Source organism: Flavobacterium sp. (genome assembly GCF_044341265.1).
GTDB lineage: Bacteria > Bacteroidota > Bacteroidia > Flavobacteriales > Flavobacteriaceae > Flavobacterium.
Map to the genome: position 1 here is coordinate 57672 of NZ_JBIISA010000006.1, position 91653 is coordinate 149324.

Here is a 91653-nt window from a genome sequence, read left to right on the forward strand (position 1 = left end):
CACAAGAATGAAAACGCAAGAGGAATTGGTTTGTTTATTACAAAAAACCAAATAGAATCAATGGGTGGAAGTATAGAGGTTGAAAGTAAAGTAAATGTTGGAACCACTTTTAAAATAAATTTTAATGAAGAAATTTAATACTATTTTTGTTGTAGATGATGATATGGTTTATCATTTTATTATAAAAAAGTTATTTTCTAAATGCAATATTGATGTTGATACAAAATATTTTTTCAATGGTCTCGAAGCTATTGATGAATTAAAAGATAAAGTAGAAACAGATAATATTCCTGATTTAATTCTATTAGATATTAATATGCCAGTTTACGATGGATGGCAGTTTTTAGAAGAGTTTAAAAAAATTAAGCAAAAACTTACGAAAGAAATTACAGTTTATTTGGTGAGTTCTTCCAATGATGTTACAGATTTAAATAAGTCGAAAGAATATCAAGATGAGGTTAAAAAGTACTATTACAAACCTATGACTCAAGAAGATTTTGAAACTATATTCGCATAAAAAAAGGTATCCAAACGGATACCTTTTTTTTGTTTTATATTTATTAACTTACCTTATTTAGCAATATTAACTGCACGAGTTTCTCTAATTACAGTAATTTTTACTTGACCAGGATAAGTCATTTCTGTTTGAATTTTTTGTGATATTTCAAATGATAGATTCGACGCCATGTCGTCACTAACTTTTTCACTTTCAACAATAACACGTAGTTCACGTCCGGCTTGAATAGCGTAGGCATTTTTAACACCATTAAATCCAAAAGCAATTTCTTCTAAGTCTTTCAAACGTTGAATGTAAGAATCCAATACTTGACGACGTGCTCCCGGTCTTGCACCAGAAATAGCATCACAAACTTGAATGATTGGTGAAATTAGATATTTCATTTCAATTTCATCGTGGTGAGCACCGATTGCGTTGCAAACTTCTTCTTTTTCACCAAATTTTTCAGCCCATTGCATACCAAGTAATGCGTGAGGTAAATCACTTTCTGCATCTGGTACTTTACCAATATCGTGAAGTAAACCAGCACGTTTAGCTAATTTTACATTCAATCCTAATTCTGCTGCCATGATACCACATAGTTTGGCAACTTCTCTCGAGTGTTGTAATAAATTTTGACCATAAGAAGAACGGTATTTCATTCTACCAACAATCTTAATCAATTCAGGATGTAATCCATGAATTCCTAAATCAATAACGGTACGTTTTCCAACTTCAATGATTTCATCATCAATTTGTTTAGTTGTTTTAGCAACAACCTCTTCAATTCTAGCTGGGTGAATACGTCCGTCAGTAACAAGTTTGTGTAAAGACAAACGAGCAATTTCTCTTCTAACTGGGTCAAAACAAGAAAGGATGATTGCTTCTGGAGTATCATCAACAATGATTTCTACACCAGTTGCAGCTTCTAAAGCTCTAATGTTTCTACCTTCACGACCAATAATTCTTCCTTTTACATCATCAGATTCAATGTTGAAAACAGATACACAATTTTCTACTGCTTCTTCTGTTCCTACACGTTGAATTGTGTTGATGATTACTTTTTTAGCTTCTTGAGCAGCTGTAAGTTTGGCTTCTTCAATAGTTTCTTGAATGTGCGCCATTGCTTTAGTTTTAGCTTCAGCTTTCAAGCTTTCTACTAATTGTTCTTTTGCATCGTCAGCAGAAAGTCCTGAAATTACTTCCAATTGTTCTACTTGACTTTTGTGCATTTTCTCTACTTCTTGATACTTTTTATCAAGCATTTCTATTTTAGAGTTGTATTCAAGAGTTTTGGTTTCATAATCGTCGTTCACTTTCTTAGCTTTAGCTAATTCACTTGAAACTTGCGATTCTTTATCACGAATTCTCTTTTCAACTTCAGCCATTTTTTTATCTTTCGATAAAATTTCCTTTTCGTGTTCCGATTTTAATTCAAGAAATTTCTCTTTAGCTTGTAATAATTTGTCTTTCTTGATGTTTTCTGCTTCTTGGTTGGCATCTTTCAAAATAGAAGATGCTTCTTTTTTTGCGTTTTTTATAAGGTTAGAAACATTGCTTTTTTCGAGCATTTTTGCTATTGCAAAACCTCCAGCTATTCCAACGACTACGCCGATAATTATAGATACTATGTCCATGGTTGTGTAAAAAATTTATATATAAAAAAAACCTACATTAATTGCTTGTATAAACTCGTAAGGACAAGTTTTGAGTTAACTCGCTGTTCAAGTTTCCCAACTTAATGGGCTTACTATAGTAGCGACGATTTACTCATTTTAATTTGTTAGTGTTGAGTTTACCAAAAATGAACTAATGTAGGCAGTATTTTTAGTTTATTTAAAAGAACGTTTTTTCTTGTAACTTATTATTTATTAAGATAGTCGTCTAAAAGGCTATTTAGGTTTGTTAATCGTTCAATTGATTCTGTTCCATCTATAGCATTATCCACTTTTTTCTGTTCCAACTGTGATGCAAATTGTAATGCACACATAGCTAAAACATCTTGCTTATCTCTTACAGCATAATTCTCTTCAAATTGCTTTATCATTAAATCTATCTTTTTAGAAGCACTTCTCATGGCTTCTTCTTGCTGCATACTTACCGTTAACGGATAAACTCTGTCTGCAATTGATATTTTAATTTTAAGCTTTTCATCCATAGTTTTAATCTGCAAGTTGCGCTATACAATAATCAATTTCGCGAATTAATGAATTTATTTTAAGCTTCGTATCTCTTTTATAATCTTCACTGCCTAGTAACGAATTAGTCATTTTTAATGATTCAAATTCTTTTTTTAACGACTCATACGCCAAAGTTTGATTTTGATTTGATTGTACAGAAATCTTTATTTCTCGTTGCAACGCTTGATTTTTTTCTTCTAAATCGTTTATCTTTTTAAACAATTTTTGAATTTTATTCTCAAGAGTATCAATTATTTCTGCAATTTCACTCATCTATGACACAATTCATTACTTAATCTTACAAATTTATAATTCCTAATCTATTAAAGCAATATTTTTCGTTAAAAATTAAATTTATTTTTTTATTAACTTCTAATATTTTGTAAAATAGTTAGTTATAAATCTGTTTGTGGTATTTTTTTTGTAATTATAAAGTTTTTTATACTTTAGCAGAAAACCCATATAGAATGAAATACATCCCATTGATTTTGTTATTTTCGATTTTTTCGCATTCCCAAAATGAGTATCCGAAAGATTATTTTAGATCACCTTTAGATATTCCATTACAGTTATCTGGAAATTTTGGAGAATTGCGTCCAAATCACTTTCATGCCGGATTTGATTTTAAAACCAATCAGAAAGAGGGTTTAAATGTTTATGCCGTTGCTGATGGTTATATTTCTAGAATCAAAGTTTCAACTGCTGGATATGGCAAAGCAATTTACATAACACATCCAAATGGTTATACTTCTGTTTACGGACATTTACAAAAAGCTGTCGGAACTATTCAAGATAAGATTATTGCAATGCAATATGCTGAAAAGAGTTATGAAATTGAAGCTTTTTTTAAACCTGGCGAACTTGTAGTGAAGAAAGGTGACATCATTGCACTATCCGGAAATACTGGCGGTTCAGAAGGGCCACATTTGCATTTTGAGTTCAGAGATAACAAAACAGAGAAAATTATAAATCCGTTGTTTTTTGGAATACAAACTCAAGACACTAAAAATCCAATTGTTTCGAGTCTTATGGTTTATCCTTTAGATAATTCAGCAGTAGTAAATGAATCTAAAAGACCAGTTCTTCTTAATTTGTCTCTTCAATCTGATGGAACCTATTTGTCGCAACAAGTTTTTGCAAGTGGTAAAATTGGATTTGGAATTAGTGCAACAGACAATGATAATGTCTCATACAATGCAAATGGTATATACAAAGCTCAATTAATTTCAAATGGGAAGGTCATTTTTGGATATGAATTTGATACCATGGTTTTTGATGAAGCTAAATATATTAATGCTTTTATCGACTATGCTAGATATAAGAAGATGCATCAAAGAGTGCAAAAACTTTTTATGAAAAATCCATTTCCTTGGAGTAATATTTATCAAAATTATGAAAATGGAATATTAGATATTGTACCAAATACTTTAGAAATTCAACGTATTGAAGTGTCTGATTTCTTTAAAAACAAAACTATTATTTCGATTCCGGTAAAATATTCAGCAAAGCCAGCTCTTATTAAAGAAGATGTAAAAGTGACAAAGTATTTGGTAAAGTCTAAAGTTGAATCCAATTTTGAAAAGGATAATTTTTCTGTTTATTTTCCAGCAGGAACATTTTATGAAGATTTCTATCTAAATTTTGATGTAAGAAATAACACGCTTTTCCTTCATGATGATTCCGTTCCAGCACATACCAATTTTACAATTTCTATAGAAGACACAAAATCGTCAGAGGAAGAAAAGAAAAAAATGTTTATTGCATCAGTAAACGGAACTAAATTAGGATACATCACAACAAAACTAGTAGATAATACGTTTACTTGTAAAACAAGAAATTTGGGACAATTCACATTAGCAAAAGACATAACTGCTCCAAAAATCAGTATGGCAAAAAGCATTGAAGGTAAATGGATTACAAATCAAAAAAGCATAAATGTAACGATTTCTGATGATTTGTCTGGTGTTAAAACCTACAATGGCTACATTAACGATAAATGGGTTTTATTTGAATATGAATCAAAATTAAAGCGATTGACTCACGTTTTTAATGATGATTTGTTACAAGAAGGAGCTAATAAATTGAAAGTAGTTGTTACCGATAATGTTGGAAATTCTTCTATCTTTGAAACTCAATTTAACAGAAGTCAAAAAAAATAATATCACTTGAAAGCAATAAATAAATTTATATACCTAGTTTTTTTTCTATTTACCATTGCGTCTTTAGGACAAACAGCGAAAGTTACAGGAATAGTTTTAGATGAAAACAACAATCCTGTTGAAGGAGTTAATGTTAGTTATCAAAGCCAATCTGTTGTTACTAATAAAACAGGTTTTTATGTAATCACCATTCCTGCGAATCAAAAAGTAGTTTTGGTTTATACTCATGTTTCTTTAAAAAATATTACAGCAACATTTCAATTAAAAAATAATGATATTGTTGAATATAATCCTGTTATGAGTTCTAAAAATGCTCAATTGGACGAAGTTATTATTAAGAATAATAGAGGAAGAGCATCAGGGATTATAAGTATTGAACCAGAAGTTATTAGAAGAAATCCAAGTTTATCAGGTGGAATTGAAAGTGTGATTAAAACATTCCAAGGTGTAACTTCAAATACGGAACTAAGTTCTGCTTACTCTGTGAGAGGCGGAAATTATGATGAAAACTTGGTTTATGTAAATGAAGTCGAAATTTATCGTCCGTTTTTGGTGCGCTCTGGTCAGCAAGAAGGATTGAGTTTTACTAACACTGATTTAATTCAAAATATAGAATTTTCTGCTGGTGGATTTCAAGCTAAATTTGGAGACAAAATGTCTTCGGTTTTAGATATTACTTATAGAAAACCTACAAAATTTGGCGCTTCGCTAGAAGCAAGTTTTCTTGGTGGAAGTATTTCTGCAGAAGGCGTTTCTAAAAATAAAAAATGGAGTGCCATGACAGGTATTCGTTATAGAGACAATTCACTTTTGGTAAACAGTCAAGAAACAGAAAGTAATTTCAGGCCAACTTTTGCCGATGTACAAACTGTTGTGAATTATGATGCTTCTGCAAAATGGCAATGGAGTTTCTTAGGAAATATTGCTCAAAATAAATACAGCTTCCAGCCTTTAACACGTCAAACCAATTTTGGTACTTTAAGTGAACCTATTGCGTTACAAGTTTTTTATGAAGGACAAGAAGATACTCAATTTCAAACCTTTTTTGGCGCTATTAAATCTACATTCAAATCAAATGAAGACAATACTTATAAGTTTATTGCATCTTCCTATCACACACAAGAGCAAGAATATTTCGATATTGATGCAGCTTATTTTTTAGGAGAAGTTGATAGTAATATTGGTTCAGAAACTTTTGGTGATATAACATTCAATCGTGCGGTTGGTTCTCAATTGAATCATGCCAGAAACGATTTAGATGCACTTATAATTAATGCAGAAGTAAAAGGAAGTCACAACGTTAAAAAGAGATTCCAAATAGATTGGGGCGTAAAATATACACACGAAAGCATTCGGGATAGAATCGTAGAGTGGGAAGTTATCGATTCGGCAGGATTCTCAATTAATCCACCAATTATAGATATTCCTAATGATCAACCTTACAATCCTTATGTTGGTCCGTTAGTACCTTTTCAGAATGTAAGAGCGCTAAATTTTGTAAATATTGACAGAATTTCAGCTTTCGCACAATGGAATACAAAAACTACACTTGGAAACAGTCAATTGTTTTTAAACGCTGGTGTTAGAGCACACAATTGGATGGTTTCTGGTGATAATATTGCGTCTTCAAGTCAAACCGTTTTTAGTCCGAGAGCTCAAATTTCACTCAAACCCGATTGGGAAAGGGATATGATTTTTCGACTCTCAACAGGATTTTACTATCAACCGCCATTTTACAGAGAATTGCGCGACCTAAATGGAGCCGTTCAATCAGACGTTAAAGCGCAACAATCAATTCATTTTGTAGTTGGAAATGACTATAATTTCAAAATGTGGAATCGTAAATTCAAATTGGTTTCAGAGGCATTTTACAAAACTATGAATGATGTAAACACTTATACTTTGGAGAATGTGAGAATTCGTTACAGAGCTAATAATGATGCAACGGCTTATGCTTACGGATTTGATTGTAGATTAAATGGTGAGTTTGTTCCAGGAACTGAATCATGGTTTACTTTCGGATATTTAAAGACAGAAGAAAATCAAGATAATAGAGGAAATATAGCTCGTCCGACAGATCAACGTTTAAAATTTGGTATTTTATTCCAAGATTATATGCCAAATATTCCTAACGTGAAATTGTATATGAATTTGGTTTACAATACAGGACTTCCAGGTGGTTCGCCATCTTATGCTGATGTGTATCAATATCAAAGTCGTTTGAGAGATTATCGTAGAGCCGATGTTGGATTTTTCTATTCGTTTACCGAAAAAAATGATTTAAAACCAGACGGACATTGGTTGAAAAAATTCAAGGAATTATCATTAGGAGTAGAAGCATTTAATTTATTCAACAATCAAAACGCGATAACCAACACTTGGGTTCGTGATGCCTACACCAAAAATCAATACGGAATCCCAAATTATATGACAACGAGAGTTTTTAATGTGAAGTTGACTGCAAGATTGTAAATGAGTTTCAAGAAACATAGAAAGATTTTTTATGTTCCTGGAATGATTTCTTTGGTGGTTTTACCAATTCTATTTTTATGGTTTTTATACTTGAGTAATTCTTTTAAGGAATATTCATGTATAGAGTTAGGTCTTGCTGACAAAAAATCATATTATGAAATATTAAATGAATTTGATTTTCCCAATTTAAGAAATTATAAAATATTTGTTTTTAATAATACATTAGAAAAGGAGAAAAATAATTTAATAAATTTTCAAAAATCTCTTAGAATTCAAAACAAATTTAAAGACACTATCAATGGAATTAAACTTCAATTTGGTAAGAAAATGACTTATGAAGTTTATATTAGAATATTAGATATTTTACAATCTGAAAAAACTCCAACTTATATTGAATATCAAAATTATTTATGGATTTTAAATGGTAATCAAAGAAAAGAAAAAGCTAATCAAAGAGAGAAAGAACATATAATAGTAAACTGTGGTACAAGTTTTTACACTCATTTAGAAACTTTAAAGATAGAAGCAGAAGAAAAAGAAAAACAGAAAAATGAATTATTAATTTCATTTTATAAAAAAGTATGGTATTTATTTGTTGCTTTAATTGGAATTATAATTCTTAATATTTTTGTACTACTAAAATTCAATAGAAATAGAAAATACAATCAAAAATCATATCTTTGATAAAGATTAAATATTGTTCAAATGAAAAATTTCTCAAAATATAGTGTCCTTGCATTAATCATACTTTTAGTTGGTTGTAAAGAAGAAACAGAAAAGCCTAAAGTAATTTACGAAAATACTTCTAAAGAGCGTTCAGAACCAAAGATTGATACTTCTAAAATATTAGTAGCTGATTTACCAGTTCAGATGGAAGGAACTTCGGTTTTGTTATTTCCAATTGGTGAGTTTACCGTTGCTAGCGGAAGGTCCAAAACAAAATATTCGAGTTCAGAAAGAGAAAGTTTTGTGGTTTCTAATTCTAATGAATACGAAATTACAGGTTATTTAAGCAATTTTAAGTTCCAACAAATTGGTTCTGATTCATTGAAGGTTTTAACCGACAAACCTGTTTTAATAGAGCGAGTAACTTATTTGAAATCGATTGCTGATAAAACAAAAAAGCAGTTTTTAGTTTATGTTCTTGAAGATATGGATTCTAATAAAGACGGAAAACTAGATAGTAATGACATCAAAGATTTATATATAAGTGCAATCGATGGAAGTAACTTTAAAAAGCTTTCTGTTGAATATCAAGAGTTTATAGATTGGAATGTTATTGATTCTCAAAACAGATTATACTTCAGAACAATAGAAGACATCAATAAAAATGGTGCCTTTGATAAAGACGATAAAGTACATTATCAATATGTAGATTTAATGGATAAAGAATTGAAAGTAGTGGAATATAATCCTATTTAATAGTAAATAAAATAATTTTTCATTAAATTTAAAACAAACAACTCACTACAATTGTTAATGCAGCAACAACGATTTTTACAATTAGATTTATCATGATAAAAAGTATTTGTTTTTTTAGTAAAATTAGCATTACTTAAATTAATAAAATTGTAAAAATGTAATCTTATACAAATAACCAATTCACTTCACCATCTTCTTGAGATGAAATGTTTTTGAAGAAATTTTTAGGTGTCAATCCAGTCAATGATTTAAAGTCTTTTATTAAATGAGATTGATCATAAAACAACATATCGTAACTCAATGAAGTTAGATTGTTTTTGTTCTTATTATTCATTTGTGACTTTAAAGCTTCTCTAAAACGTTGTGTTTTTTTAAAATCTGAAGGTGTTTTGCACAAGTTAGATTCAAAATGTTTGTTTATATTTTGACGTGAAGTATTATATTTTTTGGCTAATTCGGCCATTGAATAATCATTTTTTAAATCAACGATCAATTCATTCAGAAAAGGATGACTAAAACCATTTAGTTTTGACAACCAATAATTTTCTATCATTTCACATCTTTTTTCAAAATCATTTTCATTTAAAATATGAAGCATAGTTTTCTCATAATCTTCAAAAGGAAAGAATTTAGAGAAAAAATTATTGGTATAATAGCAAAGCGATTTAGTTATAAATGCATTTAAACCAAGTGGTTTGAAATAAAAAGTAACTTCATTTAGGTTTCCTTCACAAATAATTTTGATTGGTTTTTTATAATGACAAATCAAATCTGATTCGAATGGATTACCAATTTTTTCCTTTACCAATGCTTGATTTTCTGTAAAAACAATTTCGGTATCTTGATAAACAGAAATTATACTATAGTTATTTGGAAACGTAAGATATTCAACCGTAGGTTCGGTTTCTTTTTTGGTAAGAAAGTAATAACCTTCAATGTATTTTTGAAGAATTTCAGATTTCGGCTTAAAGAATTTTATTTCCAATTGGTGTGAAATATAGTTTTGTAAATTTAGATAAATATTGTATACCTAAAAGTTAAAACTTACCGAATTGTAAGTGTTTTTTAAATCAAAATATCACTTTCTAAATCTGATTTTTCAATTTCAAAGTCAAAGCCAAGTTTGTCAACTAATTCTATTACCAATTTTTTATACCAATTTTCCGATTTGGGATGAATGTAGATTTTTTCAATCAATTGATTGATATCTACTTCAATTTTTAAACCATCATTGATTTTAATTTCTTGTTCAGATAAATCGGCGATAATTCTAACTTCACGTTCGTATTGAAAACTTTTACGTTTAAATAGAAAAGGGAAAAACATATCGTCAAAAGGAATATATTCTTTTTTGTAATCGATATAATTTACTTCACCAATGTATTGCTTGAAATCTTTTTCAGCTTCTAAAGCTTTTTGAAGTCTTCCAACAGTAGATTGAATAGCCAAACCTTCACTATTTTGTGTAAAAATTTGCCACATCGCAAACGATTCATACTCATTTATATGCCAACTGCTTACTACAACTTTTTCTCTGTGTGATTTATAGTAATCAAGAAATTCAGGATTATTGGCAGACAATTTTTTTATTTCCTCAAAAGTTGGTTCGCTAAATGTTCCTTCATATTGATCTTCAAACTTATCCGAACGCGACATGAAGAGTTTTCTAGAAAGTAGCAAGTCCAAAAATTTTGACAAGTCCAAATACTTCCAAACTATCGTATCTGGATTTTCTGGAAGTGTGATATTTGGATTATTGAAATACATTTAAAAACGTTTCGGAAATTTCATCGAATATTGTCCAACATAAATAGCAAGAATAAGCCAAACCACTATATATTTTAGAAGATATTCAGCAACTAATTGTTCATCCATAGTGTAGGATAATGTGATAATAACTGAAACAAAAATTATAAGAAATAAACCAGTAAAATATTCTCTTTTCATAAATTTAATGGGTTAATTATTTAACTTACAACTTACAACATCCAACTTCCAACCTCCAACCTTCAACTTTTTACTCAAAACTTTGCATCATTACCAACTTAGAATACATTCCGTTTTTGGCTAATAATTCTTCGTGATTTCCTTGTTCAACTATCAAACCTTTTTGCATCACTACAATTTTATCAGCTTTTTGAATAGTAGATAATCGGTGTGCAATAACAATAGAAGTTCTATTTTGCATCATGTTTTCTAGAGCTACTTGCACAAATTTCTCACTTTCGGTATCCAATGCAGATGTTGCTTCGTCCAAAATCATAATTGGTGGATTTTTTAAAACCGCACGCGCAATTGAAATACGTTGTTTCTGTCCGCCTGATAATTTTCCGCCGGCATCACCAATGTTGGTTTCTATTCCACTTGGTAAATCTTTTACAAATTCATAAGCATTTGCCACTTTTAATGCAGCAATAATTTCGTCATCGGTAGCATTAGGTTTACCAATTAGGATATTATTTTTAATGGTATCATTAAAGAGAATAGAATCTTGCGTAACCAAACCTATCATCTGACGTAAAGAGTTCATCGTCATGTCTTTTAGATTGATGCCATCGATGTTGATACTTCCTTCTTGTACGTCATAAAAGCGAGTAAGAAGATTTGCAATTGTACTCTTTCCACTACCAGATTGACCTACAAGAGCCACAGTTTTTCCTTTTGGAACTTCTAATGAAAAATTGGTTAAAATATTATCCTCTTCATATCTAAAATTGATATTTTCTATCGTGATATTTTTATCAAATGTTTCTTTGTTAATCGCATTAGGTTTATCGGTTATGGTATTTTCAACTTCTAAAACTTCAAAAACTCTTTGCGCAGCTGCTAGTCCGCTTTTAACCGAATAACTTGCTTTAGAAATTGATTTAGCTGGAGTAAGAATGTTGTAAGCCAAACCCATATAAACAAGAAATTGAGCGCCTTCTAATACAGCTTTTCCGTTGGGTAGTTTGTCAACCAAAACCATATTTCCACCAAACCAAAGTAAAACGGCAATTACAATAATTCCCATAAATTCGCTAAAAGGTGATGCTAAATTGTTCTTTCTACCAATACTGTTGGATAGATTTAGTAATCGAGTAACAGAACTGTTGAACTTCTGTTTGAAATTATGCTCTGCATTATAACTTTTTACAACTTTCAAGCCAGATAGACTTTCTTCAACAATGGATATTAAATAACCACCTTCAAATTGGGCTCTTTCTGATTTTGCTTTTAATGATTTTCCAATTTTTGAAATAATAAATCCTGAAATAGGAATAAATATGAAAACAAAAAGCGTCAGTTTTACACTAATTGCAAACATTGTTACAATCGTAAAAATAATGGTCATTGGCTCTTTTACGATAAGTTCTAAAATTGAGAAGAATGAATTTTGAACCTCATTAACGTCGCCTAACATTCGGGCCATTATATCTCCTCTTCTTTTTTCAGAATAATAAGAAACAGGTAGTTCAATAATTTTATCGTACATTGTTGTTCTTAAATCTTTTAAAACTCCATTTTTTAAATGCATTAAATGGTTTGATGCTAGATAGTTGAATAAGTTTTTAAATAAAAAGGTAATAATTACTAAACTAACAACTAATATTAATGCAAATTGTGGACCATCATTTTTAGACAAAGTGTTAATTTGAAAGTATAAATAATCTTTTCCATAAGTTCCAATATCCCAAATGGTTGTATAGATAGGTTCTTCCAATACTTTGTTTTCTTTCTTGAATAATACATCCATCATTGGTATTAAAGCAACAAATGATAATGTGCTAAACAAAGCATATAAAATATTATAAATCACATTCCATATAACGTGAAATTTATAAGGTTTTATAAATGGAATTATCTTTTTTATGTTTTCGTCCATTTCTAGTTTAACTGCATTTCTGCGATTATATTTTTAATTTTAGTATCCAATTCTAATTCAATTTCTTTCGCATTTTCTACAGCATTTAATGGAGAATTCACACTAAAGTAGAATTTAATTTTTGGTTCTGTTCCACTCGGACGAGCACAAATTTTAGAGCCATCTTCTAAATAATAGATTAGGACATTAGATTTTGGAATTGAAATCGATTCAATCTCTTGAGTGAACATATTTTTTGAAGTCGAATTTTCGTAATCTTCAATACAAACTACACGTTGACCATTAATCTCACTCATCGGATTCTCGCGTAAATCAATCATCATTTGATTAATTTCTTGCATTCCAGAAATACCTTTTTTGGTTAACGAAATCAAATGCTCTTTGTAAAAACCAAAATCAACGTATAAATTTAATAACTCTTTGTATAATGTGCTTCCAGCAGCTTTGGCTTGCGCAGCAATTTCGCAAACTAGTAAACAAGCGCCAACAGCATCTTTATCTCGGACAGCATCACCAACCATGAATCCGAAACTTTCTTCTCCACCACCAATAAACGTTAGTTCTGGGAAGTCTTTTATAAATTTAGCAATCCATTTGAAACCAGTTAATCCAACTTTGCATTCAACATTGTATCCAGATGCTAATTCTAACATCATTGGAGTTGAAACAATAGTTGAACCAATAAATTGTTTTCCATCAATTTTTCCAGCACGTTTCCATTGTTCTAGTAAGAAAGCTGTCATGATAACCATAGTTTGATTACCATTTAAGAGTATCATTTTGCCATCAGTATCACGAACAGCAACACCCAATCTGTCAGAATCAGGATCGGTACCAATTACAATATCGCCACCAATTTTATCAGATAAAGCTATTGCCATTGAAAGAGCTTCTGGTTCTTCAGGATTTGGAGATTTCACAGTTGGAAAATCACCGTTGGGAACCTCTTGTTCAGGAACAATATTTACATCAGTATAACCAGCTTTTGCTAAAACTCCCGGAATTGCTTTTATTGAAGTTCCATGAAGTGAAGTATAAACAATTTTTAAATTTTCTTTCGCTGCTGCTGGTGTATTGAAACTTGCATTTTCAACAGTAGATTTTGCAAAAGCTTCATCTATAGCAATATCAATGTATTCAATAAGATTTTCGTTAGCTTCAAATTTTATTTCACTATAATTCAATGCTTCGATAACTTCAATAATTTCACCATCTTGTGGCGGAACTAACTGTCCACCATCTTGCCAATATACTTTGTATCCATTATATTCTGGTGGATTGTGTGAAGCCGTAAGTACGATTCCAGCATGGCAATTCAAATATTTTAAAGCAAAAGACAATTCAGGAGTTGGACGCATATCAGAAAAAAGATAAACGTGAATTCCATTTGCCGAAAAGACATCAGCAACAACTTTTGCCAAAGTATTACTGTTATGACGACAATCATAAGCAATAGCAACTTTTAGTTGTTCTCCAGGAAATGATTTTATCATATAATTGGATAAACCTTGTGTGTTTTTTCCAAGTGTATATTTGTTGATTCTATTGGTTCCAACGCCCATAATACCTCGCATTCCTCCAGTTCCAAATTCAAGATTTTTAAAAAAACTTTCTTCTAAATCTTTAGGAGAAGTTGTCATCATTTCTTTAATGTCTTCTTGCGTTTGATTGTCAAAAGTTGGTGTTAACCACTCGTTTACTTTGTCTAAAATATTTTGTTCTATGTGCATAATCTTATTTTTTAAAACCTATTTTGGTTCGCTCTGTTTTATTTTTAGTAGCATCTTTTTCAACTAAATAATTCAGAACATTATATATTTCAGGTAATTGACCTTCTATTTCATTAATTTTATTTTGTAGTTCAGTATAATTCAATGCAAATTGTCGGATTGTTACGAAAGTTCGCATAATAGAGATGTTAATTTCTATTGCTTTATCACTTTTTAATACACTAGAAAGCATAGCAACACCTTGTTCAGTAAAGGCAAATGGTAGCGAACCACCAAAATAGCTTTTAGATGGTATCACAGATTGTGATACCAAGTCATTTATTTCATTTTCGGTTAGAGCAAACATAAAATCTGAAGGAAATCTTGAAGCATTTCTTTTAACAGATTGTTTTAAAACACGTGTTTCAATTTCGTAAAGCGCTGCTAAATCATAATCTAGCATTACTTTTTGATTTCTAATTTCATGTATTTTTTTTGTGATAATTTCTAATTCTTTCATGGCGTATAGTTTTATTTTGGTTTATAAATTTATTTCGGAAGCAATTTTATATCGTTCTTCATTGTTTTTTGTACGAAGAATGATTTCACCTAAAAATCCAGCTAAAAATAATTGTGTTCCAATAATCATTGAAGTTAAGGCAATATAAAAAAGTGGATTACTCGTTACTAGAATGGTGTCAAATCCAGAGTAAAGTTTTATAAGTTTTATAGTAATGATGAAACCAGTTGCTAAAAAACCAATAATGAACATTAAAACTCCAGCTGCTCCAAACAAGTGCATAGGACGTTTTCCGTAGCGAGATAAAAACCAAATCGTAATTAAATCAAGAAAACCATTGACAAAACGACTCATTCCAAATTTAGATTCGCCATATTTTCGTGCTTGATGAATAACTACTTTTTCGCCAATTTTTCCAAAGCCAGCATTTTTAGCTAAAACTGGGATATATCGATGCATTTCACCAGAAACTTCAATGTTTTTGATAACCACATTTTTGTATGCCTTCAAGCCACAATTGAAATCGTTCAAATAAACACCGGAAGTTTTTCTAGCTGCCCAGTTGAATAATTTGGAAGGTAAATTCTTGGTTACAGCATTGTCGTAACGTTTCTTTTTCCAACCAGAAACAAGGTCAAAGTTTTCTTCCGTCACCATTTTGAATAATCCCGGAATTTCATCCGGACTATCTTGTAAGTCTGCATCCATAGTGATAATAACATCACCTTGGGCTTTTGCAAAACCTGCATGAAGTGCTTGTGATTTTCCGAAATTTCTTAGAAATCGAATACCTTTTACACAAGGATTTTCTTTTGATAAATTTTCAATAGTTTGCCAAGAATCATCCGTACTTCCGTCATCTATAAATAGAATTTCGTAGGAATAATTATTTTCCTTCATGACTTTTACAATCCATGAATGCAATTCGGGTAACGATTCTTGTTCGTTTAATAATGGGATAATTATGGATAGATTCATTAAATTATAAACTTTGATTACGATCTTTTTTTACAATTGCACCTACAATAAGAGACCAAATTAATCCAATAAAAGCAAACATTAATACAGTAATAGGAATTGAAATGGCTGGGTTTGAGAATTTTTTCATCATAGAAATACTCATCTCTATTTGTTCTGATGGCATATCAGGATTTTTTTCAACCATCATTTTTCCTACTTTATCAAATACTTCCTCAAAATATTCTGGAAAAATCATTCCAAATACACCTGAAAATATTGCTGAAACTAAACCTGCAATTACACAAATGGTAACCCCAATTTTTAAACATTGTCCAAAAGAAATAAAACCTGAATTGATGTTAGTCTTATAATTATTGCAGCCTAAATAGATAAAAAGTAATGGCAATACTAAATAATTAAGTACACTAATAACAACTCCATAAGTTGGATTTGTCTGAGGATCTATGTTCATAACATATCCTACAACAAATTCCAAAATCATTATTGCACCAAAAAGAAGACCATAAGTTAAACCTGATTTAGCAGGAGAAGTAGTATTATCCATTTTTTTTATCTTTAAAATTAATCCACAAATATAGTAATTCCATTATTATTGTAGAATATATAATTCAATTAAAAAAAGTGCTTTAAAGGTTTGATAATTAAAAAATAGTTGTATTTTTGCACTCTCAAATAAAAAACAATAATTAAAAGTTGTAGCCAGTTGATACCTTTTATAATGAAAGCTTCACAACAAACTACTTCATAACAAATAAAAGATTTACACAATGAAACAAGGAATTCACCCAGAAAATTACAGATTAGTTGCTTTTAAAGACATGTCAAACGAAGATGTTTTTATCACTAAATCAACAGTTGAAACTAAAGAAACTATCACTCACGAAGGAGTTGAATATCCAGTTTACAAAATGGAGATTTCTAGAACATCTCACCCATTTTACACAGGTAAATCTAAACTTATCGATACTGCAGGACGTATTGATAAATTCAAAACTAAATACGCTAAACACGGAAAATAATTTTTTAGCTGTTCAAATTTTATTAAGACCTTCCAATTTTTTGGAAGGTTTTTTTATGAACTAAACTTTTGTAACTTTGAACTCGCAATAGTACAGATAATGCAACGCATTGTCTCAAACAATAAAAATTATGAACTATATATTATTTGACGGAACCGTTCGAAACGCACTTTTGCCATTTACATTCACACGTCCAGTTGCTGAAATTCGCATTGGAATTTTAACTATTCGTGAAAAGTGGGAAAAATATTTAGGTTATACAACAACCACTCTAACTGAAGAATATCTTTCTGAAAAGTATCCAATGGTAGAACTTGAAGATAATGTAATGATTAATGCTTCTTTTTTGCCCAATGATGTTTTATCAGAAATGGTTAAAAGTTTAGAAAAAAATCAGGCAATTTTTAAAGGTGATGCAGTAATAGCTTTTTATACTAACGATACTCAAGAAGAAATTGATTTTGATACATACGAAATTATTGAATTCAACGAAGATTGCCTAACAGTTGAAAATACATGGGATATTTTTGCTAAAAATGATGCAGCAATTAGAGAAGATTTTGATCTAATTACTGAAGGTAGATCATCGCTACCAATTCCAAAAAGTGTTAATGTTTTATCTCCAGAAAATATATTTATTGAAGAAGGAGCAAAACTTGAATTTGTAACACTAAATGCTTCAACAGGACCAATTTATATAGGAAAAAACTCCGAAATAATGGAAGGTTCTGTCATTCGTGGACCATTTGCTTTGTGTGAAGAAGCACAAGTAAAATTGGCTACAAAAGTTTATGGAGCAACTACTGTCGGACCACATTCAAGAATTGGAGGAGAGGTTAATAATTCAGTTCTTTTCGGATATTCTAATAAAGGGCATGATGGGTTTCTAGGAAATGCTGTTCTTGGTGAATGGTGCAATATTGGAGCCGATAGTAATAATTCAAATCTTAAAAATAACTACGAAGAAGTTCGTCTGTGGAGTTATGAAACAGAAGGTTTTGCCAAAACCGGACTCCAATTCTGCGGATTAATGATGGGTGATCATAGCAAATGTGGCATCAACACCATGTTTAATACAGGAACTGTTGTAGGAGTTTCTTCTAATATTTTTGGAAGTGGTTTTCCTAGAAATTTTGTTCCAAGTTTTTCTTGGGGTGGCGCTTCAGGTTTTACAACTTACTTAACTTCAAAAGCATTTCAAACGGCTAAAATTGTAATGTCGCGTCGTCACGTAGATTTTACAGAAGAAGATGCTAAAATATTGGAACATATTTTTGAAGAAACTAAGAAATATAGAAAAGAGTAAATTACTTAACTAGCATAAATAAAAAACACATAGCAATAATGTTATGTGTTTTTTTGTTTTAATTTTGAGATTATTCTTTTTTATCTTCTTCAGAAACCCAAGAAATAGCGGCGTCCAACTCATCATGATTAAAGCATTTAAATTCTCCAATCATAATTTTGCTAAAAAGTTCAGTGAAAATTTTGATGCCTTGAGTGTCGGTTATTATTGCGGCTCTGTTCCATTTTGAAAACACTTTTATTCCTAAGATTGCATCTTGAAGCCAAGCGCCAACGGTAAAATTTGATAATTCGGTTTCAATTTGTAAAAGATAATTTAAGGTATCATATTTAGCTACAAAAGCTTCAACTTTTGGAATGACTTCAGTTGTAAAATCATCTGCATTAATATCACCAACTGCTCTAAAACCTATAAATTTTTTTCCTTCATTTGCTATTTCTACTATCATAATATTAATTTTTTATCAATGTAAAATTCACTTATTATAAATTAGAAATATTACATAATTGTAAAGTTATATTGCATAAATGCTTGATATTTTACTATTTTAAAATAATTTTAATCTGTGAATCTGTGGCTTTTTTTATTTTTTGCCTAAATTTGCACTCTCAATTTTTTGACAACGATTTCATTAATTGAGTTTACTTATGGAAAACAGAAAAAAAGTAGCATTCTACACTTTAGGATGCAAGTTGAACTTCTCAGAAACGTCAACTATTGCTCGTAATTTTCAAGACGAAGGTTTTGATAGAGTAGATTTTGAAGAAGTTGCTGATATGTATGTTATCAATACGTGTTCAGTTACAGAAAATGCCGACAAACAATTCAAGCAAATAGTAAAAAAAGCCATGAAACTCAACGATAAAGCATTTGTTGCTGCCGTTGGTTGTTATGCGCAATTAAAACCAGAAGAACTTGCTGCCGTTGATGGTGTTGATTTAGTTCTTGGTGCTACAGAAAAATTTAAAATTACCGATTATATTAATGATTTGTCCAAAAACGATATGGGCGAAGTGCATTCGTGCGAAATTGAAGAAGCCGATTTTTACGTAGGAAGTTATTCCATTGGCGATAGAACTCGTGCTTTTCTAAAAGTGCAAGATGGTTGCGATTACAAATGTACGTATTGCACCATTCCATTAGCACGCGGAATTTCAAGAAGTGATGCTTTGGAAAATGTATTGAAAAATGCCTTCGAAATTTCGCAACAAGGCATTAAAGAAATAGTTCTAACTGGTGTAAATATTGGTGATTACGGAAAAGGTGAATTCGGAAACAAAAAACACGAACATACTTTTCTAGATTTAGTAAAAGCTTTAGACGAAGTAGAAGGAATTGAACGTCTTAGGATTTCATCTATTGAACCTAATTTGTTGAAAAACGAAACAATCGATTTTGTTTCAAAAAGTAGAACTTTTGTTCCTCATTTTCACATTCCATTGCAATCTGGAAGTAATGAAATTTTGGGTAAAATGAAACGTCGTTACCAACGTGAAGTTTATGTCGATAGAGTTGAGAACATTAGAAAAGTGATGCCACATGCTTGCATTGGTGTTGATGTAATTGTAGGTTTTCCAGGTGAAACGGATGAACATTTCTTAGAAACTTATAATTTCTTAAATGAGTTGGATATTTCTTATTTGCACGTTTTTACTTATTCTGAAAGAGACAATACTGAAGCAGCAACTATGGAAAATGTAGTTCCAATGAATGTGAGATCTAAAAGAAGTAAAATGCTTCGCGGATTATCTGTGAAAAAACGTCGTGCTTTTTATGAAAGTCAAATAGGAAGTAACAGAACTGTTTTGTTTGAAGGTGAAAATAAGGAAGGTTATATTCACGGATTTACAGAAAATTACGTAAAAGTTAAAACACCTTGGAATCCAGAATTAGTCAATACTTTGCACGAAATCAATTTGACAAGAATAGATGAAGATGGAAGTGTGAGATTGAAATTCCAAAACGAAAAATTCCAAATCCCAACTGTTTAAGTATTGGAATTTGGAATTTTAAAAATTGGATTTTCTAATATTTATAGTTAAACCTAATTTTAGTAATCCTAAAAACAGATTCGCTGTATTGTTCTATAAATTCATATTTATTTCTTCCTGGTTGTTTGAAATCGATGATTCTTTCGCCAGAAATTTCATAGTACATAGAGTTTCCTTCAAACATAAATCGTTTGCCATTGTTGCGATATGCAGAACGAATTAAATCAAATTCAGATAAATTCCATGTAGTAAGATTAGCATCTAAATCTTCCAATTCTGAAAACAATCCTTCTGTAATTTCGGTTTTGCAACCATAATATTTTTGGATGTTTTCAAAAAATGAAATTATGTTGAGGTTTAGTTCTTCGGAATTCATTCTATAAAATTATGAAAAAAAATTCTAATTTAAATTATCAGTAAAGAGTTTTAGGTTTTTAATTTATTTAGCTGATTAGGCTATTTTTAAATGTTATTGGCTGTTTAACCGATTTCTTCTCATTTAGACGTTTTTATTTCATACAATGAAATTCGCTTTATATTTTTGTTCTTGATATTAATAAATCAAACAATCAATGATGAAAAAATGTGTTTTATTTGTAATGGCAATCTTTTTTATTTCTTGTTCTAATGATGATGCTACTACAAAAACTTCTGCTATGGCAGGCGTTTGGAAATTAACGTCTTTGACAACTGAAAATCCTATTCTTGTAAATGGTGTTTTAACAAAGAACTTCACTCAAATTGCTTCAAATTCGCAAATCAATTTTATTGATACTACTTCAGGTACTATAAGTTATGTTTCTAGTATAGGTTTCTTTTCGCAAACCATAAATCAAAATATAGAATATAGTTCAACATCTTCTTTTGTATCATTTAATTTTGATTTTACTAAAAATAATAATTTAGTTACGTTTTACAAGGAAAATAATGAAACAGTTAATTTGGTATTAGACGGAAACACATTAACAATGGAAGTAGGCAGCGGAATTGTGCTAGGAAATTTAGATAACAATACAACCGAAAATTATGCTATTAAATATGTTTTTACAAAACAATAGTTGTTTCAAATACTCAATAAAAAATAGAATTATCCTTTAATTCTTTATCAAAAAAAAACCAAAAATCGATGTAGTCATGATTTTTGGTTTTTTTTTGAATTTACTAAAAAATTTATATTTTAATTCCTGGAGGCAATAAATCTCTATAAGTTGTATTTTTTCTAAAAAACAATGCAATTTTAGGAAGAATAGGGACCACTTTTAATTTACGTTCGTAAGCAATTTCCATAATATTCTTCAATAAATCATTAATAAATTCTTCATTGTCGAATCCATCAAAAGTATTGATTCTTGTTAGGAAAATCTTTTTTTCTTGAAACGAATATTCAACAGAAACCAACTTTCCATCGACCAAAGTTTCAAACTGTCTAGCGAATGTATTGTCTTTAATTTCCATTTTTTCTAAAATTAACTCTGAGTTCATGTATAAGTGGGATAAATAAATTAATTTTATGCAAATTTCGGAATAAAATATGGATAAAGCCACCGAAATAAGTTAAAATATGAGTAAGATACACGTTTATTTTATGCCAGGTCTCGCTGCAAGTCCAACAATCTTTGAAATGATTGATTTGCCAAAAGACACTTTCGAAGTACACTTATTACACTGGTTTCTGCCAGAAAAGAATGAATTGCTTGTTGATTATGCCAAACGTATGGCAAAAAAAGTAACTCATGATAATGTGGTTTTGATTGGAGTTTCCTTTGGAGGCGTTTTAGTTCAGGAAATGAAACAGTTTCTTACTACTAAAAAAATCATTATCGTTTCAAGTGTTCGTAGCAATAATGAATTACCTCGAAGAATGAAAATTGCTAAAACTACTAAAGCCTATAAATTACTTCCTACAGGTTTGCTTCAAGATGTTGAACTATTGACCAAATACGCTTTTGGCGATACCTTGAAAAAGAAATTAAAACTTTACGAGAAATACCTTCATATGCGCAATAAAGAATACTTAGATTGGGCAATTGAGCAAATGATTTGTTGGGATAGAACTAAAATTGATATGGAAGTTGTTCATATTCATGGAGATGCTGACGAAGTTTTTCCTGCCAAACATATTAAAGGTTTTATTAATGTAAAAGGAGGAACTCATGCAATGATTCTAAGTAAATATCGATGGTTTAACACAAATTTACCAAAGATAATTTTAGAATGATTTTGATTTTGGATTGATTTTTGTAGCTTTGAAAAATATACAATTGGAATATGAGAAAGATACAAATTTTAGGTGCAACTGCACTATTAGTTTTAGTTAGTGGAGCGTTTATTTATGCAACTTCTGGCGAACAAAAGGAAAAACAATTTAAAGAAGGTACGTCTCAATATTTTCCAGCAAAAATTGACTTTGCTGGTGAAAAAGCGCCTTTGCAAATAGCGGACGTAAAAGAGCGATTTGACAGAGAATTATTAATCAATGCTAATTTACATTCTTCTACAATACTAATTTTAAAACGTGCTAATAGAGCTTTTCCTGTTATTGAGCCTATCTTAAAACAGTATGGAGTTCCAGATGATTTTAAATATTTAGCTGTTATTGAAAGTTCGTTGACTAATGCGGTTTCTTCAGCTGGAGCAAGAGGTGTTTGGCAATTTATGCCAGATACTGCCAAAGAAAAAGGAATGGAAGTTAATGATGGTGTTGACGAACGTTATCATCTTCAGAAATCTACCGAAGCAGCTTGTAAATATTTATTGAAAGCCAAAGAGAAATTTGGAAGCTGGACTCTTGCAGCTGCATCTTATAATGGAGGGATGACAGGTGTAAACAACAAAATTACAGAGCAAAAAGTTACAGATTATTATGATTTATTGTTAACAGATGAAACATCAAGATATGTTTTCAGAATTTTAGCTTTGAAAGAAATCATGAAAAACCCATCACTTTATGGTTTTGATGTTTCAAAATATGAATTGTATGATAACATTCCAACTAAAACTATTGAAGTTGATAGTTCTATAACTGATTTAGCAACATTTGCAAAATCACAAGGAATCAATTACAAAATTTTAAAAATCCACAATCCTTGGTTGAGAGACAAGAAATTAGTTAACGCAACTAAGAAAAAGTATTTGATTGAAATTCCAACGGAAGGATATTAGTCAGTTGGCAGTGTTCAGTTGGCAGTGTTCAGTGTTCAGTTGGCAGAAATATTTTGAACATAAAAAAGTTCGCAATTTTTGCGAACTTTTTTATTTAAGTATTGTCATAACTGAATACTGAACACTGCTAACTGAATACTAAATTTTCTTCATCTGTTCTTTCATCATTTTTATCTGATCATTCAGCATTCCTTGTTTGTCTAGCTTTTTAGCTTCGTTGATAAGGTTGGTTGCTTCTAATTTTCTTCTTCTAGACATGGCTACACCAGCTAGATTTAATTTTGCTACAGCTAAATCCATGTCCATATTTAAACCTAATTCAATTGCTTTCTTGAAGTATTTCTCAGCTTGAATTAAATTAGTTTGTGATAACATTAATCCTTGAAGGTAGTTGTAATATCCTTGTTGTTTTTGAACCAAAGCTGTTTCAGGGTTTTTTATTTTGGCTAACCATTTTTTTGCACCTTCAAAGTTTTGTTTACGTAACTGTAAGAAAGCCATTAAAATATATTCATTTTTAAAATAAAGAAACAAAGGAATTAATGACAATAAGATAAGAAAAATTCCATTTCCGATATTACCTTCTGTAAATTGCCAAATAGCGGCGATAAAGATTAAACCTGTTAAAATAAGTTTGATATTTCTGTGAAACATAATAGTGTATTTTTAAGTTTGCAAAGATAATAAATAGAAATTAAAATATTTTTAAAAAACTACTTGCAAGTAATAAAAATCGTTGTATATTTGCACTCGGTTTAAAAAAGACCTCAAGAAAAGATTATTATACGATTTTAAAGATAAAAAGCAATGAGCAAAAGAACGTTTCAACCATCGAAAAGAAAAAGAAGAAATAAACACGGATTTATGGACAGAATGGCTTCTGCAAATGGAAGAAAAGTCCTTGCGCGTCGTAGAGCTAAAGGAAGACATAAATTGACAGTATCTTGCGAACCAAGACACAAAAAATAATGATTAGATTCTAATCAATATCAAGCCGTTACTTTTATTAGTAGCGGCTTTTTTTTAAACCTGTTTATAAAATTTGATAAGTTTAAACCATCATTTTTTTACTTTTCAAATCAAACAGATTATCTTTGAAAAAACAACATAACAACACACTACAAACTAACTACAATGCCAAAAGACAATTCAATCAAATCGGTTTTAATTATTGGTTCAGGTCCAATCGTTATTGGGCAAGCATGCGAATTTGACTACGCAGGTTCACAATCGGCACGTTCTATTCGTGAAGAAGGAATTGAAGTAATCCTTATCAATTCCAATCCTGCAACCATTATGACCGACCCAAGTATGGCCGATCATGTTTATTTATTGCCATTAACAACGAAATCAATCATCCAAATTCTAAAAGAGCATCCTCAAATTGATGCTGTTCTTCCAACAATGGGTGGACAAACAGCGTTAAATCTTTGTTTAGAAGCCGATGAAAAAGGAATTTGGGAAGATTTTAATATAAGAATGATAGGTGTTGATGTTAATGCTATCAATATTACCGAAGACCGCGAACAATTCAAACAATTATTAGAAAAAATTGGTATTCCTGCAGCGCCAGCAAAAACGGCAACTTCGTTCTTAAAAGGTAAAGAAATTGCTCAAGAATTTGGTTTTCCTCTAGTAATTCGTCCATCGTTTACACTTGGTGGAACTGGAGCAGCATTTGTACACAGCAAAGAAGAATTTGACGAAAAACTAACTTACGGTTTAGAAATGTCACCAATTCACGAAGTGCTGATTGACAAAGCATTACTAGGTTGGAAAGAATATGAATTAGAACTTTTACGCGATAAAAACGACAACGTAGTAATCATCTGTTCGATAGAAAATATGGATCCAATGGGAATTCATACCGGAGATTCAATTACAGTTGCGCCAGCAATGACTTTATCGGATACAACGTTTCAAAAGATGCGTGATATGGCGATTTTAATGATGCGTTCCATCGGAAATTTTGCTGGAGGTTGTAACGTGCAATTCGCTGTTTCACCAGATGAAAAAGAAGATATTGTGGCTATCGAAATCAATCCGAGAGTTTCTCGTTCTTCTGCTTTAGCATCAAAAGCTACAGGTTATCCAATTGCAAAAATCGCTTCGAAATTAGCATTAGGATACAATTTAGATGAACTTCAAAACCAAATTACAAAATCGACTTCAGCGTTATTCGAGCCAACTTTAGATTACGTAATCGTAAAAATACCGCGTTGGAATTTCGACAAATTTGAAGGAGCTGATAGAACTTTGGGACTTCAAATGAAATCGGTTGGTGAAGTTATGGGAATTGGTCGTTCGTTTCAAGAAGCGCTTCATAAAGCAACGCAATCGCTTGAAATTAAACGAAATGGACTAGGAGCTGACGGAAAAGGTTATAAAAACTACGAACAAATTATTGAGAAACTGACTTTCGCAAGTTGGGATAGAGTTTTTGTAATTTACGATGCAATCGCAATGGGAATTCCGTTGAGTAGAATTCACGAAATTACTAAAATTGATATGTGGTTCTTGAAACAATACGAAGAATTGTATTCGTTAGAAAGAGAAATCACAAACTATAAAATAGATACTTTGCCAAAAGAATTATTACTTGAAGCAAAGCAAAAAGGTTATGGTGACAGACAAATTGCACACATGTTGGGTTGTTTGGAAAGTCAGGTTTATAAATTGCGTGATGAGATGAACATCAAGCGTGTTTATAAATTGGTGGATACTTGTGCTGCCGAATTCAAAGCAAAAACACCTTATTACTATTCAACTTTTGAAGCTGAAATTCAAACGGCTAATGGCGAAAGATACGTTCATAACGAAAGTATAGTAACTGATAGAAAGAAAGTTGTAGTTTTAGGTTCGGGACCAAATAGAATTGGACAAGGAATTGAATTTGACTATTCTTGTGTTCACGGAGTTTTGGCTGCGAAAGAATGTGGTTACGAAACGATTATGATTAATTGTAATCCTGAAACGGTTTCTACCGATTTTGATACAGCTGATAAATTGTATTTCGAACCAGTTTTTTGGGAACACATTTACGACATCATTCGTCACGAAAAACCAGAAGGAGTTATCGTGCAATTAGGTGGACAAACGGCATTAAAACTAGCAGAGAAATTATCTAAATACGGAATTAAAATTCTTGGAACTTCATTCGACGCTTTAGATTTAGCCGAAGATAGAGGACGTTTCTCTGAATTATTAACCGAATTAAATATTCCGTTTCCGAAGTTTGGAATTGCAGAAAGTGCTGATGAAGCTTCGAAATTGGCAGATACGTTAGACTTTCCATTGTTAGTTCGTCCATCGTATGTTTTGGGTGGACAAGGAATGAAAATTGTCATCAACAAACAAGAATTAGAAGAACATGTAATTGATTTATTAAAATCGATTCCAGGAAATAAATTATTACTTGACCATTATTTAGATGGTGCAATTGAAGCAGAAGCCGATGCGATTTGTGATGGAGAAAACGTGTACATCATAGGTATTATGGAACACATCGAACCTTGTGGAATCCACTCAGGTGATTCTAATGCGACTTTGCCACCATTTAATTTAGGTGAGTTTGTGATGCAACAAATAAAAGATCATACTAAGAAAATCGCTTTGGCGTTAAGAACAGTTGGATTGATAAACATCCAATTTGCGATAAAAGACGATACGGTTTATATTATCGAAGCCAATCCAAGAGCATCGAGAACGGTTCCATTTATTGCAAAAGCTTATGGCGAACCTTATGTGAATTATGCCACTAAAGTAATGCTTGGTGTAAACAAAGTAACCGATTTTACTTTCAATCCGCAGTTGAAAGGTTATGCGATTAAGCAACCAGTTTTTTCTTTCAGTAAGTTTAAAGATGTTAACAAAGCACTCGGACCAGAAATGAAATCTACAGGTGAAAGTATTTTGTTCATAGACGATTTAAAAGACGATCAATTCTACGAATTATACAGCAGAAGAAAAATGTACTTGAGTAAATAAAATAGAAAATCCCGATGTGAGTCGGGATTTTTTTATTGTTAAAAAATTCATTATTATTTGAATGTTTTTAATCAAATGAAAAGGGCGTAAAGTCAGGAGACATTTACGTAACTTTTTAAAAGAACTCTTTGCTTAGCAAAGTTGTTAGCCTTATTACTTATTTTTTTTTAAATATTCAATTGCTTTTTCTAAAACAATATCATTCTTTTTTAGATAGTCAGCAAAACTTGGTTTAATTTCAATATCGGGCTTAATTCCATACCCAACAAATTCTCTTCCATCAGGATACGTATCTTTTTTGGTGCATATTCTAGCACTTCCACCACCTGGCAAACTAAATGAAAATGGTTGACCCGTGCTTCCAAAAGTATTTGTTCCTATTTTTGTCATATGTTTTTGGTTGTCTGCATAAATAAGAAAATCTTCTGCAGCTGATGCAGTGTTATTACCGATTAAAATTACTGTCGGAATAACTATTCGTTTTGCATTTAACTTAATCTTAGTAGGTTCATATTCAAAGTTATAATAATAATTATCATTAAAAGTAGCATATGCTTTTTTTGACCATTCATCTTTCAAACTATCTTTTGGTTCAATATATTTCCCCCAAGCTTTAAAAGTAGGAATATGAAGTCGACTTGAACTTTTTGAACCATAAATTTTCTTGTCGTTTGTCAAATATTTCAAAATGTCTAAACCAATATTGGTACTTCCACCTCCATTATTACGTAAGTCAATAATTAGCGACTTTGCCTTATATAATTCTGGTAACTTATTAATAAACAAACTATCAATTTTTTTATCAGCAAAAGAATTTAAGGCAACATATGCAGTTTCTTCATTTATCCATTTAAAATCCAGTAAATTTCTTTGAGCTTCAAAATCTGGATAAACTTCTTTTTCTTCCGTTCTTTTGTGTGTTAAAGTTAATTCGGTAATATCATTGTTAGGTTTCTTAATTTTTATTTTGAAAGTTTCTCCATCCATACCTTTTAATAATGATGAGAAACTTTCATTATTTTTAACATACTCAGTTGAAGATGATAAATAAGGCTTTACATTTTCAGTTATGTATTGTAATGTTTTTTTATTGTTAACCTCTATGATTTCGCTTCCTAAAGGAATTTCATCTTTTTTAGATAAATTAGTTCTGACAATTATTGCTTTTTCGTCAATATTCTCAATGAAGATTCGGTAATCGCCAAACATTGTATTCATTTGTTCAATGCCTCTTGGAAAAAAAATATTCGTATGACCATCATTAAGTAAAGCACAAAACTTTTGCAATTCACGGTAATACTCGTAATCATTTTTAGTATTTGGAATAGTGTTAATAAGTTCTTTATATTTATTATCCCACATTTTTCTATCTACTTTATCAAGGTAAACAAAGTTATAATTAACCTCTTGCCAAAATTTTGACAAACCAAATATTTTATCGGAAGAACTTAATGTGTTTGGAATTTGTCCAAAAGATATATTTGAAGTATAAAGAAATAGAAACAATAATATTTTTTTCATTTTTGTGTTTTTTACGGTTTTTTAGGACTATTACGCTTTATTTTTTTTATTAATTTATTTCAAACATTTTATTGAATTTTCTTTTCAAGTTTCTATTTTGTCGTATTATGTTCAGTCTCGAAATGATAGAGATGAAAACTATGAATAAATTAGATATGATGTATATTTCTATTGGTGGTTTTGCATGAAGGTAAAAAATAGAGTTAAAGATAATCAGTGCAATAACTGGAAAGTATTTTATATAAGCAACTCTTAATTTGCCCAAAGGTTCAATAGTGTAATTTACAATTAAACTTTTTTCAATGTTTTTATATGTTCCTTTTAGAAAATAAAAACTTGGAAAAAAATTAGAATTTTTTATGATCTCAAAGGTTGAATTGTCAAAATTTCCGTAAAAGCATTTTGAATTTTCAGTAAAAAGCGAAAAGAAAACTAATGGAATTTTATGTTTTGGCGAGCCAATTTTAGTATTCTCTTTTAATCGATTTCTAAATTCAGTTATATCTATTTTTGACTTCATTTTTTATTTTTTCGTCTTCTGCTGTATTATTGCTTCAACGTTTCTCAACTTACTTTTTTATTTTTCCGATTTGTCTTTCAAAATTCTAATAATTTCACACAAACCATTTAAAGTACCATTATAATATTCACCTTTTTTAAATTCTGGTATGAAATAGTTTTCGATTATTTCTTTAGTTTCTTCATTTGTTACAATTTTTTCAATTCCATTACCATTTTGAATTCTAATTCTTCTGTAGCCTTTTGAAATTCCGATTAATATTCCGTTATCTTTTTCAACTTTTCCGATATTCCAAGTTTGTGCTATATGCAAAGTCAAATCATCAAACTTTTCTTTAGATGTTTTTATTGTATCTATCGTTACTATTGAAATTTCAATTGATGTTTCTCTTTCAAATTTTGAGATAATACTATCAAGTTTTGTTTGTTCTAAATCGGAAAATAAGTCTTCATAATCATTTGTCCAACTTACAGGCTTTGGTATATTATTCCAATAAATTTCTCTAAAAAGTTCAACTGATTTTATTTTTAAGCTGTCTTTTTCTGCATTTTCTATATTCTGCGCATTAATATTAATAGCAAAAAAAAGTAAAAAGAAATATTTAAAAATTTGTTTCATTTATTATGTTTGATTTTATTGATGAACGTATACGTAATTGTAAAAATGACGCAAAGTAAAGAGACATTTGCGTGGCTTTTTTGAGGAACTTTTTTGTGAAGCTGTTTTGTTTCATTCTATTAGTTTAAATTCTGTTTTTGATTTTCCTCCAAACAATGAAATATTACTTTCAGTTTCCATTATACCTTCATAATTAATCCATTTTCCTTTAAGAATAGAAAAGTAACCAGTTGCAATATGAGAAATTTTCATAAATGTTTTTTTGTTAGTTTCCATTCCAAAGATTCCACCCATTGGATTGCTAAAATCTCCGTTTACATACTCACTTATATTATATTTTATTATAGCAATTTTGTCACCATCTTTTTCTATGATTTGTTCAATATAAACTGAGTTTTCTTTACTTAAGCTGTCACAAACAAAGTTTTGATCCATTTCGATTAAACTTAAGTTGAGTTTCCATTTTTCTCCAATTTCAACCTCCCTATTTGGAAGTTCAAATAATATTGAAATTAGATTTTTTTGAGAATTTTTATAATATGTACTTATAATTTCTCCACCATTAGTAATTCTTCCTCTTAAAACGACGTTGCCATTTAAACCAACTAAATCTTTGAAAAGGTTTTTAAAGTTTAAACTATCTTTTTCTATTTCATCAATCTTATCTTTGCTTTTTTTCTTTTTTTCTTTTTGTTGATTCTCAACATTTAATTGAGACATCATTTCTTTTAATTTTTCAGCAGAATTATCTTTTTCATCATTAAACATTAGCATTTCAATATCTATCAGTTTTTCATCTTTCTTGTTTACGAAAAGATTAGTTTGATATTTCATAGCAGAATTAATTTCAGAAAGTGATTCTCGGATTTTCTCAAAGTCTTTTCCAGAGAAAATAGAAGTAGAGTCATTTTTATTTGAAAATTCGCTTTCTACTTTAATAGCATTCATTGTAGTTTGATATTTCAAAGTGTCATTTTTGGATATTTTCCATTCTAATGATATTTTTTCTTTAGTTTGACTAAATGCTAAAGTTGATATAAAAAGTAAAAAATGTACTGTTTTAATTCTCATTTTGTTGTTTTTTTGGTTAAACCTGTCATAATTTCCTGTGGTTTGCGTAGCTTTTAAAGGAACTCTTTGCGAAGCTGTGAGTTTTTCAATTATGCCTAAAGGAGGCATTGTAGCAAAACGCTGTTAGCAGTCGCTTTTATTTTAAATTGTTTTGAGGTATTTTTTTCTATTGTAGTACATGATAATTATATTAGCTAGTAAACCTCCGATTCCAATATAAATTAAGGATCCTTCTTTTTTTTCATATTCTGATTTTGGAAGTATAATTTTATTTTTTTTCTCAATTTGAATTAAATCAATATTTATGTTTCTTTTTTTATAAGAGTCTTCATTGAAATATAAAGTTATAGTATCACCAATTTTTACAAGTTGAAGTAAATCGTTATAATTTTTTGAAAATCTATAAACTCCAAATTTTTCTTCAATATTTTTTAGTTTTATAAAAAAGACATTGGATTTTATCCCTTTGCTACCATAATGAATACCAATTCCAGAATTTTCAACAACATTAGTTGCCTTTCTCGTTTTATCTAAACTAATATTTTGTTTTTCTAATCCAATTTGAATTACGAAAACATAAATAAAAGAGAAAAGTATTAGTACTATGTTTTCTAAAATATGTTTTATTCTTTTGCTTAACTTCATTTTCGATTTCTAGGTAAAGTGACTATAACTTGGATATAGTCACAACACAATTTATAAAAGTAAAAATAATCAAAATAGACAAGAATCTCTTAGAAACGCAATTTTATAATTAGTTGTGAATTTATTTGTGAGCCCTTGAAAAACTTCCAATTTATCGTTAAATGTCAAGGTAATTGTAAAAATGACGCAAAGTCATGAGACATTTGCTTAGCTTTTATAAGGAACTCTTTGCGAAGCTGGAGTAGTGCTTATTTTTACGCTAACTTATCTCGATTTGTCCATTTGTTATATGAAATTACTCCCAATTCTGGTCTTGCTTCTTCGTCTAAAATTGAAATAAATTCAAGGTAATGTCCGTCTGGGTCATTAAAATATATTGCAATTGCAGGCATCCACGCAAAAACCATTGGTTTGTCAGTTCCGTCATTTAAAAAGTTGTATGGTTTTAACCCTTTTTCATTTAAAAAATCAGACGCTTGTGTCAAAATAAATTCCTTCTCGCACAGAAAAGCAAAATGTCGCTTGTCAATTTCTGATTTCGGTTTTTCCCAAAGTCCTAACATTGCTGCTTTAGGTTTTCCAATCCAAAAAAATGCTGCTCGTCTTTCTTCTTCGAAATAGCATTGTTCAAGTCCAAGAATATTTTTATAAAATTCAATTGATATTTCTAAATTCTCGACAAATAAATGAGTTTCATAAAGTCCTTTTATCATAGTTTTTATATGTTTAAACATTTTATTGTCATTCAGTTAAGCTTCGGTTGAACCATTACTACAAACTTGTATACAGCCTCATTAAAATAATTTATAAAAGTAAAAATAATCAAAATAGACAAGATTCTCATAGAAATGCAGTTTTATTCTTGGTTGTGAATTTAATTGTGGGCACTTGAAAAAATCTCCCAATTTTATCTATAAATGTCAAGGGAATTATAAAAATTACGCAAAGTCAGGAGACGTTTGCGTAGCTTTTATAAGGAACTTTTTGAGAAGCTGGTTTTTTTATGTCTTTATTAATTCTGTAAGTTCTTTGTTAACATCAATCAAAAAATCGTCTCTATACCATTCTATCGGTTCAAGTTGTTTTTTTAGAGAATCTAAATTCCAAAGATGATATTCAGATTCTATTGGGCAATTATCAAGCAAGCTTTCATAACCAATTGCTAAACGTATAGAAACATATGGTTTACCAATTTCTTCTTCTTGCTCTAGATATAGTTGTCTTAATCTGCGCGATGCTAAAACAAGTTCAATTTTTCCACTTTTTATTTTCTCAAGTAGCTCAATTGTTCTCCATTTTTCAAATTCTTGCCAATCAAAGTTTTTTTCAACTACTGATTTTATATAATCTTTAGTCTCTCTACCTTTATAATTAAATGCAAGCAAATCATTGTAATGGTCTTTTTGAATAAGTTTTTCAAGTTCTTTGTTTTCGTAAATCCAATTCTCTAACGATTCCTTTGAAATGTCTTCATTTAGGAATTTATAAAATGTGATTCTATTTGGATTTATCTCGTTCATTATAGTTACCGCTAACTTATATACAGCCGCTATCAATTTAATTTATAAAAGTAAAAATAATCAAAAAAGACAAGAATCTTTTAGAAATGTAATTTTATTCTTGGTTGTGAATTTAATTGTGAGCACTTGAAAAACTTCCAATTTTATCGATGAACGTCAAGGTGGCTGTGGTTTAAAGAGTTTTTTTTCCGTTAAACGATTTTTAATTAATTGTTGTTTTATTGTTATTAAGTTTGATTTGAAATTTACAATAACATAGCAATTAGCTCTATGGAAAATATTTTTGATCCAACTTATAGACAAGATTATTTGAATGGTTATTCAAATGGTTTGAATCCTTACATCGATTATGATGAGGTGAAGTATAATGATGCTTTTCACTCTGGATTTGTCTCGGGTCGACTGGATTATGAAAATAGAAACGGCTATATCATTGACGGAATTCCGAAGCGTATTGTTACTAAAAAGGTTTTGGAAGATTTTCTGTTAGCTGGTTTGCTAGGTTTGCCACCAGATACTGATGGTTATACTAATTTTCAGTTGAATGTTTTGGCTAAATGGTACCAAAGTGGCACTGAAAAATATGATCCAAACCAAAGTATGTACCTTTTTGCCATTCTAGAAAAAAATGGTATTCAAGTGGAAGAAACTTATTATATGTAAATCTTCTAAAAGCAAGTTACTTCTCGACTTTTACTTTCTTCTTACATAAATGTGTTTGATGTTGTTTTTACCACTTTCGCGTTCGTCGATTTCGAAACGATTGATGTTTTTGATAAGCGCCAACATTTTAGGAAAACCATAGTTTCTTGGATCGAAATCGGGTTTCTTTTTTAGCATTAGATTTCCTAATTCTCCTAAAAATGCCCAACCGTTTTCATCTTCCAAATCGGATATACTATCGGCTAGAAGTTTAATGATTTTTGGATCTATTTTACTTATTGGACTGTTGGTAGCTTTTGTAGTTTTAGTAGTTTTTTTGTTGCTACTTTCTACTATTGGTTCTAAATCTGGTTTTTTAAGAATTTCTATATAGATGAATTTGTCGCAAGCTGTGATGAATGGCGTTAGGGTTTTCTTTTCTCCAATTCCAATAACTTTCATGCCAGCTTCTCGAAGTCTTGTTGCCAATCGTGTAAAATCGGAATCGCTTGAGACAATGCAAAATCCGTCTACTTTTCCGGTATAAAGAATGTCCATAGCATCTATGATTAATGCGCTATCGCTTGCATTTTTTCCTGTAGAATAACTGTATTGTTGAATAGGAGTTATGGCGTTTTCTAACAAAACGTTTTTCCAACCTGAAACGGTTGGTTTGGTCCAATCGGCATAAATTCGCTTGAATGTTGGTGTTCCGTATTTGGCGATTTCTTCAAACATTTCTTTTACGTTGGCATAAGGAACGTTATCTGCATCGATGAGAACAGCAAATTTTAGGTCGTTTTTAGTAGTCATGGGATTGTTTTAGATTATCAAATGTAGTGAATTAAACTAATAGTGCTATGAAAATCAGGACGTTTTTAGCCCAGATAGTAGTGGAAAGCCATTGTGTAAAAAAGTGCTATTTTTGTTGTTGTAAAAAAGCGACCTGAGAAGCTCTTTTTACAACTTACAAAAATGTGCTTTTTTAGATAATGCTTGTAACGTATAGCTGGATTGGCTTTTAATACTTAAAATAATGGCTTTTAAAAAGAAAATAAATAGCAAAGCTCAAGATGATAAAAACTCTGGTTTTGGCGCAAACGCATCGAGTTATGGTGGTCGTTTTGTGACGAAATCGGGTAATGCGAATGTAAGAAAAACAGGAATTGGTTTTTTTGAAGGAATTAGTTGGTATCACACGATGTTGACGATTCCGAGATGGAAGTTTTTCTTTATTATTTTGTCCTTTTACTTTTTGGTGAATTGTGCTTTTGCTTCGATTTATGTGTTGATAGGAGTGGAGCATTTGAGAGGTATTAGTGCGGTTTCGGCTTTAGATAAATTTGGTCAGGCGTTTTTCTTTAGTATTCAAACCTATACAACTGTGGGTTATGGTCATATTAGTCCGAGTGGATTTTTGGCGAGCTTTGTGGCTTCGGTAGAAGCGCTTTTTGGATTGTTGAGTTTTGCTATTGCAACTGGTTTGTTTTATGGAAGATTTAGTCAACCTAGAGCTCATATAGTTTTTTCTGAAAATGCGATTATTGCTCCATATCAAGATAAAACGGCTTTAATGTTGAGATTGGCACCATATAAAAATGCTAATTTGACTGAAGCTGAAGCTAAAGTAACGCTCGGTCTTCATGTTGAGGAAAATGGCAAAATGGTGAATAAGTTTTACCAATTGAAGTTAGAATTAGAAAAGGTAAATGCGTTGACGTTAAGTTGGACTTTGGTGCATCCCATAACTGAGGATAGTCCGTTATATCAATTGACAGCCGATGATATTAAGAACACGATTGGTGAAGTTATTGTCTTTATCAAATTGTTTGATGATATGTATAGTACAACGGTTGTAAAACGAACTTCATATACGTTTGACGAAGTGGTTTATGGTGCTAAATATTTACCAATGTTTACTAGAAGCGAAGATGAAAACAAGACTATTTTACATATCGATAAACTCAATCTTTTTGAGAAAGTAAGGTTATAAAAAAAACGCTCGATTATATTTCGAGCGTTTTTTTTGGTTTAGTTTTTCTTTAATAAAACTTTTTCTTGAGTGAACTGATAAGCAGCATCTAAGAACTGAATCATTTTGTTCCAATTGCTGTTTGGTTCGTAGTAGTTTTTATAATATTTAACGGCTTTGATAGTAAGTTTGTTGCCGCTAACTGTAGCTGAACTTACAAATCCGCCAGTTTCGTTTTCTACTTTTTTGTTTAGTTTGTCTAATCCGGCAACAGTGTAACCTGCAGGAATGTCTAATGTGATTTCGTTTTCGAAAGAGCGTGGGTAAACCATGTAAACGTTGTTTTTACGTTCTTTTTCTTTTTTGTCAATTTCTACTTGCGAGGTGATTAGTTTTCCAATTTCGATAAGGTAATTTTCACCAGCTTTTTTTATAAGGTTGTTTTTAATTGAAAAATCCTCTTCGTATACTAATGGAGATTTTTTCCCGAAACGACCTGTACTTTTGATGGTAAATTTGTGGTCGTCTATTTCAAAATCATATTCTTCGGCTGTAGCTTTTTTGAACGCTTCTTTTTGTTGTTCTTTCAATTTATTTACAACAGCGTCAATTTCTTTGCCATAGCGTTCTTTATCTTTTTTGTTTTTTACATATTCAATTACCGACTTCGTTCCGTATTTAGCATAGTCTTCAAACGCATAATCAAAGTAGTAGAATTTGTCGCTTTGTTCGTTTTCTTTCAAATGTCCAAAATAAGAAGATTCTTTTTTGACTTTAAGTCCAGAAAAATCGTCAGAGATAGTTACAAGAGAGTTAATTTTTGAAACGTTGTCTTGCATTGTACTCGCTGGTAAATTTACGTTTACTGCATCTACCACTTTCTTTCCTTTAGCAACTTGAAGCGCATAAGCTTTGCTGTTTTCTAAATTGTAATTGAATTGATCAGCACTAGTATATGGAGAGAAATATTCTAAATACATTGGTGTTTTAGTATTTACTCTCAATAATACATTTACGTTTTTCTGAATCAATAAATCATCTATTGAGCCATTGTATTTTGGTGTAGCTACTATAATATCGTAATCGTAATTGTTCTTTTTAAGGAATTCCATGAAGTAGTTTACAAACGATTCTTCGGTTCTAAAAAAGATTGGATTACTATAAACACTTAAAGCGTAGAATTTAGTTGCATCACTAATAATGAAAGCTTCAATAAATTGTGTGAAGAACATGTGTCTAGTGTAGTAATAGACTTCTCTAATTTTTTCTTCATCACTAGCAAATGTTTTACCTTTAAGGAAATCGTTAATTACACTTAAACTTCCATCTGGACGAAATTTCTCATCGTAGTAATTAAAAATATCTTCTTTAGAAACGGTTTTCTTTATAACTTTTTCAGAATTTGATAAAAAGGCATCAGCACGTTTTTCAAATTTTCCTGAACGTGCAAAAAATACTTGAAATTTATAACAAGGTAATTCAGCTAAAGGTAAAAACCAACGCGGAAATTCATTCTTTTCAATGTCTTTAGCATTTAATTCGTATTTTCTTTCACCACTATTTTTAGTTGGAATTTCTATTAATTCTGGCGCACCATTGTATGTGTTGAAATTTACAAAAAAGTCATTTTCTGTATCAAACGCAAGTTTCATATCCATAGTAGGATAAACATCACCAAGCGGAGATTCTTCTGGTTCGAAACCAAATTCATAGATAGATTTGAAAGGCTCAACGCTGTAATAGTAAAAATCAATGATATCACCGATTTCAAGATTTGCGATAGCTATTTTCTTTTCTTTGTCAACTTCTTTGGCATTTTTTTCAATGTCAACATCAATTTCTTTTCCTGTTGATTTTACAATTTTGATTCCTACAACATTGGTTCCTTTTCCTAAAGAACGCATTCCTTTGTTAGAATAAAATTTATCTTTATAAGAAAACTCAGAAAACTCAGTGACTGCAGCTTGATCTTGTAATTTAATTCTTTTTCTAATGGCAGACGTGTAGGTTACACTTGCTCCAAATTTATGGTAATTGTAATATTCATATTTATAAATAATTACAGCCGATTCATTTTTCCATTTTTCAGGAATTGTTGTTGCTGTTTTGTATTTGTCTGATTTTCCCCAGAAAAATTCTTTGATTTCGGCTTTGTCTTGGGCAAAAGATGCACTACTTATTATTAGGAATAAGTAAAGAAATAGTTTTTTCATTAGTAATTTTATTGTTTTGTGAAAGTAATTTGTTGGTTATAATTGGCGATTAGATTTTTGATGAAATCATTCCATTTTGTCATTTCAGAGGCTTTTATTTCTCCGTTTTTAAAGATAAATGATTTTTTGTAAATGATTTCTTTGTCTGTTTTTTGAAAAGTAAGTGCAATATCAAAATTACCTTCTTTAACAACTAAATCTGTTGGGATTTTGGTCACAGAATAACCTGCAGGAATAGCTAATGAAACCGTTGATTCGTAATTTTTCTTGAAATCAAATTGATAATCAGTTTTTCTATCTTTTAATTCGAATCCTTTAAACTCATTCATGTATTCTAAATCGACATACATTTCGTTATCAAAACTTGAAACTTTATTAGCAACATTTACATTATAATCAATGGTAAGTTTGGCGTCACGATTTTTTAAATCGGATGTTTTAATGTTTGTTACTAGAGTATTTTTTTCGCTTTTTGATAAGTAGTTGTCAAGTGTTTCGTTCTTTTTATCATTTTTGAAAGTGCTGTAAATGTATAAGAATTGCGCGCGGCTTTCTCCTAAATAACTTTTAGAACAAGTTCCTTGAAGTTTTTCGTTTTCTATAGAAAGATTGGCTTTAAAAATTTCTTTATTACTTTCATGAGAAGCTGTTGGAACTTTATCAATAATAAACTTGTCACCATCTTCAATCATTACTTCTTTGTTTTGAATACGTTCTGCATATTCACCAAAGGAATTGAATTTTTCTGTACCGTCTAAAAAGTACTTTTTGCCTTTGTGAAATAGAGTGCAAATCATGTGATTGTCTACTGCTAATGATGGAGTTTTGTAGTCATAAGCAATATGTTTCGTTCCAATCCAAGTAAGTCTGGCATCAAATCCTGCTAATTTTAGCATTTGCTTGATAAGATTTGCCATTCCTTTGCAATCGCCATAGCGTTTTTCGAATACATGATTAGACTCATCTGGCTTGAAACCAGCAATCCCGTCTTCAAAAGCGATGTATCTGATGTTATCTTGAACCCAATAATAAATGTTTTTTATTTTCTCTTCATCGGTTTTAGCTGATGCAGTAAGTTCTGTCACTTTGCTTTTTAAAACGGAAGTATCATCTTTCATTAAATCTACCAACGACTTGTACCATTTGTATAAATCGGCTGTTGAACCAAATAGAGCAACATCTTTACCTTTTAGTTTGTATGACTTTGCAATAACTAAAATATGTGGATACAAGTAGCTTCGTCCTGGTGCATCTTCTTCTTTATATAATGCAGGAACATCGTTAATTGTATAAGTATAAATAGTGTTGTTTTTAGAATCTTTAGTTTGAGATTTAGTGATTTTTGCACCATCAAAATTAAATTCTTTTAATTCTGCATTTAGCCATTCAGGAACTGTAACTACAATTTGTTTTTTTAAGACTGGGAATTCGTCATTGAAGTACAAAGAAGTAAAATACTTAACATCTTCATATTTTTTTTCAAGTTCATAGTTGTAAATGTATCCTTGTACAGGAAAATTTACCACCATATGTTTTACACGTGCATCGTTGTAGAAAAGGTCATTGTCTTTGTAAAATTCATCTACAACATAACTTCCTACGCTTTTGTCATTTCGATATTTAAGATTGAAAGTTTCAATTTTAGATTCGCTATCATAAAATTCATATTTCTGAATAGCAGCTCTATGATTGATATTCATTAACTTCTCGTTGATAGAATGATTAACAATAACTTTTGATTCAGTCTTGTTCAAATCGAAGGTTACGTTTTCTGTGCTTTCTAAGATGGCAACATCGTCTTTATCATAGGTAGTTCTAATTTTTTTAGCTAAAACAACATCTTCAGGAGTAGGATCGATATTTTTTTGAGCAACTACCATTGTTGGAATAATCAAAGATAGAAGTGCAAATCGAGTAGTGATTTTCATTGATTTTCAATTTTTTCGAAATATACAAAAAAAAACTTCTGTTATATTTTTATTTATAACAGAAGTTTTAGTGATTTAGTATGTAATAATATCTATTCTTTTAAGAATTTTTGAGTGTATTCTTTTTCGTTGTTATCTTTTAAAATTAAGATATAAGAACCAGTTGAAAGAGAATCAACATTAATGCTATCATTTACTATTGAACTTGATAATATTAGTTTTCCGTTTAAGTCATATACAGAAGCATTCTTCATTGTGATAGAATCATTTGATTTAATGTTTAATACATTTTTAGCAGGATTTGGATAAACACTAAATTCTGAGTTTGCAAATGTTCCAACTGCTAAAGTAGATCCTTCAACCACATTAACTCTCGTGTTGATAGTTGGATTGTTAATTGTATCAATTGTTCCAGATGGCCATCTGATGATAATTTGTGTAATTGCAGTTGCAGCACCAATTCCAAAATGAGCATTTAATGAACTCATGTATTTAAATCCGTCACCACTATGGATTTCTCTAATTTGTTTTCCAAATGCACCATAGATTTCAACTCTTGCTCCAATACCATAGCTATTACTAGCAATTCCTTGAAGTGATACTTTTACCCAATTGTTTGTATTTGGTACAGCGTAACGAATTGTGCTTCCGTTTAAGAAATCTAGAAAACCATCATCGTTTAAGTCTCCAATTCCTCCAACTGCTATTCCGCTGTAGTTAGAAGGTGCAAAAGTTCCGTTACCTAAATTGAACATGATTTTGTTTCCACCACCTAAAACGTCAACAAAACCGTCATTGTCAAAATCATGAGCTACGTGCTCAATGCTTGTACTTGTATTAGTATCCCAACCAGATCCAGATGTAATATCAGTAAATGTTGAATCACCATTATTTCTCATGTATTTATGATTTCCATCTGCTGTTGAACTTGCACCAACAACAATGTCTAAATCACCATCATTATCGTAATCAGCCCAAGCAGAAGACCATGTTTGAATTGGGTCATATAGATTTGCAGCTACAGATACGTCAGCAAATGTTCCGTTACCGTTATTTTTGTGTAATTCATTAAACTTTGCAGTTCCAGCACCACCACGACATTTTGCAATAAATAAATCTTGGTCACCATCGTTATCATAATCAACAAAAATAGAACCATAATTTCCGCCTTCTGTGTGAATTCCCATTGTTGTTGCACCGGGAGTTACACCAGATTGATAAAATGTTAATACACCAGAACCATTATTCATAAAATATACGTTTGGATCAACATCGTGACAAGAAAAAGCATCTAAATTTCCATCATTATTTAAGTCAACAAAGTTAGTTCTTTGACAAAAAACATATTGTGAGAATGTCTCGTTTGTATAAGCAGTACCAGTGCTATTTGATTTCCAAAAAGTTACAGCTTGTTGACCACCTAAAATTAAATCGTTATATCCGTCTTTGTTGTAGTCACCTGCAGCCAAACTCCATGATGGCATATTACTTGTGTTTGCAATAGGAAAATCAGAATTTGTAAATGTTCCGCCAGTTCCTTGGTAATGAATTCTAAGGTTGTTAGCACTTACACCAGCAATGTCATCTTTTCTGTCTCCATTCATATCAACTACACATAAATTGTAAGTACTATTAATAGTCGCTATATTTTGAGTAGTGTAAGTAATTCTTTGAGGAGTAGGAACAACTAATGGGTTTTCAATTAGTTGAAAAGTAAAACCATTAGAGCTCCATTTGTTGTCAAATGCAATTATGTAAGTTGTTCCTGCAGTTACATTAAAAATTGCAATAGAAGAATAACTTGCTCCAGAGTCATCGTCACCTCCAGCGCATGTTAAATTTCCACAAGTTCCGGTGTAGACATGTAATCTTGTGTCTACTCTTGGTGTATTTTGTGTGATATCAGTTGTTATTGTTACCGTGTAATTTTGAGTAGGAGTGTAAGTATACCATTCTCCTTTACCATTTGTTCCTCCAATAACACCATTGTTTGCACAAATTGGAGTAGGAATATCTGTTCCATTAACAGCTGCTACTACATGTAACCCTGCAGTTATTGGTAATGCCGAAGCACAAGTGTCTTGAGCAAATGACCAACTTGAAAAAAGGCATAGGGTTAAAATTAAAGTAATTTTTTTCATTTATTCAGAGTTTTAGTTTTGTTTAAAATTAATTATGGACAAGGAGAAAGAGAGTTAATCCACTGTTCTATTAATGCAACTCCTTCAGTATGTATTTCTGTTCTACCAAGAAGTGGCATTCTAAAGCTTTCGTTATCAGTGTTTAATCTATAATGTAACATTGATCTGTTAATGTTTGCTGGATTTACAATCTTACTTAAAGCAGGAGGAAAATCAGCCATGTCTTGCGTATCTACACATACTCCCATGTTAGCCAGATTTGTTGTTTCATTAAATGCAAAACGCATTGGTCTGTAATCACAATGACTATTAGTTTGATGGCAGTGGGCACAATTTATATCTAAATAGGATCTTACTCTCAAGTCTAAAGATTTTGATGTGTCATTATAATCTACAGTTGATGTAATTGTTGAAGGTAAGTTATTCTCTAAATAGCCAACCTCAATCCATTTTGCTAACTGATTTTTAGAGCCAGAAGTATAGGTGTAGTTGTGGTTTAAATTTTGTGGTTTGATTCCAATAGGGATTGGAAGTTCGTTAAATTTATGACAAGTAATGCATTGCTGTTCAGATGGAATTCTGTAATTATCTACAACGCGTACAATATTATTTTCATCTTTCCATTCAACTGTTGTATTACTTCCAGCCATGTCTAGATATGCTTCGGTTTGAGCTGCATTCCAAACATATTCTGCGAATATCCATCCAGTAGCTTTACGAATCATGATTCTTGTTTCAATTATTCTTGTTGATCCAACAGGAGTTACATTTTGAACATTATCATAATAGAAATTTTTAATTATTGCCGAACCAACAGGTAGTATAAGTGTCTTACCATCTCCATCATAAGTTGCTTTTGTTCCTTTTGGCATCCAAACAAATCTTTTTTTGTGAGCATAATCTGTAAAAAGAGCAGAAGCAGGTTCGTAAATCAAAACATCTAAAGCAGGTTTTTGATTTTTCATTGGACCATCAAAAAAATTGTAATCCGATAATTTAGCGTAAGGAACTTGAGTTAAGTCTACTCTAACTGGTGAAACTTCTATGTATTGTTCATCGTCAGATTTTGAACATGAGATGATGATTGTAGTTAATGCAGTAAATAATAATGCTAATGCGTAATATTTTTTCATAGTTAAGGTTTGATGCAACCAAAAATATAAAAAATATTACAAATTCCTAATTTTTATTTAGTTAACTTATGAAATTGTGGATAAAAAAATGAATTATTAAATAATAATCTTAATTTAATTCAAGTTTTACATTGTAGTTTTTCAGTGTTAGTAATGCTTCTTCTGATTTATAATCAAAAATCTCTTCGTGTAGGTTTCTTTCTTTTTTAAGTGCAATTTGTTTGATACAATTATAAAAACGTCTCACTTCTTCATAATTGGAAAGTAACAATCCTGGGACTTTTGTGTTTTTACCTTCTTCATCTTTGGCGACCATCGTGAAATAAGAAGAATTGCAATGCTTCACTTTTCCAGTTTGAATGTTTTCTGCTTCAACACGAATTCCAATAATCATGGAGCTATTTCCAACATAATTTACACTTGCTTTTAGTGTAACCAATTCGCCAACCTCTATTGGATTCAAGAAATCTACAGTATCTACAGATGCAGTAACACAATAGTTTCCTGAGTATTTTGAAGCACAAGCAAAGGCAATTTGGTCTAAAAGTGATAATAAATAACCACCATGAATTTTACCACTAAAATTGGTGTGTGAAGGCAACATCAATTGTGAAATTGTTACTCGAGAAGACTTTACAGATTTGAATTCACTCATAATGTTATTTCATTTTAAAAGGAGACTGGTCTTGCTGAACTTCAGTAATAAAATAATTAGTATCACCCCACCACGGAAAGGTTCTGTAGCGTTCTACATAAGTAACTTTTACATATTTTCCTTGAAATTCTTTAAGCTGTTCTATAACTTTTTCATCTTTGTCTAATACCGAAAATTTGAAAATTTGAGCACCAGAAATTCCTTGACTAATTTCACCTTCCCAAGTTTTGAATAACACTCCTTTACTACTTATTTTGATTAACTCGCCTGAACGAACACCTTCGCTATAAGTGGCATAATAAACAAATGAAAAATAAGCGATTGCAAAAATTGCGATAGATGCAACTAGGTAAATAATAATTTTACGTAACATAATTTTTTTGTTTTAATTTATTTCAGATTCTGTTAATGAATTGTCAGAACTACTTGCTCTATTTATAATATTTTCTGGAAGTGATTTTTTAGCTTTTGCTCCCATCTTTTTTAATTTTTCTACACTTGTTATCAAGTTTCCTTTGCCATCAACAAGTTTGTTCATTGCTCCTTGATATTCTACTTTAGCTTCGTCCATTTTCTTTCCGATTTTTACCAAATCAGTTACAAAGCCTTCAAATTTATCATACAAAGCTCCTGCTTGACGTGCAATTTCTAAAGCGTTTTCTTGTTGCTTTTGGTTGGTCCACATACTATCAATTGTTCGCAAAGTTGCCAATAGAGTAGAAGGAGTAACAATCACAATATTTTTTTCAAATGCTTTGTTGTACAAACTAGTATCTTCATTTAATGCAAGAGCAAAAGCCGATTCTATAGGTATAAATAACAATACAAAATCGGGACTTTCCATTTGATATAAATCGTGGTAGTTTTTATTTCCCAATTGTTCTACATGGCGGTTTATAGAAATAACATGTTCTTTTAGAAATTGAGTTTTCAAATTATCGTCTTCTTCATTTATGTATCGCTCATAAGCAGTTAATGTTACTTTAGAATCGACAATCATTTTCTTTCCGTCAGGAAGATTGATAATAACATCAGGGAAAACTCGATTACCTTCTTCTGTTACAAAACTTTGTTGCACAAAATATTCTCTATCTTTTTCTAAACCAGATTTTTCTAAAACACGTTCTAATACCAATTCACCCCAATTTCCTTGCATTTTACTATCACCTTTTAAAGCTTTAGTTAAGTTAAGTGTTTCTTTACTCATTTGCTCATTCATTTCACGCAAGCCTAATATTTGCTGACGTAAAGCGGCATGATAATCTATACTTTCTTTGTGAGTATCTTCAACTTTCTTTTCAAAGAGTTGAATTTTATCTTGCAATGGTGAAAGAATATTTTTTAGGTTTTCTTTATTTTGTTCGGTGAATTTGGTTGTTTTTTCTTCTAATATTTTGTTGGCTAAATTTTCAAATTCTTTAGTGAATTTTTCTTGAAGTTGTTCTACTTCTTGTTTTTGCTCTTTATTACGTTCCCAAAGATTTTCAAAATCGGTTTCTTTTTTTGACAATTGAATGGCTAATGCTTCTTTTTCTGAACGGATGGTTTCTTTTTCTTGATTAGAAGTATTTAATTGTTTTTCAAATTGATTTCTTTCTAAAACTGATTGCTCTTTTTGTTGGTTGATTTGTGAAATTAAGCCATTAATTTTTTCTTCTAACGAAGCTTTTTCTGATTTAGAATTGGCTGAAAATAATTGTTTACCAAGGAAAAGTCCAATGGCTAAGGCGACGATAAATATTAATAAAAAGGGTAAAACTGCGGTCATGGTGTTGAATATTATAAGAATGTAAATGTACTAAAAAATGTAATAGTTGTTTATCAGATTAAATAGTATTTTTGCTACAAAATAAATTCATGTCTAATCACCAACATTTCTTAATTTACAAACCTTATGGCTATTTGAGTCAGTTTATTTACGAACTTAAAAGACCAAAAAAGTTACTTGGAGAGTTGTATGATTTTCCAGAGAATACAATGGCTATTGGCAGATTAGATGAAGATTCAGAAGGACTACTTTTGTTGACTACAGATGGAATGATGAGCGAAATTGTTCGAAGTAAAAAAGTAGAAAAAGAATATTATGTCCAAGTCGACGGAATTGTGACTCAAGAAGCGATTGAAGAATTAAAGAATGGTGTTTTGATTGGGTTTAACGGAAAGAAGTATATCACCAAAAAATGTACTGCTCATATTTTGAATGAAGCTCCTATTTTTCCTGAACGTGCTAAAAAAATTCGAGATGAACGCCATGGACCAACATCATGGCTTTCAATTACCATTAACGAAGGTAAATTTCGACAAGTTAGAAAAATGACCTCGGCTGTTGGATTTCCAACTTTAAGGTTGGTCAGAGTTCGAGTTGGAAACATCCATTTAAATGATTTAAATCCAGGTGAAGTTCTAGAAGTTGAAAATTTTAATGTCTAAAAATCTAAAAATCTAAAAATCTAATTTAATGTTAAACATAGTTTTAGTAGAACCAGAAATCCCAAATAACACAGGTAATATCGGACGTTTGAGCGTTGGAACGGAAAGTCGATTGCATTTAATTCATCCATTCGGATTTGTTATTAACGACAAAAATTTGAAGCGTTCCGGATTAGATTATTGGGTGCATTTGGACGTTACAGAATATCAAAATGTTGAGGAATGGATGACTCAAATAAAAGATAAATCGAGAGTTTTTTTAATGAGTTCGCATGCTTCAAAATCTATTTATGAAGTTGAATTCCAAGATGAAGATTGGTTAGTATTTGGAAAGGAAAGTGTTGGTTTGTCTAAAGAAGTTTTAGCTAAATTTGAAAATCATTTAACTATTCCTATGTCCAATTTGATTAGAAGTTATAACATTGCTAATTCGGTAGCATTTGTAGTTGGTGAGGCGAAAAGGCAAATTAATTTGAAATAATATGAGAGAAAATATAACTGTTGAAGAAGCGATAAGTAAAGGTAAAATCAAGTTGGTTTACCTTCCTTTGTTTCTTATTTTAGTTTTTATTGGAGTAGGAGTTTATCTAAAAACTATCGAATTAATTGAAGATTGGATGATGGCAGTTTTTGCTATAGGAGGATTTTTATTAGCTTGGCTAGCTTGGAGTTATTTTGTTGTTGAATGGAAAATTTGGGCTTTTGAGAATGTTAGAAACGTTCACGAGTTAAAACGAAAAGCCATTCAAAACAATTTGATTTGGAAAGATGATAGTTGGTTTAATAAAACCGAAATCATTAATTATGAGCAAAAGCAAAAATTAAAACTTCTTGAAAGAAAATTTCTTGAAAAAGATGTATATCATGATGATATAACTGTTCCGAAAGAAACGCTCATTCATTATTCTAAAGCTACTATTGCGTTCGGAATTGTTTTTGGAATTCTATTTTTATCTGTTGGTGTTTATGTTCTAATGGAGAATATAAAAGATTATTATTACTTATTTTTTCTTGGATTAAGTATTTACTTTTTCTACACCTCAATCCCAAAATTGATTAACAATCAACCTCAAATTAGTATCAACTCTAAAGGAATTCAATTCTATAAATCAAGTTTAATGGAATGGGAATTTATTGACAATGAATATGTTGATATGAGACGAAGTGGTAAGCATGTAAACTATTATTTAGTTTTCAATTATCGCAATAAAAATCAAGAATATCTTATAGATGAATTGGCAATAAAACCAGATAAATTAGAGCAACTTATGCGTGTTTACCGAGTTAGATTTGAAAAGAGTAAGTTCTAGTTATCTAAATATTTCTTCAAAAAATACTTTCATTGCTTCCCAAGAACGCATTGCTGCTTTTTCGTTGTAAGCTGCGCCTTTGCTGTTGTCATTTCCTGCATCTTTATGAGTAAAGGCATGAACTGAGTTTGCATAGTAAACCATTTGCCAATCGGCTTTTGCAGTTCTCATTTCGTCTTGAAAAGCTTTGATTTCAGTTTCAGGAACATAAAAATCATCTGCACCATGAAGTACTAAAACTTTAGTTTTGATTGGTTCAATTGTTCTTGACGCATCTCTGCCTAATCCTCCATGAAATGAAACAACACCTCTTACATTCATGTTTGTTCTTGCAGCTTCAATTGCTCCAGTTCCTCCAAAGCAATAACCAATAACTGCAATTTTATCAGGATTTGCGCCTTGTTTTATTAGTTCGTTCAAAGCTAATTGAATTCTTTTTTGGTATTCTTTGATATTTTTTTTGTAAAAACCTGCCAATTTTCCAGCCTCACTTGGATTTGTAGGTCTTTTATCAACTCCGTATATGTCTGCAACGAATGTTAGATATCCTAGTTTTGCTAATTCAGCAGCATTCTCTTTAGCATTGTTATCAATTCCCATCCATGCAGGTAGAAGCAAAACGGCATTACCATTAGCAATTTTCTTTTCAGGAACTGAAACTATTCCTTCCAATTTTTGATTTTCATCATTATAAGAAACCGCTTGTTGTGCTTGTGAACTAATCATTGTAAGAGCAAAAAGAAATATGGATAGATTTTTCATGGTTGATTATTTTTAAGCAAAAGTAAATTTTGGAATTAGTTTATGAATTAAAACAAATCATAATTATTTGATAATAAATTTTCCTCGTTCGCTATCAAATTGTATGTTTTCATCCTTAAAAAGGGTATTAAAAACGCCTTTTGAAATTAAATTACAAGGTTGATCTTGAATAACTAAATTCTCTGTCATAACTATCATTTCATCAGATAATTGAATCGCTAAATCAATATCATGAGTTGAAAACAAAATACATTTATTTGACTCAGTAGCAAGCTTTTTTAATAATTTGAACAACGATACTTTATGAAATAAGTCTAAATGGGTTGAAGGTTCGTCAAGAATAATTAGAGGTGTGTCTTGTGCTAAGGCTCTTGCTACAAGTACATTTTGAAATTGTCCATCACTGATTTCGTAATACTTTTTAGTAGCTAAATGTTCAATTTGTGTTAATTGAATTGCTTCGTTTACTTTCTCAAAATCTTCGGATGTTAATTTTCCTATCCAATTGGTGTAAGGTTGTCTGCCGAGAGCGATTAGTTCAAAAACAGTCAAGTTGCTTGGAGGTAATTTTTCGGTTAAAACTAAACTCAAACTTTTGGCTAAATCAACTTGATTGAAGTTATTGAGGTTTATATCATTTAAATGAATTGAACCATCTAATGGTTTTTTAAGTCCTGAAAGCGTTCTTAAAAGAGTTGATTTTCCAATTCCATTTTCGCCAATTAAAGAAATTAGTTTTCCTTCTTGTAGTTTCAAGTTGAGGTTTTTGGCAATAACATTTTCTGTCGATTTAGACTTGTATCCAATCGAAAGATTTGTGGTTGTAAGTATGTTATTGTTATAACCCATTTTTATGATATCATTTTAAACCAGTCGATTTTTCCTAACCAATAACCAAATCACAATTGGCGCACCAATGATTGAAGTTATAGCATTTATAGGTAATGTAAAGTCAAATCCTGGCATTTGTGAAACCATATCACAAAAAAGCATAATAATTGCACCGATTATTATTGTTCCCCAAAACAAAACTAAATGATTACTGGTTTGAAAAATTAATTTTGACAAATGTGGCACTGCTAATCCAATAAAGGCAATTGGTCCTGCAAAAGCCGTTATACTTCCTGCTAAAATACTTGTAGCAAGAATAATCATTCTTCTTGATTTTTTGATTTTTAAGCCTAAACTCTTGGCATAATTTTCACCTAATAGCAAACCATCTAATGATTTAATAGAAAACAAACTGATTAACAATCCAATACAAATTGCAATAAATAAAATAAGTATGTTTGGCCATGAAATATTTCCAATACTTCCCATGCTCCAAAAAGTAAATTTTTGTAGTTTTTCTGCTGAACTAAAATAGGTTAAAATAGAAACAATAGCACTTGCAAAACTGCTGAACATCAATCCTGCAATCAAAATAGTCATGGTGTCGCGCAAGAATTTGGAGATGGTTAAAACCAATAATAATACCATAAAACTTCCTAAGCAAGAAGCTAAAATGATTCCATAGGAAGACAATAAAAAATCCGCTAATGATAAGGGTAAAATTCCGGCTCCAAGAATTACAAAAGCTACTCCCAAACTCGAACCAGAACTCAATCCCAAAACATAAGGACCAGCTAGTGGATTTCTGAATAATGTTTGCATCAATAAACCCGAAATGGATAATCCAATTCCCACTAAAATAGCAGTTATTGCTTTTGGAAGCCTAAAGTTTACAATGATATATTCCCAAGTTTCTTTGCTTGCATGAGAACCAAAAAGACTCTTGATAACTTCTTTAAAAGGAATAGCAACTTGTCCTAAACTTATGTTCAATAACAGTGCTAAAAGCAATAGCAATGAAAGTGATATAAAGAGTAAAGAATTTCGTTTTTGTGTTTTCAAATTAGTATAATTTTTCAAAAAAGAATGGTTTGTAACCAGTCAATAATTCGGGATGTAGTATTTTGACAATATCTTTTAGAACAATATCTGGTCGATTTGGAGCTAACTCGTAATACAAAACACCACCAGTTTTACCTTTTCTTCCACTAAACGAATATACATTTTTATTTTTAAATGCACTAAATTGTGCGTAATGTGGATTAGCGTCTGTCATTTCCTTCAAAGTAGAAAATTGTCCTGATGTAATCCATAAATCGGCTTCTTTTGCCTTTTCTAAAACAGTTTCAAATGATAACGATAAACTTCCTGTACCAGTTGTCTCTGCCCACAAATAGTTGCCTTTAGCTTCTTTTAATAATTGACAACCCCAACTAGTACCTTGTGGTAAATACCATTTATCTTCAAACATATCACCAGCTAATATTGTTGGATTAGAGGTTGCTTTTTTAGTAATTTCTAATGTTTTTAAATAGTCTTTTTCAATTTTAGTAAATATTTTATTAGCCAATTCTTGTTTGCCATATAATGCTCCAAAAAACTTAATCCATTCTGCTTTTCCTAACGGTGTTTGCTCATTCCAATCGCCATTAAGTAAAACTTTTAAACCATTTTTTTCTAAATTGTCTAAGGTCGGATTGCTGTTATCTAATCCATATCCAATAATGACTTCAGGTTGTAAATCAATTAGAACTTCGGTATTTAAGGATTGATTGGTTCCTAATTCTTTTATTTTTTTTGCATCGATTAATGCACGAACTTTTTGCGATGAAATATACTTCAAATTTGGAAAACCAATTAAAGAATTTTCCACTCCAAGCATTTCCAATGAAGGAATATGAGTAGTAGAAGTAACCACAATATTTTTTATAGGAACATTTATTGTAAGATTGTTTTTTAAAGAATCTGGAACAATTCCATTTTTTTCTTTAAGAATGTAAGTGTAAATTTTATTTGCCTCTGGCCAAGGATTAGAAACCTTAACAATAGAAAACCCTTCATAGTTTATAATCGAAAATCCTTTGGCATATTTTACTTCGTTTACAGGAATTATTACTTCGATGCTTTTAGCTTCTTTTTTGCATTGAACAAAGCTGAAAACAATTAGTAACGAAAAGAAGGATTTTAAAAAACGCGACATTGAATATTTTTTTTGCAAAAGTAAAACAATGTTTTTACAAATTGACTTTTGTGTAACATTTGATGCAAAATCTAAATTTAAAGTAAAGTAACTTTGATGAAAATTAAAATCATGAGAGACAATTCAAATACTTTTATGTACATCGTAGGTGGAATAACTCTACTTCACTTTGTCGTTGGATTTATTTGGTTGATTTTTAAATTTTCTAAAAAGAAAGACGACAAATAAATTTACTTTTTAATTAATTTAAAATTTCCAATTTTACCATTTTTTAATTCAAGGTTTAAAAAATAAATTCCAGAATTTAGTTGTGATGCAATAGTGTCAAGTTCATTTTTTGAAGTTGTTGCAATTAATAGTTTTCCAGAAATATCAACAAGAGAATAGTTCAAAATAGTTTCTTCTGTTTGAATATCAAAATCACTTGAAAATGGATTTGGAGAGATTGAGATTTTGTTTTTTTCAAATTCAGTTGTTTTTAATAAATATACTGGAAATGGATATTCAGTTTGACTAATAATAGCACTGTAATTATCTAAAGCATTTTTAAGTAAAACATTATCACAATCACAAACAACTTTGTAATACCTTAGTAAATTATTGTTAGTTGAAAATGGAGCATTTTGCTCATAATAATAAACATTATAAGTTTGAAATATTTGATTCAAACCGCTATCATTTGTTGTAATTATTCCATTATTCACTCCAGTTGGAACTCCAATATTTGCAGTAGAAATTTGAGCTAATAAATTATCTTTGAAAGGGCTTTCATAATTTGTCACTCTCGCTTTCTCAATTACACTTGAATAAGCTAAAAGGTCAGATACTAGTTGAGAATAATTACAATTGTTGCACCATATTTCAACATGTCTTCCATTAAAAGGCGGATAAAGGTGACCTTCTTTATGTATATATTGAAATACATTATGTGTTTGTAAAATTTGATTTAGTCCAATGTCATTTGACTCAGTTGTATTATTTGTAGTAAAATTGAAGGCTGGTGCTCCAATATTTTGATTAGCTAATCTAATTTCAACAACAATGTTTTGTGTAAATCCAATGTTAGAAAACAATAATATGAGTAATAGTTTTTTCATATATGCAAAAATTTATTTTTTAGCAGTCTTAATATGTTATCGCATTTATTTATTTGTATTTATTTACACAAACGTTTTGTTTGTTGCGATTTCATAATCAGATGTTTAAATCAATTACGAAGTTACGATAATTTATTTGTAATTAATTATTTTGTCTAATGATTTTTAAAAATTACATTTGCACTCGTATTTCGGTTGTGACTTTGAATTTTTTCAGAGAAACATTAAAAGGGAAGGAAGTAATTGAAGTTTGAAGATTAGCGATTTTCGATTTTAGATGTAAAATCAAAATTCGAAAATCATCATTCAAAAATCAAAAATCTTACGCTGTACCCGCAACTGTATGCTACAAAGCTTGTTGTTATCTACAAAACCATTGTTTGAATATTTTGGAACGAAGAATTTTTGATTAAGACTTTAAAATCCTAAATCTAAAAATCCTAAATCCTAAATCTAAAATGAGAAGGTAAACATCAAGACGCAAGCCAGGAGACCTGCCATATACACTGAGTATCAAACTTTCGGGAAAAAAGGTTTGGGTATGGGTAATTCTGTGCTTTTCTCCCATTATTATTAAATTATTGTTTAACAAAAAAAATGAACAAAAATTTCATTCGTATCAGTGCAATTATAGCATTGGTGACAACTTGTGGCTATGCCCAAGAAAAAGATTCCACTAAAGTGAATCAACTTCAAGAATTGGTAATTTCGGATACCAAATTTGCGCAAAGCAAAGAAAAATCTGGAAAAGTAATCACCAAAATTTCTGCCGAAGAACTTCAGAAAAAATCGGGACAATCTTTAGCTACTGTTTTAAGTTCGGTTGCAGGTGTTGAAATTAACGGAAATCAATCTGCCAACGGAAAGAACTTAGGTTATTACATTCGTGGTGGAAAAAATCAACAAGTTTTAGTTTTGATAGACGGAAATCCTGTAACAGATGCATCCGGAATTAGTTTTGAATATGACCTGCGATTACTTCCGGTTGATCAAGTAGAAAGTATCGAAATCATGAAAGGTGCTGCTAGTACACTTTATGGAACTGGTGCAGCCACTGCTGTTATCAATATCATTCTTAAAAAATCAAGCAAAAAGCCACTTCAAGCTAACGCTTATCTAAATATTGGTTCCAATAATACTTCGACTAATAGTAAATACAATGGTCAAGATTTTAATCAAGGTTTTTCTGTAAATGGAACGGTAAAAAAAGTGAATTATTTAGCTTCAATCAATAGTACAGAATCAGATGGAATGTCTCAAATTGCTGCTCCGGAGAATCAAACCTATGAAAACGACCGATTTTCGAGAGTCAATTATATGTCTAAAATTGGTTTTAAAGCATCAGAGAAATTGACTTTAGATTTCTTTGGAAATTATGACGTGCTAAAAAATGATTATGATTTTTCGTTTGATAATACAGGTTTTAATGACACCGATTTGAATAAAAGTAATACTGAACAATTTCGTTTCGGATTTTCACCAAAGTATAAATACAATCGAGGTGAGTTTGTAATTAATTCGAGTTTTACAAAACTACAACGCGATTACTCGGAGTTTAATTCTTGGACAAGTGTTATAGAAAATTCTCTTTATGAATCAAGAGGTGTTAATTTGGATGCTTTCAATAAATATAAAGTTACAAATGATTTCTTTTTAGTAACCGGTGTAAATTATCAATTTTATGATATGTTTAGTGAAACTCCTTATGCTAATATCACTAGAGAAGCAACAAAATTCAATATGATTGATCCTTATTTGACCGGAGTTTATACTTCTAAATTTGGATTAAATATTAATGCTGGTGCAAGACTAAATGTTCATAGTGAATATGGAAATCAAGTAGTTTACAATATCAATCCATCGTTTAGTTTTGGAAAAGAAATTCCGGTAAAATTGTTAGCTTCATATAGTACAGCTTATGTAACTCCAAGTTTATATCAATTGTATTCAGAATTTGGAAATACTAAATTAACACCAGAAAAAAATGCAACTATCGAAGCTGGATTTGAAGTTGGATTGTTGGATAAAAAATTGATTTTTAATGCAGTAGCTTTTCATAGAGAACAAAATAATAGTTTCGGATTTTATTTTGATAATGTAACTTTTGATTCCTATTATATTAATATTGAAGGAATTAATAAAGCAAAAGGAGTAGAGACTGAGTTGAGTTATACTTTAAATAGTAAGTTTAAACTAAACGCCAATTATACCTTTACTCAAGTAGATAAAAATTTAGATAGATTGATACCAAAGCATAAAGCTAATGCTTCAGTTGATTATTTCGCTTCTGAAAGATTGTTTTTCAATGTAAATTATCAATACTTAGATGGCAGAAAAGATGTTTACTTTGATGGAAATACTTTTGGAACCGCTTCAGTAAAACTTGGCTCTTATCAATTGGTTAATGCTTTAGTAAAATATGAATTGATAAAAAACAGATTGTCAATTTTTGGCGCTGCTACTAATATTTTAAATGAAGACTTTACAGAGAATATTGGTTATTCAACACGTGGTAGAAACTTCAGATTAGGATTGAATATCAGTTTATAAAAATTTTAAATTGTTTTGTTTATAACGCTTTCAGAGGATTTTCTTTGAAAGCGTTATTTTTTTTGTAAAAAAATTAAAGTATCTTGTAACAAAATAAATAGTGACTCGTCTTCACTATATAACCAACCAAACAAATGCAACAAAACGAGTTCATAAAGATAGTTTCACCATTTAAAGATAAACTCTTTAGATTGGCAAAACGACTACTCGTAAGCACAGAAGAAGCAGAAGATGCAACTCAAGAAGTTCTTGTGAAATTGTGGACAAAAAACGAAACACTATCAGAATTGAAAAGTGTTGAAGCTATGGCAATGACCATGACAAAGAATTATTGTCTAGATCAATTAAAGTCGAAACGAGCTAGTAATATGACGATTGTTCACAATAATTACACTGACAATCAGGCAAGTTTGCAACAAAAGTTAGAGGATGAAGATAGTTTGAGTTGGGTTGAAAAAATAATTAACGATTTGCCAGAACAGCAGAAGTTGATTATTCAAATGAGAGACATTGAGCAATATGAATTTGAAGATATTGCAAAAATACTAGACATGAGTGAGGCCACTATTAGAGTGGCACTTTCACGAGCTAGAAAAACGATTAGAGAAATAATGACCAAAACACATAATTATGGCATTGGATAGAATAGAAAATTTAATAGACAAATACTTTGAAGGAGAAACAAGTATTGCCGAAGAAAATGAATTAAAAGTTTATTTTTCTTCAACAGATGTTGCGCAGCATTTGAAACAATACCAAACCATTTTTGGTTATTTCTCTCAAGCAAAAGAGCAACAGTTTACGCAAGAAATTCCACTACAAACTAAAAAACGTAATGTCGTATTGTGGTTATCTATTGCAGCTTCAGTTGTGGTAATGCTTGGTGTTGGTACGATGATGTACTTTAATAATGATAAAGAAGAACAATTTGTAGCTTGTACTCCAGAAGACAATCCGGAGTTGGCACTTCAACAAACAGAAAAAGCTTTAGCATTAGTTTCAGAACATTTAAATACTGGCATAGAAAGTGTAAGTTATATTAATGAATATGAACAATCAAAAAACAGAATTTTTAAAAAATAATCAGTCAAAAAAAAACGAATAGAAATCATGAGAAAATTAATTTTAATTATCGCTTTAGTATTAGTTTCTAATACCTTATTTGCTCAATCAGTCTTTGATAAATTTGATAATCAAGACGATATTACTACTATTATTGTAAACAAAAAAATGTTTACCATGTTGAGTAAAGTAGATGCTAAAGACAAACAATCGCAACAATACATCAACTTAATCAAGAAGTTAGACAACTTAAAAGTGTTTGTAACTGCTAATGACAAAAAGAGCGACGATATGAAAGCAGTTGCTGATAAGTATGTCAAGTCTGTTGGATTAGAAGAGTTAATGAGAATAAATGAAAAAGGTAAAACAGTAAGAATTTATGTTAAATCTGGTGCAACCGAATCTCAAGTAAAAGAACTTTTAATGTTCATTGAAGGTTCTGGAAAAGAAGAGTCTGTATTGATGTCTTTAACAGGAAACTTTGATTTAGATGAGCTTTCTGCACTTACAGACAAAATGAATTTACCTGGTGGTGCTGAGTTGAAAAAAGCTGGTAAAAAATAATATTATGAGAGTTATCACCTTTTTAGCAATCGCTCTAAGTTTACTTTTATTCAGTTGTAATTCGAAGCCAAGTTTACAGAAATATTTTGTTGACAATCAAGAAAAACCTGGTTTTGTGGTTGTAGATGTTTCTCCAAGTATATTGAATTTAGATAAAACTAAGTTGACAGCAGATCAAAGTAAAGCATTATCATCTTTTGAAAAAATGAATATTTTGGCTTATCAAATTAACGATAAAAATAAATCGGAGTTTGATGTTGAAAGAAAGAAAATCAATGAGATTTTGAAAGATACTATCAATTATCAGCAATTAATGAAATTTGGTTCTGGTAAAGATGGAGCTTCAATAAGTTTTGTTGGTGATGAAGATCATATAGATGAATTCATCCTTTACGGAGCAAAAAGCGATAACGGATTTGCTGTAGTTAGAATTTTAGGAAAAGATATGAATCCAGCAGATGCAATGACTTTTCTATCGGTTTTGAAAGAATCTAATATCGATATGAAACAATTAGAAGCATTAAAAGGATTAATGAAATAGTTATTTTAATAATTATAAAATTGAGGTTAGTTGTAAAAACAAAATCCGATTCATTACGAATCGGATTTTTTTATTTTTTGAAATATTTTAACGGAACAAACAGCATTCCAAAACATTCACCATCACCTTTACCAATATGTTTATGATGCATTTTGTGTGCTCTTCTTACACCTTTTGCGTAAATATTGTTAGCATTTCTAAACAATTTAAAACGTTGATGAATAAAAATGTCATGCACAATGAAATAAGCTAAACCATATGCAAAAATTCCTAATCCAATTGAAATTCCAATTTCTAGTATTCCTTTTTGCCAAAGCAAGAAACATCCAATACTTACAACTGCATAAAAAATAAAGAATGCATCATTTCTTTCAAACCACGAATCGTGATCTTTTTTGTGATGGTCTGCATGAAGTGACCATAAAAAGCCGTGCATAACATACTTATGAGTAAACCAAGCCATAAATTCCATTATGACAAACGTTAGAACAAAAACTAATACGTGTAACCACATAATTTATATAATATTTAATTTATAAGAAAAATAACATTTAGCAAAAAGCCCATATTTTTGATAATCTGGAACTCTAATTCTAGTATTTTTAATTTCAGTTGAAGGTGTTTTCTTTAATTTGGAAAGCAATTTTTTATAATAAATGTAAGCTGTATAAACACCAAATTTAGCTTCCAATGGCAATCCAACAATTCCTTGGTAACCTGCTTCAAAATCGGCTTCTATTTCTCTAATAATTTCATTTTTTGAAGCTTCATCCAATTTCGTTAAATCGGTATTCGGAAAATAAGTACGACTTAAATCTTCAAAATCGGCTTTTAAATCTCTAAGGAAATTTACTTTTTGAAACGCAGAACCTAAACGCATTGCAGCATGTTTTAACTCTTCATATTTTGCTTCGTCACCGTTTACAAAAACCTTCAAACACATCAAACCAACAACATCTGCCGAACCGTAAATATATTCGTTGTATTCTTCTTTAGTTTTGTATTCCGATTTTACCAAATCAAGTTTCATACTTTTCATGAAAGCATCAATCAATTCATTTGGAATTTCATATTTATGAACCGTGTGCTGGAAAGAATTCAATATCGGATTCAAACTGATTTTGCTTTGTAAAGCGGCTTCCAAATCTTTTTCAAATAAATTGAACAGCTCTTCTTTGTTGTAATCGTGAAAGGAATCAACGATTTCGTCAGCAAAGCGCACAAATCCATAAATATTATAAATATCTTGTCGGATACTTGGAGCCAACATTTTTACAGCAGAGGAGAACGAAGTGCTGTACGACTTGGTTACATTCTTGCTACATTCAAAAGATACGGTGTCAAAAAGTGATTTCATCTATTTAAATTTTAGCGGTGTTTTTTTATTAAATCTGCAACAAGTTTTCCCGAAATTAATGCTGGCGGAACTCCTGGTCCAGGAACGGTTAATTGTCCTGTAAAGTATAAACTTTTAACTTTTTTACTTTTCAATTTTGGCCTCAAAAATGCTGTTTGTAATAACGTGTTTGCCATTCCGTAAGCATTACCTTTGTATGAATTATAATCTTTTATAAAATCATTTACACAGAACGACTCCTTAAAGATAACATTATTTTTTAGACTTTGCGCTGTTAATTTTTCTAAACGTGTCATTATTTTTTCAAAATACTGTTCACGTAACTCATTTGTATCATTCAACCCTGGCGCTAAAGGAATCAAAAATATAGCAGCTTCTTTGCCTTCTGGTGCTGAATTTGAATCCGTTTTAGAAGGAAAACTTGCATAAAACAATGGATCTTTGGGCCATTTTGGATTATCATAAATATCTTGTGCGTGAACATCAAAATCTACGTCAAAAAACAACGAATGGTGTTCTACATTTGCAATTTTTTTATCAAAACCTACATAGAATAGGAGTGAAGAAGGCGCAAATGTTTTCTTTTCCCAATATTTTTCTGAATAAGCACGGTGTTTTTCATCCAATAAAGTTTCTGAATGATGATAATCTGCTCCAGACAAAATAATATCTGCAGCAACTCTTTCGCCATTTACAACCAATGCTGTAGCTTTTCCATCAGTTACTTCAATTTTTTCAATATTTGAATTTACATTGATAGTAACACCAAGTTCTTTAGCTAATTGTTCCATCGCAAGAACTACAGAATACATTCCGTTTTTTGGATGCCAAGTTCCTAATCCGAAATCGGCAAAGTTCATGAAGTTGTAGAATGATGGCGTATCAGAAGGTTTTGCACCCAAAAACAAAACTGGAAATTCTAATATTTGAACTAACTTTTTGTTTTTAAATCGGCGTCTAATGTCTTTAGAAATATTTCCGAAAAACTGGTTCACTTTCAAAGCAGTTTCAACTGTAATCAATTCCAATGGCGAAACTCCTGGACGATAAACTAAATCTTTGATGGCAATGTCGTAGTTGCTTTGAGCTTCTTTCATGAAAGAGGCCAATTTTTCACCACTACCTTTTTCGATAGATTCAAAAGTAGTTATGATTTCGGGAAGATTGTCTGCAATGGTTACAAATTCATTCACTCCAAAATACACTTGGTAAGCTGGAGAAAGTTTTATTAATTCGTAATAATCAGAGGGTTTTTTGCCAAAATCATTGAAGAATCTTTCAAAAACATCGGGCATCCAATACCATGTTGGTCCGATGTCAAAAGTGAAACCATCTTTTTTTAATTGTCTTGCTCTACCACCAATCGTGCTGTTCTTTTCGAAGATAGTTACTTTGTTGCCGTCTTTTGCCAAATAGCAAGCTGCAGCCAAAGCTGAAAATCCTGAACCTATTATTTTTATATTTTTTCTCATATTGTTTAACAAAAATAGTAAAAAGTTAAACAATAAAAAAGTTTTATGAAAATTTTATAAGTTTTCAACTAGTTCATTTATTGTTTTAAAGTGTCTAATTTTATCATTTAAGATCTTTTGATCAACATGTTCTGTCATTCTTCCCATCAGCCATAGCTCAGAAGTATCGTCTAGAATTTGTTCTTTTAGTTCTTTTATGTAATTATTTACGTTTGCTTTTTCGGGCTCAACCGTCATGTAACAAATGTAAGTGATGTTATCGAAGTATTTTTTTAAATCTTTTAAACTTTCCATAGGAACGCTTTCGCCAAGGTAAATGGTTTTGTAACCGTTCAAAAGTATGTCATAATTCAAGTACATCAATCCCAATTCATGAATTTCATTCATAGGTAAATAAAGTACGAATAATCTGTTCTCTTTGGTTGGTTGTTGCGTCTGAATTTTCTCGGTATTAGTAAGCAATTTTAATTTTATCAAATAACTAATAAAATGTTCGTGTGCTGGCGTAATCGTATCAGATTGCCAAAGAAATCCGATTTCTTCCATCAATGGAATGAAGACTTCAAAGAAAACTTCTCTAAATGATTTTTCAGAAAGTAAAGTGTCGTAAGTATTGAAAAATAGCGTTTGATCAAAATTCATCATAGCCAATTTAAAAGAACTTATAGCATGACTTTTAGCACTTTTAGCAGAAACAATATCGCGAACTAATTCAGGAATTTTTTCTTGAGACATTTTCGAAATTTTCGAAATTTTATAGCCATAATCGTGCAACAATGTAATATTCAAAAGTTTTTGCAACGCATTCAAATCATAAAAACGAATGTTGGTATCCGTACGCATTGGTTCCAAAACATTGTATCGTTTTTCCCATATTCTAATGGTGTGCGCCTTGATTCCTGAAAGGTTTTCTAAGTCTTTTATGCTGAAAGTATTTTTAACACTGTTCATTGTTTTGATATTTTTGTTAAACAAAAGTACTAAAAAAATTAAACAAATGATAAAATTTTGGAATTATTTGGGAAATTGGGTTGGGAATGAGGTTTTTTTAGGTTTTTTATGTTCTTAGGCTTTATGTCAGTAGCTGTTTTTATCACAAACCAAAATATTCCAAAAACTTTTAAAGAAAAACATGATTGAAAGAACAAAGATAAGATATCAAGCGTCCAAAAAAGCCCAAGCGCAGCAATAGCATAAAACCTGTGTTAGCAAACGTTATTTTATTCCCCATTCTAATCTCAAACTGTCTAATTGAGATATATTTAAATTCATTTTATTGTTTTCGGTGTCGACTTTATTCTTATTAGTTTTTTTCTTTATTATTTTCAAAAAACTCACAAAATTTACTTTGCCATTTTCAATTTTAGAGTTAATTTCAAGATTATAGTTTAAAGATTCATTTTTATAAAATAGAAAAACATCCTTTTCGCTTATCCAACCATTTTCTTTAGACGCTTCAATTATTTTTATTTTATGGATCAATTTTTTTTTGTCACTTGTTTCGTTATTTTCATTTATCCAAATCATTCCATAATCTTCATCCACATACATCCGTAAAGGTTCAATTGCATCGGTAAGTAATGGTATTTTAAAACTTGCCCGATTTGCATTATATTTTTTTCCGTATTTATAATTTTTAATTTTTATAGAATCAGAAACATAATCGTATAGTTGTAAACCAATGACAATTAGTACAATTAGCCACAAAATGTTGTTCAATGTCAGTTTTTTCATAATGTTTGCTAACTTGTATATAGCAGCTACTATTAATTAATTAATTAATTAATTAAAATCAAATGTATTAAAAATAAAATTCCAAATTAAAAACTTGAAAGCGAGCTTTCAGCTTTTAACTTGGAATTTCATTCATCTGTGACTTCGATGGGATTCGAACCCACACGCCTTTCAGCACTACCACCTCAAAGTAGCAAGTCTACCAATTTCTCCACGAAGCCGTAAATAAAAAAAGCCAAGCAAAATGCTCGACTTTATTTTGTGACCTGGCTGGGGCTCGAACCCAGGACCCCATCATTAAAAGTGATGTGCTCTACCAACTGAGCTACCAAGTCATTGCTTGAAGAAATTTTATAAAAAAAAGTGACCTGGCTGGGGCTCGAACCCAGGACCCCATCATTAAAAGTGATGTGCTCTACCAACTGAGCTACCAAGTCATTGCATTTCCTCAATGCGGGTGCAAATATAAGGCGATATTATTTATTTTTCAAAGCAATTTTGTTTTAAATTTACCTTTTTTTAATATTATCTCTTAATGCCTTAATTTATAAGGTTTTATTTTATGAAAAAAGTTGTTTTAATAGGTTATATGGGAAGCGGTAAGTCGGTTGTGTCTAAAAAATTAGCACAACAGATTGGATTTTCCGTCGTGGAATTGGATGAAATGATCGAAGAAAAATGCAAAATGTCTATCGAAGCACTTTTTTCTACCAAAGGCGAATTGTTTTTTAGAAAACAAGAACACCAACTTTTTTTGGAATTGCTTTCTGATGAGAAAAATAGCGTCATAAGCACCGGTGGAGGAACGCCTTGTTATTTCAATAATCATGAATTATTAAATGGAGAAAACGTGGTTTCAATCTATTTAAAAGCGTCGATTGATACATTATATAATCGTCTTTTAAAAGGAAAACAAAAGCGTCCTTTGATAGCTAATTTGGATGATAATGAATTTAAAGAATTCATAGCAAAACATCTTTTTGATAGAAGTTTTTACTACAATCAAGCAACTTTTAAGGTAAATGTAGACGATAAAGATATTGATGAAATCGTCGCTGAGATAGCAAGTTTATTAACTTAGTTCGGCAAAACTATTATTGTCTTCAAAAACCACAGAAACATGCTCATGTGAAGATGTTGAAAGCGAAATTCCTTTAAAATCAACTTTGATAGGATATTTTTTATGATTTCTATCTACTAAAACCGCAGTTTTGAATTTCTTTAAAGGAACATCCAAGAAATGTTTCACGCCATACATCAACGTTGAACCTGAATTCAATACATCATCAACTAAAACAATACCTTTATTTTGATATTCTTCTTTTGAGATAGAGGTAGTTATTTCTGAATTTAGATTTGTTTTATCAATTTTTACTTCACATAAAATCACTTTTATTGGTGAAATAGTATGTAAAGCAACCGCCAATTTTTCAGCTAAAACATAACCATTGGAAGCTATTCCTGCCAAAACAATGCTTTCTTCCTCTACGAAAGTTTCATAAATTTGATAAGCAATTCTCTTAATTTTATGTTCAATTTCTTGATGCGAAAGAATGATATTTTGGCTCATGGTTTTATTTTTTTGTAAATATAAAAAAGAGTTCGTTTCCTTCTCTAGGTTTTATAGAATTATGTGCAGTTTCTAATGTTTTTAAATAAAAATCATTTTCAAATAAAGAACTATATTCTTCTTTCGAACCACCAAAAGGCGGACCAACTTCGGTTAATGGAAATTGAAACAATAATCCTGCTATTTTTCCATTTGGATTTAATAATTCTTTCATTTTTTGAACATAATCTTTTCTTAATGAAGGTTCTAAGGCACAAAAGAAAGTTTGCTCAATAATTAAATCATAGTTGTTTTCATGTTCAAAGAAATCTGATTTTATTAATTGATTTGGATTACAATTCGGCACTCTTTTAAGAATGTTATCCAAAGGTGATTGTGCAAAATCTAATACAAAAACATTTTGAAAACCATTAGCCATTAAGTAATCAAATTCATGACTATTTCCGGCGCCAGGAATTAAAATCTTGATAGATTTGTCTTGAATTTGATCGATGTATTCTTTTAAAGGAGTTGAAATAGTACCAACATCCCAACCAATTTCGTTTTTTTTATAGCGCTCTTCCCAATAGTTACTATTCAGTTTCATCTATATCAGTATTGAATTCTATATCGTCTAAGTCGCGTCGGTCTTTTTTGGTTGGTCGACCAGTTCCAGTTTTTCGGTAATGTTCTTTTGATAATTTTAATAATTCTAAATGAGCAAAAGATTCGGCTGGAGTTTCATCTTTTCGATAAACATCAACAAGTTTTGCTCCAACTCGATTGGCAGGAACATCCAAAACAGAAATTATATGGGTTATTTGATCTTTTCTAAAGGTAATTTTATCTGATGGGAAAACCTCTTTAGATGCTTTGGCAACTTGACCATTCACAGTAATATGGTTCTTTTTACAAGCTTCTGTAACCATATTTCGGGTTTTATAATATCGAACACACCATAGGTATTTATCTACTCTCATAAAAATATCTAAAATCAACGTTAAATAGTTTACAAAAATAAATCAATATTGTATCTTGCGCACTTAAAATTGATTAATAATGAAAAATATTTTTAAAATACTTACCACTTTAGTATTTTGTAGTTTATTAACTTCTTGTGATCGTGAAGATGAACCTACTGTTACTCCAATTAGAGATTTTGCAGAGCAGTATGCAGCAGATCTTGATTCTATAGATGACTATATAGATACGCATTACATGACTGTAGATGCAACAAATTTTGATGTGACTTTTACTGAAATTCCTACTGGTGGAACTCAGCAATCTATAAGAACTCAAACACAATATCCACTTAAAGATACTCTTGTAAAAGAGGATGGTATTGAGTATAAAGTATATTTTATTAAATTTAGAGAAGGTGATGCTGTAAATGGAAAAAGACCAACACAAGTTGATTCTATTCACGTTTCTTATAGAGGAATTAGATTAACCGATGATCAATTTGATGAAGCTTCAAATCCTATTTGGTTTGGTTTACAAGATGTAATTACTGGTTGGAATCACATAATTCCAAATTTTAAAACAGGTACTTATACAACAAGTCCAGGGCCAAATCCAATTACTTTTAATGATTTTGGTGCTGGTGTTATGTTTTTACCATCTGGTTTAGCATATTACAACACAAATACAAGTACGATACCGTCATATTCTCCAATTATTTTTAGTTTCAAATTATATGAATTAAGATACCGAGATCATGATCGGGATGGAATTTTATCTAAAGATGAAAGAAAACAAGATCCTTCTATTCCAGTAACATTAAGATGGAAAGAAAATCCTTTTTTAGGATATGACTATGATGGAAATGGTACCGTAGAGATTTATGACACAGATGGTGATGGAATTCCCAATATGTTAGATATAGATGATGATGGCGATGGATATCAAACTAAATTTGAAAGAAAATATGTTGTAGGGACTAATACTTATTATTATCCTTTTAATGGTGCGGCTGTTGATAATCTTGCGACACCTAATGTTAATGAAACACATGGAATTCCTGATTGTTCTGGTAATTTTACAAATCCAACAAGAGTAAGAAAACATTTAGATAAAAATTGTTACTAAACAAAAATCCCGTTCGACTGAACGGGATTTTTTTTATTTAGTTTCTAACTTCTTTCTTTCTTCAATTAGTTGTTTTAATTTTTTTCCGTAAAGCGATTTTGAGATTTCTGGAGTAAGTGATTTTTGAATGGTATCAAGATATTTTAAATTGATGTCGTAGATTTCTGCAACGGCTACGTAAGGAGCAACGGCATGACTTGCATTATTAACAGCAAAATTTGTAGTGTACAGATATTTTCTTTTTAATATATTATCTTGTTCTACTTGAATTTTGGCTAATTCTGTAGTGTTTTTATTTTTAGAAGCATCTAATTTTTTTACAACTAATTCTAAATTTTCATCTACATAACGTGATACTACTTTTTTATATTCGTCATATAACTCTTGATTTTTTGAACCTGTTATTTTGGCGTCAGCAGTAAAAAATTCTAGTGAAGATTCAATATTAATTTTTCCTGGTTCAACAAAGAACGGAAGATTGTTATCAACAGAATTTGAAACTCCTCTATCTAAGAAAAGGTAAAGCATTTCTGGTGAATCAATATTCATTTCGCTTGTAAAATGAGAATCGCCATCGATAATAATGGTGTCAATTGCTACCAATGTCGTGTCTTTGATTCTTTGAATGTATAAGGTTCCTTTTTTTAAACCTTTTATATTTCCAGTTATCTGAAGGTTTTTGTCCGATTTTTTTTCAGAACATGAAGTGATTACTACAAGCGCTAGTAAAGCAATAATTATTTTTTGCATGGTTTATTTTATTTTCGGCAAAATAATAAAAAAATCCTCAATCTATTGCATAAATTGAGGATTTAAAAAATGGATATATTCAAGTTTATCCTTTTAACCAAGCTTCTTTTAAAGTTTGTTTTGTTGGTTCCACTACTTGATAGCCTTCAGACTCTTGGTAAGACAAGATTGCTTTACCAGTTAAAGTCTGCTCTTTACCATTTCGTTTTACCTTTATTGTTACATTGTCACCATCTTTCCAGTTTTGAGAAGCAGTCATCATTTCTGATAGTGTATCAAGATTGTAGTTAGTATCATTTAAAGAAAGAATAATATCATCAGCTTTCAATCCGATATTGGTCATAAAAGTGCTTAATTCGGTGTTGTTTCTTACTATGATTTCTTTAGTTGTTGGGTTTCCAGAAATTCCAGCCGATTTAGAACTGTTTAAAAATGGATTTACAGCTTTTTTAATTTTTCCTTTTGCAATTCCAACTTTAGCAAAATAAACTTCATATGGAATTGGAGTAGGACCAGCCACATAAGTGTTTAAAAATTCACCTACTTCTGGATAAGTCATTTCGGTTATTCTAGCAAAAAGTTCATTGTCATTAAATGGTTTTGTTGGACCAAATTCATTAGTAAGTTTTTGCATCATATCTAAGATTCCTCTTTGTCCATTACTTTTTTCACGAATTATGATGTCTATGCACATTCCAATTAAGGCTCCTTTTTCATAAACATTTAAATATTGACTTTTGTATGGTTCAACAAGAACATTCTGACTCATGGTTGTAAAAGGCATAGTATCATTCATACGTTTTGCACCTCTTATTTTATCATCCATTCTTTTATAAAATGCATCTTCAGTAATTAAACCTTGGTTTACTTGAAATAAATTTGCAAAATATTCTGTTACACCTTCATACATCCATAAATGTTGTGACATTTTAGGTGAATTAAAATCGAAGTAATGAATTTCATTAGAGTGAACTCCAAGTGGTGTTACAATGTGGAAGAATTCGTGAGATACTACATCAATGATTTGTTTTCCCAAGGCGCCAGTTGGCATCATTTCTGGAAAAACTACTGTTGTAGAATTATTGTGTTCTAATGCTCCAAAACCTTTTGCATCAGTCTTTTTCATTTCAGAAAGATAAAGAAGGACAGTATATTTTTTATTACTATTTACAGCTCCTAAAAATTTCTTTTGAGCACGCATACATTTTTCTAAATCAGCAGAAAGTGCTTTAGCTGTGTGTTTATCATTTGGTGAATAAACGCTAAAAAGGATTTCCATTCCGTCTACATTGAAAGTAATATAATCTGGTTTAGAATACATTATAGGGTTGTCTACTAAGTCATTATATCTAGAAACAACAAAAGTATCTGATAAATTACTGCTATCAGAATCCACTAATGAGGTAGCTCCAAAAAGATTTTCAGAATGGGTAATGTTTAATTTATAAGTCAAATCTTTTTTATCTTCGAAATAACCTACAAATCCATGATTGTTTAGCATGAAATTTTTACCTTCCAAGATGTTTGTACCAGCTGGTGAGAAAATCCCACTACCAAATCCGCTTCCACTTTCTACATCAAAAGTATCATTCACTAAATAGGTGATTTTATCTAATTTTTTTGCCTCTTTGATAGTCCAAGAATTAGTGCTTAGTTTTTCAACTTGCAAGGCATTTCCTTTGGCATCATAGGCTTTCATTTCATCAATAAATTTCCCATAATCATCCTCTGAATATGTTCCTGGAATTATTTTTGGTAGGTGATAAACAACTTCATCAGTTGTAATAGTTGGTGCACTAATAGAAACTAAAAGTTTATCATCTTTTACGTCGTTTAAGTTAATGCTTACTACAACTTCAGATTTTTCAGAAGAAACTGCTGTCGAAGTTGGTTTACAACCAAAAAGTAAAGTAACAACAGCTAAGGATAGGATTATTTTTTTCATAAAGTATCAAAATTTCTAACAATAGGTAGCTAATCTACTAGATTTGTTACAAAGTATTTAAATTATTTCACCTGAATTTTTATCCAATTTAATATTTCAGTCAAAGCTATTGGTGAAATAGTTTGTTCAATTTTATCATATTCACTTGGAGCACCTGTTGTGCATTCTTGAAACAAGTGATTTAGATTAGGAAGTTCTTTGATTGTAACTTTTTTGTTTTTTGCTTTAGCTAAGGCATTTTTTATGGCTTCCAAATTTTCTTTTGCTGGAACTTGCAAATCTTTTAATCCATTAAGTGCAAGAACTGGACATTTTACTTTTTCTAATGCAATACTTGGATCTAGTCTTATAAAATATTTTATCCACGTATCTGTATATTGATTTATTTGAAATTTAATGTATTGATCTTTAGTCATTCCTTCAGGATATTTTACGTCAGGAGTTTTACTAATTGCCTCTTCAAAAAGATTGGTTAAATCAGCATTTAGTATAGAATCATCAGTCGATTTAATTATTAAATCAAATATTTTTTCATTGAAAATTTTGGCCTCATTTATGTTTTCTTCAGTTGCACCATCAGCTCTTGAAATTAATTCTTGTTGTAATAAAAGTAGTTTATCGCCTCTCAATCCAGTTCCTGCAAGTAATACTATAAAACTTACATTCTTATTTCTACTAGCTACCATTGGAGCTACAACGCCTCCTTCACTATGACCTATAAGACCAATACTTTTTTTGTTTATTTCTTTTCTACTAAGTAAATAGTTTACTGCTGCTTCTGTATCATAAGAAAAGTCTAAAGTTGTTGAAGTGGCATAATTTCCTTTAGATGAAGCAGTTCCTCTGTCGTCGTATCGTAAAACACCAATTCCGTTTCTAGTTAAATAATCTGAAATTACTAAAAAAGGTTTATGCCCAAGAAGTTCTTCATCACGATTTTGTGGACTACTTCCTGTAATTAGTATTACTACTGGAAAGTTTCCTTCTTTGCTAGGTAGTGTTAAAGTTCCAGCAAGTGTTACACCGTCTTTTTTGTTTTCAAAAGTAACTTCTTCAGTATAGTAAGGATAAGGTTTTTTTGGTTCTTGAGGTCTAACCAAAGCCACTTTTACCACTTTTTCTCTAGATAATTCCATTGGGAAACTTTGTCCAACTTGTTTGAAAATTCCTTTTATTTTATTGTTTTCAAAAGTTCCTTCATATTCTATTCTACCTGCAGGAATAGCAAACTTGAAGGTGCCATTTTCAAAACTTGTTGATGGAATTGGTATGTCAAATGCTTTTTGCTCTGGGCTATCCATAGTTGATTTATAACCATTCTCAGTTTTGGTAACATTAATTTCAATAGGTAATTGAGCTCCAGGAACTTTTAATAATCCATACCATTTACCTGTAATGTCTTGTCCGAAAGTTGTTAACGACAAGAAGAATATAACGATTGTTATTGATGCTTTTTTCATTTTATCTAATAGTTTAGTTTTAGTATTATAATTTTTGATATCACTTCAGCTAGAATTATTGCTAAAGCAAAAAGTAAAATATGTTTTGCTTCTTTTGAGTTGGTTGCAGTTTTGAATCCATTGAAAAGAAGGATTACTGACCAAATTAAGCAGGTAAATGTTGCAATCCCTGAAAATACAAGTAAAACCATTTCTGAATTTTCAATATTGATTTGTTTGTTTTTTGAAACCATATTTATTAGTTTTTCAGTAACCAAATACATTTTGTTGTTTACATTGAAAAATAATAGGAAGTAAAAAGGAATTTTTGCAATTAGACTTGTTGCTATGATGTCAATAAAGCGTGTTTTTTTATTTACTATTTTGTCAACAAGAAATAAAAGTGCTGATAGAATAAATATATTTATTGTTAAATCAATTGCTGTTGTTGCAATAGATGTTTTTTCTATAAAATGTAAATCAAGAACACCATCGAATCGTCCATTAAACGCAAGTGCTAGAAAGCATCCGATGATACCTGCTAAAATTCCAAATGTTATTAATTGCTTTTCCGAATAGTTTTGAAAAGGATTAAATATTATTTTTTTCATACTTATTGTTTGGATTTTAAGTGATTTATTTTGTTGATAATATCATCCAATTTGTTTCTTACAGTTGGATAACTATTTCCCATTTGAGTAGCCATTTCTTTTAAACTACCGCTGGTTAGAAAAAATTGTAAGATAAAATTCTGTTCTTCTTCTGTAATTTGAAGCAGTAATGGAAGGGAATAATTACCTGAAACAGATGTAGTGCAATTGCTACAACTTAATTGTGTTACTGAAAGAGAACTTTCACAACTTGGACATTGAACTGGAAGTTTTGGTTGCATAAAATTGAAATTATAATAAACAAAATTAAATAATATTTAATTAAAAATTAATAAAATTAATATTTATTTTAAATAAATTTATTAAAATGTTTTTTGAACCAGTAAATAAAGAATGTTGTAAAATAAAAAAAGCGATAATTTCTTATCGCTTGGAGGTTATCTGATTATATTTAATCAAATTTATTTTTCATATAATATTTGCCATCTAAATCGTCAAAGTCATCATCAACCATTGGTTTTGGCTTTGGTTTACTTGCTGCAACTTTTTTCTTCCAAAGTTCAAAATTGTCTTTGGATAATCTTTTTCGCATCAATTCGGTAACCTCATTTTCGGTTATTCCAAATTCAGCTTTTAATACTTCAAAAGGTTTTCTCTCCTCTTGAGCCATACTTACAACTCGCTCTAATTGTTCGTCGTCAAGTTCTACTCTTTTACTTTTTTTCATTAGTCGAAAAGCACAATTTTAATGTTAGTTCTTTTTTATCAATCAATTTATATACCAATATTAAGAAAAAAAATAATTACTTTTTAATTTGTTTATAAAAATTTTATTCTTCTTGTGGTATACGAGTTTTCTGAAATGGAATTTTCAACAAACTAACAAGTTTATTATTCTCATTTGGATCCATGTGTGTGTCAACTCCATAAATGATAGTTTCTCTTTCCATATAGCTAAATGTCCCAAAAATTCTATCCCAAATAGAGAAGATATTTCCGTAATTACTATCAGTATATGGAAGTTTGTAATGATGATGAATTTTATGCATATCTGGTGAAACTAATAGGTAACTCATGAGTTTATCTAATTTTTTTGGCAAACAAATATTAGCATGTGTGAATTGAGTTGCAACAACTGATAGTGTTTGGTACATAAAGACCATCCACATTGGACTACCTACAATAAGAACTCCTAAAGTTGTAAAAACAAATCGAATTACACTTTCTCCAGGATGATGACGATTTCCTGATGTAGTATCTATATAAGTATCTGAATGATGAATTAAATGAAATCTCCACAATAATTTTACTTTGTGTTCAGTAAAATGTGCCAAATAAGCTCCAATAAAATCCAATAAAAGTATTCCAACTACAGTAAAAGCTATTGGATTCATCTTTGGCAACCAGTTTAAAATTCCAAATTCATTTATTGTTGCATAATCAGCAGTTCTTAATAAAATAAAAGCTAATGCAAAATTTACAATAATTGTAGTTATTGTGAAAAAGATATTAATTCCGGCATGTTGCCATTTATTATATTGAAATTTAAAAAAAGGAATTGCACTTTCAATCAACCAAAATATAGCAATTCCACCAGCAAGAATTAAAGCTCTATGTAAAGAGGGAATGCTTTCAAAGTAATGTATTATGTCATTCATTGTAATTTGATTTTTATCAAAAATAATCAAAATTTTATTTGATAATACGAAAGGTTAAATTAATTCTTGGTGCAATAGATTTGGCTGTTTTTGGAATTTGATGTTTCCAAAAATGTTGTGTTTCTCCTTTCATTAGAAGTAAACTTCCATTTTCCAAGGTAATTTTTAGTTTAGCATCAGTGATAGTGTTGTGTTGCAAGTGAAAACTTCGTTCGGCACCAAAACTTACTGATGCAATTACTGGATTTCGTCCTAATTCCTTTTCATTATCGGCGTGCCATCCGTTACTATCTTTGCCGTCTCGATACAAATTGAGTAGTACGGTTGTGAAATTTTCTAAACACGCTTCTTCAATTTCATTTTTAATAAACATCAATAATGGATTCCAATGATGAGGTTGCATCACAATATTGGAATAGGAGTAAGGCTTACCTTCGTTTCCAAAAAGACAAGTTAATCTAGGTTGTGGGTGTGTTTTGCCAAAAACAGTAATGTTGTCTTGTTGCCATGGAATCTCATTTAGCATTTTTTCAAAAAGCATTTTGGATTTTTCTGCATCAAAGAAATTAGGGTAATACTCAATTTCTGCGTTTGGTAAATCAAAGGTTATTTTTTCGGAAGGAAATAATGAATTCATCTTTCAAAAATAAAAAAAAACGACGGAATATTTTCCGCCGTTTCAATTTAATTAAGATGAATTAATTATTCGTTATCTGCTTTTTGAAGAAGATTTTTATATACAAGTCCTCCAACAATGGCTCCTAATATTGGAGCTACCCAAAACAACCATACTTGTCCTAATGGTTCGCCTTGAGTAAATAATGCTTGAGATAGAGAACGAGCAGGATTTACAGAAGTATTAGTAATTGGAATACTAATTAAGTGAATTAGGGTTAAAGCTAAACCAATAGCAATTCCAGCAAATTTTCCGTTAGCAAATTTATCTGTTGCTCCAAGAATTACTAATAAGAAAAACATAGTTAACAAAAATTCGGCAGTAAAGCATGAAATCATTGAGTATCCATCTGGAGAAAACTTCCCAAAACCATTAGAAGCAAATGCTCCTGCGCTAGTATTATCAATAACATTTCCAGTTTTGCCTGACCAAATATAAAAAAGTGATCCAGCAGATGCTATAGCTCCAACACATTGTGCAACTATATAAGGTAGTAAGTCTTTTGCAGAAAATCTTCCGCTTGCCCATAGACCAAAAGAAACTGCAGGATTGAAATGTCCGCCAGAAATATGACCAACAGCATAAGCCATTGTTAACACAGTAAGTCCAAATGCTAGAGCTACACCTAAGAATCCAATTCCTAAATGGACACCAGTAGGAGTTACGTATCCTGCTGCAAATAATGCGCTACCGCATCCGCCAAAAACAAGCCAATAAGTTCCAAAAAATTCTGCTAATAGTTTTTTCATAATAGTATAATTTAGTTAATAATAGTTTTTAAATAATTCTTGTAAAATCTGCGTATTGACTAGCCCAATACATAAGGATGAATTGTATTGGTAATCTGAGATATAATATCCATTTAGGAAAGCCTAAACTTGCTTTTTCGTTAATCAACATGTAAATGTTGGCTGGAAAAAGTAATACTAATAATATTACAATTGAGATTGCTGCTAAATTTGAAAAGATAGGAATACATAAGTAAATACCAAACATTATTTCTAACAAACCGGATATTTCGTTTATGAATTTTTTATTTGTTAGGAAAGGAGGAATTATTTTATAATATACATCAGGTTTTCTAAAATGATTGATTCCGGCGAGTATGTAAAACACTGCCATGACATAAAGGTGCCAAGGTTTGTCCATTTAGTTTGTTGTTTTGTTTTACGAATATAAATAAAAATTAACAAAAAAAATGAACTTGTAGAATTAGTTTGACAAACTTATTGGTTTTTTGACAAAAAATTAGATTTTATATTCATAATAATAATGGCAATAATGATTAAAATTATACCAATCCATTGAATAAAAACCACTTTTTCACTTAATATAATATAGGCCATTAGCACAGAAACAGGCAGTTCGAGTGCAGAAACAATACTGCCTAGACCAATTCCTGTAATAGGAAATCCAGCATTCATAAGAATAGGAGGAATAATGGTGCCGAATAAGGCTAAGAAGATTCCCCATTTTAAGAAAATATCAAAATTGAAAGGTGTATTTTGTGTAAACAATGCAAATCCAAAAACGATGACCGCTCCGCCCAATAACATATATAAACTTCTTTGCGCAGATGAAATTCCTAAAGCAATTCTATTAGCTGTAAACATTGTTGTTGTAAATGAAGCAGCAGCTAGTAATCCCCAAAAAATTCCTCTCCAGTCTATGGCTACTTTGCTATTTAAAATGTTTGTAGCTAATATGGTTCCTACTAGAACTATTAATACAGCGATGGTTTTTTGTGTAGAAGGTTTTCTTTTTTCAAGAAACCATTCTAATAAAACGCCCATCCAAACGGTTTGCATCAATAAAACAATTGCGATTGAAACATCAATATATCGTACACATAAATAGTAGAAAACACTTGTCATACCTAGCGAAGTTCCAGCCAACATTAACTGAAAAATGTTCTTTGGAGTTGCTTTTTCAACGGCAGTTTTAGAAGTCGATTTTTGAAAGGCATTAATCAATAGCATTCCGAGAATTCCGTAAATGAATTGCGATATGGTAACTTCAGCTGTTGTATAATTTTCTTGATAAGCAAGTTTTACAAAAGTGGCTAGCATTCCGTAACTTGACGCACCAAGACCTACTAAAATCACACCTTTAAGGACACTATTCTTTAACATTTTTTATTTTTTAAAAAGCCGACAAAGATAGTCCTTTGTTAATGAGTTCAAAAGTTTATCTACTTAAAGTTTAGAATAATCCTTCGAGAGGTTTATTGTTGATACCAATTTTAGTGTAATCAAAAGACATTTTTTGTTGTAACAATGTTGCATAAACACTTCTAAAATCAATTTGATGTTTCAAATCGCCATTGTCTAAATCAGATAAATTTGGATTGTTTCCTATTATTTTAGATTTGTTGTTTCCTCCAATAACAAACATTGGTGCTGCAGTTCCGTGATCGGTTCCATTACCATTGTCTTTGACTCTTCTTCCAAATTCTGAAAAGACTACTATTGTCGCATTTTGTAGTAATTGCGCTTTTTTCAAATCGGTATAAAAACTAAAAATGGCATCGTTCAATTCGGTTAATTTTCTTTTGTGAATGTCCAATTGATTGTCGTGTGTGTCAAATCCTCCAAGCGAAGTATAATATACTTTTGAATTCAAATTTCCTTTAACTAATCGGGCAATCCATTCTAAATTTTTTGCCAAACCAGTTTTAGGATAACTAATTTCGGATGTTGATTTTCCTAAAGCTTTTTGAATATCATCAGAACCTTCTGTAACTGAGTTGGCAATTTTTCTAACAAAATCCAATTGCGGATTGTCAGATAATTTTACATTTTCTTCTTTTTCGCTTCTAATTTTAAATCGGTTTGGATCTTTTACTGTGATTGAATTGGGTTCAACACCTTTTAAAGCTAAATTGTCAATAGAATCTAAATTAATTCCAGCTGTTGGTTGGTGTTCTTTACATTGCAAATCTAAGTATCTACCTAACCAACCTTCGTTCAAATATTTATTAGAATCGGTAGCTGTTTGCCAAATTTCCTGACTTCTAAAATGCGAACGAATAGGTTCTGGATAACCTACATTTTGAATTACTGACAAATCTCCGTTTTGTTGCATTTGAGCAAAATCTTTCAAAGCCGGATGAAAAGCCATTCCTTTATTTTTTCCAATTACATCATTTTTATTGATGGCAATTTTAGTTCGAAGGTCATAATATAAAGGGTTCTCGTATGGAATAAAGGTATTCAATCCATCGTTTCCACCATTTAATTGAATAAAAACCAAGCATTGTTCTCCAATAACCAAATTATTTTGAGAACCAAAAGCATGTAAAAAATCAGGAAGCAAAAGCATTCCTCCAGTGAACGTTCCTGTTAGCGATAAAAAATTTCTTCTGTTCATAATTTTTGCTTTAAATCAGTTGGTATTCAGGAGTTTTTGTAATGTAATTGAATAGTCTTAGAACGGCGTAATTGGCATTGTCATCTTTGGCATCAAAATCGTATTTGAGTAAATTTTCCATGTCTTTTTGCAAATTTTCATCTACTCGAAAAAGCAATCTGTTTGACAATTCTGAAATTATCTGTTTGTTATTTCCATTTTTATTAAAATCTATGCTGACGTTGATTTTTTCTAACTTAATTTCTGGTTCGTCACCTTCTTCAGGAATTTTGTCAAATACTTTTCTACTTATATTTCTTCCATTGCAAAGCAAATCACTGGCATTGTTTCTTTGTAAATAAATTTGAGAAGTTAACCATGAATTTCCTCCATCCCAACCTTTTACATTAGGTTGATTGAATAAATCCATTCCTTGTTGTTTCAAGAAAAAACTAATTAAATTACTATTTGAATTTGTAATATTTAGCTCGTCTGTGAGTTGAAATAGATAAGTTAACGGATCTTTTATTTTGCTTCCAGAATTCTCTTTTGCATATTCTTCTGTAAAAATCTTAGTCAAAAGTGGCTTGATTTCAAAATTCATTTTTCTGAAATAATCGCCATAATAAACTACTAAATCTTCTGATGGATTATCATAAATAAACCATTTTAGTATTTTTCTTGTAATTAAATAAGGCGTATTTTTTTGTTCAAAAATAATGTCAACTAAATCATCAGCTTTAAAATTTCCTTTTTTTCCGAAATAGGTTTTTGTGGAATTGTCTTCTAAAAATCTTCTGTAAACAGCGCTTTCTTCGCCAAGATTTAATCCAGCTAATGCTTTTGCACCTTCTTTAATATCGTTTTCAGTATAATTTCCAATTCCGATAGTGAAAAGTTCTAAAAGCTCTCTACTTAAATTCTCATTGATTTTATCTTTTCGATTGTCAACATTATCCAAATAACGAACCATTGCATTCGATTTTACAATCAGTTTGGTAAGTTCTTTAAAGTTTCCAAAAGCATTTTCACGCAAAATCATATTGTGTTGGTAAATCCAATAGGTAGATTTTACTTTTTGTGAAGTTGCTACAAAATGGTTGTGCCAAAAGCAGGTCATCTTTTCTCTCAGCGGAAATTTTTCTGTTAGAAATTTATCAATCCACCATTTTTTTAATTCGGTAGCATTTTTTATTTGCTTTTTAATAACTTTCTTTTGGTCATCTGCAGTTCCGTTTTTAATCGATTGACGAAGTTCTTTTAACTCCGCAATGGTTTTAGGCTCGTCATCAAGAAATGTTGGAAGTTTTTTTTCGAATGTAGTTGCATACGATTGATTTAGAAATTTTTCAAATCCTAATTCTTCTATAAGTTGCGCTTGCTTTCCTGAAAAGCCTAATCGCAGAGACCAAAGATTGCTTTTGTTCATAATCAAAAAATTGAAATATAAATTTAGACTTTATTTAACACAAAAGGTTTAAATATAAATCAAATTTTAACGTTGAGAATAAGAATTAAATTATCTTCTTCATGAAAAACATTTTCCTTATTCTATGTTTAGGTTTTATTTGTTGTAACAATGCCAAAGTTGAAACATCAACAAAAGATTATAAATCGAATAATTCAGAAGCCTTAGAATATTGTAAGAAGAACGGATTTAATGAAGAGTACTATTTTCTTTTGGATTTAAGTATTCATCCTGGAAAGAATCGATTTTTTGTATATGATTTCAAGGAAAATAAAATTTCTGATAAAAACTTGGTAACGCATGGAAGTTGCGATCAATTTGAAGAAAATCTAGATAAATGGGAAAAGGCAAAGTTTAGTAATAAAACCGATAGTCATTGTTCCATGAAAGGCAAGTATAAAATAGGAAAGAGAGATTATAGTTCTTGGGGAATAAATGTAAAATATTGGTTGCATGGATTAGAAAAAACCAATGAAAATGCTGTGAAAAGGGTAGTGGTTTTACATTCTTGGAATGCTGTTTCTAATGAAGAAATATATCCTAAAGTTTCACCTTTAAGTTGGGGTTGTCCTGCAGTTTCTGATGCATTTATGAGGAAATTGGATGCTAAATTGAAGCAAACAAAAAAGCCAGTTTTACTTTGGATTATTGAATAAAAAAATCCCATGAAAAAAATTCATGAGATTAATTCAAACATTTATCAAACTAACTAACCTTTATCTTCTTCCTCCAGAAGTTCTAACTCTTTTTGGATTTGTTTTTTTTACTCTTACAGTTTTTACATTTCCTCTTGTATTTTTAGGTACAACTGTTGTATTACGGTTGTTGTTTCTAACTACAGTGGTTCTTCTATTGTTATGAACCACCACGGTTGAATGATTTCTTCTTGGTGCATACATTTTGTGAGCTAAAATAACTCTTCTTGCAGGAACGCGATGGTAGTAAACTCTATGAGGAGCACATCTGTTATAAAAAACATGATATTTATAAGGACGCCATGGTTTCCACCATTTTGGGTAAAAACTCCATCTCCAAGGAGAATGCCATACTACATAGGTTGGAGCGTAAAGAAATCTTACACTTGGCCAAAACCAAACATTTACAATAACTTGTTTAGTGTATAATTCGCTAACACTTGGTCCACCTTTTCCACCAGTTGAAGATTCTACAACTTCATTTGGCTCTACAAAAGTATTTTCTGCGTATAAATCAGCATCGCCTTCAATTTGAAGCGTTGCACTTTCATTTCCAGTTTTTTCAATTCCAATTATGGCGATGTCTTGTTTTTCTTTATCGTTTACATAAGTACTCAAAACGATTACATGTGTATCACCTTCACGAATGTCGTCCACCATAATGTAATCAATATCATTATCATCATTTAAATCAAGGTTATTTACATTGTTATTTTCTTCGTTGAGTAATTTTTCAAATTCTTCTAAAGAGTTTGATTTTTTGAATAATGCCAAAGCACCTTCTAAGCTGAAGTTGTCGCCAGTATTATCTGGTCTTTCGTCTTCTTGACTAAATCCTACAGATGTTGCAAGAAGGATAAGTAAAAGTGTGGTTATTTTTTTCATAATCAAATAAGTTTATGCATAAGACTATGAAATTGATAAAAGGTTTAATTTTTTTTATTTTTTTTTAATTCAATAGTTTTCCAATTTAACTGTATCCATGTTGCTACTTCTTCTTGTTTGGTTATTTTAGGAGGTAGTTTTTCTCTAATGCAACGTTCAATTTTAATACAACTTTCAATTTTACTAAAATCCCACAAATCGACTAGCTTGTTGATAAGATACAACACTTCCATACCTTGATTTTTATTAAATCGGGTTTCATCTATTTTACCAGAAATTTTAGAATCAGATGGCATATAGGACGACCATTCATAGTCTGAATAAAATAAATCGTCTTTAGTGAAAGTTATCATTTTTTAGTTTTATTTCTTTGTAAGGTAAGTCAAAAATTGAGAGATATTTATTTTTTTTATGAAATAGCCTTTTTAGTTTATGAAATGCTATTTTTAATTTTTTAACGTAATAATATTTTCTAAAAATCATATTTTCTTTCAACGGCAAATCTTATTAAATCCGTTTTTCCCTGAATATTCATTTTCTTCAGAATATTTTTTCTGTGCGTGTCAACAGTGCTTTTACCAATGAATAGAATATCAGCAATTTCTTGAGAAGTTTTCCCTTCACCTATTAGGCGTAGTATTTCTTTTTCTCTTGTGCTTAAAACAATTTCTTCTTTGCTTGTTAAATCTGTAGTTGTTATGGAATCATCAAAATAGTCTCCATTTTTAGCTACAATTCTTATGGCTTCTAAAACTTTTTTAAGTGAAGAATTCTTCATGATATAGCCCGATGCACCAGCATCTTTCATTTGATGAATAGCTTCTGCTTGGTCAAACATGCTAAAAGCAATTATCTTGGTATTTGGAAACTCTTTCTTTATTGTTTTTGTAGCACAAATTCCATCGCATTTGGGCATTCTTATATCGGTTAAAACAATTTGTGGTTGCTTTTTTCTAACCAAATCGATTAACATTTCACCATCATTTGCTTCACCCAAAACGGTAATATCTTCTTCATATTCCAAAAAAGAACGGATGCCATCAATTAGAGCTTGATGATCTTCTGCAATTACTAATGTTATCATATTGGTAGGTCTATAATTATGGTTGTTCCTTTATTTATTACTGAATCTATGGTGAAAGTTCCACCCATTTGTTCTACTTTTTTTTCTATACTTTTAAGACCAATTCCGTCTTTAGAAACTATTGTTTTGATGTCAAATCCTCTACCATTGTCTTCAATGATGATGTTGATGTCTGTTTTGTTATGCTGTGTAAGATAAATATTAACTTCTGTGGCATGAGAATGTTTGATGATATTGGTGCACAATTCTTGAATCATTCTAAAAATTGTTATTTCCTTTTGATTTTCCAATCTTTCGTTTACTCCGAATGGAATTACGTTTATGGTCAACTTTTTAAGAATACTCATTTTTTCTGCCATTTTTTTTACGGCAATTTCCAAACCATGACTTCCAATAACTCCAAGGTTTTTTAGGTGTGAAATATTTCTTACTTCCTGATAAGCTTCATCAATGAGTGAATCAGTTTTTTCAAACAATTGATTTTCTTTGTCTTCCACAACTTCTTTTTGGCGTTTAAGGTTTTGAAAATTGAACTTTAAAGTTGCTAATAAACTACCTAGATTATCATGTAATTCATTTGCTATTCTTTGGCGTTCTTTTTCCTGACTCTCAAGCATTATATCAATTTCATGGAGTTCTTGTTCTTTTAATGAAGTTTCAAGTTTTTGTGTTTGGATAAGTTTTTCTTGCTCGGCAATGGTTTTCTTTTTTGAAACGTTTTTGTAAGCTAGAACTCCTATTGTTGTGATTGTTAACAACAAAATTAGCCCTATAAATTGTATTACTTTGTTGGTTTTAAGCTTGTTTTTTAGGGTTAGATTTTGAAGTTTTGTTTCTTCAGTTTTGTACTTTGTATCAATTTCTGTAATAGCAATTTTTTGCTCATTTTCATTCAATGTATTAGTTAGAACTTTTTGTTTTTCGATGTATTCAATACATTTTATGTAGTCTCCTTTTTCTTTATATAAATCGGATAAGTAGCCATATAAAATTTCTTTATTTTTATTTAAATAATCTTTCAGCGGAATAGAATCTGCTTTGTTAAAATAATAAAGTGCCTTTTCAAAATCCTTTTTTTTACTATATGCTAGTCCTGTGTTTGTATAAATGTTGAAGAAAAATCCTGTAATTTTTTGTTGATTACTATTCTTTTGATTTTTTCTTAAAATTTTTAAAGCTTTTTGATAGGAGTAAAGAGCAGAGTCAATTTTGTTTATTCTATCATGTGAAAAAGTAGCTCCTATGTTTTGAAGAATTCTGACATGGGTAATTTCATCATTTATTTTTAGATTTTCTTTTTCTGCTTTTTTGAAATATTCTAATGCCGTTTTTGGAATGGTATCATAAAATGACTTTCCAATTTGAATATAAAACTCCGTTAATATTTTCGGATCTTTTTTCTGTTCAGCATAATCATTATACTCTTTTAAAAACTTTTTATAATCAACTTTATTTCTATTAATTGCTAATAAAAGCGAAACAATTTCAATGTTAATTTTAGCAACTTTATCAACGCTATCAATTGATTTAAATAGTTTTTTTGACTCAATGTAGTGATTGAAAGCCAAGTCGTCTTTGTTTTCTTGAACGTTTATAATGGCTAATAAATAGTTGTATTGTGCAAGTTCAAAAGCATTGAACTTTTTTGTATTTATTTTTTCATTAATAATTTTTGCTTGTTCAAAATCCTGATTTTTTATTTGTAATTCAAGTTTTTTTAAAGCGTTTGATTGCGAATAAGTAAAAGCAACACTAAACAAAAGTGCTGCTTTTATAAAAAATATTTTGATTTTTTTTAATGTCATTTAGCAAGAACCATTAACTGTTAGAATCCCACCATTTCCTACTTTTGGTTGTAATGGTCTTAAAATACTTCTCACTATTAGATTTTCTTCAATAGAATTTTCATTCTGAAATGCTGTTAATAAAGCTGAGGGTTCAATTTCTTGGTTTTGTAAAAATCTTAGAATTCCCTCATCAAAAGTTGAATCATGCCAACAGAAAAAATATATTTCATCAGTAGCTTTTAAATTTTTAAAATCTCTTCGCGAGAATTTGTGGTCAATGTTTTGTAAATCAATAGGTTGTGGAGCGACTATAACATCAATACTTGGATCTGGACTCTGTCTCAAATCAAAATTTCCACTATTATCAACCATAACAGCAAAAACAGCATAATTTGTCTCTGTGGAAATATTATAATATTTTACATATTTACAAATCAATCCTTTTGAATCAGGTAAAGTTGTTTTTGCAGTTGCTGTAAGATTTTTTAAATTAAATTCTCCACAAGTTTCGTATACTCTTCTCATATTTTTTAGTTTTAAGGGTTTAATAGTTCAAAATTCTGGTATTAAATTATAAAAAAAATCCCTACAAATAGGGATTTTAAGGAGATATAATTAAAATTAACGTTTTGATAATTAATCTTTTGCAATTTCATCATCAATTAAATCACTTAAGTGGACACGTAAAGCTTTGACAGAAATACTAATTTCCCAAAAAGAGATGCCAAGTGAAATAAGCAAACTAAGCAAGCTTGCACCAAAAATATATATACCAACAAGCTTCCATTCCATAAACAAAACTAACATTCCGAATACGGAAAGAAACAAACTCAATACACCAAAAAGTTGCATATATCTAATTAAGGTTAATCGCAAGTTGAGGTTTTTGATTTCTATCAAAATGCTTTTGTTCTCTTTTTCATCGTAGGTTTTCTTCAAGCCTCGAACGATTTGTGCAATGGTTAAAAATCGATTGGTGTAAGCCAAAAGTATTAACGAAGTTGCAGAAAATAATAATGCTGGAGTTTCTATGGATAGGTTCATTTTTAAAGTTTGAAGTTAGATTTACGAAGTACGAAGTTAGGGAATAATTATCGTCTTACACCATAAATGAGTTCATCTTGAAAAGCATCGTATTTGTAAATGATATTCTCAAATCGAGCTTCAAGTTTGAAACCTGCGTTTTCTAAAACTTTTTGTGAACCAATATTTTTTCCAAAGCATTTAGCATAAATCCGAGTAACATCAAAACGATCAAATCCAATTGGTATGATTTGCTTTACAACTTCTGTCATTATTCCTTTTCCCCAAAATGGTTCACCAATCCAATAACCAATTTCAATGTTTTTACATAAAATATCTGCTTGTGGATGAAAGTCAATTCCGCCCACGGCTTCGCCATTTATTTCAATTGCATATTTTAGTATGAGCTGGTCTTTTAAAGCTATTTCGATAAAATTTTTAGCATCATTTTCTGAGTAAGGAATTGGAAAACGATTAGTAAAAAAGGTTGTCAAATTTACATTGTTAGCATATTTTGCTAAACTTTCAACATCAGAAATTTGCCAGGGACGAAGTGTGAAATTCATGAGATGCTTTTTATTCAAATTTACAAAAAAAACCTGCAAGTTTTCACTCACAGGTCTCTTCTATATATTCTATATTCTGTTTTCTTACTTAATCAACTCAAAACTTCTTTTCACAAAAGCAGTTAATTCTTCACCTTTCAGTAATCCTTGTGAGATTTTGGCTAAATCAAGAGCTTGTTTTACCAAACTTTCTTGAGCTGATTTGTCAGAGGTGTTTAAGATAGTTGTTGCTAATTCAGAATTCGTATTTACAACCAAATTATACATTTCTGGGAAATTACCCATTCCGAACATTCCGCCACCGCCAGTTTGACTCATTTCTTTCATTCTTCTCATGAATTCTGGTTGCGTAATCATGAATGGTGCCGCCGAACTATCCATTGGTTCTAATTGAACAGAATAGTTAGTTTTTGGAACAATTTCCTCTAAAACCGTTTTCAAATTAGTAGCCTCATCTTCCGATAATTTAGAAATTTGAGTTTCTTCTTTTTGAATCAATTTGTCAATATGGTCAGAATCTACACGAACAAAAGTTAGGTTTTCGTTATCAGATTCTAATTTTTGAATCAAATGCGAAACAATTGGAGAATCTAAAAATAAAACTTCATATCCTTTTTCTTTTGCAATTTCTACATAACCATGTTGCGTATCTTTATTAGAAGCATATAAAACTACTAATTTTCCGTTTTTGTCAGTTTGATTTGGAGTAATGGCTTCTTTCAATTCTGATAAAGTATAATATTTATCATCAACTGAAGGATATAAAACAAAATCGCCTGCTTTTTCGTAGAATTTTGGTTCAGATAACATTCCGTATTCTAAAACTATTTTGATATCGTTCCATTTTTTCTCAAAATCTTCACGATTTTCATTGAATAAACCTTTCAATTTATCAGCTACTTTTCTTGTGATATAATTCGATATTTTCTTTACGTTACTATCTGCTTGTAATCCAGAACGCGAAACATTCAAAGGAATATCTGGCGAATCAATTACACCTTTCAGCATTCCTAAAAATTCTGGAACAATTCCTTCAACATTATCGGTTACAAAAACCTGATTTTGATACATTTGAATTCTGTCTTTTTGCATTTGCATGTCGTTAGACAGTTTTGGGAAATACAAAATACCAGTCAAATTAAAAGGATAATCTACATTCAAATGAATATTGAATAAAGGTTCTTCAAATTGCATTGGATACAATTCGTGGTAAAAGCTTTTGTAATCTTCATCCGTTAAATCTGTTGGCAATTTTGTCCAAGCAGGAGTTGGATTATTAATGATATTGTCTACTTCAATAGTTTCTGCAACAAAATCCTCTGCAGCATCTTCTGGCTTTGGTAAAGTTTCTTTGCGTGTTCCAAATTTAATTGGAATAGGCATGAACTTATTATATTTTATAAGTAATTCTCTGATTTTATATTCTTCTAGAAACTCAAGAGAATCTTCAGCAATATGAAGAATAATTTCAGTTCCACGAGACGTTTTGTCTGATGCTTCAAGAGTAAATTCTGGACTTCCATCGCATGTCCAATGTGCAGCTGGTTCATCTTTAAATGATTTAGTAATGATTTCAACTTTTTCAGCAACCATAAATGCCGAATAAAATCCTAAACCAAAATGACCAATAATTCCAGAATCTTTGGCAGAATCTTTATATTTTTCAAGAAATTCTTCTGCACCAGAAAAAGCCACTTGATTGATGTATTTTTCAACTTCGTCGGCAGTCATTCCTAAACCTTGGTCGATGATGTGAAGTTTTTTGGCTTCTTTATCGATTTTTACTTCAATAATCGGATTGCCATATTCAACTTTAGCCTCACCAATACTAGTTAAATGTTTTAATTTTAAAGTTGCATCTGTAGCATTTGAAACCAATTCACGAAGAAAAATTTCGTGGTCATTGTAAAGAAATTTCTTGATTAAAGGGAAAATGTTTTCTACTGAAACATTAATTTTTCCTGTTGACATATTTTGAACTTTTAAGTTAAACAATTTATGCTTTATCACTATTCAAATTCAGTACCAAAGGCTTTAATCTGACAAAATGACGTAGAAGTAATTCTATAAGTTATTTTTGAAATCATGTAAATTTTCCAATTGATTTATAATTACCTTTGTACATTAAACTAAATTTAAAAAAAATATGAAAAAAGGTATTCTTCTATTACTATTAGTTTCTTTTGTAATTGGTTGTAAACCAAAGCAAAATGTAACAAATACAAGACTTGATAAAAGTTCTCAAGTCTTAGTAAAAGGAACTTGGACAATAAGTTCTGTTACTTATCCGGGTTCAGATTATATCAAGGTTACTTCATTTGATATTGCAGATTCTAAATGTTTTGTTGGAAGTACTTGGAAATTTATTTCAAATAACAATAAAGGTGAAATGGCTCTGAATAATTCTAGTTGTACTAGTTTCACTTCACCAATAACTTGGTTTATCAATGATAATGGAAATTTTGTCATGAAAATTATAAACGAAACTAAAGCAAAAAAAGTTGCTGAAGGTTACATTTTAACTGTAGCTAATCAAACGGAAACATCATTTCAGTTAATAGATAAAGCTAATGTTGGTGGAAAATCTATTGATGTGGTATATCAGTTTCAGAGAAATTAAATAATTTAAAATATAAGAAAATGAAAAAGATTACAATTTATTTATTGATAGGAGTTTTAAGTATAGGTTCACTTTTTACAAGTTGTGAGTCGGTAAAAAACACAAATAAAACTCAACGTGGTGCTGCAATTGGTGCAGTTGCAGGTGGTGTTCTTGGAGCAGTTCTAGGAAATAACATTGGAAAAGGTGGTAATGGCGCAATTGGTGCTGTACTAGGAGGTGTTATAGGTGGTGTAGCAGGTGGAGTTATTGGAAATAAAATGGATAAGCAAGCTAGAGAAATTCAAACAGCTTTGCCTGGAGCTCAAGTTGAGAGAGTAGGAGAAGGAATCAGATTGGTTTTAGGTGAAAATTCTGTACGCTTTGATACCAATAAATCTACATTGACTGCTGCAGCAAAAGCTAATTTAGACAAATTAGTTCCAGTTTTTCAAAGTTATGCTGATACAGATATCGTTATTTATGGATATACTGATATTACAGGTAAACCAGAATATAACTTGACATTATCTGAACAGAGAGCAATTTCTGTTGAAAAATATTTAGAGTCAAAAGGTTTAAATATGTCAAGATTTAAAATGGTTGGAATGGGAATTGCTGATCCTATTGCAACTAACGATACTCCAGAAGGTCGTTCTCAAAATCGTAGAGTTGAGTTTGCAATTACAGCAAATGAAAAAATGGTTGAAGATGCTAAAAAACAAGCTGGAAACTAAATTTAAGAGTTTATAACTTCATTAAAGGCGATCAATTTTCATTGGTCGCTTTTTTATTTTCAAATATTTTGAACAACATTTAACAAAACTTTTTGTTTAGATAATTTCGTTAATTGTTAAACAATAAGTAATTTTACAATCAAATTTATTTTAAATGGAAACTTCTAAGAAAACAACAAGCAAAAAGAAATTGGTAACAGATGATGCTATCATTTCTATGTACATGGATTATGTTCTAAGCAATAATGCCGAACCTAAAAATGTATTCTCATTTTGTAAAGAGCACAAAATAGAGGAAGCAGATTTCTACAAATTCTTTGGTTCGTTGGATGGATTGAGGCAGGAAATTTGGGTTAAATTTTTTGAGAATGCAGAGGCTTCTATTAAGAAAGATGAGGCATTTGAAAGTTATTCAGATAAAAATAAACTTCTAACATTGTATTTTACTTTGTTTGAAATTTTAACCTTGAACAGAAGTTATGTGGTGTTTTCTTTAAAAGAGAACAAAGAAGGATTAAAGAATTTGAAAAGTTTAAAACAATTCAGAAACCATTTTAAAGATTTTATCGTAAGTATTATTGATGAGAATGAAAATATGGTAAGTGATAAAATTTCTAAAATCACCAAACCAGTTTTTGCAGAAGGAGCATGGATTCAGTTCTTATTTTTATTGAAATTTTGGATGGATGATACTTCTGTAGGGTTTGAAAAAACAGATGTTTTAATCGAAAAATCAGTAAATACAGTAGTTGATTTGTTAGATACAAAACCATTAGAAAGTTTATTCGATTTAGGAAAATTCCTTTGGAAAGAAAAAATGAATTAATACTGAAATAAATTCAGCACAAGTATGAAAACATTAGATAAAATTCCAACAGGAAAGATAGAGCGCGCCAGTCAATTAGTAAAAACCGGATTTAAAGTAGGTGGAAACTATGTTGCTTATTATGGTGAAAAGATTGTAAATCCATCTTTAAATCGTGATAAATTAAACGAAAGCAATGCCGAAGACATTTATGATGGTTTAAAGAATTTAAAAGGAAGTGCTTTGAAAGTTGCTCAAATGTTGAGTATGGACAAAAGCATTATGCCACAACAATATGTAGATAAATTTTCGTTGTCACAATTTTCGGTTCCACCATTGTCGGCACCATTAGTTAGAAAAACATTTAAAAAATATTTAGGTCAATATCCAGAGAACTTATACGACACGTTTACGCCAGATGCTATGAATGCTGCGAGTATCGGTCAGGTACACAAAGCAACCAAAGATGGGAAAAATCTTGCTGTGAAAATCCAATATCCAGGTGTTGCGGATAGTATAAGTTCTGATTTGGCTTTAGTGAAACCATTCGCGATTAGAATGTTTAACATAAAAGGTAAAGATTCTGATAAATATTTTAAAGAAGTTGAAGATAAATTATTGGAAGAAACCGATTATAATTTAGAATTAAAGCAAAGTTTAGAAGTATCTGATTGGTGTAAGCATATTGCAAATTTACGTTTCCCAAAATATTATCCAGAATTGTCATCAGAGAAAATACTGACAATGGAATGGATTGATGGTGAACATTTGTCAGAATTTGCTTCTCACAATACAGATAGAGTTAAAGGTGATAAAATAGGTCAAGCGCTTTGGGATTTTTATATGTATCAAATGCATCATTTAAAACAAGTACATGCTGATCCGCATCCTGGGAACTTCTTGATTGATAAAGACGATAAATTAGTTGCAATTGATTTTGGTTGTATCAAACATGTTCCTTTAGAATTTTATGTTCCTTATTTTGAATTAGCAAATCCAGCAGTGATTGATAATCCGAAATTGTTCAACGAAAAATTATATGAATTAGAGATTTTAAGATTAGATGATTCTAAAGAAGAAATAAAATATTTTACAAAGTTATTTCATGATTTGTTGAGCTTATTTACCAAGCCATTTCACGGAGACTTTTTCGATTTTTCTGATGATGATTTCTTTGGTCAAATTGCTACAATGGGAGAGGAGTTCGCTAAAGATACTCAATTAAGAAAAATGAATGGTAATAGAGGTTCAAAACACTTTTTGTACATAAACAGAACGTTTTTTGGTTTGTACAACTTGTTGCATGATTTAAAAGCAAGGGTTCAAACAAAAGAATTTGAAAAATATATTAAGAAATAAAAGATTGTTTGTTTATTGGTTAGGTTGATAAGAGCGATGGCTACACGTTTTAGCATCGCTCTTATTGTTTTATCTACCTATTACAATCCAATCACTTCCATCACTTTGAACTGTATATCTCTCATTTGCATTTATGGTGTTTATAAAAGTATTTGTAACATCATCATAAATGTTACCACCACTTGTTGACAGTATTTTTGAACTTATTGTATTGCTTCCTATAATTATGTAAATTTTACCTGTATTACCAACTGCATTGGGTAATCTAACTTCGGACACAGCATTAAAGACTCTAACAGTATATTCAGATAATGAAATGGTATAGATACCAGTTGCTACTCCAGTTGTAATATATGGTTTTACAGTATTTACAGGAATTTGAGCCCAACTACCGTTTCCAGCAGCATCACTTTGTAAAAAATAATTCGCCGTTGCACCAGCAGTCATTTGCAAATTAGTTGTTGAAGTTGTACCAGCAACTGTAACGGTAGTTCCATTATCTGTTACAATTCCATCCACAAGTGTTGTACCATTCCATTTTGGAATGTTATTGATTGTTACGGATGATACTTGCGGATCAGTTTCAGTAATAGTTAATGATGATGGATTTACCCAACTTAAAACTCCGGCAGCATTTGTTTGAAGAACTTGATTTATGGTTCCTCTTGCTGCTGGAAAAACATAACCCGTTCCTGCCGGATCACCAATTTGAAAAGTACTATTTGTTCTCAAAATTCTTGTTGGACTAAACTCTCCATAAATCAGAGATGTTGTAGCATTTGTACTTGAATTCGTTATATATAATTTATTAGAAGTTGTTTCAAATTCACCAGCTTGGTTACCTATTGCTACATTTCCAGTACCAGTACCATTTGTTCTTAATGCATTATAACCAATGGCAGTATTACTTGTAGCAGTATTTGAATTAAGTGCATTAAAACCAATTGCGACACTATTAGCTGAAGCACCATTTGCTCTCAATGAATTAGAACCAATAGCTATATTATTGGAACCAGTAGTAAATTGTCCTGCAAAATTCCCAATAAGTGTATTGTCTGACCCTGTTGCTGCAAACCCTGCTTCGTTACCAACAGCAGTATTATTGTCACCATTTGCATTATTATTCAATACGCTATATCCAACACCTGTATTTCCAGTGCCTCCAGAAATTTGACCTTGTAAAGCATTATATCCTACAGCTGTTGCGTTGGAAGCTCTGTTTTGAAAAAGTGCATTTGCTCCAACAGCTACAACATTGGTGGTGGTTGTAAAAGGAGGTAGACCTACTGCAAACATAGCTTGATAACCAATTGCAGTATTAAATCTTGAGCCTGCTTGAGAAATTCCTACCAAGGCACTATGTCCAAAAGCGGTATTTTCAGATCCTGTATTATTGTTTAAAGCAATATGTCCAACTGCGGTATTTCTTGCTCCAGTAAAATTAAATCTAGCCGATTGAAAACCCACAGCCGTATTTTCATTACCAGTTGAATTGTTTAACATAGTTTCAAATCCAATAGCAGTATTGTTGCTTGCTGTTGTATTGCCTGATAAAGCTCGAAATCCAACGGCTGTTCCATTATTTCCAGTTGTATTTGCTCTCAATGCTTCAAAGCCAATAGCTGTTGACGCACTTCCAGTATTAAGTAATAATGCGTTATTTCCAACTCCGGTGTTTTGAATTCCACTTACATTGGCTGCTAATGTGCTATTTCCAACAGCTACATTTGTATTACCTGTAGTATTTGCGGCTAATGAACCATTCCCAACTGCTACATTATTAGCACCAGTATTTAGTGTTAATGCATTCGTTCCAAAAGCCGAACTATTTGTTGTTGCTCCAGCGGTCAATGCACCTACACCGAAGGAAGTACTTGTTGCTCCAATTTTTCCAGCAGCTAAGTTATTTCTTCTAAACGCAACATCAACGTTTGTTCCCGCAGCAGTTCCTATGAAGTTAGTTCCGTCTACAATTCCTGTATTTCCTAAAATGCTCCAATTATTTGATGCTCCAGTTGCTAATCTAACCCAAATTGTTCCATTCCAATAATAAAAACCAGGTGTAACATCAGCAACAGTCGCAGAATTGTATACTAATTCAGAAATTGTTGGTGATGTTAGTGGCAATGCACTTGTGGTAATTGTTAAGGCTACTCTAGGTATTAATAAGCCATCATTTGATGATGTTATGTCTAACGCTCCTTGAGGTGTTGGTGTATCAATTCCTACTTGAGCTTGACTCACTATGGTAAATAGAAATACTATTATGATTCGAATTGATGTGAAATTTTTCATAATTACTTCTTGAATATGCATGAAAAAATATTAAAAAATACCTCTCAAAGAAAGAGAGGTATTTTTAATATTTAGCTTTAATTTAAATTATCTTCTTATTACACGTAGTGTTTTAGTGTTAGACTCTTGAGATACAATTACATTGTAAACTCCAGATGGATATTGGTTTCCTAATTCAAAATTTTGAATATCAGAAGCGTTTATCATTTTGTCTTCAACTAGTTTTCCTATCATGTCGTAAACTCTAACTTGAATACTTGCTTCGCTGTTAGTTTTTACATCCAACTTGAAGTTTTCTGCAAATGGATTTGGATATGCCAAAGCTTCAAAAACATTTACTACTTCTAATTGAACATCTGATGCTATAGCTCTTGCTTGCATTGGAGTTTTGATTGTACATGATTTACTGTATGGACCAAAGCTAGTCTCATTTGGTAACCTAACTGCTACTTGTACAGAATAAATGGCTCCGTTAGGAATTAATCCTGGGAAGTTGTTTAATGTAAAACGATTTAATGTGTTATCAAA

General features: G+C 30.6%; 97 protein-coding genes, 3 tRNA genes and 1 riboswitch (1 of these 101 cut by a window edge). Of the genes, 31 read left to right on the top strand and 69 right to left on the bottom strand.

Features of this window, described 5'->3' with window-relative positions:
- Both ACIQ06_RS04285 and ACIQ06_RS04290 read left to right on the top strand, forming a co-directional pair.
- Positions 1-138: the 3' portion of a PAS domain-containing protein gene (locus ACIQ06_RS04285; RefSeq protein WP_396144044.1), read on the top strand. 1386 nt of this gene lie to the left of the window's left edge; only the last 138 of its 1524 coding nucleotides appear in the window; its start codon lies beyond the left edge, outside the window; the stop codon is at positions 136-138.
- Entirely contained in the window at positions 125-517 is a 393-nt protein-coding gene (locus ACIQ06_RS04290; protein WP_396144045.1) for a response regulator, read from the top strand. Before ACIQ06_RS04285 ends, ACIQ06_RS04290 begins: the two co-directional genes overlap by 14 nt.
- A 53-nt stretch (positions 518-570) precedes the next feature.
- On the opposite strand, the gene rny is transcribed toward ACIQ06_RS04290, so the two are convergent.
- From rny to ACIQ06_RS04305, 3 genes are all read right to left on the bottom strand, one after another.
- The gene (gene rny / locus ACIQ06_RS04295) at positions 571-2133 is read right to left on the bottom strand and encodes a ribonuclease Y (protein ID WP_396144046.1); all 1563 of its coding nucleotides are present in this window, start codon (positions 2131-2133) and stop codon (positions 571-573) included.
- 227 nt (positions 2134-2360) lie between these two features.
- The gene (locus ACIQ06_RS04300) at positions 2361-2654 is read right to left on the bottom strand and encodes a cell division protein ZapA (RefSeq protein ID WP_396144126.1); all 294 of its coding nucleotides are present in this window, start codon (positions 2652-2654) and stop codon (positions 2361-2363) included.
- Between the two features lie 4 nt (positions 2655-2658).
- Positions 2659-2949, bottom strand: a complete 291-nt coding sequence (locus ACIQ06_RS04305) for a hypothetical protein (RefSeq protein WP_298304146.1) — start codon at positions 2947-2949, stop codon at positions 2659-2661.
- 194 nt (positions 2950-3143) lie between these two features.
- Here ACIQ06_RS04305 and ACIQ06_RS04310 point away from each other — a divergent pair, with 194 nt between their 5' ends.
- From ACIQ06_RS04310 to ACIQ06_RS04325, 4 genes are read left to right on the top strand one after another with little or no spacing between them, the layout of a single operon-like run.
- Positions 3144-4835, top strand: a complete 1692-nt coding sequence (locus tag ACIQ06_RS04310) for a M23 family metallopeptidase (protein WP_396144047.1) — start codon at positions 3144-3146, stop codon at positions 4833-4835.
- 15 nt (positions 4836-4850) lie between these two features.
- A complete protein-coding gene (locus ACIQ06_RS04315) occupies positions 4851-7307 on the top strand; it encodes a carboxypeptidase-like regulatory domain-containing protein (RefSeq protein ID WP_396144127.1) in 2457 nt (818 codons plus the stop codon).
- Positions 7308-7991: a hypothetical protein gene (locus ACIQ06_RS04320; RefSeq protein WP_396144048.1), complete on the top strand. Its 684-nt coding sequence runs from the start codon at positions 7308-7310 to the stop codon at positions 7989-7991.
- 21 nt (positions 7992-8012) lie between these two features.
- Entirely contained in the window at positions 8013-8729 is a 717-nt protein-coding gene (locus ACIQ06_RS04325) for a hypothetical protein (RefSeq protein ID WP_396144049.1), read from the top strand.
- Between the two features lie 163 nt (positions 8730-8892).
- Here the strand turns inward: ACIQ06_RS04325 and ACIQ06_RS04330 are convergent, their stop codons facing one another.
- The 8 genes from ACIQ06_RS04330 to ACIQ06_RS04365 form a co-directional block, all read right to left on the bottom strand.
- Complete coding sequence (locus tag ACIQ06_RS04330; protein WP_396144050.1) at positions 8893-9714, bottom strand: helix-turn-helix domain-containing protein; 822 nt, start codon at positions 9712-9714, stop codon at positions 8893-8895.
- Positions 9715-9794: 80 nt separating this feature from the next.
- Entirely contained in the window at positions 9795-10496 is a 702-nt protein-coding gene (locus ACIQ06_RS04335) for a hypothetical protein (protein ID WP_396144051.1), read from the bottom strand.
- The gene (locus tag ACIQ06_RS04340) at positions 10497-10676 is read right to left on the bottom strand and encodes a hypothetical protein (RefSeq protein ID WP_396144052.1); all 180 of its coding nucleotides are present in this window, start codon (positions 10674-10676) and stop codon (positions 10497-10499) included.
- Between the two features lie 70 nt (positions 10677-10746).
- Positions 10747-12594 (bottom strand): ABC transporter ATP-binding protein, encoded by a 1848-nt coding sequence (locus ACIQ06_RS04345; protein ID WP_396144053.1) that lies wholly within the window; start codon positions 12592-12594, stop codon positions 10747-10749.
- Positions 12595-12596: 2 nt separating this feature from the next.
- Complete coding sequence (locus ACIQ06_RS04350; protein WP_396144054.1) at positions 12597-14324, bottom strand: phospho-sugar mutase; 1728 nt, start codon at positions 14322-14324, stop codon at positions 12597-12599.
- 4 nt (positions 14325-14328) lie between these two features.
- A complete protein-coding gene (locus ACIQ06_RS04355; protein WP_396144055.1) occupies positions 14329-14823 on the bottom strand; it encodes an ORF6N domain-containing protein in 495 nt (164 codons plus the stop codon).
- A gap of 21 nt (positions 14824-14844) precedes the next feature.
- Positions 14845-15801, bottom strand: a complete 957-nt coding sequence (locus tag ACIQ06_RS04360; protein ID WP_396144056.1) for a glycosyltransferase family 2 protein — start codon at positions 15799-15801, stop codon at positions 14845-14847.
- Positions 15802-15805: 4 nt separating this feature from the next.
- The gene (locus tag ACIQ06_RS04365) at positions 15806-16348 is read right to left on the bottom strand and encodes a DUF4199 domain-containing protein (RefSeq protein WP_396144057.1); all 543 of its coding nucleotides are present in this window, start codon (positions 16346-16348) and stop codon (positions 15806-15808) included.
- A gap of 223 nt (positions 16349-16571) precedes the next feature.
- On the opposite strand from ACIQ06_RS04365, the gene ACIQ06_RS04370 reads away from it, so the two are divergent.
- Both ACIQ06_RS04370 and ACIQ06_RS04375 read left to right on the top strand, forming a co-directional pair.
- On the top strand, positions 16572-16823 hold the full coding sequence (locus tag ACIQ06_RS04370; protein WP_345090026.1) for a type B 50S ribosomal protein L31: 252 nt from the start codon (positions 16572-16574) through the stop codon (positions 16821-16823).
- 130 nt (positions 16824-16953) lie between these two features.
- Positions 16954-18129 carry a GlmU family protein gene (locus tag ACIQ06_RS04375; RefSeq protein ID WP_396144058.1) on the top strand — a complete coding sequence of 392 codons (1176 nt, stop codon included), beginning with the start codon at positions 16954-16956 and terminating at the stop codon, positions 18127-18129.
- 70 nt (positions 18130-18199) lie between these two features.
- Here the strand turns inward: ACIQ06_RS04375 and ACIQ06_RS04380 are convergent, their stop codons facing one another.
- Positions 18200-18577, bottom strand: coding sequence for an STAS/SEC14 domain-containing protein (locus ACIQ06_RS04380; RefSeq protein ID WP_396144059.1), 378 nt, complete (start codon positions 18575-18577; stop codon positions 18200-18202).
- A 199-nt stretch (positions 18578-18776) separates the two neighbouring features.
- Here ACIQ06_RS04380 and mtaB point away from each other — a divergent pair, with 199 nt between their 5' ends.
- A complete protein-coding gene (gene mtaB, locus ACIQ06_RS04385; protein ID WP_396144060.1) occupies positions 18777-20120 on the top strand; it encodes a tRNA (N(6)-L-threonylcarbamoyladenosine(37)-C(2))-methylthiotransferase MtaB in 1344 nt (447 codons plus the stop codon).
- A gap of 34 nt (positions 20121-20154) precedes the next feature.
- On the opposite strand, the gene ACIQ06_RS04390 is transcribed toward mtaB, so the two are convergent.
- On the bottom strand, positions 20155-20496 hold the full coding sequence (locus ACIQ06_RS04390) for a hypothetical protein (RefSeq protein ID WP_298304178.1): 342 nt from the start codon (positions 20494-20496) through the stop codon (positions 20155-20157).
- Between the two features lie 196 nt (positions 20497-20692).
- On the opposite strand from ACIQ06_RS04390, the gene ACIQ06_RS04395 reads away from it, so the two are divergent.
- Positions 20693-21178: a hypothetical protein gene (locus tag ACIQ06_RS04395; RefSeq protein ID WP_396144061.1), complete on the top strand. Its 486-nt coding sequence runs from the start codon at positions 20693-20695 to the stop codon at positions 21176-21178.
- Positions 21179-21290: 112 nt separating this feature from the next.
- Here ACIQ06_RS04395 and ACIQ06_RS04400 read toward each other — a convergent pair whose 3' ends face one another.
- Entirely contained in the window at positions 21291-21575 is a 285-nt protein-coding gene (locus ACIQ06_RS04400) for a GNAT family N-acetyltransferase (protein WP_298304181.1), read from the bottom strand.
- A 106-nt stretch (positions 21576-21681) separates the two neighbouring features.
- Here ACIQ06_RS04400 and ACIQ06_RS04405 point away from each other — a divergent pair, with 106 nt between their 5' ends.
- Positions 21682-22338, top strand: a complete 657-nt coding sequence (locus ACIQ06_RS04405) for an alpha/beta hydrolase (protein WP_396144062.1) — start codon at positions 21682-21684, stop codon at positions 22336-22338.
- Positions 22339-22388: 50 nt separating this feature from the next.
- Positions 22389-23282, top strand: coding sequence for a lytic transglycosylase domain-containing protein (locus ACIQ06_RS04410; RefSeq protein ID WP_396144063.1), 894 nt, complete (start codon positions 22389-22391; stop codon positions 23280-23282).
- A 138-nt stretch (positions 23283-23420) separates the two neighbouring features.
- Here the strand turns inward: ACIQ06_RS04410 and ACIQ06_RS04415 are convergent, their stop codons facing one another.
- Positions 23421-23936, bottom strand: a complete 516-nt coding sequence (locus tag ACIQ06_RS04415) for a DUF2892 domain-containing protein (RefSeq protein ID WP_298304187.1) — start codon at positions 23934-23936, stop codon at positions 23421-23423.
- A gap of 153 nt (positions 23937-24089) precedes the next feature.
- Between ACIQ06_RS04415 and rpmH the strand changes: the two genes are divergently transcribed.
- Both rpmH and carB read left to right on the top strand, forming a co-directional pair.
- The gene (gene rpmH / locus ACIQ06_RS04420) at positions 24090-24251 is read left to right on the top strand and encodes a 50S ribosomal protein L34 (protein WP_007136275.1); all 162 of its coding nucleotides are present in this window, start codon (positions 24090-24092) and stop codon (positions 24249-24251) included.
- A 165-nt stretch (positions 24252-24416) separates the two neighbouring features.
- Positions 24417-27269 (top strand): carbamoyl-phosphate synthase large subunit, encoded by a 2853-nt coding sequence (carB, locus tag ACIQ06_RS04425; protein WP_396144064.1) that lies wholly within the window; start codon positions 24417-24419, stop codon positions 27267-27269.
- 153 nt (positions 27270-27422) lie between these two features.
- Here the strand turns inward: carB and ACIQ06_RS04430 are convergent, their stop codons facing one another.
- The 7 genes from ACIQ06_RS04430 to ACIQ06_RS04460 all read right to left on the bottom strand — a co-directional run bounded on the left by ACIQ06_RS04430 (position 27423) and on the right by ACIQ06_RS04460 (position 33200).
- Positions 27423-28790, bottom strand: coding sequence for a S41 family peptidase (locus tag ACIQ06_RS04430; RefSeq protein ID WP_396144065.1), 1368 nt, complete (start codon positions 28788-28790; stop codon positions 27423-27425).
- 49 nt (positions 28791-28839) lie between these two features.
- Entirely contained in the window at positions 28840-29310 is a 471-nt protein-coding gene (locus ACIQ06_RS04435) for a hypothetical protein (RefSeq protein ID WP_396144066.1), read from the bottom strand.
- Between the two features lie 57 nt (positions 29311-29367).
- The gene (locus ACIQ06_RS04440) at positions 29368-29928 is read right to left on the bottom strand and encodes a TPM domain-containing protein (RefSeq protein ID WP_396144067.1); all 561 of its coding nucleotides are present in this window, start codon (positions 29926-29928) and stop codon (positions 29368-29370) included.
- Between the two features lie 111 nt (positions 29929-30039).
- A complete protein-coding gene (locus ACIQ06_RS04445; protein ID WP_396144068.1) occupies positions 30040-31107 on the bottom strand; it encodes a hypothetical protein in 1068 nt (355 codons plus the stop codon).
- Positions 31108-31140: 33 nt separating this feature from the next.
- Complete coding sequence (locus ACIQ06_RS04450; protein WP_396144069.1) at positions 31141-31644, bottom strand: hypothetical protein; 504 nt, start codon at positions 31642-31644, stop codon at positions 31141-31143.
- A 254-nt stretch (positions 31645-31898) separates the two neighbouring features.
- Positions 31899-32357, bottom strand: coding sequence for a VOC family protein (locus ACIQ06_RS04455; protein ID WP_396144070.1), 459 nt, complete (start codon positions 32355-32357; stop codon positions 31899-31901).
- A 288-nt stretch (positions 32358-32645) separates the two neighbouring features.
- Entirely contained in the window at positions 32646-33200 is a 555-nt protein-coding gene (locus ACIQ06_RS04460; RefSeq protein WP_396144071.1) for a hypothetical protein, read from the bottom strand.
- 234 nt (positions 33201-33434) lie between these two features.
- Between ACIQ06_RS04460 and ACIQ06_RS04465 the strand changes: the two genes are divergently transcribed.
- On the top strand, positions 33435-33827 hold the full coding sequence (locus ACIQ06_RS04465) for a hypothetical protein (RefSeq protein ID WP_344815144.1): 393 nt from the start codon (positions 33435-33437) through the stop codon (positions 33825-33827).
- 30 nt (positions 33828-33857) lie between these two features.
- Here the strand turns inward: ACIQ06_RS04465 and ACIQ06_RS04470 are convergent, their stop codons facing one another.
- Complete coding sequence (locus ACIQ06_RS04470) at positions 33858-34619, bottom strand: NYN domain-containing protein (RefSeq protein ID WP_396144072.1); 762 nt, start codon at positions 34617-34619, stop codon at positions 33858-33860.
- Between the two features lie 223 nt (positions 34620-34842).
- On the opposite strand from ACIQ06_RS04470, the gene ACIQ06_RS04475 reads away from it, so the two are divergent.
- Positions 34843-35799: an ion channel gene (locus ACIQ06_RS04475; RefSeq protein WP_396144073.1), complete on the top strand. Its 957-nt coding sequence runs from the start codon at positions 34843-34845 to the stop codon at positions 35797-35799.
- A gap of 38 nt (positions 35800-35837) precedes the next feature.
- On the opposite strand, the gene ACIQ06_RS04480 is transcribed toward ACIQ06_RS04475, so the two are convergent.
- The 7 genes from ACIQ06_RS04480 to rmuC all read right to left on the bottom strand — a co-directional run bounded on the left by ACIQ06_RS04480 (position 35838) and on the right by rmuC (position 45616).
- On the bottom strand, positions 35838-37991 hold the full coding sequence (locus ACIQ06_RS04480) for a hypothetical protein (RefSeq protein WP_396144074.1): 2154 nt from the start codon (positions 37989-37991) through the stop codon (positions 35838-35840).
- Positions 37992-37999: 8 nt separating this feature from the next.
- Positions 38000-39919, bottom strand: a complete 1920-nt coding sequence (locus ACIQ06_RS04485; RefSeq protein WP_396144075.1) for a transglutaminase family protein — start codon at positions 39917-39919, stop codon at positions 38000-38002.
- 92 nt (positions 39920-40011) lie between these two features.
- The gene (locus tag ACIQ06_RS04490; protein WP_396144076.1) at positions 40012-42060 is read right to left on the bottom strand and encodes an FG-GAP-like repeat-containing protein; all 2049 of its coding nucleotides are present in this window, start codon (positions 42058-42060) and stop codon (positions 40012-40014) included.
- A gap of 32 nt (positions 42061-42092) precedes the next feature.
- Positions 42093-43193, bottom strand: coding sequence for a hypothetical protein (locus ACIQ06_RS04495; protein WP_396144077.1), 1101 nt, complete (start codon positions 43191-43193; stop codon positions 42093-42095).
- Between the two features lie 109 nt (positions 43194-43302).
- Positions 43303-43851 carry an acyl-CoA thioesterase gene (locus ACIQ06_RS04500; protein ID WP_396144128.1) on the bottom strand — a complete coding sequence of 183 codons (549 nt, stop codon included), beginning with the start codon at positions 43849-43851 and terminating at the stop codon, positions 43303-43305.
- 1 nt (position 43852) lies between these two features.
- Positions 43853-44221, bottom strand: a complete 369-nt coding sequence (locus tag ACIQ06_RS04505) for a 6-phosphogluconate dehydrogenase (protein WP_344815137.1) — start codon at positions 44219-44221, stop codon at positions 43853-43855.
- Positions 44222-44233: 12 nt separating this feature from the next.
- Positions 44234-45616: a DNA recombination protein RmuC gene (gene rmuC, locus ACIQ06_RS04510; RefSeq protein WP_396144078.1), complete on the bottom strand. Its 1383-nt coding sequence runs from the start codon at positions 45614-45616 to the stop codon at positions 44234-44236.
- 89 nt (positions 45617-45705) lie between these two features.
- Between rmuC and ACIQ06_RS04515 the strand changes: the two genes are divergently transcribed.
- From ACIQ06_RS04515 to ACIQ06_RS04525, 3 genes are read left to right on the top strand one after another with little or no spacing between them, the layout of a single operon-like run.
- A complete protein-coding gene (locus ACIQ06_RS04515; RefSeq protein ID WP_396144079.1) occupies positions 45706-46278 on the top strand; it encodes a pseudouridine synthase in 573 nt (190 codons plus the stop codon).
- Between the two features lie 28 nt (positions 46279-46306).
- Positions 46307-46759 carry a tRNA (cytidine(34)-2'-O)-methyltransferase gene (locus ACIQ06_RS04520; protein WP_396144080.1) on the top strand — a complete coding sequence of 151 codons (453 nt, stop codon included), beginning with the start codon at positions 46307-46309 and terminating at the stop codon, positions 46757-46759.
- A gap of 1 nt (position 46760) precedes the next feature.
- Positions 46761-47588: a hypothetical protein gene (locus tag ACIQ06_RS04525; protein WP_396144081.1), complete on the top strand. Its 828-nt coding sequence runs from the start codon at positions 46761-46763 to the stop codon at positions 47586-47588.
- Here the strand turns inward: ACIQ06_RS04525 and ACIQ06_RS04530 are convergent, their stop codons facing one another.
- From ACIQ06_RS04530 to ACIQ06_RS04550, 5 genes are all read right to left on the bottom strand, one after another.
- Positions 47589-48350, bottom strand: coding sequence for a dienelactone hydrolase family protein (locus ACIQ06_RS04530; RefSeq protein WP_396144083.1), 762 nt, complete (start codon positions 48348-48350; stop codon positions 47589-47591).
- A 63-nt stretch (positions 48351-48413) separates the two neighbouring features.
- Complete coding sequence (locus ACIQ06_RS04535; RefSeq protein WP_396144084.1) at positions 48414-49199, bottom strand: ABC transporter ATP-binding protein; 786 nt, start codon at positions 49197-49199, stop codon at positions 48414-48416.
- Between the two features lie 15 nt (positions 49200-49214).
- Positions 49215-50243, bottom strand: a complete 1029-nt coding sequence (locus ACIQ06_RS04540; RefSeq protein WP_396144129.1) for an iron chelate uptake ABC transporter family permease subunit — start codon at positions 50241-50243, stop codon at positions 49215-49217.
- A 1-nt stretch (position 50244) separates the two neighbouring features.
- Entirely contained in the window at positions 50245-51381 is a 1137-nt protein-coding gene (locus ACIQ06_RS04545; RefSeq protein WP_396144085.1) for an ABC transporter substrate-binding protein, read from the bottom strand.
- Positions 51382-51611: 230 nt separating this feature from the next.
- Positions 51612-52478, bottom strand: coding sequence for a T9SS type A sorting domain-containing protein (locus ACIQ06_RS04550; protein WP_396144086.1), 867 nt, complete (start codon positions 52476-52478; stop codon positions 51612-51614).
- 175 nt (positions 52479-52653) lie between these two features.
- Positions 52654-52995, top strand: a riboswitch (cobalamin riboswitch).
- 80 nt (positions 52996-53075) lie between these two features.
- Here ACIQ06_RS04550 and ACIQ06_RS04555 point away from each other — a divergent pair.
- From ACIQ06_RS04555 to ACIQ06_RS04575, 5 genes are all read left to right on the top strand, one after another.
- Positions 53076-55028: a TonB-dependent receptor plug domain-containing protein gene (locus tag ACIQ06_RS04555; protein ID WP_396144087.1), complete on the top strand. Its 1953-nt coding sequence runs from the start codon at positions 53076-53078 to the stop codon at positions 55026-55028.
- 134 nt (positions 55029-55162) lie between these two features.
- Positions 55163-55672 (top strand): RNA polymerase sigma factor, encoded by a 510-nt coding sequence (locus ACIQ06_RS04560; RefSeq protein WP_298306558.1) that lies wholly within the window; start codon positions 55163-55165, stop codon positions 55670-55672.
- Positions 55659-56111: a hypothetical protein gene (locus ACIQ06_RS04565; protein WP_396144088.1), complete on the top strand. Its 453-nt coding sequence runs from the start codon at positions 55659-55661 to the stop codon at positions 56109-56111. The genes ACIQ06_RS04560 and ACIQ06_RS04565 overlap by 14 nt, the downstream gene beginning before the upstream one ends.
- A gap of 27 nt (positions 56112-56138) precedes the next feature.
- Positions 56139-56654, top strand: a complete 516-nt coding sequence (locus ACIQ06_RS04570) for a DUF4252 domain-containing protein (protein WP_345089949.1) — start codon at positions 56139-56141, stop codon at positions 56652-56654.
- A gap of 4 nt (positions 56655-56658) precedes the next feature.
- Complete coding sequence (locus tag ACIQ06_RS04575) at positions 56659-57195, top strand: DUF4252 domain-containing protein (RefSeq protein WP_396144089.1); 537 nt, start codon at positions 56659-56661, stop codon at positions 57193-57195.
- A gap of 70 nt (positions 57196-57265) precedes the next feature.
- Here ACIQ06_RS04575 and ACIQ06_RS04580 read toward each other — a convergent pair whose 3' ends face one another.
- From ACIQ06_RS04580 to ACIQ06_RS04615, 8 genes are all read right to left on the bottom strand, one after another.
- Complete coding sequence (locus ACIQ06_RS04580) at positions 57266-57709, bottom strand: sterol desaturase family protein (RefSeq protein WP_298306547.1); 444 nt, start codon at positions 57707-57709, stop codon at positions 57266-57268.
- A gap of 3 nt (positions 57710-57712) precedes the next feature.
- Positions 57713-58552: a phytoene/squalene synthase family protein gene (locus ACIQ06_RS04585; RefSeq protein WP_396144090.1), complete on the bottom strand. Its 840-nt coding sequence runs from the start codon at positions 58550-58552 to the stop codon at positions 57713-57715.
- A gap of 11 nt (positions 58553-58563) precedes the next feature.
- Positions 58564-60024 carry a phytoene desaturase family protein gene (locus ACIQ06_RS04590; RefSeq protein WP_396144091.1) on the bottom strand — a complete coding sequence of 487 codons (1461 nt, stop codon included), beginning with the start codon at positions 60022-60024 and terminating at the stop codon, positions 58564-58566.
- Between the two features lie 54 nt (positions 60025-60078).
- Positions 60079-60975, bottom strand: coding sequence for a MerR family transcriptional regulator (locus ACIQ06_RS04595; protein ID WP_396144092.1), 897 nt, complete (start codon positions 60973-60975; stop codon positions 60079-60081).
- A gap of 264 nt (positions 60976-61239) precedes the next feature.
- Positions 61240-61758, bottom strand: a complete 519-nt coding sequence (locus ACIQ06_RS04600; protein WP_396144093.1) for a hypothetical protein — start codon at positions 61756-61758, stop codon at positions 61240-61242.
- 139 nt (positions 61759-61897) lie between these two features.
- Positions 61898-61979 (bottom strand) — tRNA-Leu (locus ACIQ06_RS04605).
- Positions 61980-62020: 41 nt separating this feature from the next.
- Positions 62021-62093 (bottom strand) — tRNA-Lys (locus ACIQ06_RS04610).
- A gap of 29 nt (positions 62094-62122) precedes the next feature.
- Positions 62123-62195 (bottom strand) — tRNA-Lys (locus tag ACIQ06_RS04615).
- A 125-nt stretch (positions 62196-62320) separates the two neighbouring features.
- Between ACIQ06_RS04615 and ACIQ06_RS04620 the strand changes: the two genes are divergently transcribed.
- Positions 62321-62839: a shikimate kinase gene (locus ACIQ06_RS04620; protein WP_396144094.1), complete on the top strand. Its 519-nt coding sequence runs from the start codon at positions 62321-62323 to the stop codon at positions 62837-62839.
- On the opposite strand, the gene ACIQ06_RS04625 is transcribed toward ACIQ06_RS04620, so the two are convergent.
- The 3 genes from ACIQ06_RS04625 to ACIQ06_RS04635 are packed head-to-tail and all read right to left on the bottom strand — an operon-like array spanning position 62831 to position 64287.
- Positions 62831-63328 carry a phosphoribosyltransferase family protein gene (locus ACIQ06_RS04625; protein ID WP_396144095.1) on the bottom strand — a complete coding sequence of 166 codons (498 nt, stop codon included), beginning with the start codon at positions 63326-63328 and terminating at the stop codon, positions 62831-62833. The two genes, ACIQ06_RS04620 and ACIQ06_RS04625, sit on opposite strands and share 9 nt — an antisense overlap.
- 4 nt (positions 63329-63332) lie before the next feature.
- Positions 63333-63914, bottom strand: coding sequence for an SAM-dependent methyltransferase (locus ACIQ06_RS04630; RefSeq protein ID WP_396144096.1), 582 nt, complete (start codon positions 63912-63914; stop codon positions 63333-63335).
- Positions 63901-64287, bottom strand: a complete 387-nt coding sequence (locus tag ACIQ06_RS04635) for an RNA-binding S4 domain-containing protein (protein ID WP_298306521.1) — start codon at positions 64285-64287, stop codon at positions 63901-63903. Before ACIQ06_RS04635 ends, ACIQ06_RS04630 begins: the two co-directional genes overlap by 14 nt.
- Positions 64288-64366: 79 nt before the next feature.
- Between ACIQ06_RS04635 and ACIQ06_RS04640 the strand changes: the two genes are divergently transcribed.
- The gene (locus ACIQ06_RS04640) at positions 64367-65395 is read left to right on the top strand and encodes an FKBP-type peptidyl-prolyl cis-trans isomerase (protein WP_396144097.1); all 1029 of its coding nucleotides are present in this window, start codon (positions 64367-64369) and stop codon (positions 65393-65395) included.
- Positions 65396-65428: 33 nt separating this feature from the next.
- Here ACIQ06_RS04640 and ACIQ06_RS04645 read toward each other — a convergent pair whose 3' ends face one another.
- From ACIQ06_RS04645 to ACIQ06_RS04705, 13 genes are all read right to left on the bottom strand, one after another.
- Positions 65429-66145, bottom strand: a complete 717-nt coding sequence (locus tag ACIQ06_RS04645) for a DUF4369 domain-containing protein (RefSeq protein WP_396144098.1) — start codon at positions 66143-66145, stop codon at positions 65429-65431.
- Positions 66146-66230: 85 nt separating this feature from the next.
- Positions 66231-68090 (bottom strand): PDZ domain-containing protein, encoded by a 1860-nt coding sequence (locus tag ACIQ06_RS04650; protein WP_396144099.1) that lies wholly within the window; start codon positions 68088-68090, stop codon positions 66231-66233.
- Between the two features lie 62 nt (positions 68091-68152).
- A complete protein-coding gene (locus ACIQ06_RS04655) occupies positions 68153-69550 on the bottom strand; it encodes an alpha/beta hydrolase family protein (protein ID WP_396144100.1) in 1398 nt (465 codons plus the stop codon).
- 5 nt (positions 69551-69555) lie between these two features.
- On the bottom strand, positions 69556-70140 hold the full coding sequence (locus tag ACIQ06_RS04660) for a hypothetical protein (protein WP_396144101.1): 585 nt from the start codon (positions 70138-70140) through the stop codon (positions 69556-69558).
- A gap of 2 nt (positions 70141-70142) precedes the next feature.
- Entirely contained in the window at positions 70143-70421 is a 279-nt protein-coding gene (locus ACIQ06_RS04665) for a DUF2089 family protein (RefSeq protein WP_396144102.1), read from the bottom strand.
- Between the two features lie 170 nt (positions 70422-70591).
- Entirely contained in the window at positions 70592-70867 is a 276-nt protein-coding gene (locus ACIQ06_RS04670) for a TIGR03643 family protein (RefSeq protein ID WP_298306501.1), read from the bottom strand.
- 103 nt (positions 70868-70970) lie between these two features.
- Entirely contained in the window at positions 70971-71798 is an 828-nt protein-coding gene (locus ACIQ06_RS04675; RefSeq protein ID WP_396144103.1) for a sterol desaturase family protein, read from the bottom strand.
- A 34-nt stretch (positions 71799-71832) separates the two neighbouring features.
- Positions 71833-72435: an alpha-ketoglutarate-dependent dioxygenase AlkB family protein gene (locus ACIQ06_RS04680; RefSeq protein ID WP_396144104.1), complete on the bottom strand. Its 603-nt coding sequence runs from the start codon at positions 72433-72435 to the stop codon at positions 71833-71835.
- A 65-nt stretch (positions 72436-72500) separates the two neighbouring features.
- A complete protein-coding gene (gene aqpZ / locus ACIQ06_RS04685) occupies positions 72501-73223 on the bottom strand; it encodes an aquaporin Z (RefSeq protein WP_396144105.1) in 723 nt (240 codons plus the stop codon).
- Between the two features lie 28 nt (positions 73224-73251).
- Positions 73252-73623 carry a DoxX family protein gene (locus ACIQ06_RS04690; protein WP_396144106.1) on the bottom strand — a complete coding sequence of 124 codons (372 nt, stop codon included), beginning with the start codon at positions 73621-73623 and terminating at the stop codon, positions 73252-73254.
- A gap of 77 nt (positions 73624-73700) precedes the next feature.
- On the bottom strand, positions 73701-74606 hold the full coding sequence (locus ACIQ06_RS04695) for a DMT family transporter (RefSeq protein WP_396144107.1): 906 nt from the start codon (positions 74604-74606) through the stop codon (positions 73701-73703).
- Between the two features lie 70 nt (positions 74607-74676).
- Positions 74677-75843, bottom strand: a complete 1167-nt coding sequence (locus ACIQ06_RS04700) for a DUF1501 domain-containing protein (protein WP_396144108.1) — start codon at positions 75841-75843, stop codon at positions 74677-74679.
- A gap of 10 nt (positions 75844-75853) precedes the next feature.
- The gene (locus ACIQ06_RS04705) at positions 75854-77251 is read right to left on the bottom strand and encodes a DUF1800 domain-containing protein (RefSeq protein WP_396144109.1); all 1398 of its coding nucleotides are present in this window, start codon (positions 77249-77251) and stop codon (positions 75854-75856) included.
- A gap of 101 nt (positions 77252-77352) precedes the next feature.
- Between ACIQ06_RS04705 and ACIQ06_RS04710 the strand changes: the two genes are divergently transcribed.
- On the top strand, positions 77353-77946 hold the full coding sequence (locus tag ACIQ06_RS04710; RefSeq protein ID WP_396144110.1) for a murein L,D-transpeptidase catalytic domain-containing protein: 594 nt from the start codon (positions 77353-77355) through the stop codon (positions 77944-77946).
- Between the two features lie 60 nt (positions 77947-78006).
- Here the strand turns inward: ACIQ06_RS04710 and ACIQ06_RS04715 are convergent, their stop codons facing one another.
- From ACIQ06_RS04715 to htpG, 8 genes are all read right to left on the bottom strand, one after another.
- The gene (locus tag ACIQ06_RS04715; protein WP_396144111.1) at positions 78007-78870 is read right to left on the bottom strand and encodes a hypothetical protein; all 864 of its coding nucleotides are present in this window, start codon (positions 78868-78870) and stop codon (positions 78007-78009) included.
- Between the two features lie 44 nt (positions 78871-78914).
- Positions 78915-79223 carry a hypothetical protein gene (locus ACIQ06_RS04720; RefSeq protein WP_396144112.1) on the bottom strand — a complete coding sequence of 103 codons (309 nt, stop codon included), beginning with the start codon at positions 79221-79223 and terminating at the stop codon, positions 78915-78917.
- 119 nt (positions 79224-79342) lie between these two features.
- On the bottom strand, positions 79343-79954 hold the full coding sequence (locus ACIQ06_RS04725; RefSeq protein WP_396144113.1) for a response regulator: 612 nt from the start codon (positions 79952-79954) through the stop codon (positions 79343-79345).
- Positions 79951-81759: an ATP-binding protein gene (locus ACIQ06_RS04730; protein WP_396144114.1), complete on the bottom strand. Its 1809-nt coding sequence runs from the start codon at positions 81757-81759 to the stop codon at positions 79951-79953. The genes ACIQ06_RS04725 and ACIQ06_RS04730 overlap by 4 nt, the downstream gene beginning before the upstream one ends.
- A complete protein-coding gene (locus tag ACIQ06_RS04735; RefSeq protein ID WP_396144115.1) occupies positions 81760-82266 on the bottom strand; it encodes a hypothetical protein in 507 nt (168 codons plus the stop codon).
- 111 nt (positions 82267-82377) lie between these two features.
- Entirely contained in the window at positions 82378-82785 is a 408-nt protein-coding gene (locus tag ACIQ06_RS04740) for a DUF2721 domain-containing protein (RefSeq protein WP_396144116.1), read from the bottom strand.
- A gap of 47 nt (positions 82786-82832) precedes the next feature.
- Positions 82833-83330 carry a GNAT family N-acetyltransferase gene (locus tag ACIQ06_RS04745; RefSeq protein ID WP_396144117.1) on the bottom strand — a complete coding sequence of 166 codons (498 nt, stop codon included), beginning with the start codon at positions 83328-83330 and terminating at the stop codon, positions 82833-82835.
- Between the two features lie 84 nt (positions 83331-83414).
- Complete coding sequence (gene htpG, locus ACIQ06_RS04750) at positions 83415-85301, bottom strand: molecular chaperone HtpG (RefSeq protein ID WP_396144118.1); 1887 nt, start codon at positions 85299-85301, stop codon at positions 83415-83417.
- A 175-nt stretch (positions 85302-85476) separates the two neighbouring features.
- On the opposite strand from htpG, the gene ACIQ06_RS04755 reads away from it, so the two are divergent.
- From ACIQ06_RS04755 to ACIQ06_RS04770, 4 genes are all read left to right on the top strand, one after another.
- Complete coding sequence (locus ACIQ06_RS04755) at positions 85477-85950, top strand: lipocalin family protein (RefSeq protein WP_396144120.1); 474 nt, start codon at positions 85477-85479, stop codon at positions 85948-85950.
- A gap of 20 nt (positions 85951-85970) precedes the next feature.
- The gene (locus ACIQ06_RS04760) at positions 85971-86666 is read left to right on the top strand and encodes an OmpA family protein (RefSeq protein ID WP_396144121.1); all 696 of its coding nucleotides are present in this window, start codon (positions 85971-85973) and stop codon (positions 86664-86666) included.
- 154 nt (positions 86667-86820) lie between these two features.
- Positions 86821-87492: a TetR family transcriptional regulator C-terminal domain-containing protein gene (locus ACIQ06_RS04765; protein WP_396144122.1), complete on the top strand. Its 672-nt coding sequence runs from the start codon at positions 86821-86823 to the stop codon at positions 87490-87492.
- A gap of 24 nt (positions 87493-87516) precedes the next feature.
- On the top strand, positions 87517-88830 hold the full coding sequence (locus ACIQ06_RS04770; RefSeq protein WP_396144123.1) for an ABC1 kinase family protein: 1314 nt from the start codon (positions 87517-87519) through the stop codon (positions 88828-88830).
- Positions 88831-88899: 69 nt separating this feature from the next.
- Here ACIQ06_RS04770 and ACIQ06_RS04775 read toward each other — a convergent pair whose 3' ends face one another.
- Both ACIQ06_RS04775 and ACIQ06_RS04780 read right to left on the bottom strand, forming a co-directional pair.
- Positions 88900-91125, bottom strand: a complete 2226-nt coding sequence (locus ACIQ06_RS04775; RefSeq protein WP_396144124.1) for a beta strand repeat-containing protein — start codon at positions 91123-91125, stop codon at positions 88900-88902.
- Positions 91126-91212: 87 nt separating this feature from the next.
- A partial coding sequence (locus tag ACIQ06_RS04780) for a T9SS type A sorting domain-containing protein (RefSeq protein ID WP_396144125.1) occupies positions 91213-91653 on the bottom strand: 441 nt, incomplete at its 5' end.

Bases quoted from the DNA above. Each gene is read 5' to 3' on its own strand.
- ACIQ06_RS04290 (WP_396144045.1), top strand. From the start codon at position 125: ATGAAGAAATTTAATACTATTTTTGTTGTAGATGATGATATGGTTTAT.
- rny (WP_396144046.1), bottom strand. From the start codon at position 2,133: ATGGACATAGTATCTATAATTATCGGCGTAGTCGTTGGAATAGCTGGA.
- ACIQ06_RS04300 (WP_396144126.1), bottom strand. From the start codon at position 2,654: ATGGATGAAAAGCTTAAAATTAAAATATCAATTGCAGACAGAGTTTAT.
- ACIQ06_RS04305 (WP_298304146.1), bottom strand. From the start codon at position 2,949: ATGAGTGAAATTGCAGAAATAATTGATACTCTTGAGAATAAAATTCAA.
- ACIQ06_RS04310 (WP_396144047.1), top strand. From the start codon at position 3,144: ATGAAATACATCCCATTGATTTTGTTATTTTCGATTTTTTCGCATTCC.
- ACIQ06_RS04320 (WP_396144048.1), top strand. From the start codon at position 7,308: ATGAGTTTCAAGAAACATAGAAAGATTTTTTATGTTCCTGGAATGATT.
- ACIQ06_RS04325 (WP_396144049.1), top strand. From the start codon at position 8,013: ATGAAAAATTTCTCAAAATATAGTGTCCTTGCATTAATCATACTTTTA.
- ACIQ06_RS04335 (WP_396144051.1), bottom strand. From the start codon at position 10,496: ATGTATTTCAATAATCCAAATATCACACTTCCAGAAAATCCAGATACG.
- ACIQ06_RS04340 (WP_396144052.1), bottom strand. From the start codon at position 10,676: ATGAAAAGAGAATATTTTACTGGTTTATTTCTTATAATTTTTGTTTCA.
- ACIQ06_RS04345 (WP_396144053.1), bottom strand. From the start codon at position 12,594: ATGGACGAAAACATAAAAAAGATAATTCCATTTATAAAACCTTATAAA.
- ACIQ06_RS04350 (WP_396144054.1), bottom strand. From the start codon at position 14,324: ATGCACATAGAACAAAATATTTTAGACAAAGTAAACGAGTGGTTAACA.
- ACIQ06_RS04355 (WP_396144055.1), bottom strand. From the start codon at position 14,823: ATGAAAGAATTAGAAATTATCACAAAAAAAATACATGAAATTAGAAAT.
- ACIQ06_RS04360 (WP_396144056.1), bottom strand. From the start codon at position 15,801: ATGAATCTATCCATAATTATCCCATTATTAAACGAACAAGAATCGTTA.
- ACIQ06_RS04365 (WP_396144057.1), bottom strand. From the start codon at position 16,348: ATGGATAATACTACTTCTCCTGCTAAATCAGGTTTAACTTATGGTCTT.
- ACIQ06_RS04370 (WP_345090026.1), top strand. From the start codon at position 16,572: ATGAAACAAGGAATTCACCCAGAAAATTACAGATTAGTTGCTTTTAAA.
- ACIQ06_RS04375 (WP_396144058.1), top strand. From the start codon at position 16,954: ATGAACTATATATTATTTGACGGAACCGTTCGAAACGCACTTTTGCCA.
- ACIQ06_RS04380 (WP_396144059.1), bottom strand. From the start codon at position 18,577: ATGATAGTAGAAATAGCAAATGAAGGAAAAAAATTTATAGGTTTTAGA.
- mtaB (WP_396144060.1), top strand. From the start codon at position 18,777: ATGGAAAACAGAAAAAAAGTAGCATTCTACACTTTAGGATGCAAGTTG.
- ACIQ06_RS04390 (WP_298304178.1), bottom strand. From the start codon at position 20,496: ATGAATTCCGAAGAACTAAACCTCAACATAATTTCATTTTTTGAAAAC.
- ACIQ06_RS04395 (WP_396144061.1), top strand. From the start codon at position 20,693: ATGATGAAAAAATGTGTTTTATTTGTAATGGCAATCTTTTTTATTTCT.
- ACIQ06_RS04400 (WP_298304181.1), bottom strand. From the start codon at position 21,575: ATGGAAATTAAAGACAATACATTCGCTAGACAGTTTGAAACTTTGGTC.
- ACIQ06_RS04405 (WP_396144062.1), top strand. From the start codon at position 21,682: ATGAGTAAGATACACGTTTATTTTATGCCAGGTCTCGCTGCAAGTCCA.
- ACIQ06_RS04410 (WP_396144063.1), top strand. From the start codon at position 22,389: ATGAGAAAGATACAAATTTTAGGTGCAACTGCACTATTAGTTTTAGTT.
- ACIQ06_RS04415 (WP_298304187.1), bottom strand. From the start codon at position 23,936: ATGTTTCACAGAAATATCAAACTTATTTTAACAGGTTTAATCTTTATC.
- rpmH (WP_007136275.1), top strand. From the start codon at position 24,090: ATGAGCAAAAGAACGTTTCAACCATCGAAAAGAAAAAGAAGAAATAAA.
- carB (WP_396144064.1), top strand. From the start codon at position 24,417: ATGCCAAAAGACAATTCAATCAAATCGGTTTTAATTATTGGTTCAGGT.
- ACIQ06_RS04430 (WP_396144065.1), bottom strand. From the start codon at position 28,790: ATGAAAAAAATATTATTGTTTCTATTTCTTTATACTTCAAATATATCT.
- ACIQ06_RS04435 (WP_396144066.1), bottom strand. From the start codon at position 29,310: ATGAAGTCAAAAATAGATATAACTGAATTTAGAAATCGATTAAAAGAG.
- ACIQ06_RS04440 (WP_396144067.1), bottom strand. From the start codon at position 29,928: ATGAAACAAATTTTTAAATATTTCTTTTTACTTTTTTTTGCTATTAAT.
- ACIQ06_RS04445 (WP_396144068.1), bottom strand. From the start codon at position 31,107: ATGCCTCCTTTAGGCATAATTGAAAAACTCACAGCTTCGCAAAGAGTT.
- ACIQ06_RS04450 (WP_396144069.1), bottom strand. From the start codon at position 31,644: ATGAAGTTAAGCAAAAGAATAAAACATATTTTAGAAAACATAGTACTA.
- ACIQ06_RS04455 (WP_396144070.1), bottom strand. From the start codon at position 32,357: ATGATAAAAGGACTTTATGAAACTCATTTATTTGTCGAGAATTTAGAA.
- ACIQ06_RS04465 (WP_344815144.1), top strand. From the start codon at position 33,435: ATGGAAAATATTTTTGATCCAACTTATAGACAAGATTATTTGAATGGT.
- ACIQ06_RS04470 (WP_396144072.1), bottom strand. From the start codon at position 34,619: ATGACTACTAAAAACGACCTAAAATTTGCTGTTCTCATCGATGCAGAT.
- ACIQ06_RS04475 (WP_396144073.1), top strand. From the start codon at position 34,843: ATGGCTTTTAAAAAGAAAATAAATAGCAAAGCTCAAGATGATAAAAAC.
- ACIQ06_RS04480 (WP_396144074.1), bottom strand. From the start codon at position 37,991: ATGAAAAAACTATTTCTTTACTTATTCCTAATAATAAGTAGTGCATCT.
- ACIQ06_RS04485 (WP_396144075.1), bottom strand. From the start codon at position 39,919: ATGAAAATCACTACTCGATTTGCACTTCTATCTTTGATTATTCCAACA.
- ACIQ06_RS04490 (WP_396144076.1), bottom strand. From the start codon at position 42,060: ATGAAAAAAATTACTTTAATTTTAACCCTATGCCTTTTTTCAAGTTGG.
- ACIQ06_RS04495 (WP_396144077.1), bottom strand. From the start codon at position 43,193: ATGAAAAAATATTACGCATTAGCATTATTATTTACTGCATTAACTACA.
- ACIQ06_RS04505 (WP_344815137.1), bottom strand. From the start codon at position 44,221: ATGTTACGTAAAATTATTATTTACCTAGTTGCATCTATCGCAATTTTT.
- rmuC (WP_396144078.1), bottom strand. From the start codon at position 45,616: ATGACCGCAGTTTTACCCTTTTTATTAATATTTATCGTCGCCTTAGCC.
- ACIQ06_RS04515 (WP_396144079.1), top strand. From the start codon at position 45,706: ATGTCTAATCACCAACATTTCTTAATTTACAAACCTTATGGCTATTTG.
- ACIQ06_RS04520 (WP_396144080.1), top strand. From the start codon at position 46,307: ATGTTAAACATAGTTTTAGTAGAACCAGAAATCCCAAATAACACAGGT.
- ACIQ06_RS04525 (WP_396144081.1), top strand. From the start codon at position 46,761: ATGAGAGAAAATATAACTGTTGAAGAAGCGATAAGTAAAGGTAAAATC.
- ACIQ06_RS04530 (WP_396144083.1), bottom strand. From the start codon at position 48,350: ATGAAAAATCTATCCATATTTCTTTTTGCTCTTACAATGATTAGTTCA.
- ACIQ06_RS04535 (WP_396144084.1), bottom strand. From the start codon at position 49,199: ATGGGTTATAACAATAACATACTTACAACCACAAATCTTTCGATTGGA.
- ACIQ06_RS04545 (WP_396144085.1), bottom strand. From the start codon at position 51,381: ATGTCGCGTTTTTTAAAATCCTTCTTTTCGTTACTAATTGTTTTCAGC.
- ACIQ06_RS04550 (WP_396144086.1), bottom strand. From the start codon at position 52,478: ATGAAAAAACTATTACTCATATTATTGTTTTCTAACATTGGATTTACA.
- ACIQ06_RS04555 (WP_396144087.1), top strand. From the start codon at position 53,076: ATGAACAAAAATTTCATTCGTATCAGTGCAATTATAGCATTGGTGACA.
- ACIQ06_RS04560 (WP_298306558.1), top strand. From the start codon at position 55,163: ATGCAACAAAACGAGTTCATAAAGATAGTTTCACCATTTAAAGATAAA.
- ACIQ06_RS04565 (WP_396144088.1), top strand. From the start codon at position 55,659: ATGGCATTGGATAGAATAGAAAATTTAATAGACAAATACTTTGAAGGA.
- ACIQ06_RS04570 (WP_345089949.1), top strand. From the start codon at position 56,139: ATGAGAAAATTAATTTTAATTATCGCTTTAGTATTAGTTTCTAATACC.
- ACIQ06_RS04575 (WP_396144089.1), top strand. From the start codon at position 56,659: ATGAGAGTTATCACCTTTTTAGCAATCGCTCTAAGTTTACTTTTATTC.
- ACIQ06_RS04580 (WP_298306547.1), bottom strand. From the start codon at position 57,709: ATGTGGTTACACGTATTAGTTTTTGTTCTAACGTTTGTCATAATGGAA.
- ACIQ06_RS04585 (WP_396144090.1), bottom strand. From the start codon at position 58,552: ATGAAATCACTTTTTGACACCGTATCTTTTGAATGTAGCAAGAATGTA.
- ACIQ06_RS04590 (WP_396144091.1), bottom strand. From the start codon at position 60,024: ATGAGAAAAAATATAAAAATAATAGGTTCAGGATTTTCAGCTTTGGCT.
- ACIQ06_RS04595 (WP_396144092.1), bottom strand. From the start codon at position 60,975: ATGAACAGTGTTAAAAATACTTTCAGCATAAAAGACTTAGAAAACCTT.
- ACIQ06_RS04600 (WP_396144093.1), bottom strand. From the start codon at position 61,758: ATGAAAAAACTGACATTGAACAACATTTTGTGGCTAATTGTACTAATT.
- ACIQ06_RS04620 (WP_396144094.1), top strand. From the start codon at position 62,321: ATGAAAAAAGTTGTTTTAATAGGTTATATGGGAAGCGGTAAGTCGGTT.
- ACIQ06_RS04625 (WP_396144095.1), bottom strand. From the start codon at position 63,328: ATGAGCCAAAATATCATTCTTTCGCATCAAGAAATTGAACATAAAATT.
- ACIQ06_RS04630 (WP_396144096.1), bottom strand. From the start codon at position 63,914: ATGAAACTGAATAGTAACTATTGGGAAGAGCGCTATAAAAAAAACGAA.
- ACIQ06_RS04635 (WP_298306521.1), bottom strand. From the start codon at position 64,287: ATGAGAGTAGATAAATACCTATGGTGTGTTCGATATTATAAAACCCGA.
- ACIQ06_RS04640 (WP_396144097.1), top strand. From the start codon at position 64,367: ATGAAAAATATTTTTAAAATACTTACCACTTTAGTATTTTGTAGTTTA.
- ACIQ06_RS04645 (WP_396144098.1), bottom strand. From the start codon at position 66,145: ATGCAAAAAATAATTATTGCTTTACTAGCGCTTGTAGTAATCACTTCA.
- ACIQ06_RS04650 (WP_396144099.1), bottom strand. From the start codon at position 68,090: ATGAAAAAAATAATCCTATCCTTAGCTGTTGTTACTTTACTTTTTGGT.
- ACIQ06_RS04655 (WP_396144100.1), bottom strand. From the start codon at position 69,550: ATGAAAAAAGCATCAATAACAATCGTTATATTCTTCTTGTCGTTAACA.
- ACIQ06_RS04660 (WP_396144101.1), bottom strand. From the start codon at position 70,140: ATGAAAAAAATAATATTTAATCCTTTTCAAAACTATTCGGAAAAGCAA.
- ACIQ06_RS04665 (WP_396144102.1), bottom strand. From the start codon at position 70,421: ATGCAACCAAAACTTCCAGTTCAATGTCCAAGTTGTGAAAGTTCTCTT.
- ACIQ06_RS04670 (WP_298306501.1), bottom strand. From the start codon at position 70,867: ATGAAAAAAAGTAAAAGAGTAGAACTTGACGACGAACAATTAGAGCGA.
- ACIQ06_RS04675 (WP_396144103.1), bottom strand. From the start codon at position 71,798: ATGAATGACATAATACATTACTTTGAAAGCATTCCCTCTTTACATAGA.
- ACIQ06_RS04680 (WP_396144104.1), bottom strand. From the start codon at position 72,435: ATGAATTCATTATTTCCTTCCGAAAAAATAACCTTTGATTTACCAAAC.
- aqpZ (WP_396144105.1), bottom strand. From the start codon at position 73,223: ATGAAAAAACTATTAGCAGAATTTTTTGGAACTTATTGGCTTGTTTTT.
- ACIQ06_RS04690 (WP_396144106.1), bottom strand. From the start codon at position 73,623: ATGGACAAACCTTGGCACCTTTATGTCATGGCAGTGTTTTACATACTC.
- ACIQ06_RS04695 (WP_396144107.1), bottom strand. From the start codon at position 74,606: ATGTTAAAGAATAGTGTCCTTAAAGGTGTGATTTTAGTAGGTCTTGGT.
- ACIQ06_RS04700 (WP_396144108.1), bottom strand. From the start codon at position 75,843: ATGAACAGAAGAAATTTTTTATCGCTAACAGGAACGTTCACTGGAGGA.
- ACIQ06_RS04705 (WP_396144109.1), bottom strand. From the start codon at position 77,251: ATGAACAAAAGCAATCTTTGGTCTCTGCGATTAGGCTTTTCAGGAAAG.
- ACIQ06_RS04710 (WP_396144110.1), top strand. From the start codon at position 77,353: ATGAAAAACATTTTCCTTATTCTATGTTTAGGTTTTATTTGTTGTAAC.
- ACIQ06_RS04715 (WP_396144111.1), bottom strand. From the start codon at position 78,870: ATGAAAAAAATAACCACACTTTTACTTATCCTTCTTGCAACATCTGTA.
- ACIQ06_RS04720 (WP_396144112.1), bottom strand. From the start codon at position 79,223: ATGATAACTTTCACTAAAGACGATTTATTTTATTCAGACTATGAATGG.
- ACIQ06_RS04725 (WP_396144113.1), bottom strand. From the start codon at position 79,954: ATGATAACATTAGTAATTGCAGAAGATCATCAAGCTCTAATTGATGGC.
- ACIQ06_RS04730 (WP_396144114.1), bottom strand. From the start codon at position 81,759: ATGACATTAAAAAAAATCAAAATATTTTTTATAAAAGCAGCACTTTTG.
- ACIQ06_RS04735 (WP_396144115.1), bottom strand. From the start codon at position 82,266: ATGAGAAGAGTATACGAAACTTGTGGAGAATTTAATTTAAAAAATCTT.
- ACIQ06_RS04740 (WP_396144116.1), bottom strand. From the start codon at position 82,785: ATGAACCTATCCATAGAAACTCCAGCATTATTATTTTCTGCAACTTCG.
- ACIQ06_RS04745 (WP_396144117.1), bottom strand. From the start codon at position 83,330: ATGAATTTCACACTTCGTCCCTGGCAAATTTCTGATGTTGAAAGTTTA.
- htpG (WP_396144118.1), bottom strand. From the start codon at position 85,301: ATGTCAACAGGAAAAATTAATGTTTCAGTAGAAAACATTTTCCCTTTA.
- ACIQ06_RS04755 (WP_396144120.1), top strand. From the start codon at position 85,477: ATGAAAAAAGGTATTCTTCTATTACTATTAGTTTCTTTTGTAATTGGT.
- ACIQ06_RS04760 (WP_396144121.1), top strand. From the start codon at position 85,971: ATGAAAAAGATTACAATTTATTTATTGATAGGAGTTTTAAGTATAGGT.
- ACIQ06_RS04765 (WP_396144122.1), top strand. From the start codon at position 86,821: ATGGAAACTTCTAAGAAAACAACAAGCAAAAAGAAATTGGTAACAGAT.
- ACIQ06_RS04770 (WP_396144123.1), top strand. From the start codon at position 87,517: ATGAAAACATTAGATAAAATTCCAACAGGAAAGATAGAGCGCGCCAGT.
- ACIQ06_RS04775 (WP_396144124.1), bottom strand. From the start codon at position 91,125: ATGAAAAATTTCACATCAATTCGAATCATAATAGTATTTCTATTTACC.